The sequence below is a fragment of the Micromonospora sp. CNZ285 genome (assembly GCF_004637285.1).
On sequence record NZ_SPQD01000001.1, the window covers coordinates 5187904 to 5303246 of the forward strand.

Genomic DNA, 115343 nt, shown 5'->3' on the forward strand with positions numbered 1-115343 from the left:
GTGATCACGTCGGGGTGGAAGGTGCGCTCGTAGCGGGACCGGGCCGGGCCGGCGAGCATCCCCGCCTCGGCGGCGGCCAGCGGCAGCGCGGCGGCCAGCGCCTCGACCTCCGGCGCCACCACCCAACCCGCCTCGCCGCGCTGCACCCCTGACGGCAACGCGACGCGCCCGTCGCCCGGCGCCGCGGTGGCCACCTCGGCCGGGCCGGTCCCGGCGGGCTCGCGCGGGCCGTCCGCGCCCACCAGGTACGGGATGCCGCCGAGCGCGGTCCCGAGCACCGGCCGCCCGGACGCCAGCGCCTCGATGATCACCGTGGGCAGCACGTCGTGCCAGGTGGAGGTGGCCAGCACCACGGAGCTGTCGGCCAGCGCCGCGCGTACCCCGGAACGGTCGAGCTGGCCCAGGTAGAGCACGTCGGGCCGCTCGGCGGCGGCCGCCTCGGCCAGCGGACGCAGCTCGCCGTCACCGGCGATGCGCAGCGGGCCGAGCGCACCCACCGGGTGCCGCCGCCACGCCGCGAGCAGCAGGTCCAGGCCCTTCTCCGGGCTGAGCCGGCCCATGAAGAGGAAGCCGTTCCCGGACGGCGCCGGGGTGCCCGGGTCGGGCACCGCGTTCGGCTTGACCACGATCCGCTCGTCCGGGATGCCGTAGTCGCGCAGATGATCAGCGACCGCCGTGGTGAGCGCGATGTACCGGTCCACCGACTTCCACGTGGGGCGGTGCACGGCGAGCGTGGTCGCCATCAGCGCGCTCTGCGCCCGCGAGTTGCGGTAGCAGCGGTGCACGATCGCCGGAACGCCGAGCGTCCGCCCCCGGCAGTCCTGGCAGATCACGCCGTCGCGGAAGTACAGGCCCGAGGAGCAGACCTGCCGGTAGTTGTGCACGGTCTGCACCACCGGCACACCGCGCTTGTGCGCGGTCCGCACCACCCAGGGCGAGAGCAGAGGGTACGGGTTGTGCAGGTGCAACACGTCCGGCCGGTGCTCGGTGAGCAGGCGGTCGAGGTCGTGCTGGGCCTTCGGGGCCCAGATCGGCGAGATCGGCAGCAGCGCCTTGGCCGGCTTGGACATCGACGGGATCTCGTCGGAGCTGCGCAGGAACGGCAGCACCTCCACACCGGCGGCGGTGAGCTGGGCGATCTCCGCGTCGACGATGGTGTTCTCGCCGGAGGGCTGGGCTTCCCGGTACCGGTTGTGCGCCACCACGATTCTCACGGGAAAGAAGGCTACCGTTGGACGATGCCCGAACTACCGGAGGTGGAAGCGCTCGCCGGTTACCTGCGCGAGCGTGCGGTGGGCCGCCGCGTCGAGCGGTTCGAGGTCGCCGCGATCAACGCGCTGAAGACGTACGACCCGCCGCCGAGCGCGGTCGCCGGCCGCGCCGTCACCGGCGCCGGCCGGTACGGCAAGTTCCTGGACGTCCGGTTCGACGAGGGTCTGCACCTGGTGGTCCACCTGGCCCGGGCGGGCTGGCTGCACTACCGGGAGGCGTTCCCGTCGGCGGCCCCGCTGCGGCCCGGCAAAGGCCCGATCGCCGTGCGGTTACGCCTCGACGACGGCTCCGGCTTCGACCTGACCGAGGCCGGCACCCAGAAGAAGCTGGCCGCCTACCTGGTCACCGATCCGGCGACGGTGCCGGGCGTGGCGAAGCTCGGGCCGGACGCGCTGGAGGCGGACCTGCCGACCTTCGCCGAGCGGCTGCGCAGCCGCCGGGGCCAGGTGAAGGGTGTGCTGACCGACCAGTCGGTGCTGGCCGGGATCGGGAACGCGTACTCCGACGAGATCCTGCACGCGGCGCGGCTCTCGCCGTTCGCGATCACCGACCGGCTCACCGACGACCAGCTCGCCGGCCTGCACGCGGCGACGCGCGCGGTCCTCGGCGACGCGGTACGCCGGTCAATGGGGCAGCGGGCCGCGGAGCTGAAGGGCGAGAAGCGTTCGGGCCTCAAGGTGCACGCCCGCAAAGGTCTGCCGTGTCCGGTCTGTGGCGACACCGTGCGGGAGGTCTCGTTCGCCGATTCGAGCCTTCAGTACTGCCCCACCTGTCAGACAGGTGGCAAGCCGCTGGCTGACCGAAGGTTGTCCCGGCTCGTACGGTGAGTAATGGCATTCGCCGGTTACCGAGCGGAATCGACCGGCGATCGCCGAAGGTCCGGTCCGCCCCTCTACCCGAGCCGTCATCCATCGGTATAGTGGCTCGGTCCCCGGCTTCACAACTGATTCGGAGCCGGCCAGATCTCACCGAGCACCAGCGGAACGGCTTCCTCGCGGGGACCGTTCCGGGCGGGGCCCGCGTGGGAGACTGGGACGGTGAGCGACCCGGGCCCTCACGCCGAGTGAGGACGCGGGTCATGCGGGAGGACATGGGTTGAGGTGACGACAAGCCTCCAGCGCCCGGTAACCGACAGAGGCCGGAGCAAGAGCGTGCGGCACGTCGACAGCTTTGAGATCCAGCCGCCGACTCCGCCGTCGCACAACGGCGTACCGCGGTCGGCGTGGGCCCGCGCCCGGCGTCGGGTGTCCCGGTGGCACCGGCCCTACATCGCCTTCCTGCTGCTGCTCGACTTCGGCGCGGCGGCCCTGGCCAGCTTCCTGGCCGTGCAGATCTTCGAGCAGGCCGCCTCCGGCTTCCGGGACGCGCCCGAGGCGTGGTTCTACACCGTGGCGTTCGTGCTGCTGCCGCTCGGCTGGGTGCTCATCCTCTGGGGCAACCGGGCCTACGACCGGCGCTACCTCGGTCTCGGCCCGGACGAGTACAAGCGGGTGATCCGGGGCGGCGTGGCGGTCGCCGCGACCGTCTCGTTCCTCGCCTTCGCCACGAAGACCACCCTGTCCCGGTGGACGGTCGGCTTCGCGCTGCTCGGTGCCCTGCTGCTGATCCTGCTCGTCCGCATGATCGCCCGGGCCTGCCTGCACGCGCTGCGCCGCCGCGCCGGTTATGCCGGGCACCGGATGGTGCTCGTCGGCACGCTGCCGGAGTGCCTGGAGGTCTACTCCACCGTCACCCGGAACCCGTCCGTCGGGCTGGTGCCGGTGGCCATCCACCTCACCGACGGGTACGCCGCCGCGCGCGGCCTGGAGACCCCGGTGCCGGTGTACGCGGGCCGCGACGTCCTGGCCCTGGTGCGTGAGGTCGGCGGCGACACGATCGCGGTCTGCGGCTCGGCCAGCGCCGAGCCGGGCGAGCTGCGCCGGCTGGCCTGGCAGCTGGAGGGCTCCGGCGTCGACCTGGTGGTCGCGCCCCAGCTCACCGACATCGCCGGTCCCCGGGTGCACATCCGCCCGATCGAGGGCCTGCCGCTGCTGCACGTCGAGGAGCCGACCCTGTCCGGGCCGGCGCTGCTGGCCAAGAACCTGATGGACCGGGTCGCCGCCGGGCTGGGCCTGCTGCTGCTGGTCCCGCTCTTCCTCGCCATCGCCGTCGCGATCCGGATCTCCGACCCCGGGCCGGTCTTCTTCCGCCAGCCCCGCGTGGGCCACGAGGGGCGGACGTTCCGGGTCTGGAAGTTCCGGACCATGTACGTGGACGCCGAGGAGCGGCTGGCCGGCCTGGTCGACCGCAACGAGACCGACGGCATGCTGTTCAAGATGAAGCAGGACCCCCGGGTCTTCCCGGTGGGCCGCTTCCTGCGCGCCACGTCGCTGGACGAGCTGCCCCAGCTGATCAACGTGCTCTGGGGCGAGATGTCGCTCGTCGGCCCGCGCCCGCTGCCCGCCGACGACGGCGACTTCCTCGGCGACGTCCGCCGCCGGCTGCTGGTCCGGCCGGGCATGACCGGTCTGTGGCAGGTGTCCGGCCGTTCCGACCTGTCCTGGGACGAGGCGGTCCGGCTCGACCTCTACTACGTCGACAACTGGTCGCTGGCGTACGACCTGAGCATCCTGTGGCGGACCGTCGGCGTGGTGCTGGCCCGCAAGGGCGCGTACTAGCGCTACCGGGCCGGTACCCGGCAGGATCGCTGCGTGGGTGGCAACCTCTCCGCCGTCTTCGCCGTCGTCTCGCTGGTCACCGCGCTGGCCGCGGCGCTCTGGGCGGTGCTGCGGCTGCGCGGCCGGCGGGGCATCGCCACCGCCACGCAGCGGGCCACGTACGAGGTGCTGCACACGGCGGGGCTCGCCGCCGAGCCGCTGCGCGCCGGCCTGACCGCGGCGGACGCGGCGAAGGCCGTACGCCATCTGCGGGCCCTCGTGGGCGCGGCCGGGCTGGCGCTGACGGACCGGGACGCGTTGCTCGCGGTCGACGGGCAGGGCGCGCACCACGGCGACCAGCTGGTCGCGGCGGCCCGGCGGGCGGCCGACAGCGGGCGCTCGACGGTGCTGGGCGAGTCGGAGCTGCGCTGCGACCTGGTCGACTGTCCGGTACGCGGCGCGGTGGTGGCGCCGCTGCGCGCGGACGGGCGGGTGGTCGGGGCGCTGGTCGCGGTGGCCGACGAGCGTCCGGCCCCGGGCCTGGTGCAGGCGACGCTGGAGACCGCGCACTGGGCGGGTGACCAGCTCGCGCTGGCCGAGCTGGAGTCGTCGCGGGAGCGGCTGGCGCGGGCCGAGGTACGCGCGCTGCGCGCCCAGATCAGCCCGCACTTCATCTACAACGCGCTGACCGCGATCGGTTCGTTCGTGCGCACCGACCCGGAGCGGGCGCGGGAGCTGATCCTGGAGTTCGCCGAGTTCACCCGCTACTCGTTCCGGGCGCACGGCGAGTTCACCACGCTCGCCGAGGAGCTGCGCTCGATCGACCGCTACCTGACCATCGAGCGGGCGCGCTTCGGCGAACGGCTCCAGGTACGCCTCCAGATCGCGCCGGAGGTGCTGCCGGTGACGTTGCCGTTCCTCTGCCTCCAGCCGCTCGTGGAGAACGCGGTCCGGCACGGGTTGTCCCGCAAGCCGGGCACCGGCATGGTGAGCATCGAGGCCCGGGACGCGGGCGCGGAGTGTCACATCACGGTGGAGGACGACGGGGTGGGGATGGATCCGACGACGCTTACCGCCGGCATCGCCGAGGTGTCGGGCGCGGCCGGCGACCCGGCCGACGACCCGGGGCAGCACGTCGGCCTCTCGAACGTCGACGAACGGCTCCGGTCGGTCTTCGGGGACGGGTTCGGCCTGGTGGTGGAGACGGGCCTGGGTTCGGGTACGAAGGTCAGCATGCGCGTGCCGAAGTTCCACCCCGGCGTCCGGGCGTCGTCATGACCGTCACCGGCACCGGATTCCTCCGGGTGCTGGCGGTGGACGACGAGCCGCCCGCGCTCGACGAGCTGGCGTACCACCTGCGCGCCGATCCCCGGGTGGCCCGGCTGCACACGGCCGGGGACGCGACCGAGGCGCTGCGTGTGCTGCGCGACGACGACGTGGACGTGGTGTTCCTCGACATCCGGATGCCGGGGCTGGACGGCATGGAGCTGGCCCGGGTGCTGCGCCGTTTCGCCCGGCCGCCGGCGATCGTGTTCGTCACCGCGTACGACGACGGCGCGGTGGACGCGTTCGACCTGGGCGCCACCGACTACGTGCGCAAGCCGGTACGCGCCGAGCGGCTGGCCGAGTCGCTGCGCCGGGTGATCGGCTCCCGGGTGGTGCCGTCGCATCCGGCCGCGCTGGCCCGGTCGGAGGAGGATCCGACCATCCCGATCGAGCTGGCCGGCACCACCCGGATGCTGCCCCGCTCGGCGGTGCGGTGGGTGGAGGCGCAGGGCGACTACGCGCGGCTGCACACGGCGGAGGGGTCGCACCTGGTCCGGGTCTCACTGGCGACGCTGGCCGAGCGCTGGGCGGACGCCGGGTTCGTCCGGGTCCACCGGTCGTATCTGGTCCAGCTGCGGCTCATCGCCGAGCTGCGGCTGGTCAACTCCGGCTACGTGGTGGTGATCGACGGATCCGAGCTGCCGGTGAGCCGTCGGCACACCCGGGAGCTGAAGGACAAGCTGGTGCGTGCCGCGAAGCAGGACTGGAGTCGCTGAGGGTCGGGGCTGCCGTCGGCGCGGTGGTCGGCTTGTCGCTGCCGCGCGCTGGCGTACAATGTACGGCAGACCGTACGACAGGGTGGGGGACCGCATGTCCGACGACCGCTTCGACGCCGCTACCGAATTCGACAACCAGCTCGACCGCCTCGTCCAGCTCGGCTACCCGGCACTGGCCGGGCAGACCGAGGAGGAGTTCCGGGCGCTGCTCACCCCGCTGCGCGACGCGGCGGTCGCCGGTGCCGCCGGGCTGGCGGGCCCCACCGACGCACGGGTGCCGTTCCTGCTGGTGACCACGCGGGAGCTGGTGCCGGTGCCGGAACGGATCGCGCTCACTACGCTGACCGGCAAGCGCAAGACCGGCGTCCTCGACCGCAACTTCCCCGCCGACGACCTGCCCACCTTCCACCCGATCAAGGAGCTGGAGGTGCCCGCCGGGCCCGCGTACCTGCTGTTCGACGTGGACCGGGGCGAGGAGTACCGCAACGTGCCGCCGTCGGCAGCGCTGGAGGACATGACCGCGAAGGACCGGCTGCCGATCACCATCGACGAGGGTCTGGCCTTCGTCTCGCTGCACCCGCAGGCACTGGCGAGCAACAGGTGCTTCTCGCTCGTGGGGTCGCGCTGCGGCGACCGGCGGGTGCCCGCGCTCTGGATCAGCCAGGGTGCCCCGAAGCTCGGCTGGTGCTGGTTCGGCAACCCGCACACCTGGCTCGGCTCGGCGACCGCGAATCCGGTACGGGTGGGGCTGAGCTGAGGTCGTCCACAACGACTCCACGCCATCCACCGGGTTATCCACAACCGTGAAGCGTTATCCACAGGTTGTGCACAGGGCCCGGACGCCTGCTCTTGACATTCCCGCTGAGCGGGCGAGACTGCCGGAGGTGACCGGAGCCGAGGAACAGCATCTGACGGGGCGGCCCGCCGAGGCCGCCCCGGTTCCCGGCCCCCGCGCGTCCCCGCCCGGCCGTCGCAAGCCGGGCAGCGGGCCGGAGCCGGCCGCCGCGCCGAAGCGGACCCGGATCGTGCTGGCCGAGGTGTCCCGGGTCGGCAATCCGGCCGACCGCACCCGCTCCGAGCTGACCCAGCAGACCCCGGTCGGTGAGACGCTCGTGCAGGGGCTGATGCGCGCCCAACTCTCCCTCGCACTGCGGCTCAGCCTGCTGGTGCTGGTCGGGCTCGGCGGCCTGCCCTGGCTGTTCGCCATCGCGCCCACGGTCGGCCGGGTGACAGTGCTCGGGGTCAACCTGCCGTGGCTGCTGCTCGGCGTCGTGTCCTTCCCGTTCCTGATCGTGGTCGGCTGGGCGTACGTGCGGCTGGCCGAACGCAACGAGCAGGACTTCGTCGACCTGATCCGACGGCCGGAACGCTGATGGCCAACGACTACGTGGTCCCGGCGATCGTCGCCGTCACCCTGGTCACCGTCGGCATCGGCTTCTACGGGCTGCGGCTGGCCCGCACCACCTCGGACTTCCTGGTCGCGTCCCGGTCGGTCAGCCCGACCTGGAACGCCGCCGCGATCGGCGGGGAGTACCTGTCGGCGGCGAGCTTCCTCGGTGTCGCCGGGCTGATCCTCAAGTACGGCGTGGACGTGCTCTGGTACCCGGTCGGCTTCGCCGCCGGATACCTGGCGCTGCTTCTGTTCGTGGCCGCGCCGCTGCGCCGCTCCGGCGCGTTCACGCTGCCCGACTTCTGCGAGGTGCGGCTCGGCTCCCGCCGGCTGCGGACGCTCGCCACCGTCTTCGTGATCTTCATCGGCTGGCTCTACCTGGTGCCGCAGTTGCAGGGCGCCGGGCTGACGCTGGCCACGCTCACCGGCTCGCCGTACCCGCTCGGCGCGCTGCTCGTCGCCGTGGTGGTGACAGCGAACGTGGCGCTGGGCGGCATGCGGGCGATCACGTTCGTGCAGGCGTTCCAGTACTGGCTGAAGCTCACCGCGCTCGCCGTACCCGCGATCTTCCTGGCGTTGCAGTGGCAGGCCGACGCCCGCCCGGCGGTGACCCCGCCCGACGGGCCGACGTTCCGGACCGCGACCACCGTCGTGGTCGAGCACCGCGCGACGCTCACGCTGCCCGACGGCGACATCCGGGAGGTGCGCCCTGGCGACCGCCTCGAGTTCGCCGCCGGTGACCCGGTGCCGGAGGTGTCCGGCACGGCGACCGGCGCCACCGAATGGCTGCTGCCGGACACCGCGGGCGAGGACGACAGGGGACTGTTCGCCACGTACTCGCTGATCCTCGCCACGTTCCTCGGCACCATGGGCCTGCCGCACGTGCTGGTCCGCTTCTACACCAACCCGGACGGTGCCGCCGCCCGCCGGACCACGCTCGTGGTGCTGGCGCTGGTCGGTGTCTTCTATCTGCTGCCCACCGTCTACGGCGTGCTGGGCCGCATCTACACCCCGCAACTGCTGGTGAGCGGCCAGACCGACGCGGTGGTGGTGCTGCTGCCCGGGGCGGCGTTGGGCGACGGCACCACCGGCCGGCTGCTCGCCGCGCTGGTCGCGGCCGGCGCGTTCGCGGCGTTCCTGTCCACGTCCTCCGGCCTGCTCACCAGCGTGGCCGGGGTGATCTCCACGGACGTGCTGGGCCGCGGCTCGGTACGCGGGTTCCGGCTCGCCACGGTGATCGCCGGCGGGGTGCCGGCGGTGCTCTCGCTGAACGTGTCCGGGCTGGACGTGTCGCAGGTGGTGGGGCTGGCGTTCGCGGTGGCCGCGTCCAGCTTCTGCCCGCTGCTGGTGCTCGGCATCTGGTGGCGCGGCCTGACCGACCTGGGCGCCGCCGCCGGGGTGCTGGTCGGCGGCGGCGCGGCGGTCGGTGCGGTGCTGCTCACCGTGCTGGGCCCGCCGCTGACCGGGTGGCCGGCGACGCTGACCACCCAGCCGGCGGCGTGGACGGTGCCGCTGGCGTTCACCGTCATGGTGGTGGTGTCGATGGCGAGCCGGCGGCGGCTGCCCCGCGACGTCGGCGCCACAATGCTCCGCCTGCACACCCCGGAGTCGCTGCGTCTGTGACGCGGGCAGACCGGTCAGCAGCTGTCGGTGCCGGCGCAGAGGCGGTTCACCACCCATCCGACGACGCGCCGGGCCTCGCGGGGCGTGGTCTGGTGGTCGACCCGCAGTTGAGCGACCAGGTCGCCCTGCCGCACCACGACCCAGCGGGCGGGCGTCCCATCGATCTCGCCGCCCACGAGCACCGCGTCGTCGCCGCCGAGCGACTCGGCCAGGACGGAGAACGAGTCGTCCGGGTGCGCCGGCTCGCAGTCCGTGACCAACTGGCGGACCCGCTTCATGACGGTGGTGGCGGAGGTGCCCGAGTGCCGCGTCACCCGCTCGACGATCCAGTCGCTGGGCGAGTCGAACTGCACCGACCTGCTCGCCACCTGCCCGGTGTCCAGCGCCGGCGACTCGTTGTCGCAGTGGACGGTCGCGGACTCCAGGGACCAGTCGCCGTCCACCTTCGCCGGCGTCGTGAAGCCCTTCGGCAGATCGGCGAGCTGGAGCATCGCCGCCGCCGGGATCGTCCGGCTCGGCGGACGCCCGGTCGACCCGCCGGTCGTGCCGGACGGCCGTCCGATGGTGCGGTCCGGCGTCGGCGTCCCGCTCGCGGACGGCTCCGCGGACGGCGTGACGCTGCGCGTGGGCGCCGGCGTGCTGGGAACGACGGTGGCCGGAGGCACGGGTGGCGGTGCGACGTCGGGACGGGCCAGCGCCACCCCCGACGTGACGACACCCACCGCGACCGCGGCGGCCAGAGCGGCGGCGATCCGGGTACGCCTCGTCCGCTGCCGGCCGCGACGGCGCACCTGCTCGGTGGGGGCCCAGACGAGGTGCTCGGTGTCCCGGTACAGGTCCGAGAAGATCGGCTCAGGCATTGCGGATCTCCTCCGGCAGGGTCATGTCGAGCAGGGCGGCGAGGGCCTTGCGACCCCGGGAGAGGCGAGCCTTGACCGTGCCGCTGGGTACGCCGGTCTGCGCGGCGATCTCCGCGACCGACAGGTCGGCCAGGTGATAGAGGACCACGGCCTGCCGCTGATCCGACGAGAGCTGCCGCAGCGCGGCGACCAGCGCGACCGTGTTCTCGGAGGGCGGCTTGACCGGGGGTGGCGGCCCGTGCCGCCGGTAGGCGACGACGCTGTTGCGGACCTTGCGCCACCGGTTGACCAGCAGGCGGTGCCCGACCGTACGCACCCACGCCTCCGGATCGTCGTACTCGCTCACCTGCGACCAGCGCTGCCAGGCCCGCGCGTACGCCTCCTGGGCGGCGTCCTGAGCCTCGGCCCGGTCGCCGCCGAGCGCGTACAGCACCGTCACCACGCGTTGTCTGCTGCTCCGGTAGAACTCCTCGAACCCACTGTCCGGATCCATGTCTCTCCCCGCTGCCGTTCGTACGCCTGACACCCCCCGCCGTGGTTGCCGGTTGCACGCCGTCGGCGATCCGACTCGTACCTCTCAGGGATGACGCGAGATCATCCTGCCGTCCGAGCAGCCGTTGGGTGGGGACCGATACGGTCGGACCATGACCGATCAGCACCCGGCACTGTCCCTTCGTGGTCTGGCCAAGCGCTTCGACACCAAGGTCGCGGTGGCGGGCGTCGACCTCGCGGTGCCGACCGGCTCGTTCTACGGCCTGCTCGGCCCGAACGGCGCGGGCAAGACCACGACCCTCTCCATGGCCGTCGGCCTGCTGCGGCCCGACGCCGGCGAGGCGCGGGTGCTGGGGTACGACGTCTGGGCCGACCCGGTACGCGCCAAGAGCCTGCTCGGTGTGATGCCGGACGGCGTGCGCCTCTTCGACCGGCTGAGCGGGGCGGAGCTGCTGGCGTACCACGGTCTGCTGCGCGGCATGGATCCGGCGGTGGTCGACCAGCGGGCCGCGGAGCTGCTCGACGTGCTGGCGCTCTCCGACGCCGGCCGCACGCTCGTGGTCGACTACTCGGCGGGCATGAAGAAGAAGATCGGGCTGGCCTGCGCGCTGCTGCACGGTCCGCGCCTGCTGGTGCTGGACGAGCCGTTCGAGGCGGTCGACCCGGTCTCGGCGGCGCTGATCCGCGACATCCTGCACCGGTACGTCGGCGGCGGCGGCACGGTGATCTTCTCCAGCCACGTGATGGAGGTGGTCGAGCGGCTCTGCTCCCACGTGGCGATCCTGGCCGAGGGCCGGATCAAGCGGGTGGGCACGCTGACCGAGGTGCGCGGCGACCGGTCGCTGGAGGACGTCTTCGTGGAGGTGGTCGGCGGCCGGACCGCGACCGGCGAGGAGCTGTCGTGGCTGTCCCGGTGACCGTGCCCGAGCGCCCGGCCCGGCGGGTGTCGCCCTGGCACTTCGTCCGGCTCAAGCTGCGGGTGCTCGGCAACAACTTCCGGGGCCAGACGTGGCGGGTCGCGTTGTTCGTCCTCGGCCTGCTGTTCGGCCTGTGGTTCGCCGCCGTCGGGTTCTTCCTGCTGGCCGCGCCGGGCCTGGCCGGTGAGTCCCGGTACGCGCTGATGATCGCCGCCTTCGGCGGTGGCCTGCTCACGCTCGGCTGGCTGCTCCTGCCGCTCGTCTTCTTCGGCGTGGACGAGACGCTCGACCCGGCCCGGTTCGCACTGCTGCCGCTGTCCCGCCGCACCCTGGTCACCGGCCTGCTCGCCGCCGCCCTGGTCAGCGTGCCGGCGCTGGCGACAGCTATCACGGCCGCCGGGCTGGTGGTCACCGCCGGTGCGCTCGGTGGATGGGTGGCCGCGCTGGTCGGCGCGCTCGGCGTGGTCGTCGGGCTGCTCGTCTGCCTGGCCGGTGCCCGCGCGCTGACCAGTGCGTTCGCGACCATGCTGCGCTCCCGCCGGGTCCGCGACCTGGCCGCCGTGCTGCTCGCGGTGCTGGCCGCGCTGCTCGGGCCGTTGCAGTTGCTGGTGCTCGCCGCGGTACGGCAGACCGACTGGGACCGCCTGGACGGTGTGGCACGGGTGGTCGGCTGGACGCCGTTCGGCGCACCGTGGACCGCCGGTCTGGACGTGGCCCAGGGCCGGGCCGGCGCGGCGGTGGTGAAGCTGCTGATCGCGGTCGCGACGCTCGGCGTACTCCTGTTCTGGTGGTCCCGGTCGCTGGAGACGGCGATGGTGGGCGCGGCGAGCAGCGGCCCCGCGCGGACGCCGCGCGCCGTGGCCGGCGGTGCGGTCGCGCAGCTCTTCCCCCGCGTTGTTGGCTGGGCCCGGCGGGACCGGTTCGGCGCGATCGTCGCCCGGGAGTGCCGCTACTGGTGGCGGGACGCCCGCCGCCGGGCCAACCTGATCACCGTCGCGGTGGTCGGCGTGTTCGTGCCGCTGATGGTCAACCTGGGCGGCCCCGCGTTCCTGTCCGAGGGTGGCGCCGCGTTCGACCAGGCCACAGCCGATTCCTCACCGGCGATGGTCAGCCTCACCATGATCTTCGTGGGGGCGCTCGCGTCGTTGACGCTCGCCAACCAGTTCGGCTTCGACGGCAGCTCGTACGCGGCGAACGTGGTCGCCGGCGTGCCGGGGCGGGTGGAGCTGCGGGCCCGGATGGCCGCGTTCTCGATCTACGTGGTGCCGATGCTCGTGGTGATCGCGGTGGCGCTGGCGGTCGTCCTCGGCCGGCCCGAATGGCTCGGCGTGATGGGTGGCGCGTTGTTCGCCGCGTACGGCTGCGGGCTGGCGATCAACGCGTTCGTCTCCGTGCTCGGCGCGTACTCGCTGCCCGAGTCGAGCAACCCGTTCGCCCTGAACAGCGGCGCGGGCTTCACCAAGGGTCTGCTCACCCTGGTCTCCATGGTCGGCTCGGCGGTGGTGGCGGTGCCGTTCGTGGTGGCCGCCGCGCTGCTCGGCGACGTGTGGCTCTGGCTGGCGCTGCCGGTCGGCCTGGCGTACGGCGGGGGCGCGGCGCTGCTCGGCGCGTACATGGCCGGGGACACACTGGATCACCGGCAGCCGGAGCTGCTGGCCAATGTCACCCCGAGGCGCTGATGCCCGTCGTCGAAGCGGTCATCACCGTCCCGGTCCCCCCGGAGCTGGCGTTCGCCGTCTCCCAGACCACCGCCCCGGTGCGGTACCGCTGGGATCCGTTCGTCCGCGAGCAGCACTTCGTCGACGGCGCGACGCGGCCCGGCCGGGGCGTGCGGACGTACACCCGCTCCCGGCACGGCCTGGTCATGGTCAGCGAGTACGTCTCCTGGTCACCGCCGACGAACGTCGGCATGAAGATGGTGCGCGGACCGTGGTTCTTCGAGCGGTTCGGCGGCGGCTGGCGGTTCGCGCCCGGCCCGGATCCCGGCACCACGATCGCGACGTGGCGGTACAACTTCCGCTGCCGCCCGGCGTTCCTACGCCCGGTCGCCGAGCGGATCGGGGAGTGGTTGCTCGGGCGCGACATCCGGCGCCGGATCGCCGGGTACGCGGACGGCTGCGCCGACCCGGAGGTGCTCGCCGCCGCCCGCCGGCTGCTCGCCGACGACTGATCCACGCGTCGCGGGCCGCCGTCAGGCGGTGCGGCGCATCGCCGCGTAGACGTGGTGGCCGTCGCCGACGCTGGTCATGGTGACCAGCTCCCAGCCGTAGTTGGACAGGTGCTCGACCGCCTCCATCAGCGGCTGGTACGCCCTGCGGCCCCAGGTGTTGGTCGCCCTGACCAGCAGGTGCCGGTGCGGATAGGCACGCAGGTCGACCTGGCCGCCGAGGATGGCGTCGGCGGCGACGACCCGTTCCTGGGCGAGCTGCTGCGGGGGGATGAGATTCATGCCCGGCAGGGTAGGGCGTTCCGTCGAACCTCGCCCGGTGGCGGGCGGCACAATGTTTCACGTGAATCCAGAGCCGGGCGCGCAGATCCACTCCACCGATCCGTTCGCGGCGCCGGCCGCACAACGCTCGCCGGTACGCCGGCTGCGCGGACGGCTGGCCGCCCCGGTGACGCTCTGGACCGCGCCCGGCCCGGCCGGGTTGACCGTCTCCTCCACGCTGGTCGCCGAGGGCGAGCCGGACCGGCTGCTCGGCCTGGTCGACGCGGAGTCGGACCTGTGGGCGGCGATCGAGGAGGCGGGACGGTTCGCGGTGGCCCCGCTGGGCCCGCAGCACCGGCAGCTCGCCGACCGCTTCGCCGGCCTGTTCCCGTCGCCCGGCGGCCTGTTCGCGCTGGACGCCTGGACCGAGACGCCGTACGGGCCGGTGCCCGCGGACGCCGGCGGGTGGGCGGGCTGCCGCCTGGACACCGCCCGCGAGTACGGCTGGGGCCTGCTGGTCGAGGCCACTATCGAATCGGTCGACCTGCCCCGGGACACGCCCCCGTTGCTGCACTACCGGGGCCGCTACCACGACCTCCCCGGCTGACCTCTCCGCTCCGTCGATCATGAGGTTGGCCGCGTTCCGCGTCCGATTCGTCGCCGTCAACCTCATGATCGACCGGGTGGGGGTGACCGGTTAGCGGAGTGACGTGGGTCACTGGGCGCAGTGGGGGTGCCGTTCGGCGCAGCCGTCCGCCGCCGGGCGGCGGAGCCTTCCCGGGCCGGGAGCGCGCTCTCTACCGTGCGCGAAACTCCCCCACGCCTTGCGAAGGTGGTGATCCACAGATGTCCACGGACACACCCGCGTCCGCACCCGCCGAGTCGGCGGCGGAACGGTACCTCGCCGTCCAGCGGTCGGACGAGTTCGCCGGGTTGCGGCGCACGCTGCGCGGCTTCGTCTTCCCGATGACCGTCGCGTTCTTCCTGTGGTACGCGCTCTACGTCATCCTCTCCGCGTACGCGCGGGGATTCATGGGCACGAAGCTGATCGGCAACATCAACGTCGCCCTGGTCTTCGGCCTGCTCCAGTTCGTCTCCACGTTCCTCATCGCCTGGTTCTACTCGCGGTTCGCCAGCCGCCGGATCGACCCGGTCGCCGACCGGATCCGCGACGAGATGGGGGAGGTGACCCATGAACACGGTCCTCGCGGCTGAGGCGGGCAGCACCACCGCCCGCAACCTCACCATCACGCTGTTCCTGGTCTTCGTGGCGATCACGCTGGCGATCACCGTCTGGGCCAGCCGGCAGACAAAGACCGCCACCGACTTCTACGCCGGCGGCCGGTCCTTCTCCGGCTTCCAGAACGGCATGGCGATCGGCGGCGACTACATGTCGGCGGCGTCCTTCCTGGGCATCGCCGGCATCATCGCGCTCTACGGCTACGACGGCTTCCTCTACTCGATCGGCTTCCTGGTCGCCTGGCTGGTGGCGCTGCTGCTCGTGGCCGAGCTGCTGCGCAACTCCGGCCGGTACACGATGGCGGACGTCCTGGCGTTCCGGATGCGGCAGCGGCCGGTCCGGACCGCGGCGGCGGTCTCCACCATCACGGTGTCGATCTTCTACCTGCTGGCCCAGATGGTCGGCGCCGGCGCGCTCGTCGCCCTGCTTCTCGGCATCAAGCCGGGCACCACGTTCCTCGGCATGGACGCCGACACCGCCAAGGTCGCCACCATCATCATGGTCGGCGCCCTGATGATCATTTACGTGACTGTCGGCGGCATGAAGGGCACCACGTACGTCCAGATCGTCAAGGCGTTCCTGCTGATGGGCGGCGCGCTGGCGATGACGCTGCTGGTGCTCGCCAAGTACAAGTTCAACCTGTCCTCGCTGCTCGGCGACGCGGCCAGCGCCTCGGGCAAGGGAGCGGCGTTCCTCGAACCCGGGTTGCGCTACGGCGTGGAGACACCCGGGGACGCGCTGAAGACGTTCTACAGCAAGATGGACCTGCTCTCGCTGGGCATCGCGCTGGTCCTCGGCACGGCCGGCCTGCCGCACATCCTGATCCGCTTCTACACCGTGCCGACCGCGCGGGCGGCCCGTAAGAGCGTGCTCTGGGCGATCGGCATCATCGGCACGTTCTACCTGCTCACCCTGGCGCTGGGCTTCGGCGCGGCGGCGATCGTCGGCGGGTCGGAGATCACCGCGCAGGACAAGGCGGGCAACACGGCGGCGCCACAGCTCGCCGAGAAGCTGGGCGAACAGTTCCTCGGCGGGGACCTGGGCGGCGCGACACTGCTGGCGATCATCGCAGCGGTCGCGTTCGCCACGATCCTCGCGGTGGTCGCCGGGCTCACCCTGGCGTCGTCGTCCAGCCTGGCGCACGACTTCTACGCCAACGTGATGAAGAACGGGCAGGCGTCGGAACGGCAGGAGGTGACTGTCGCCCGGATCTCCGCGCTGGTGATCGGCGCGGTGTCGATCGTCCTGTCCATCTACGCGCAGAACCTGAACGTGGCGTTCCTGGTCGCGCTGGCGTTCGCGGTGGCCGCGTCGGGCAACCTGCCGGCCATCCTCTACAGCCTGTTCTGGAAGCGGTTCAACACCTCGGGCGCGGTCTGGGCCATCTACGGCGGCCTGCTCGCCGCCGTGGTGCTCGTCTTCTTCTCGCCGGTCGTCTCCGGCGCGCCGACGGCGATGTTCCCCGACCACGACTGGCAGTGGTTCCCGCTGTCGAACCCGGGCATCATCTCGATCCCGTTCGGCTTCCTGTGCGGCTGGCTCGGCACGATCCTGTCCAAGGAGAGCGACGAGGAGAAGTACGCGGAGCTGGAGGTGCGCTCGCTCACCGGAGCCGGCGCCCACTGAGTACCACTGTCGAGCGGGGCCCCTGCCTTACGCGGGGGCCCCGCCTCGCGTGTATAGGCTGACCGCCATGAAGGTCGCTCCCCGCTTCGGTACCGGACACCGCATCCTCGTCACCGGCGGCGCCGGTTTCGTCCCTTCCCACCTGGTCGACCGGCTCGTCGAGCGCGGCTGCACCGTCGTGGTGCTGGACAACTTCGTCACCGGGTCCAAGGACAACGTGGCTCACCTGCTGGACAAGCCGACCTTCACGCTCGTCGAGGCGGACATCTCCGACGGCCTGCCGCAGCACCCGGCGATGACCGAGCGGTTCGACGCGATCCTGCACATGGCGTCCCCGGCCAGCCCCACCGACTTCGAGAAGCTGCCGGTGGAGATCCTCCGGGTCGGCTCGGTGGCGACGCTGGCGCTGCTGGAGCGGGCCACCGACGACGGCGCGCGGTTCCTGATGGCCTCCACCTCCGAGGCGTACGGCGACCCGAAGGAGCACCCGCAGCGCGAGACGTACTGGGGCAACGTCAACCCGATCGGCATCCGGAGCGTCTACGACGAGGCGAAGCGCTTCTCCGAGGCGGCCACCATGGCCTACCACCGCAGCCGGGGCACCGACACCGCGATCGTGCGGATCTTCAACACGTACGGGCCGCGGATGCGCCCGGACGACGGCCGCGCCATCCCGACGTTCATCTCCCAGGCGCTGCGCGGCGAGCCGATCACCGTGCACGGCACCGGCAACCAGACCCGTTCGATCTGCTATGTCGACGACCTGGTGCGCGGCATCCTGCTGCTGCTCGACTCGACCCAGACCGGGCCGATCAACTGCGGCACCGAGCACGAGATGTCGATGCGGCAACTGGCCGAGACGATCGTGTCACTCACCGGAAGCACGTCCGAGGTGAGCTACATCACTCGTGCCTCCGACGACCCGGAGATGCGCCGCCCGGACCTGACCCTCGCCCGCGAACTGCTGGGATACGAGCCGAGCGTCACGCCCGAAGACGGCCTCCGACGCACGATCGAGTACTTCCGCGGGCGTCTCGGGTACTGAACCCGCCGGGGACGCGGCTGACATCGGCGCGCGTACGAGGGCGTCGGTGGCCCGGCCGACCTACCCTCGGTTACATGTCAGCGACCTCGTCTGCCGGCGCCCCGATCCCCCGACACCTCAGCCGGGGCGCGGGCCGCGCCTCGGTTCCCGGCTCCGACCGGGCCGCCACCGGGCGCGCCCGTCCCTCGGAAACCAGGTGGTACCCCGCACACGACGAGGCGCCCCGCTCCGGCGGTCCCGGCGGCCCGGCCGGGCCGACCGGGCCCGGTGGTCCGGGCGGTGGCGGTCCGGGCGGATCCGGGCGGCGTGGCCCCCGGCCGCGCTGGGGGCGCATCGGCCTGGTGGCGGGCGTCGCGGTGCTGGTGCTGGCGCTGCTCGGCGGCCTCGGCGCGTGGTTCTACGCCCGCAACCTGGACGACGACCTGGCGCGCACCGACCCGTTCGCCGGGATCACCGGCGGCCGGCCTGCCAAGCAGGTCGACGGCGCGTTCAACATCCTGCTCGTGGGCAGCGACTCGCGGGATCCGGACGCCCCTGTCGACGGTTCCGGCAAGTGGCGCGCGGACACCGTGATCGTCATGCACATCCCGGCCGACCACAAGAGCGCCTACCTGGTCTCGGTGCCGCGTGACCTGTACGTGCCGATCCCGGAGAGCGCCGGCGCGTCCTGCGACTCGGGCTCGCGCAACAAGATCAACGCGGCGTTCGCGTTCGGCGGCCTGCCGCTCGCGGTGAAGACCGTGGAGTGCTTCACCGACGTACGGATCGACCACGTCATGGCCATCGACTTCGGCGGTTTCAAGGAGGTCACCGACGCGCTGGGCGGGGTCGACCTCAAGGTGGAGCGGACCATCACCTCGATTCACAAGCCGTACCGGACGTTCACCAAGGGCGTGAACCACATGAACGGCGCCGAGGCGCTGGACTGGGTCCGGCAGCGCAAGCAGTTCCCGGACGGCGACTTCGCCCGGATGCGGCACCAGCAGGAGTTCCTGAAGGCGCTGATGGACAAGGCGGCCAGCACCGGGACGCTCACCAACCCGAAGAAGCTGAACGACTTCCTCAAGGCGGTCACCGCCGCCGTCACGGTCGACCAGGGATTCTCGTTGACCGACATGGCAGTGCAGTTCCGCAGCCTGCGGGGCGAGAACCTGACGTTCGTCACCAGCCCGCACCTGGGCGGCCAGACCATCGACGGCCAGTCGGTGGTGGTCTCCGACCGGGAGAAGGCGCTGGCGATGTACAAGGCCATCGCCGCGGACCGGATGGCCGAGTGGATGCAGGCCAACCAGAAGGGTTCGGGCGACAACGCGGGCGGCTGACGCCGGCACGACATGACCGGTAACGAGCGCTAGGGCCTCGCCACCACGGAGGCCAACCGCCGACCGGCTCCTTACCCCTGCCCGTTCGGCCACAACCCGAAGGTGTTGGCCGGTATTGACGGGAATTGCGGCCCTACGAGGTCGCGAATACGGGAACAGATACGTAAAGTGGTCCCGCCCCCGATCACCGAGCTGGAGCACGCATGTCGGTCCAGACCAGCCGTCGCCCGCAGTCACCGGCACCCGGATCATCCGGGCGGGTCCCTCCGGTCATCCCCACACAGCCCGGTTCCGGCGGTCGCGGTCCCGGCGGTGGCAAGAAGAAGCGCACCAAGCGCAAGGACCCGCTCTGGGCCAAGCTCACACTGGTGCTCGGCGCGGTGCTGATGGTGACCAGCGGCGTCGCGATCGTCGGCAGCAAGGCCGTCATCGGCCAGGCCACGAACAACATCGCCCAGCGCAACCTGCTCGGTGAGGCCGGCAAGAGCGAGGCCGAGGGCGGCAGCAGCCTCGAAGGCCCGATCGACATGCTGCTGCTCGGCGTGGACGCGCGGGCCCGCTGGGCCGCCGACGACGTCCGGTCGGACACGATCATCATCCTGCACATCCCGGCCAGCCACGACCAGGCGTACCTGATCTCGATCCCCCGGGACACCGAGGCGCGCATCCCGGCGTTCGAGAAGAGCGGCTACAAGGGCGGCACCGACAAGATCAACGCGGCCTTCTTCCACGGTGCCCAGAACGGTGGCGGCTGGGAGGGCGGCGCTCAGCTGATGGCCAAGACGATCAAGTCGATGACCGGCATCGGTTTCGACGGCGCCGCGATCATCAACTTCGGCGGCTTCAAGAGCGTGATCGACGCGCTCGGCTCGGTGCGGATCTGCGTCAGCCACGAGGTCAAGTCGCACCACATGTCGTACGTCGACGGCAAGCCGATGTGGAACGCCGACGCGAAGAAGACCGGCAAGCCGTACAAGGCAGTGGTGCACAAGAAGGGCTGCCGGGAGATGGAGGGCTGGGAGGCCCTCGACTACTCCCGCCAGCGCTACGGCCTGCCGAACAGCGACTACGACAGGCAGCAGAACCAGCAGCAGCTGATCAAGGCGATGGCCAAGAAGGCCACCGAGGGCGGCATGCTCACCAACCCGATCAAGCTGAACTCGCTGATGAAGGCGGCCGGCAAGGCGTTCGTGCTGGACACCGGCGGCGTGCCGATCGCCGACTTCATCTTCACGCTCAAGAACCTCAACGGGAACGACCTGGTCACGCTGCGGACCAACGGCGGCACCTTCGCCGGCAACGGCAACGGCCGGGAGACGTTCAACGAGGCGACGATGGACATGTTCCAGGCGGTCAAGAATGACAAGCTGGCCGACTTCGTGGTGAACAACCCGGACGTCCTCTCCACCCGTAAATGACTCGCTGACCTGCGCGAAAGCGATACCGGTCGGCCGATCCCCCCGTAGCCTGACGTGAGCGGGTCTCATGTCGCGGCTACGGGGGGATCGTCACGTCCAGGCCAGCACGGAACCGACGCGGGCGGGGTGGACCCGCCCGCTGGGCCCGGTTCCTGCTCGGCGCCGGGCTCGTCCTGGTCCTGCTCGCCACGCTCGGCGTCGCCGGGCTGCACTGGCTCACCTCGCGCTACGACCGCACCGTGGCCAAGGAGCAACTGCTCGACCCGGCCGCCCGCAAGAAGCGGACGGACCTGGACGGCGCGCTCAACTACCTGCTGATCGGCTCCGACCACCGGCCCGGCGCGAACCCGGAGGACCAGCGCTCCGACAGCATCCTGATCGTGCACGTACCGGCCGGGATGCGGCAGGCGTACCTGATCTCCGTACCGCGCGACCTGCTGGTGGCGCTCCCCCCGGCACCCGGCTTCCCCGGCGGCCAGGACAAGGTCAACGCCGCGTACGAGCACGGCGGCGGCGGTGAGGGCGGCGCGCGCCTGCTCAGCACCACCCTGAACCGGCTCACCGGGATCCGCTTCGACGGCGCGGCACTCGTCGACTTCTCCGGCTTCAAGGAGGTGATCGACCAGCTCGGCGGCATCCGGATGTGCGTGGACACGCCGGTGCGCTCGATCCACACCCGGTACCAGTTCGAGGCCGGCTGCCAGCAGATGGACGGCGCGCGGACGCTCGACTACGTGCGGCAGCGCTACGACCTGCCCGGTGGCGACTTCGACAGGCAGCGGCACCAGCAGCAGATGCTGCGGGCAGTGCTCGACCGGGCGGGCGAGACGCGGCTGCGCAGCGACCCGGTCAAGCTGGACCGCGTGCTGCGGGCGGCCGGCGGGGCGCTGACCGTGGACACCAACGGCGTACCCCTGGACGAGCTGTTGTTCGCGTTGCGCGGCCTGCCCGCGGACGCCCTGCGCGGGGTCCAGGTGCCCTCCTACCCGCAGACCATCGACGGCGTCTCGTACGTGGTGCTGGACGACGGCGGCGCCGGGCTGTTCGGCGCGCTGCGCGACACGCGCGTGCCGGAGTGGGCCGGCGCCAACCCGCGCTGGGTCAACCGGCTGTGAGCGCCGCGGGCGACTAGGCTTGGTTACCGTGTTCGGAGCCTCACTACCCAGCGTGCCCGCGTCGGCCGTGCCCGACGACGTCTACCTGCTCGACGTCCGCGAGGACGACGAGTGGGCCGCCGGCCACGCGCCGGCCGCCCACCACCTGCCGATGACCGAGCTGCCCGCCCGGATCGCCGAGATCCCGCAGGACCGCGACGTCGCGGTGATCTGCCGCTCCGGCGGCCGGTCCGCCCAGGTGGTCGGCTACCTCATGCGCAACGGCTGGGACCAGGTCCGCAACGTCGACGGCGGGATGGGCGACTGGGCCGCCGCGGGCCGTCCGGTGGTCACCGACGACGGGCAGCCGGGCCGGGTCGCCTGAGCCGGTGACACGGCCATGACCGCCCCCCTGGTCTTCGCCCATCGCGGCGCCTCGTACGACCTGCCGGAGCACACGCTCGCCGCCTACCTGCGCGCCCTGGACGAGGGCGCGGACGGGCTGGAGTGCGACGTCCGGCTGACCCGTGACGGGCACCTGGTCTGCGTGCACGACCGCCGACTGGACCGCACCAGCAACGGCCACGGGCTGGTCAGCGCGCGGACGCTCGCCGAGCTGGAGGCACTGGACTTCGGCTCCTGGCACCGGGCCGCGACGCTCGCCGAGGACGACGTGCCGCTCGACGAGTCGCACACCCGGCTGCTCACGCTGGAGCGGCTGCTCGACGCGGTGCTGACCGCCGGGCGGCCGGTCCGGCTGCTGATCGAGACCAAGCACCCGTCCCGCTACCGGGGCGAGGTCGAGCGCCGCCTGGTCGAGATGCTGCGCCGGTACGGGCTGGCCGAGCCCCGCCCGGACCATCCGGTCCAGGTGACGGTGATGTCGTTCTCGCCGCTCGCCGTACGCCGGGTCCGGGAACTCGCGCCGGCGCTGCCCACCGTGCTGCTGCTGGAGGTGCTGCCGCGCCTGCTGCCGCTGGGCCGGCTGCCGTTCGGTGCCCGGATCGCCGGCCCCGGCGTGGACCTGGTCCGGGCCCGTCCGCGCCTGGTCCCCTCGCTGCGCGCCGCCGGCAACTCGGTGTACGTCTGGACCGTCAACGAGCCGGAGGACCTGGAACTCGTGCTGGAAGCGGGCGTGGACGGGGTGATCACGGACCGGCCGGCCCACGCGCTGGCCCGGTTGGGCCGGTGAGTCCCGTCGATCGGTACCGGAGACGGTCGACCGGCCGGGGGTGTCCCGGACGCGGACGGCGCGGCACACTCGGGACATGCCGGAGCGAACCGACTACCCCGCCTTCATCGCCGGCCACACCGCAGTGATCAACATGATCAACTCGGGCGAGTCCGGCCTCGCCGTGCTCACCCGCCTGCTCCGCGAGGTCGAACCCGCGGTCGGCGCGGCCGGCCTGGTCTTCGTGGAGTTCACCCCGGCCGGCGGACGGGTCGTCGCCGCGACCGGCAGCGCCGAGTTCGTCCTCGGCCGCCCGCTGCCCGCCACCGACCCGGCCACCGTCTGCCTGCTCGCCGGCCCGCCGGTACGGGAGGTCCGGGTCGACGCGATCCCCGGTGCGCTCGCCGACGAGGTCGCCGGCCGGGGCCTCTGCCGGATGATCGTGGCGCGCGCCGAGATCGGCGGGCTCACCATCGGCAGCCTGCACGCGCTCTACCCGCTGGGCGAACCGCTGCAACCCTCGCAACGCGCCGTCATCGGCTACATCGCCGCCTGCATCGCCCACATGTACGGCGACCAGACCGGCCTGCCCGTACACGGGGACGGCCCGGTCGTGGCGGCGCTCGCCGACGGCCTCGCGGTGGTGGACCGGGACGGACGGGTCCGGCTCTGGAACCCGGCCGCGGTCGAGGTGACCGGCCGGCCGGCGGACGAGGCGCTGAGCCGGCCGCTGCCGTTCCCGCTGCCGCCGCCCGGTCAGGTGCTCGACCACCGGCTGCCGGACGGCCGCTGGCTGCGGATCACCTCCGGCGAACTGCCCGGCCCGAACGCGCTGCGCGTGGTCAGCTTCCGCGACACCACCGACCAGCAGCGGCGCGACCACGACCGGGACCTGTTCGTCGCGGTGACCAGCCACGAGCTGCGCACGCCGGTCACCGTCATCAAGGGGTACGCGGACACGCTCACCGACCACTGGGACTCGCTGAGCGACGGCGACCGCAGACAGGCCGCCCGGATCATCGGCCAGCGCGCCAACGAACTGGCCCGCCTGGTCGACCGGCTGCTGACCGCCGCCACCGAGAACCGTCCCGGTGGCGAACCGGCCGCGCCGTTCGACCTGGTCGACGCGTTGCGCGCGGCGGTGGGGGACCTGCCGGCGGACGTCCGGCACCGGGTCGTGCTCGACCTGCCCGCCGACCTGCCCAAGGCGCTCGGCGACCGGCACAGCCTCGCCACGGTGCTCACCGAACTGGGCACCAACGCCGGGAAGTACTCGCTGCCGGACACCCCGATCGAGATCACCGCCGAGGCGAACGAGCGGACCGTCTCGTTCCGGGTGGCCGACCGGGGCATCGGCATCCGGCCGGAACACGTGGAGCGGGCCTTCGACCGGTTCTGGCAGGGGGAGTCCGGCGACCGCCGCCGGTATCCCGGCGCGGGGCTCGGTCTCTATCTCGTCCGCCAGATCGTTGAACAGCAGAATGGATGGGTATCCCTCCGGCCCAGAGCTGGTGGCGGTACGGTCGCAGAGGTGCGGCTGCCCCGGGGTTGACCGGGCGCTCACGGGCGGGGAAGGAACGACGTGTCGACTGGTCCGGCCGAACGGTCGTGGTGCGTGGTGGTGCCCCACGACGCCACCGGCGCGCGCCTGGCCCGGCACCGGCTCGCCGACGAGCTGACCGGTGTCGTACCCCCGGTCCTGGTGGCCGACCTGGTCGCGGTCCTCGCCGAGCTGGTCGGCAACGCGGTCCGGCACGCCGACTCGCTGCCCGGCGGCGTGGTGCGGGTCGCCTGGCGGCTGCGCCCGACCGGGCAGGGGCCGAGCGTCGAGCTGCGGGTCACCGACGGCGGTTCCGGTGCCGGCCCGTGCATGCGTACCGCCTCGCCCGACGCGGCGGACGGTCGAGGGCTGCACATCGTCGCCGGGCTCGCCAGCGGCTGGGGGGTGGAGCGCGACGGCCTGGGCCAGAGCGTGTGGGCGCGGTTCGACCCGGTCCCGGCGCAGCGGACGGACCTCGTCGCCGCCGGCTGACCGACGCGGCGGGCGGGTCCGGCCCCCGCCACCGAGACCCGGCATCTAGGCTGTCTCGCCATGAGCGAGCGGAGCGGAGCGGGCGCATGAGCAAGCGTCGGAAGAACCAGCGGGCCGGCGAGGCCACCCCGAAGCGGGAGAAGGTGCGCGACGTCTTCGTGCCCCGGCCGTTCGAGGGCCTGGCGGACGAGCCGGAGTGGATCGCCCTGCGCGAGCTGGTCCCGGCCGCGTCCGCGCCGCTGCGGCTGACCCCGGAACTGATCGAGGAGTACGGCGACCGGCCGGTCACGCTGGCCACCGTGCTGCCGATGGCCGCACCGGCGATGACCAAGCCGGACGGGCGGGTCTTCATCGGCCTGCAGCGGCACCAGCAGTCCGGCGACGTCTCCCGTGACCTGGCGGACGCGCTGATCTCCGCGCTGCGCACCGAGCCGGGCGGCCAGGTGAGCGTGCCGCCGCTGCCCGGGCCGGGCCCCCGCCTCCAGGACATCCTGGTGGACGGCCCGCTGGAGATCACCATGCACGACGGGTTCGACTTCTGGCTGGACCCGGGCGCCGCCGACGACCCGAACGTGCAGGCGTCCCTGGAGCGGGCCAACTCGGCGATCTACCCGACCGTCAAGCTGGCCGCCGCGCCGGCCGCGTACTGGTGCCAGGTGCCGGAGAAGGCCCACGTGCGCCTGGTCCTGGCAGAGGACGAGGACACCGCGCTGGACGCGCTGTCCCGGCTCGCCGCGGCGGGCGCGCTGACGCTCGGCGACGACACGAAGTTCGCGGGCATGTTCCGGGCGCACGGGCGCCTCGCACCGGTCTGGGACCTGCCGGAGGACACCCCGGCCGCCGAGTGGGAGGCGCCGGTGGCGGAGTTCGCCAAGCGCTACGCCGAGGCGGTCGCGGAGCGGGAGCCGCTCGACGCCGCCGGCCGCCGGGCCCGCCAGGGCCTGCTCGGCCGCCAGCTGACGCTGCGCTGACGTCTCCGGGTCAGGCGGCCCCGTCCTTCTCCCGCACCAGCGGGCAGGACATGCAGCGCGGGCCGCCCCGCCCGGAGCCCAGCTCGGACCCGGCGATGGCGATCACCTCGATGCCGGCGCGTTCCAGTTGCGCGTTGGTCTCCACGTTGCGCTCGTAGCCGACGCACAGCCGGGGCGCGAGCGCGAGCGTGTTGTTGCCGTCGTCCCACTGCTCGCGTTCGGCGGTGACCGGGTCCAGGCCGGTGTCGATCACCCGGAGCTGGTCGACGTCCATCGCGTCGGCGGCGGCCCGCAGGAACGGCGCCGGCCCGTCGACCCGCAGGTCGTCGCCGTCCGCGCCGGCGATGACCGTGTACGCGGACAGCTCGTGCGCGACGTTCGGGTACATCAGCACGGCGTCCACGTCGACCATCGTGCAGATCGTGTCCAGGTGCATGGTGGCGCGTTCCTGCGCGATCGGCACCACCAGGATGGTGTGCGCCAGGCCGGCCGCGAACACCTGCCGGGCGAGCCGTTCCGCGCCGGCCGGGGTGGTGCGTTCGCCGACGCCGACGGCGAGCACCCCCGGCGCGAGCAGCAGCACGTCGCCGCCCTCCAGGTGCTCCATCCGGGGGTGGTAGACGAACTCGGTGCCGACGAAGCGCGGGTGGTAGCGGTAGATCGCGTCGGTGAGCGTGGTCTCCCGCCGCCGGGCCGGCATGGCCAGGCTCGTCACGCCGACCCGGTCGCCGATCCAGACCGACGAGTCGCGGGTGAACAGCAGGTTGGGCAGCGGATCGATGACGAAGTCGTGCCGGTCCATGAGCGTCCAGACCAGACCGCCGGGGCGGTCGGCGCCGAGCCGCAGTTCCTCGTGGGCGAGCCCGGCGGTGAGCACGTCGGCCAGTCCGGCCGGATCGAGGTACGCCAGGTGGTCGGCGACGCGGCGCCGCAGGGTGTGGCCGAGCCGGCGGGACCGCAGCACCTGCTCGGTCAGTTCGGCCCGGGCGTCGGGCACGGCGAGCGTCTCGGCCAGCAGGTCGGCCAGATAGAGCACCTCGACCCCACGGGACCGCAACGCCGCCGCGAATGCGTCGTGCTCCTCCTGTGCGCGTCCCACCCATGGGATAGCGTCGAACAGAAGGCTGTCGTTGTTGCGTGGGGTGAGGCGGGCCAGTTCCGGTCCCGGGCGGTGCAGCAGCACCGTCCCGAGCCGGGCGACTTCGCTGTCCACATAGTGGGTCACCCCCGCAGCCTAGGGCAGGCTTGCGCACCATCCGGAAAAGAAGTGTGAATGAATATGGCATTCATCCGCACTCACTCCGGCGGTCCAACTTGCCGAGCCCCGGGGGGCGCAACGTAGGGTAGTGGAGACATAACTTCGAGAGACCTTTTGCCGGAGGTCGCGATGACTGTCTTTCCCGCTCGTCGAGCCGTACCGAGCAGGGCACTGCCGCCCCGCACGGTGCCGCACTCCCCCCGGGTCGAGCCCACCTCGGTGCTCGAGCCGGCCCGACCGACTCCATTGGAGTGGGCCCGGCGTCGCCGGGCGGAGCGGGGGGCCCGCCGGTTGGAAGCGGCAGGGGCCCGCGCCCTGGGCCAACTCGACCACCTCGGTCCCGCCTGGCACGTCATCGAGTGGCCCCGGACGGACCCGGCCGACATGCTGCTCGACCGCGGCCGCGACGACCGGGCCGGGTTCCTGGCCATCGGCCCGAGCGGTCTGTTCGCGGTCACCATCGCCGACCACGGCCGGGCCCGCGTGCTGGTGGCCGGCGACGTGGTCCAGATCAACGGCAAGCGCCCGCCGTACGTGCTGGAGGCCCGCCGGGACGCCAAGCGCGCCAGCAAGGCCCTCTCCGACGCGGTCGGCCTGCCGATCCCGGTGACGCCGGTGCTGACGTTCGTCGGCTCCGGGGTGATCAGCGTCTACGGCCTGCCGAAGGACTGCCTGATGGCCACCCACCGCGAGCTGGACCGCCTGCTCGTGGCCGGTGGGAACCGGATCAGTCCGGCCACCGCCGAGAAGCTCTCCCGCGTCGCGCAGGCGCCGGCCACGTGGTTCAACGGCACGTACCGTCCAACCGCCGACTACCGGTGGTATGACGAGGGCCGAACGGCCGCTGACAAGCAGGCCGCCCGCCGGTAACGTCTCCGGCGACGCCACGCGGCCCACGGCACCCTCCCGACTGGTTCCGTCGGTCCGCGCCGTCGCCGGCCGCCCGGCAGCCGATGCTTCCGCCGCACCGACCGGCTAGCGTGGACAGACCGTCGGTGTACATAGGAGGCGCGGTGGCCCACGTCGAACTCTCACTCTCGGAAGTGTTCGCGCCCGCGGCATCCACCGAGCAGGAGTCCGACAACTTCGGGCAGTGGTCCGGCATGGTCTCCCGGGCCGCCGAGCCGTGCCTGCTGATCGACGCCGGCACCACTGTCGTGGCGATCTCCTCGGCCGGCTGCGACCTGCTCTGCCTGGGCGCCCCGGAGGACGTGATCGGCCTGCCGCTGCTGGAGGGCGGCCTGCGCCTCGTCGACTTCACGGCGAGCCCGAGCGAGCTGACCGAGCAGGAGACCGACAAGATCCCGCCGCTGCTCGCGCTGCACTCCGGGCGGCTCGCCCGCGGCCTGCTGCGGGTGCAGGGGCCCGGCTCCGACGCCGGCCGGACCGTCGACGCCATCTCCACGCCGGTGCTCACCGACGGCGCGGTGGCCGGGTCGCTCACCTTCCTCTCCGCGGTCTGACCCGCGACGAGACCCGGCGCCCTTCACCCGGGCCGGTCATCCTCCTACGATGGCCTCGACCCCACCACACGACGACATCCCTCGATGCCCGAGGACGCCCCCGTGCCCCGCACCCCACACCCCCGACGCCGCCACCGCCCGCTGGCGCTGCTGACGCTGCTCGCCCTCGCCGCCTGCGGCGCCCCGCCCGAGCTGCGTGCGCCGTCCGCCGCCGCCACACCGGTCCCGGTGCCGTCGGTGTCCGCCACGCCCAGCCCGAGCGCCACGCCGACCCCACCCGTGCCGGTTCTCCCGTCCACGCTCTCCCCGTCCGTGCCGGCGTCGGCGGCACCCTGCCGGGGGCGGCCCTCCGGCGACCGGATCGTCGCGCTGCTGCGCGGCTCCGCCGGTGTGCTGCCCCGCGACGTCCGGGTCACCGTGTCGACCGGTCCGCTCTGCGCCGAGGGCTGGCAGTACACCGTCCTGTCGGTCACCGGGCACGAGGAGTTGCAGGTGGTCACGCGCGGCGACAGCGGCACGCCGAGGCTGGTCACGGCCGGCACGGACGTGTGCGGCGTCGAGGTGCGGACCGTGGCGCCGGCCGGCATCCGTACCCTGGCCTGCGACGGCACGCCGGGTGCGTAGGCTGATCGGCATGCCGGGAACACCGCCGACCCGCTTCGTCTACCTGGGCCCCGAGGGCACCTTCGCCGAGCAGGCCCTGCGTACGGTGCCCGCCGCCGAGCGCGGGGACCGCACGCCGGCCCGCAGCGTCGGTGAGGCGCTCGACGCGGTACGCGCCGGAGAGGCGGACGCGGCGCTGGTGCCGCTGGAGAACTCCATCGGCGGCGCGGTCGGGGTGACGCTCGACGAGCTGGTCGAGGGCGACCCGCTGGTGATCACCCGCGAGGTGGTCCTGCCGGTGGAGTTCGTGCTGGCCGCCCGCGCCGGCACCACGCTGTCCGGCGTCCGCTCCGTCGCGGCCCACCCGCAGGCGTCCACCCAGTGCCGGGGCTGGCTGCGGGAACACCTGCCGGACGCCACAGTGGTCGACGTGCTTTCCAACGGCGCCGCCGCGGCCGGGGCGGCGAGCGGCGAGTACGACGCCGCCATCTGCGCCCCGATCGGCGCGAGCCGGCACCGGCTCGCGGTGCTGGCCGACAAGATCGCCGACCACCCGGACGCGGTGACCCGGTTCGCGCTGGTGTCCCGCCCCGGACCGCCTCCGCCGCCCACCGGCGACGACCTGACCTCGCTCGCGGTGTGCCTCGCACACGACCGGGTGGGCGCGCTGCTGGCGGTGCTGATGGAGCTGGCCGTGCGCGGCGTGAACATGACCCGGATCGAGTCCCGCCCCACCGGCGAGGCGCTCGGCCGCTACGTGTTCTTCCTGGACTGTGCCGGGCACGTCGCCGACGTACGCCTCGGCGAGGCGTTGCAGGGGCTGCGCCGGGTCTGCGCCGACGTACGGTTCCTGGGGTCGTACCCCCGGCACCGCTGGAGCACGGCGGCGGGTGACCAGCAGACGCCGGTGCCGCCGGGGCTCACCGACGCCGACTACGCCGACGCGGCGGCCTGGGTGGCCCGGCTGCGGGCCGGCGAGCTGAGCTGACCGGCCCGGGGCGACCTGCGCGGACGCCCCGGGCGCCCAGGGTCACTGCAGCAGGCCGCCGAGCACGCCGCCCTGCTGCTGGGAGCCGCTGCCGGCCACCGGAGGCTCCTCCGAGGGCTGGACCACGACGAAGCCCTGACCGGCGAAGCTCATCGTGAACGCCTCACCGGTGCTGCGGCCGAGCAGCGTGCCCAGGCCGAGCTGCTCGGCACGGTGGTAGCCGGTCTGGAGGTTCGCCGACCAGCACACCGCCGCCTGCGGGTCCACGTACGTCGGGGCGTCCACGTTGAGCACCACCGGGGTGCCCTTGGTGGTGATGGCGATCCGGCCGTGGCCGGTGAAGACGCAGTTGAACAGGCCGGACGAGGACGCGAAACCGGCGCCGCCGACCATCTTGATGTCGTACTGGAGCGTCGAGTCGAACGCCAGCACGCTGGAGCCGTTGATGGACAGCGCGTCGCCCGGCTCCAGGTCGATGACGTGCACGTCCTTGGCGAAGTCGGCGAGGAAGACGTCGCCGCGCCCGGAGACCTTCATCAGCGGCACGCCCTCGCCGGTGAGCCGCTGCTTGATGAACTTGCCGATGCCGCCGGAGCCGAGCGCCTGGAACTGCACCTGCCCCTGGTAGGCGACCATCGACCCGACCCGGGCCATCGCCTCGCCGTTCAGCTCGATCTTCAGCATCTTGGAGTTCTGCAACCGCATGCCCGGCTGCTGGGACTCCTTCTCAAGGTTCTCCGCGGAGAACAGCGCGCTGCGCATGGGTTTTCCTCCTGCATCAGGATCTGCCTGATCCGCAGGTTAGGGGACCGGCGCAACCGCCGGGATCAGCCGAGCGGGGACGCGCCGGAGGCCGGTCAGCCCCAGCCCAGGGCGTGCAGCCGCTCGTCGTCGATGCCGAAGTGGTGGGCGATCTCGTGCACCACTGTCACCGCCACCTCGTCGACGACATCGTCGTCGGTGTCGCAGATCGCCAGGATCGGGTTGCGGTAGATCAGGATGCGGTCGGGCAGCACGCCGGAGTAGTCCCAGCCGCGCGAGGTGAGCGCGTGCCCCTCGTACAGGCCGAGCAGGTCCTCGCCCGGCGGCGGGTCGTCCTCCACCAGGATGACCACGTTGCTCATCAACCCGAGCAGTTCCTCGAGCACCTCGTCGAGCGCCTCGCCGACCAGTTCCTCGAACCGGTCCCGGCTCATCTCCACGGCCACGCGGCCCGGTCACTCCCTCCGGATCGGGCACACCGCACGGCGAGGGCGTCCCGCAGGACACCCCCGCCGTGCCGTACGCGAGGTCAGGCCAGACGGGCGTTCAGCGTGATCTGCGCGCCCGGCGACAGCAGCCGGGAGATCGGGCAGTTCTCCTTGGCCGCCTCGGCGAGCTTGGTGAACTCGGCCTGGTCGATGCCGGGAACCTGGCCCACGGTCTCCAGGTCGATGCGGGTCACGGTCATGCCGGCGTCGGTCTTGTCGAAGTGCACCTTGGCGGTGGTCTCCACCGCCGTCTCCTGGGCGCCGGCGTCGGCGAGCTGCTTCGAGAGGGCCATCGAGAAGCAGCCGGCGTGCGCGGCGCCGATCAGCTCCTCGGGGTTGGTGCCCTCGCCCTCCTCGAAGCGCGACTTGAAGGAGTAGTTGCCGGACAGGCCGCCCTTGCCGGTGCGGACGGTGCCGGACCCCTCGGTGAGGTTGCCCTGCCAGCGAGCGGATGCGGTACGGATAGGCATGGCACCGACGCTAACCGAAAGCGGGCCGCCCCGCACCGGACCCCGGGGTCGCGATCCGGGCCGGCGGGACCGGGCTGTGCCATGATTCGACGCAGGCCCGCGTACGGGAAGGGTGGCCATGTCGCAGGATCTCCCCGTTCCCCGGCAGGACAAGCGAATCCCCATGCAGGACACCAGGTCCGACGACACCACGATCGTCGAGTGGGGCGACACCGAGCCGGAGTCGTCCGGCCGGGCCGCGCGCTCGCTCGCCGCGCTGGGCCGGGACCGCCGTCTGCCGCCCGTGCTCACCGGGCTCGGTGCGGTGGCCGCGCTCGCCTCACTGATCGGCGAGTGGCTGGCGATCACGGTGCCGGCCGAGACCCGGGGCGAGGACGCACCGGCCCGGCTGACCAGCGGCATCTCCGAGATCGGCGGGCTCGGTACGGCGTACCTGGTGGGCCTGCTCGGGCTGTCGGTGGCGGTGGGGCTGGCGCTGCGCGGCGCCCCGGCGGTGCGGCAGCACGCCCGGCTGGCCGGGCTGGGTCTCGCGGCGGGCGTGCTCGGGGTGCTGGTCGCGACCGCCGCCTCCCTCGAACAGCTGGCCCGGCGCATCCTGTTCTTCGTCGGCGAGCAGAGCCTTCAGGTCGAACACGGACGCGGCCTGGTCAGCGCGTTCGTCGCTGTCGCACTGCTGGCGGCCGCGCTGCACCTGGCCGGCCGGACGGCCGGCGGGACGCCCACCGACGGGGAGCCGGACGAGGACCGGCCCGAGCGCCGCCGCCGGGCGGACGAGGACGACGTGCCCCCGGCCCCGGCGGATCTGACGGTGCAGCCCACGGTGCCGTTCGCGGGCCCCGAACGGGCGTACTGAACCAGCTCCGGCAGCGCGTCCGGCGGCCACCGGAGCTTCGCCGCCGATTCGCTGGAAAGCCGTGGTTGCCGCCCGTTCCGCGAGATACGGTTGCTGCCCGCCGTCCCATGGTCGCGGCACCGAGGACCTGGTCGGCCGGCGTGACGGCGGCGGGCGAAGGAGGAACCATGACCCGCCCGGGACTGCCCAAGCTGATCGCCACCGACCTCGACGGCACGCTCGTCCGCAGCGACGAGACCGTCTCCGCGTACACCCATCGGGTGCTCGACCGGGTGCGGTCCGCCGGGATCCCGGTGGTCGGCGCGACCGGCCGTGGACCGCGCCTGACCGAACTCACCCGTAACGACATCCGGGCCGCCGACTTCCTGGTGATGGCCGGCGGCGGCCGGGTGGTGGACCAGAGCGACCCGGAGGGGCCCCTGGTGCTGCGGGACGAGCGGCTGCCCGGTGAGGTGCTGGCCCGGATCCTCACCGACCTGGAGGCGGCGGTCGGCCCGCTCACCGTGATGGTGGAGGCGTCGGACGAGCACGACGCGCCGCTCTGGGGCGACTACCACCCGAGCTGGCCCTACCCGGACCGGTTCGAGGCGCGCAGCCGGGTCGAGTGCCTGTCCTGCGACGTGATCAAGGCGTTCGCGCGTACCGCCGACCACCACGTGGACGAGCTGCTGGCCGCGGCGCGGGCGATCGTGCCACCGGACGTGGCCACGCTCACCCAGGCCGGGCTCGGCTTCGTCGAGATCTGCCCGCCCCGCACCGACAAGGCCAGCGGGCTGAGCGTCATCGCCGAACGGCTCGGCGTGGACCCGGCCGACGTGCTGGTCTTCGGCGACCAGCCGAACGACCTGCCGATGTTCGACTGGGCCGGCTGGGCCCGGGTGGCGGTGGCGAACGCCCACCCGGAGGTGCGCGCCGCGGCGGACGAGATCACCTTGCGCAACGACGACGACGGCGTCGCGGTCTACCTGGACCGGCTACTCTCCCGGTGATGGAAGATCCACCTCGCCTCGTCGCCTCCGACATCGACGGCACGCTGCTGCGCGACGACCGGACGCTCAGCGCGCGTACCGCCGCGGTGCTGGCCCGCATCAACGCCGCCGGCACGCCGGTGGTCCTGGTCACCGGCCGTCCGATCCGCTGGCTCCAGATGGTGTACGAGCAGCTCGCCGAGCCGCTGCCGGCGATCTGCGCCAACGGCGCGGTGGTGTACGACCCGGTCACCGACCAGGTGCTGCGGGCCGACCCGCTCGCCCCGGAGCTGCTGGCCGAGGTGGCCCGGCGGCTGCGCGCCGAGGTGCCCGGGGTGAGCTTCGCGGTGGAGATCGTGGACAGCCGGCAGATGCGGCACGAGGCGCACTACCCGCTGCGCTGGGACGCCGACCTCGACGCGATCCGGGCCGTCGAGTCGCCGGAGGAGCTGCTGTCCGCGCCCGCGGTGAAGCTGCTGGCGCGGGCCGGTGAGCAGGACCCGGACGTCTTCGTGCGGATGGTGGCGGGCGCGCTGGAGGGGCTGGCCGAGGCGACCCACTCGTCGTACAGCGGGCTGATCGAGATCTCGGCCGCCGGTGTGACGAAGGCGGCCGGCCTGGCCTGGTACGCGGAGCGGCTCGGCGTCGACGAGCGGGACGTGCTGGCCTTCGGCGACATGCCCAACGACGTGCCGATGCTGGCCTGGGCCGGACGGGCGGTGGCGGTCGCCAACGCCCACCCGGCCGTACGGGAGATCGCCCACGAGGTCACCGGGCCGAACACCGAGGACGGCGTGGCCGCGTACCTGGAGAAGGTCTTCGAGCTGGACTGAGCGGCCGGGGCACCGTGAGGCGCCCCGGCCGACGGGTCACAGGTACTGGCCGGGCGCGTGGCCCTCGCCGGCGCCGGGCATCCCGGGCATGCCCGGCATCACGCCGCCCGGGCCGCTGGGCAGCGCCTGGCGGCCCGAACGCATCTGCTCCAGCTGGACGCGGGCGGCCATCTGCTGGGCCACCAGCGCGGCCTGGATGCCGTGGAACAGCCCCTCCAGCCAGCCCACCAGCTGGGCGTGCGCGATCCGCAGCTCGCCCTCGCTCGGGGCCTGCTGCTCGGTGAACGGCAGCGAGATCCGCTCCAGCTCCTCGCGCAGCTCGGGCGCGAGGCCCTCCTTCAGCTCGACGATCGAGCGCTCGTGGATCTCCCGCATCCGGTGCCGGCTCGCGTCGTCGAGCGGCGCCGCCTTCACCTCCTCCAGCAGCTGCTTGATCATGCTGCCGATCCGCATCACCTTGGCCGGCTGCTCGACCAGACGGGTCGGGTCCTCGCCCTTGCCCTCGTCGGTCTGCACCGTGCCGACCGGGCGGCCGTCCGGCCCGACCACCACCACGGTGCCCGGGATGCCATCGTTGCCCTGTTCGTCGTCGTGTCCGGCGGAGTGCGCTTCGGTCATGGCACCCATCTTTACCCACGCCGACCATGTGCACGCGGCCGGTCCGGGGGACGCTACGGTCGCCGCATGCTCTCCGACCCGCGCGACGTGCTGACCCGCCCGTCCCCGCCGCCGGATGCCACCGTCTACTACGGCGACCACCCGGACCAGTGCGCCGACCTGCGGCTGCCGGCCGGTGACGGGCCGCCCCGGCCGCTGGTGGTCGTGGTGCACGGCGGTTTCTGGCGGGCGGAGTACGACAGGGCCCACACCGGCCCGATGGCGGCGGCGCTGGCCGCGCTCGGCCACCCGGTCGCGCAGATCGAGTACCGGCGGACCGGCCGGCCGGGCGGAGGCTGGCCGCACACGCTCACCGACGTCCGCGCCGGGATCGCCGCGCTACCGGAACTCGCCGCCGCCGCGCTGCCCGGCCGGGTGGCGCCCGTACCGCCGATCCTGGTCGGTCACTCCGCGGGCGGGCACCTGTCCCTGTACGTGGCCGCGCACGCCCCGGAGACGGTCGGCGGGGTGCTCGCGCTGGCGCCGGTGGCCGACCTCGCGCAGGCGTACCGGCTGGACCTGGACGAGGGTGCGGTGGCCGCGCTGCTCGGCGGCGGCCCGGGCGACGTGCCGGACCGGTACGCGGCGGCCGACCCATCGGTATTGGTACCCGTCCGAACACGTACAGTAGTCATTCACGGTAATCAAGATGTGCAGGTTCCGATCGCGATCAGCCGGTCCTGGATAGCCGCAGATCAGGCCGCCGGAGGCTCGGCCACGCTCGTTGAGCTGCCCGAATGTGAGCATTTCGGGCTGATCGCACCGGGCTCCACCGCATGGCCCCGGGTCGTCGAGGCGTTGCGGTCGCTTCACGATGATCTTCAGGGCATTGACGCAGCGTCGTCGACCAGGTAGAACGCCGAAGGGGTGTGCACCATGGCCGCCCCGTCGGGAAGGAAGTCGGTGGCACAGATGAACCGCAGGCGGGCCCTGCAACTGCTGGCCGCGCTGGGCACCACCGGACTGGCGGCGGGGTGCGGCTCCGGGGACGACTCCGGGGAACAGGCCGGATCCGGCAGCCCGATCAAAGTCGGACTGATCGTGCCCGGCAGCGGGGCGAACAAGGCCATCGGCGACGAGATCACCAACGGCTTCCAGCTCTTCCTCAGCATGCGCGGTCAGCAGATCGCCGGCCACCCGGTCACGCTCGTGACCGCCGAGGAGGGCGACACCGCCGCCACCGGCAAGGCCGCTGTCGACCGGCTGCTCAAGGAGGGCGTGCTCGCGCTCACCGGCGTGGTCAGCCCGACCGTGATGACCGGCATCAAGGACGCGGTCGAGGAGGCCCGGGTGCCCCTGCTGGGCTCCAACGCCTCCCCGTCGACGCTCCAGGGCGTCGTCTACATCTGGCGCACGTCGTACGTGCTGACCGAGCCCGGCGAGGCGCTCGGCGAGTACCTGCGCCAGAAGCTGGACGCCTCCAGCCGGATCGCCATCTTCGGCACCCGCGGCCCCGGCAGCCAGGACGTCATCGAAGGGCTGCGGCGCGCGTACGAGCGGGGCCGCCGGCTCACCGAGGACCCGATCTTCACCGAGGACGACCCCAACCCCTCCCGGTCGCTCTACTCCGGGCCGATCCGCAAGGCGCTCGGGCGCAAGCCGGACGCGGTGTTCTGCCACTACTCCGGCGCCCAGGCCGTGCAGTTCGTCAAGCAGCTCTACGCCCAGGGCTACCGGGGACCGATCTACGCCCCCGGCTTCCTCACCGAGGGCACCGCGCTCGACCAGCTCGACGACGGGGAGAAGGGCCGCGAGCGCAAGCTCATCGAGTCGTACGGCATCGAGACCGCGCTGAACTACTCGGCCGACCTCAACAACACCGCGAACCGGATCTTCGCCTCGGCCTACCGGAAGACGTTCAACTCGGCGCCCACCACGTACGCGATGGCCTCCTACGACGCCGCGCTGGTGCTGGACAAGGCGATCCGGCTGGCCGGCGGGAGCCCCTCGCCGCAGCAGGTCAACCTGGCGCTCGGCAAGGTCGGCCAGGTGGACAGCCCGCGCGGCACCTGGCAGTTCAACCAGACCCGTACCCCGCAGCAGAAGTGGTACCTGCGCCGGGTGCAGACCGACGGCCGGCTGCTCTCCAACGTCGTGATCAACGAGCTGGCGACGCTGGGCTGACCGGTCCCCGTACACGCGCAAGGGCGGTCTCCCACCGGGAGGCCGCCCTTCGCGTCGAGGCGTGGCTCAGTGCCGCAGCTCGGCGATGCAGCACTTCACGCTGCCACCGCCCTTCTTCAGCTCGGCCAGCTCCACCGGGACCAGGTGGTAGCCGGCGGCCTTCAGCTTGCCGGCGAGCCGGGTCGCCTCGTTGTTCAGCACCACGTTGAGCCCGTCACTGACCAGGTTCAGGCCGAACGCCAGCGCGTCCTCGTCGTCCGCGACGATCGCGTCCGGGAAGAGCTGGGCCAGCACCCTCTGGCTCGCGGCCGAGAAGGCGCCCGGGTAGTAGACGACGTTCTCGTCGTCGATCGAGGCCAGCGCCACGTCCAGGTGGTAGAAGCGCGGGTCGACCAGGTGCAGCGAGACCACCGGCCGACCGAGCGCCTCCTGCGCCTCGGCGTGCGCGGCCGGCTCGGTCCGGAAGCCGTACCCGGCCAGGATCAGGCCGCCGTGCGCCTCCGGCAGGTACGCGAAGTCGCCCTCACCCTCGTTCGTCTCGCTCGGCGCGATGAACCGCCAGCCCTGCTGCTCGTAGAACGCCCGGTGCGCGGCGGCCTCGGCGGACCGCTGCTCGTGCTTGAACCGGGCGCCGTAGACCGTGCCGTCGACCACGAACGCGCCGTTTGCGGCGTAGACCATGTCCGGCAGGCCCGCCTCGGGAGTCAGCAGGTGCACCTCGTGGCCCAGCCCGACGAGCGTCTCGCGCAGCCGGTCCCACTGCTTGACCGCCAGGTCGGCGTCGACCGGCGTGGTCACGTCCATCCACGGGTTGATCGCGTACTCGACCGTGAAGTGCTCGGGCGAGCACATGAGATATGTCCGCTTTCGCGAGACTCGCTGCTGGTTCACGGTCACCAAGAGTAGGTACGGTACAACTTTGGTAACAGCCACAAGCATTGCTTCCCGGGAGCGGAACGTTGCAGATAGACGCGGTCGACCAGCGAATCATTGCGTTACTCGTCGCGGATGCTCGCGCCTCGTACGCGGACATCGGCAGCCGGGTGTCACTCTCCGCCCCCGCCGTCAAGCGACGCGTCGACCGCCTCCGATCCGCCGGGGTGATCCGGGGATTCACCGCCGTCGTCGACCCGGCCGCCGTCGGCTGGACCACCGAGGCGTTCGTCGAGCTGTTCTGCGCCGGCCGGACCACCCCGGCGCAGATCGGCGCCGCCGCCCGCCGGCACCCCGAGGTGGTCGGCGCGTACACCGTCTCCGGCGAGGCGGACGCGCTCGTGCACCTGCGCGCCGCGGACATCTCCCACCTAGAGGAGGCGCTGGAACGGCTGCGCGCCGAATCGTTCGTCACCTCGTCCCGTAGCACCATCGTGCTCTCCCGGCTGGTCGAGTCCCCCGGCGTCGGCCCGTCCACGCCTTGACCTCAACCTCGCTTCATGTCGTGCACTGGCACCGGTGACCGGCGAGACGCGAGGGGGCGGTATGCGTGCGGTGTGGCTGCGGGAGTTCGGCGGACCGGAGATGCTCGTGCCCGGGACGGCACCCGACCCGGCACCCGGACCGGGCCAGGTGCTCGTCGACGTGGCACACGCGAACATCACGTTCGTCGAGACCATGTTCCGGGCCAGCGGCTTCGGGCCGTTCGGCGCCGAACTCCCGGTGATCCCCGGTAACGGGGTCGGCGGCACGATCACCGCACTGGGACCGGACGTCGACCCGGCGCTCGCCGGCCGCGTCGTGGTCACCGCCACCGGCGGCACCGGCGCGTACGCCGAGCGCGTCGTGGTCGACCAGGGCGCGCCTGTCGCCGTACCCCCGGGGTTGCCGCTGGACGCGGCGGTGGCGCTGATGGCCGACGGCCGGACCGCCCTGATGCTGGCCCGGGCGGCCGGGCTGCGGCCGGGCGACCGGGTGCTGGTCGAGGCGGCGGCCGGCGGCGTCGGGTCGCTGCTGACGCAGCTCGCGGCGGCCGCCGGCGCGACTGTGGTGGCCGCCGCCGGCGGCGACCGCAAGGTGGACGTGCTCCGCGCCGCCGGCGTCGACGTGGCTGTCGACTACCGGCAGGCGGGCTGGGCCGGCCGGGTCCGGGACGCCGTCGGCGCCGTCGACGTGGTGTTCGACGGCGTGGGCGGGCCGCTCGCCCGGGAGGCGTTCGACCTGCTGGACCGCGGCGGGCGGATGCTCAGCTTCGGGCTGGCCGGCGGCACCTGGGCGGACATCCCGGCCGAGTCGGCAGCCGCACGCGGGGTGACGCTGCTGAGCCCCCGCCCCGGCCCGGACGAGCTGCGCGCCCTCACCGAGGCGGCGCTCGCCGAGGGCGCGGCCGGGCGGCTGCGGCCGCTGATCGGGCAGCGCTTCCCGCTGGAACGGGCCGCCGCCGCGCACGCCGCGATCGAGGCCCGTCGGACGGTGGGCAAGACGCTGCTCGACGTGCGGTGAGCCGCGCTCAGAGATACATGCCGGTGCGGTGCTCCTCGGCCCGGGCCGGCTTGTCGCCCTCACCGAAGAAGCGCTTGCCGCCGAACTCGCCGTGCAGGCGATCGTCCAGCTCGTCGGCCAGACCGGTCATCACCTGCACCGCAAGCATCAGGTGGGTGGCCTGGAAGTTGCGGCCGAACACCGGGATCGAGGCCCACACCGTGTCGTCGGCGCAGTACAGCCGGCCGATCGGCATCCGGTTGGTCAGCTCGGAGAGCTTCACGTACAGGCGCTCGGTCGGCTCGACCTCGGTCAGCACCGGCGAGAAGACGTCCACGAGCGGCGGGTTGTCGCGCACCCGGACGAAGACCATGGCCGAGCCGGCCCGGATGTTGATGTCGCCGTCGGAGTCGACCTGGAGCTGGTCGGACGCGGACTTCAGCATCGTCGACACGACGGTGCGGACCCGCTCCTCCAGGGCCAGCACGTCGTTCTCGCCGGACTGCGCGGCCGCCGCCGCGGCCAGCGCCTCGTCCAGGTCGGCCTCGACGTCGCGGTCCGGGCCGAACTCGCTGCGCGCGGTACCGAGCGGCTCCACGGGCAGCGCGTCGCCCTCGGCGTCGTGCACCAGGTAGACGAGGAAGGCCGGGTGCGGTGCGCCGTAGACGTCACGCAGCGTCCGGGACAGCACGGCGGCCAGCCGGGTCGCCTCGTCGGTGCCGCAGTCCAGCCCGAACTGCTCACCGGAACCCGGCACCACACCCGGCGGCGACCAGCCGAGCGCCACCATGTCGGCCACCGCCGCCCGGTCCAGCCGGTAGCCCTGCGGCAGCGTGGCGTTCCCGACCGCGCGGGCCGAGAGACGGCCCTCCTCGCCCGCGTCCACGCTCACCGAGTAGACGGCGTCGCCGGTGCCCGAGGCGGTCGGGTCGAGCGTGACCTCCAGGTGCCCGCCGGAGGGCAGCCCGCGCAGCCGGTCGGCGAGCGCCCGGGCGAACTCGCGCCAGGCCTCGGTGACCTTGGCGCGCAGATCAGCAGTGGTCGGCTCGTCGAGCAGGATCGACTCGTGGTGCTCCGGCGCGCTGCCGGTGGCGTGGTGCTCCGGCGCGCCGCCGGCAGGCTCGTCGACCGGCTCCGAGGGGTGGTCTGCCGTCATGATCGCCTCCGTCCGTTCCCGCCACCCTACCCAGGCGCGAAGGGGACCGAATCCCGCGCGAGGCGCTAATCCTCAGGTGTGGAACCACCCAGGTCCACCGGCCAGGAACCGGCCAGCGCACTGAGCCGCTCGGCCGCCGCGGCCGGGTCCGCGCCGCGCCCCACCGCCAGCCCCAGCAGGTACGCGGTGACCGGCGCACCCGGCCGGACCACCTGGTGGGCCACGTCCCGGGCCACGTCCAGCACCGTCGGCACGGGCACCCCCGCCGGGTCCAGGTCCAGCTCGGCGCAGACCGCCGTGACCCAGTCGTCCAGCACCGTCATCTCGTCCACTCCTCCGCCCGGCGTACGTCCTCGTCAGTGTCGCAGTCGAACCACGGCGGCGGCCCCGAGCCGGACCAGGACACCTCGCGTACGGCGACGTCGGTCAGCAGCCCGCGTACCGGCGCGCCGTCGAGCGAGCCGCCCCGCGTCGCGGCGAGCCGGTCGAGGGCGGCCCGCAGGGCCGGTACCCGCCAGAGGGCGCAGAGGTGCTGGCGTCGGCCGTCCCCGTCCACGTAGCAGGCGAGCGCGGCGGACCGACCGTCCAGCGTCTCCCGCCAGGCGGCGGGTGCTTCTTTCAGCCCGGCGGTGGCAGGTGCGTCTTCCGGCCCGGCGGCTGCGGCGGAGAGCGCGGGCGGCGGGTCGTTGCGGGAGTGACAGGCGGCGAGCGCGCCTCGCAGCTCGGCCACCGCTGCGGTGGTGAGTAGCGGCAGGTCGGCGGCGAGCACTGCGACTGTCGTCGTACCGGGGTCGAGCAACGCCAACCCGGCTGCCGTGGCGGCCACCGGACCACCCCCGGGCGGCTCTTCCCGGGCCGTCCGGACTCCCCTGGGCAGCGGGCCGGACGAGCCGACCACGATCCGCTGGTCCGCGTCAGCCACCGCGTCCAGCACCCGGTGCAGCATCGGCCGGCCGCCTACTGCCCGGGCCGGCTTGTCCACCCCGCCCATCCGCCGGGCCGCGCCACCGGCGAGCACGATCGCCGCATACCCCGTCACCGGCTCACAGTAGCCACAGCCACGTCGCCGCATCCCGGCTCGGGCCTCTGCCCGGCGTTGTTGGCGGTTTTCCGACGTTGATCGACTGCTTTCCGCCGAAGTGGTGGCATCCAGGGCCCTCCGACACCGCCACTTCGGCGAACTGGTGTCGATCATCGGGCCTGGGGCCCGGCCAGGGCTGGCCGGGGGGGGCCGAGGGCCGGGCGGGCCGGGGGCCGGGGGCCGGGCGGGTGAGGGCGGGAAGACCTGGGGCGACGTGCGGGCGGCGGGGCGCCCGGGGAGGATGGCGGCATGGGACGGGCGACGGATCGGCGTGGTGTGCTGCGGATCGACCTCGACGCGGCCGGGGACGGCCGGGGGCGGGTCCGACGGCAGGACACCCTGGCCGTGGAGGAGCCGCTGGAGATCCGCGTCGGCGCGGCCGGACCGAATCGACGCCGGCCGCTGGCGGTGACGATGCGTACGCCGGGCGACGATCTGGACCTGGCGATCGGCTTCCTGCTCACCGAAGGGCTGATCCGGTCGGCGGAGGATGTGCACACCGCGCAGCTCTGCGCCGGGGCGGAGACCCCGAACACGTACAACGTGGTCGACGTGGTGCTCTCGCCCGGTGTGCCGGAGCCCGTCACCGACCCGTCGCGCAACTTCTACACCACCAGCTCGTGCGGCGTGTGCGGCAAGGCGAGCATCGACTCGGTGCGCACCCGCTCGCAGTTCGCGGTGCGGGACGACCCGCTGGTGGTCACCGCCGACCTGCTGGCCGGGCTGCCGGACCGGCTGCGCGCCGCGCAGCGCGCCTTCGACCGCACCGGCGGCCTGCACGCCGCCGGCCTCTTCACCCCCGACGGGGAACTTGTCGTGCTCCGCGAGGACGTCGGGCGGCACAACGCGGTGGACAAGGTGCTCGGCTGGGCCACCCGGGAAGGGCGCCTGCCGCTGGCCGGGCACGCGCTGCTGGTCTCCGGACGGGCCAGCTTCGAACTGACCCAGAAGGCATGGATGGCGGGCGTACCGCTGCTCGCGGCGGTGTCCGCGCCGAGCACGCTCGCGGTCGAGCTGGCCGAGGAGGCCGGGATGACGCTGGTCGGCTTCCTGCGCGGACCGACCATGAACGTCTACACCGGGGCAGCGCGCGTCGGCGGTTGACGGCACGGCGTCGCGGACGTGGTCGGCCCGGCGAGCGGGTGGGCGCTCACCCGCGTGGCCGGCGTCGGCGGCGCCGCAGCACCGCGCCGTCGTTGGAACCGCCCCGGCCGTCCAGCGCGGACGGGGCGACGCCGCGCCGGAGCGCCTCGTCGAGCAGCACCGCGAGCGAGTAGCCGGGGTGGGCGGACAACACCCGTTCCAGGGCGACAGCGGCCAGTGCCCCGTGCCCAGAGCGCCAGGCGGCGAACGCGAGCAGGCAGCCCGGCGCGGCGATCAGGTCCGGCTCGGCGCGTCGCAACACGTCCGTCCAGAGGCTGATGTCCTCGTCCCGGCCGTCGGTGCGCGACCAGGCATGGTCGCGCACCGCGATGTGGGTGAGGAGCACTGTCAGCCAGGCCACCTCGTCGTCGTCCAGCCGCTCGCCGCGCCGCTGCCGGCGGAACGCAGCGCGCACAGCAGCCGTGCCCGCCGTCCGCACGGCACGCGGCTTCCCACCCGACCCGGCACCGCCCTCCGCGACCGGCAACCGCCCGTCCGACCCGGGACCGCCGGCCGAGACCAGCGGCTCCCCGCCCAGCCCGGGACCGTCCGCCGGGACCAGCGGCTCCCCGCTCAGCCCGGGACCGTCGGCCGAAACCGGGACGGCCCCGCCCGGCCCGGGACCGTCGGCCGGAACCGGGGACTCCGCGTGCGGCCCGGAGCCGCCGGCCGGTGCGCCACTGACCGGGTTCCCCGCCGACGATGAGGACTCCCGTCCGGTGAGCGCGTCCAGGCGGAGACGGGCCCGAGCGGTGGCCCGGCGCATGGCGAGCCGGACCGGCCCGTCGAGCGGGGACACCTGTGCCGCGAGCGCGGCCCGGTCCGGCAGCGCGACCTGACCGGCGAACACGGCAGCCGCGCTGACCTGGCTGGCGGCCGGGTCGTACGGGGTGCCCTCGGGTGGGCAGCAGGACGGCTCGGCGCACAGGTACGACCACCAGCGCCCGTCGGTGACCCGCAGGGCGTCGAGCACCACCAGCCCGGTGGCGGTCAGCGCGTCGCCGATCGCGTCCACGATCCCCGTCACCCGGGCGGCCGGACCGTAGCCGACGACCGTGGCGGCGTCGGCGTCCTGCCGGGCCACCACCTGCGCCAGGTGCCGGGCCGCCGGGCCGGGGTCGGTGCCCGGTGCGGGCAGGTCGCCTCGGGCGGCGAAGACGACGCGCCGGCCGCGTACCGCGACCACCACGACGCTGTCGGCGGGATGGAAGCCGAGCAGGTAGGGCACGGCCGCGACCATGTCGGCCGGCGAGCGGACGGAGAGGCGTGCTGGCTCGGTGGAGTTCATGCCGGGAGCGTGGGCGGTGGAGTGCCACCGCGTCCGCCCCTGTGGACGACACGCGGTCCGTCCACAGATACGGAGCGTATCGGTCCAGCTCAGCGGCGATCGGCGGCGTCTCTCGGCACACGGATGTCCGGGGTACCGGCTACCTTGCGCACATGGACCTGGCGTACCTGCGGGCACACCCGGAGCACCTGCCGACTTTCCTGACCCACCAGCGGATCCGGGAGACGCCGGTCTCCGGTGGTGACATCTGCGCCGCCTCCCGGCTCACGCTGGACGACGGGCACTCGGTGTTCGCCAAGACGTGGCCGGAACGGGCGACGCGTCCGCTGCCGGAGGGCTTCTTCGCCGCCGAGGCGGCCGGCCTGCGCTGGCTGCGCGAGGCCGGCTCGGTGCCCGTACCGGATGTGCTCGTCGCGTTGCCCGGCCTGCTGGCGCTCGACTGGGTGGAGCCCGGCGAGCCGACGCCGGAGGCCGCGGAGGCGTTCGGCCGCGACCTGGCCGGGCTGCACCGCGCCGGGGCGCCCGCGTTCGGCGCGGACTGGCAGGGGTTCATCGGCGCGCTGCCGCAGGACAACACGCCCGACCCCGGTCCCTGGCCGGACTGGTTCGCCCGGCGCCGCCTCCTGCCCTACCTGCGTATGTCCGTCGACGGTGGCGCGATCGACGGCGCCGGGGCCGCGCTCGTCGAGCAGGTCGTCGACCGGATCGGCGAGTTCGGTGGTGACGAGTCGCCGGCCCGGCTGCACGGCGATCTCTGGCCGGGCAATCTGCTCTGGGGCGCCGACGACCGGGTGTGGCTGGTCGACCCGGCCGCGCACGGCGGCCACCGCGAGACCGACCTGGCGCAGCTCGCGCTGTTCGGCGGCCCGCCGCACCTGGACCGGATCATGGCGGCCTACCGGGAGGCGTGGCCGCTCGCCGACGGATGGCGGGAGCGGGTGCCGCTGCACCAGTTGCATCTGCTGCTCGTGCACACCGCGATCTTCGGCGCGACGTACGCGGACGCCGTCGGTTCCACCGCCCGTGCCGCCCTCCGCGGGCTCGACCGCGCTACGGTCGACCGATGAGCACCCCCCGGACGACGACCGACGGCGTCCTCGCCGACCGGTACGGCCGTGTCGCCCGGGACCTGCGGGTCTCGCTCACCGACAAGTGCAACCTGCGCTGCACCTACTGCATGCCGGCCGAGGGCCTGCCCTGGCTGTCCGGTCCGCAACTGCTCAGCGACGACGAGATCGTCCGGCTGGTGGGTGTCGCGGTGACCCGGCTCGGCATCACCGAGGTGCGCTTCACCGGCGGTGAGCCGCTCATCCGGCCCGGCCTGCCCGGCATCGTGGCGGCGGTCGCCGCGCTCGCGCCCCGGCCGCGCATCTCGCTGACCACGAACGGCATCGGCCTGGCCCGGATGGCGTCCGCGCTGCGCGCGGCCGGTCTGGACCGGGTCAACGTCTCGCTCGACACGCTCGACCGGGACCGGTTCACCGCGCTGACCCGCCGCGACCGGCTCGCCGACGTGCTCGCCGGGCTGGCCGGCGCGGCTGAAGCCGGGCTGACCCCCGTGAAGATCAACTCGGTGCTGATGCGGGGCACGAACGACGACGAGGCGCCCGCACTGCTCCGGTTCGCCCTCGCGCACGGCTACGAGCTGCGGTTCATCGAGCAGATGCCGCTCGACGCCCAGCACGGCTGGGACCGCTCGACCATGGTCACCGCCGACGAGATCCTGGCCTCCCTGCACGCCGCGTTCGCGCTGACGCCGGACCCGTCCGAGCGGGGCGCGGCACCGGCGGAGACGTGGCTGGTGGACGGCGGGCCGGCCCGGGTCGGGGTGATCGCCAGCGTGACCCGGCCGTTCTGCGGCGACTGCGACCGCACCCGGCTCACCGCCGACGGCCAGGTGCGCAACTGCCTGTTCGCCACCGAGGAGTCGGACCTGCGCGGCGCGTTGCGCGCCGGCGCGGACGACGAGGAGCTGGCCCGGCGCTGGCGGTCCGCGATGTGGGCCAAGCGGGCCGGGCACGGCATCGACGACCCCACGTTCCTCCAGCCCGCACGCTCGATGTCGGCGATCGGAGGCTGAGGGTGGAGCTCACAGTCCGCTATTTCGCCGGTGCCCGCGCGGCCGCCGGACGACCCGAGGAGACCGCATCCGCAGGCGTGTCCCTGGACGAACTCCTCGATGACCTGGCCGCCCGGCACGGCGAACGCCTCGCGGTGGTGCTGAAGGCGGCGAGTTTCCTGGTCGACGGCGTGGCCTGTCATGATCGACGGGCACTGTTGCCGGCCGGGGTGACGGTGGACGTGCTGCCGCCCTTCGCGGGCGGCTGAGGGGGGCACACGTGCTGGCCATGGCGACATTCCTGGGCTTCGTCGTGCTCGTGATCGGCCTGATCCACTTCTACCTGTGGAAGCGGCTGGTCCGGGACACCACGCGCCCCGGGCGGTGGCGCCGAGCAGGTGGCGTGGCGATCGCGGCGCTGGCGGTGCTCGTACCGGTGACCATGGCCGGCACCCGCAACGGCTGGTACTGGCTGGCCTGGCCCGGCTACCTCTGGGTCGCGCTCATGTTCTACCTGCTGGTGCTGCTGCTGGTGCTGGAGGTGCCGACCGCTGTGGTCCGGCTCGTGCTGCGTCGCCGGGCCCGCGCGGCGGTCGCCGCCGACCCGGAGCCGGAGCCCGCGCTCGTCGGCGCCGCGACCGCGGAGGGTGCTTCACCGCCGCCTGTCGACAGCACCGACGCGCCGCCCGCCGGCACTGACGCGCCGGACCACGACCCCTCACGGCGGCTGCTGCTCGCGCGCGGGGCGGCGATCTTCGCCGGGCTCACCGCCGCCGGCGTTACCGGGTACGGGGTGCGCACCGCGATGGGTCCGCCGCAGCTCGACCGGGTGCAGATCCCGCTGGCGAAGCTGCCCCGGAGCATGGACGGCCTGCGTATCGCCACCGTCTCGGACATCCACCTCGGGCCGCTGCGCGGCCGGGCGCACACCGAGCGGATCGTCGCGATGATCAACCGGATGGACGCCGACCTGGTCGCGGTGGTCGGTGACCTGGTCGACGGCACGGTGGCCGAGCTGGGTGAGGCCGCCGAACCGCTGCGCGACCTGCGGTCCCGGTACGGCAGCTTCTTCGTCACCGGCAACCACGAGTACTACTCGGGCGTGGAGGAGTGGGTCCGCGAGGTGGACCGGCTCGGCCTGCGCGTGCTCCAGAACGAGCGGCAGGAGATCCAGGCCCGGGGCGGTGTGCTGGACCTGGCCGGGGTGAACGACGTGAGCGCCGCCGGCACCGGGGTGGCCGCGCCCGCCGACTACACCGCCGCCCTCGGCGACCGCGACCCGAGCCGGCCGGTGGTGCTGCTGGCGCACCAGCCGGTGGCCGCGCAGGAGGCGGCGAAGTTCGGCGTCGACCTCCAGCTCTCCGGGCACACGCACGGCGGCCAGATGGTGCCGTTCAACCTGGCGGTGAAGCTCGAACAGCCGGTGGTCTCCGGTCTCGGCGAGGTCGACGGCACGAAGGTCTACGTCACGAACGGCGCCGGCTTCTGGGGCCCGCCGGTGCGGGTGGGCGCGCCTCCCCAGGTGACGCTCGTCGAGCTGCGCGCTCAATAGCGTGCATGGGCCGCCGAGTCCAGCACCGCATTGCTCAGGTCACCCGTACGCGTGGCGACGGGCGGGCGGGGGACCGGACGTGACAGGATGCGGCGTGCCTCCGTTCAGCGCCGCACCCCCCGGTGGCCTCCCGCCGTACGTCGCGGATCTGCACATCCACTCGAAGTACTCCCGCGCGTGCAGCCGCGACCTGACCCTGCCGAACCTGGCCTGGTGGGCCCGGCGCAAGGGCATCGGCGTGCTCGGCACCGGCGACTTCACCCATCCCGCCTGGTACGACCACCTGCGGGAGACGCTGCACCCGGCCGAGCCGGGCCTGTACCGGCTCTCGCCCGAGGCGGAGCGGGACGTCGCCCGGCGGCTGCCGCCCCGGCTCGCAAGCGAGGCGGAGGCCGACCCGGTCCGGTTCATGCTGAGCGTGGAGATCTCCACGATCTACAAGCGCGACGACCGGACGCGCAAGGTGCACCACCTGATCTACCTGCCGGACCTGGACGCGGTGGCCCGGTTCAACACCGCGCTGGGCCGGATCGGCAACCTCGGCTCAGACGGCCGGCCGATCCTCGGGCTGGACTCCCGCGACCTGCTGGAGATCACGCTGGAGGCGAGCCCGGACGGCTACCTGGTGCCCGCGCACATCTGGACGCCCTGGTTCTCCGCGCTCGGCTCGAAGTCCGGCTTCGACGCGATCGCCGACTGCTACGCCGACCTGGCCGAGCACATCTTCGCGGTGGAGACCGGCCTGTCGTCCGACCCGGAGATGAACTGGCGGGTCGGCAGCCTGGACCGCTACCAGCTGGTGTCGAACTCGGACGCGCACTCGCCGCCCGCGCTGGCCCGGGAGGCGACGGTCCTGACCGCCGCCCGCGACTACTTCGCGATCCGCGAGGCGCTGCGGACCGGCGACGGGCTCGCGGGCACCGTCGAGTTCTTCCCGGAGGAGGGCAAGTACCACGCCGACGGTCACCGCCTGTGCGGCGTGAACTGGTCGCCGGAGCGGACCCGCGAGGCGGGCGGACGCTGCCCGGAGTGCGGCAAGCCGCTGACTGTGGGCGTACTCAGCCGGGTCGAGGAGCTGGCGGACCGCCCGGCGGGGCATCGTCCGGCGCACGCGCGCGAGGTGACGCATCTGGTGCCGCTGGCCGAGATCCTGGGCGAGCTGAACCGGGTCGGCGCGCGGTCGAAGAAGGTCGAGGGCAAGCTCAACGAGCTGATCGCCGCGCTCGGCCCGGAGCTGGAGATCCTGACGCGTACCCCGATCGAGGAGATCGGCCGGGTCGGCGGCGAGCTGCTCGCGGAGGGCATCGGCCGGCTGCGGCGCGGCGACGTGCGCCGGGTGCCGGGCTACGACGGGGAGTACGGCGCGATCACGCTGTTCGACCCGGCGGAACTGGGTGCTGCGGGTGGCCGGGCCGGGCAGGAGACGCTGTTCGACGTACCCGTGCCCGCGCAGCGGCGGCCGGCGGAGTCGGCGCCGAAGCCGAAGGCCAAGCGTCCGGCGGCGGCCCGGCCGGAGCCCAAGCGCACGCCGCCACCAGCGCCCCCGATCGCGCCGCCGCCGTCTCCGCACGAGCCGTTCGAGCCGATGCTCGCCGGGATGGAGGAGGTCGGCACCGGTCTGCTGGATCGGCTGGACGCGATGCAGCGGGTGGCCGCGTCGGCGCCGGGTGGCCCGCTGCTGATCGTGGCCGGTCCGGGTACCGGCAAGACCCGCACGCTCACCCACCGGATCGCGTACCTGTGCGCCGAGCTGAACGTCTTCCCCGACCAGTGCCTGGCGATCACGTTCACCCGGCGGGCGGCCGAGGAGCTGCGGCACCGGCTGGACGGGCTGCTCGGCCCGGTCGCCGAGGACGTCACCGTCGGCACGTTCCACTCGCTCGGCCTGACCGTGCTGCGGGAGAACGCGGCGGCGGCCGGGCTGCCGGCGGACTTCCGGATCGCCGACGACGCGGACCGGTCGGCGGCGCGCGCCGAGGCCGGTGACGACGACGAGCGGTACGTGGCACTGCTGCGCAAGCGGGACCTGGTCGACCTGGACGAGCTGCTGACGCTGCCGGTGGCCCTGCTGAAGGGTGACCGGAAGCTGGTCCGGGAGTACCGCGAGCGGTGGAAGTGGATCTTCGTCGACGAGTACCAGGACGTCGACGCGGTGCAGTACGAGCTGCTGCGGCTGCTCAGCCCGCCGGACGGGAACCTGTGCGCGATCGGCGACCCGGATCAGGCGATCTACTCGTTCCGGGGCGCCGACGTGGGCTACTTCCTGCGCTTCTCGCAGGACTTCACCGACGCCCGGCTGGTCCGGCTGAACCGCAACTACCGCTCCTCCGCGCCGATCCTGGCCGCCGCCGTGCAGGCCATCGCGCCGTCCTCGCTGGTACGCGGCCGTCGTCTCGACCCGGCCCGGCTCGACCCGGAGGCGCCGCTCGTCGGCCGGTACGCGGCGAGTTCCGCCTACGACGAGGCCGACTTCGTGGCCCGCACCGTGGACGAGCTGGTCGGCGGCCTGTCCCACCGCTCGCTCGACTCGGGGCGGATCGACGGGCGGACGACCTCGCTGTCCTTCTCCGACATCGCGGTGCTGTACCGCACCGACGCGCAGGCCGCGCCGATCGTGGACGCGCTGGCCCGGGCGAACATCCCGGTGCAGAAGCGCTCGCACGACCGGCTGCGCGACCGGCCGGGTGTGCCGGCGATCGCCCGCGAGCTGCGCCACGCCGGTCTGGACGGTTCGCTCGCCGCCCGGGTACGCCAGGCCGGGCAGATCCTGGCCGAGCGCTTCGCCGTGCCCACGCTGGACGGCTCCGGCGCGGTACGCCCCGAGGACGTCCGCACGGCGGTGGACCTGCTCACCCCGCTGGCCCGGCGCTGCGGCGACGACCTGGACCTGTTCCTCAACCAGCTCGCCACCGGCGCGGAGGTGGACGCGCTGGACCCGCGCGCCGAGGCGGTCACGCTGCTCACGCTGCACGCCGCGAAGGGCCTGGAGTTCCCGGTGGTGTTCCTGGTCGGCGCCGAGGACGGCCTGCTGCCGCTGCGCTGGCCCGGCTCCGAGCCGGACGACGACGCGGTGGCCGAGGAGCGGCGGCTGTTCTTCGTCGGGCTGACCCGGGCGCAGGACCGGCTCTACGTCAGCCACGCGGGCCGGCGCGCCCGGCACGGCGCGGAACGCGACACCCGCCCGTCGCCGTTCCTCGGCGTGATCGACCCGGCGCTGTTCGAACGCCTGGACGCGACCGAACCCCGCCGCCCGAAGGACCACCAGCTCCGGTTGATCTAATCGGCGCGCGTCAGCCGAGGACGGCGGCGAGCCACGCGCCGCCGAGCAGCGCCGGGCCGAACGGCACCGGCGTGTCCCGGCGTACCCGGCCGGCGGCGAGCAGGACCAGCACCGTGACTCCGGCGAGCACGTGCGGCAGGAGCAGCCCGAGGCGCAGTGCCGGCCAGCCGAGCCAGCCCAGCGGCAGTCCGAGCGCGGCGGCGAGCTTCACGTCGCCGAAGCCGAGCCGGGCGCGGGGCAGCAGGGCCAGCAGCGCGTACCCGATGAAGGAGAGCGCGCCCCCGGCCACCGCGACGGCCAGGCGGCGCGGTTCGCCGGTCGCCGCCGTCGCAGCGGTGAGGCCGAGCCCGCCACCGAGCGCGACCACGCCGACGAGCGGATCGGGCAGCCGTAGCGCGGTCAGGTCGGTGACCGTGAGGACCAGCCCGGTGGCGGCGACCAGCAGCAGCGCGGGCAGCACCGGGTCGGCGCCCCTGGTGGCGAGCCCGCCGAACACCACGGCGCCGACGAGCGCGAGGACGCCCCGGCCCGGCGCGTGCCGTCCGGCGATCCGGCCGGCGCAGAACGCCCGGCCGACCGGAACCGCCGCCCACCCGGCCGCCGCACCCAGCAGCGCGATCCCCGTCACCAGCAGCGCCGACACGGGCCGGGACGCTACCGCCCGGCGGGCTCCCCGGCCGTCCCGTCGACGGGGGGTGGCGGGGACCGGCGGGGTCGCTCGGTGCTCACCACCACCGCCACGCCGACCACGATGACCGCGCCGCCCATCAGCACCTGCGAGGTGATCGGTTCGGCGACGAACAACGCGCCGAGCGCCACCGCGACCACCGGATTCACGTACGCGTACGTGGAGACCAGGGAGATCGGCGCGTGCGCGAGCAGCCAGACGTACGCGGTGAAGGCGACCAGCGAACCGGCCACCATCAGGTAGGCCATCGCCGCCCAGGACCGCCCGGTCACGTCCGCGAAGGAGAAGCCGCGCAGCTCGCCCCGGGCCACGCCGACGAGCGCGAGCACCGCCGCGCCCGCGACCATCTCGTAGACGGTGGCCACGAACGGGTCGGCGGGCATCAGGATCTTCCCGGACAGGTACGAGCCGACCGACCAGCTCGCCGCCGCGGCGACCACGGTCAGCGCGCCCGCCACCGGCACGCCGTCGACCCCGTCGCGGGGCAGCACGAGCAGGACCAGGCCGGCGAAGCCGAGCGCCACCCCGAGGAACGTCCAGGGTCGCGGCCGGTCCCCGCCCGCCGTCCGCAGCAGCACCACGAGCAGCGGCACGGTGGCGACGAGCAGCGCCGCCACACCGGACGGTACGGCGGTCCCGGGCGGGCCGGACTCGGCGAGCACCACCAGACCGTTGCCGCCTGCGAGCAGCAGCACACCGATCAGCGCGGCGGAACCGACGCGGCGCGCGGGCACCCGCAACGCGCCGGGTCCACGTCGCAGGCGCAGCACGACGGCGAGCACCACCGCGGCGGCGGCGAACCGCATGGCCGCGGAGATCAGTGGCGGCAGGGACTCGACGGCTACCCGGATGCCCAGGTATGTCGAGCCCCAGAGCAGGTAGACCAGCACGAGTGCGGTCCAGATCAGGGCGGTGCGGGCCGGCGGCGTCGCGGAATCGACAACGTTCGTCGCACTCGTGGGGCGTGAGCTCATCGTGGGACCACGCTACGGTGACCACGGCGTCGGCGTCCCCAGTTGGTGGCCGGCCTCTCAGCACTGGCGTACGCAGGAGGCGTTCATGTCGAACTTCGGTCCACCGGGCGGCGGCTCTCCCGACCCCTGGGGACGGCCCGACGACGGCTACGCCCCGCAGCCCGATCCCCGCTACGCCCCGCAGGGCGATCCGCGTTACGCCCCGGAGCCGGATCCGCGGTACGGCCCGCCGGGCGCGCGGCCGTACGGCCCGCCCGCCGACCAGTACGGGCCGCCCATCCAGCAGCACGCGCCCGCCGACCGGTACGGCCCGCCGGCCGATCAGTACGGGCCGCCGACGCAGCGCTTCGAGCCGGGCCCGGCCTGGCCCCCGCAGCAGGGCCACCCGGGTGACCCCTATGCCGGGCCGCAGTACGGGGGTGGTCAGCCGCCGTACGCCGAGCCGACGCCGCCGAAGCGCGGGAAGGGCCCGCTGCTGGTGGTGGTGATCGTGCTGGCCGTGCTGCTGCTGGGCGGCGCCGGGGCGTACTGGATGCTGGGCCGGGACGAGCAGAAGCCGACCGGCGGCACGACAGCGGCCACTCCGCCGGCTGCGGATCCGACAGGCGAGGCCGCGCCGCCGAGCGAGCCGGCCGACACGACGCCCACGACGGCGGCCCCGGCCTCGTCGACCGATCCGCGTTTCGTCAAGGCGGGCCAGTGCGTCGCCAACGAGGGTGGCGGCGGCCAGCCGAAGCTGGTGATCGCCGACTGCGCCCCGAAGACGTACGAGGTGCTGCGCCGCATCGACGGCGCGACGAGCGGCAAGAAGGACGCGGAGGCGAAGTGCGGGAAGGTGGCCGGTTACACCGACTGGTACTTCTTCGACAGTGAGCTTGACACGCTCGACTTCGTGCTCTGCCTGAAGCGCCGCTGACCCTGCGCGCCTGTCGGTAACCAAAACTAGGGCTGTCTAGCGTGGATGCTAGACAGCCCTAGTTTTGCATCGAGGCCGACACGCGGTAGCCGCCTCTACGCGCATCTAGCCTGGCCGCTAGAGAACCCGATACTGTGCGATTCGTGGATCCGGTCCGCAACCCGTACGCACCGGGCGCCGGCCAGCGCCCGCCCGAACTCGCCGGGCGGGGGCGGGAACTGGACGTCTTCGACGTGGTGCTGGAACGGATCGCCCGCGGTCGCCCCGAACGCAGCCTGATGCTCACGGGCCTGCGGGGAGTCGGCAAGACGGTCCTGCTCAACACGCTGCGCTCCGAGGCGATCAACCACCTCTGGGGCACCGGCAAGATCGAGGCCCGGCCGGACCAGTCGCTGCGCCGCCCGATCGCCGCCGCGCTGCACATGGCGGTCCGCGAACTCGCGCCCCGGCACCGCGCACCGGACCGGATCGACGCGTTCCTCGGCGTCCTCAAGGCGTTCGCGCAACGCTCCACCCCCACCGGGCGGGCCGGCGCGGCACCCAAGCTGCGCGACCGCTGGCAGCCCGGCATCGACGTACCGGCGAGCAGTGGCCGCGCCGACTCCGGCGACATCGAGATCGACCTGGTCGAACTGCTCAGCGACGCGGCGGCGGTCGCCACCGACGTCGGCACCGGCATCGCGATCTTCATCGACGAGATGCAGGACGTCGGCGCCGAGGACGTCTCCGCGCTCTGCGCCGCCTGCCACGAGCTGTCCCAGCTCGGCGCGCCGCTCATCGTCGTGGGCGCGGGCCTGCCGCACCTGCCGGCCGTGCTCAGCGCCGCCAAGTCGTACTCCGAGCGGCTCTACCGCTACCAGCGCATCGACCGGCTCGACCGGATCGCCGCCGACCAGGCGCTCTGCGCGCCGGCTGAGCGGGAGGAGGTCGAGTACGAGCAGAAGGCCCTCGACCTGCTCTACGAGAAGTCCGGTGGTTATCCCTACTTCGTCCAGGCGTACGGCAAGGCCACCTGGGACCACGCGCCCCGCTCCCCGATCACCGCGGCGGACGTCCGGGTCGCCGCGCCCGAGGCGGAGGCCGAACTGGCGGTGGGGTTCTTCGGCTCCCGGTTCGAGCGGGCCACGCCTGCCGAGCGCGAGTACATGCGCGCGATGGCCACGCTGGCGCTGGTGGACGGCGAGGAGGGCGGCCGGGACGACATGGACGCGGCGGTGCCGACCGCAGAGATCGCCCGCGCGCTCGGCCGCAAACCGGCCAGCCTGTCCCCGGCGCGTGACGCGCTGATCAAGAAGGGGCTGATCTACTCCGGCGAGCGGGGAACCGTGGCGTTCACCGTGCCGCACTTCGGCCGCTACCTGCGTACCCAGCCCGCCTGACGGCTCAGACCCGCGACCACGGCGGCGGGAAGACCACCTCGCCGGCCGGCGGTGGCGGCTCGCCGCTCACCGACGGCGGCAGCACCAGCGCCTGCCACGGCTCCCCCAGCCCGGACCAGGGGCTGGTCAGGCCCAGCCGGTCCGCCGGACCGAACCCGAACCGCCGGTAGTAGGCCGGGTCGCCCAGCACCACCACCAGCCGTTCACCCAGCTCGGTCGCGGCATCGAGCGCCGCCTGCACCGCCGCCGTGCCGTGCCCCAGCCGCTGCCGGTGCCGCGCCACCGCCACCGGCCCCAGGGCCAGCGCCGGCCAGGTGCCGCGTTCGGTGCGCACGCCGACACGCGTGAGCAGCGCGTACGCCACCACCTCGCCGCCGTACTCGGCGACCATGGCCAGCTCCGGAATCCACGCCGGGCTGTGCCGCAGCTCCTCGACCAGGCCGACCTCCGGTGGGGTGGCCACGTCGGGGCGGGCGAAGGCGGCGGCCAGCACCCGGGCCACCGGCGCCTCGTCGGCGGGGCCCTCGGGGCGCAGTCGCAGCGTCGTCACCCGCGCGACCTTACCGAACGCGACCGGTCCATCCGCGACGGTCGCTGAAATCGATACCGTTCGGACGTCCACGTCGGCCGATACCTTTCGTGTGTTGCGGGGATGACGACGCCCCCGACGGGGTAAGACTGAGCCATGAAGCCCGTGCGCTCCCTCGCCCGAGTCATGTTGAGCGGCATCTTCGTGGTCAGCGGCGCCCGCAACCTGCGCAACCCGGAACGCCTGGTGCAGGCCGCGGAACCGGTCACCGGGAAGGTCGCCCCGCTGATCCAGAACGTGCACCCCCGCATCCCCACCGACACGGTTTCGCTGATCCGGGCCAACGCCGCCACCCAGCTCGTCGGCGGCCTGATGCTCGCCACCGGCCGGTTCACCCGTCCGGCCGCGCTGGTGCTCGCGGGCACGCTGATCCCGACCACCGCCGCCGGGCACGCCTTCTGGAACAACGACGACCCGGCCGCCCGCAACAACAACCAGATCCACTTCCTGAAGAACCTCGGCCTGCTCGGCGGCCTCCTCCTCGCCGCCGCCGACACCGAGGGCAAGCCGGGCCTGCGCTGGCGCGCCGGCCACCGGATCGACCACTCGCGCCGGTCGGTCACACGCGCGGTCCGCACGGCGCGCCGCGAGGCGAAGATCGCCGTACGCTCCGCGGCGACCGCCCGCCGCATGCCCGGCTGACCAGCGTTCGTACGGCCTACCACCCCCCGCAAGGCCACCAATCACCTGAACCGTCCGAGACCCGTTAACGCGGTGGAAATGTCAAAAACACGTGTGGGATCGGACACGGTCGCGTAACGCGGGAGGCAGCAACGTGAGGCGCCGTTCTAGGCTCCGTTCTGGACCTGGACGGGTACGACGACCTTGGTACGGGGGTGGCCACGCCATGCCGGCGACAGTCGGTAGACGGACCAACCGCCTCGCCCCGACCTCCCGCGTCGACCGCCGGATCGTCGTGCGTCTCGGCGTCGTCGCCGCCGTGTCGTACGCCGCGTGGCTCGCCATCGGCGCTTTCGGACGGCCGTACAACTTCTTCGACATGAAGATCTACCACGGCGCGGTGCTGTGGTGGGCCGGCGGCAACGAGCTGTACGACTTCGTCGCGCCGTCGACCACGCTGGGCTTCACCTACCCGCCGTTCGCCGCGATGGTCATGCTGCCGATGACCTGGCTACCGGTGGACGGCGCCGGCTTCGTCAACGCGCTCGCCAGCATCGGCGCGCTCACCGTCGTCCTCGCCGCACTGCTACGCCCCATCGTGGACCGCCTCGGCTGGCCGCTCTGGTTCACGGTCGGCATCGCCACCCCGCTCGCCGTCGCCATCGAGCCGTCCCGGGAGACGCTCGGCTACGGGCAGGTCAACCTGCTGCTGTTCGCGCTGATCATGGCGGACTTGGTGGGCCTGCGCTGGCGGGCCAAGCGGGGCACCCACTACGAGACGGCCGACTCGCCGCTGGCCCGGTTCGTCTACAGCGGCGCCTGGGCCGGTGTGGGCATCGGCCTCGCCACGGCGGTCAAGCTCACCCCGGCGCTGTTCGTGGCGTACCTGATGCTCACCCGGCAGTGGCGGGCCGCGCTCACCGCTGTGGGCACCACGATCGGCGTGACCATCGCGACGTTCGGCGTGCTCGGTGAGGAGTCCCGCGCGTACTTCACCGGCGTGCTCTGGCAGACCGAGCGGGTCGGCGCGGCGGACATGACAGCCAACCAGTCCCTCGCCGGTCTGCTGGCGCGGCTCTACGACTCGATCGAGACGCCCGGCCTGCTCTGGCTGGCGTTCTCGGTGCTGATCCTGGCGCTGGGCCTGTCCCGTGCGATGAGCGCCCGCGCCGACGGCGACGAGCTGACCGCGTTCACGCTGGTCGGGCTCACCGCCAACGTGATCAGCCCGATCTCCTGGTCGCACCACCTGATCTGGGTCATCCCGTCGATCATCGTCCTGGCCGACGCCGCGGTACGCCGCCGCGAAGCCAGTCGCGGCCTGCCCCTGCGCGGCACCGGCGGCCCCTCGGCAAACGGCGTGCCGGCGCTGCGCCCACCGATCTGGTACCCGACGTTGACCGGCCTGCGCCACGGCGTCGGCGCGCTCGGGCTCTACCTGCTGTTCCTGATCTCACCGATCTGGCCGTACGAGCACCAGCTCCCCGAGGTGTCCCACTATCAGGACGGCCTGTTCGGCGCGCTGATGGAGAACTCCCTGGCCATCGCGCTGATCGTGCTCGTCGCGGCGCTGCCGTGGCGTCCCGGCGCCGAGCCGGCGTTCTACCACGAGCGGCTGGGCCGCACCGCCGCGCTCGCCGGCCGGCGCTGAGCCGGCCCGGTTCAAGGGCAGTTCACCCACTCCTCGGTGCCGTCGTCGAAGACCTGCCGCTTCCAGATCGGCAGCCGCGCCTTCACCTCGTCGACCAGCCGGGCGCAGGCGGCGAACGCGGCCGCCCGGTGCGCCGTGCTGACCGCCGCCACCAGTGCCACGTCCCCGATCTCCAGCGGGCCGATCCGGTGCGACACCGCCACCGCGTACACCTGCGGGTCGGCCGCGATCTCGGCCGCCACCTCGCGCAGCACCGCCTCCGCGGTGGGGTGGCCCTCGTACTCCAGCCGGGTGACCGCCCGTCCGTGGTCGTGGTCGCGGACCACGCCCTGGAAGGACACCACCGCGCCGGCCCGGCGGTCGGCGACCGTTTTCTCGTGTTCGGCCAGGTCGAGCGGCCGGTCGGTCACCGCGCCGAGCACCACGCCTGCTTCCACTGTCACGACGTCTCCCGTCGGCTCGTTCGTCGCGCTCACCCGAACCGCTCCCCGGGGGTCAACGGCAGCGGCACCAGCGGCACCCGGTCGCCGGCCGCGCCGCTGGTGCCGGGCCGGATCACCGCGAACCCGTCCGCGCCGGCCAGCCCGCGCAGCATCGCCGAGCCGACGTGCCGCACCGGGTACGCGGTGCCGGCGACGCGGTCCCAGCGGGCCAGCGCCAGATGCGTGTAGTCGCCGCGCCCGGGAATCGGCTCGGCCAGTGTCACGTGCGGCAGCACCGGCATCTGCCGGCCGGTGAGACCGGCGAGCAGGGGCGCGACGAGCGACACCAGCGCCACCACCGCCGACTGCGGGTTGCCGGGCAGGCCGGCCACGAACCGCACCCGCCCGTCGCCGTCCACCAGCCGGGCCAGCAGCATCGGGAAGCCCGGACGCACCGCCACGGTGTTCACCACGTAGTCGGCGCCCAGCGCCTCCAGCGTCGGATGCAGGTGGTCGACCGGGCCGTGCATGGTGCCGCCGGTCGTGCAGACCAGGTCGGCGTTGGCGAGCGCGCCCCGCAGCGCCGCCACGTGCGCGGGCAGCGTGTCGGCGACCGGACCGACCACGTCGGCGGCGCGCACCTGGCAGCCGTAGCGGCGCAGCCAGGCCGGCACCGACGGGCCGAGCGCGTCACGGACCCGGCCCGCGCCGGGCGGACCCGAGGTGAGCAGTTCGTCGCCGAAGACCAGCAGCGCGGCCCGGGGTGGGCGGCGGACCCGCAGCGTGTCGTGCCCGCAGGAGGCGGCCAGGCCGATCACCGCCGGGTCCACCGGCGTGCCGGCGGGCAGCAGCTCCTCCCCGAGGGACGCCTCCTCGCCCGGCTCCCGCCACTCCGGCGCCGGGCGGGGCGTGCCGGCCACCAGGCCGTCCGCCGCCCGCGTCGACTCCTCGATCCGCAGGATCGCCGTCGTGCCCTCGGGGACCATCGCGCCGGTGGCGATCTCCACCGTGCTGCCGTCCGCCTCCAACGGGGGTGCGGTCTGCCCGGCGAGCACCCGCCCGACGACTCGCCACGGCCCCGCGCCGCGTACCGCCCAGCCGTCCACGCTGGAGGTGGGGAACGCGGGCAGGTCGGTACGCGTGGTCAGCGACTCGGCCAGGGTGTGCCCGTCGGCCTCAGCCAGCGGACGGGCGACCGCGGGGAGCGCGGCGGACAGGCCCACCGCGTACACCCGGGAGCGGGCCTCCTCCCACCCGGCCGGTGGTGGCGTGCCCGCCTCGGCCACGGCGGCTTCGGTTTCCGTGCTCATCCGGCGAGCCTAACGCCGGGGCACGTGCCTCGCGGGTTCAGTGGTCGCCGCCGCGAAGCTGGTCGACGGCGTGCCGCAGGATCGGCCCGAGCACGGCCAGACCGTCCCGGGCGCCGCCGCGTGAACCGGGCAGGTTGACCACGAGCGTCCGGCCGGCCACCCCGGCGAGGCCCCGGGACAGCGCCGCCGTCGGCACGGTGTCGCGGCTGTGCGCGCGGATCGCCTCGGCGATGCCGGGAATCTCGTAGTCGAGCAGCGCGCGGGTCACGTCGGGCGTGCGGTCGGTCGGGGTGATGCCGGTGCCGCCGCTGGTCAGCACCACGTCGACGCCGTCGGCGCGGGCGGCGCGCAGCGCGTCGCCGACCGGTTCGCCGTCCGGCACCACCACCGGCTCGTCGACCTCGCACCCCAGCTCCCGCAGCCCGGTCACGAGCACTGGGCCGCTGGTGTCCTCGTAGACCCCGGCGGCGGCCCGGTTCGACGCCACGATCACCCGGGCCCGGATCACGGCCGGTCCTCCGGCCGGACCCACTCGCCGGTCTTGCCGCCCTCCTTGCGGAGCACCCGGACGGCGTCCACCGACGCGGCCGGGTCGACCGCCTTGACCATGTCGACAAGGGCCAGCCCGGCGACCGCCACCGCGGTCAGCGCCTCCATCTCCACGCCCGTGCGGTCGGCGGTCTTCGCGGTGGCGGTGATCTCCACCGTGTCGGCGGTGAGGTCGAGGTCGACTGTGACGCCGTGCAGCGCGATCGGGTGGCAGAGCGGGATCAGGTCGGGGGTGCGCTTGGCGCCCATGATGCCGGCGAGCCGGCCGACGGCGAGCGCGTCGCCCTTGGGCAGGCCGTCGCGGCGCAGCAACTCCACCACCTCGGCGGTGGTGCGGAGGCGGCCGGCGGCGACCGCGAGCCGGCCCGAGACCGGCTTGGCGGAGACGTCGACCATCCGGGCCGCACCGGCCGGGTCGACGTGGGTGAGCTGCGCGGGTTCGGTCACGGCCCGACCCTATCCGCCGGGTACGACGCCGTGGGTGCTCCGGCCGGCGGCGGGGAGGAGCGTCGTGTCGGGTGCCGGTGCACGACGCCCCTCCCTCACCTGCCCACCGCCGATTCGCTGGGGGGAACTGACGGTGGGGGCCTCGTTCGGCCGGGTCCGCTCTGGCGGTGAACCCTCCCCGTGGCCGATGCCCGGGACGCTAACGAACGCCGCGATAAGAAATCGATAAGCCGGTTCAGGCAGGCGTCTCGGCGAGCTGCCGGCGCAGGTCGTGGCGCTCCGGCGCACCCATCCGCTCGAAGATCGCCAACGCGCGCTGCCGGTAGCGGTCCGCTTCGGCGGCGTCCGTTCCGGCCAGATGACCGGCCAGGGCACTCAGGGCGCGTCCCTGCTCGTAGGGATGCGCGATGCGGCTGGCCAGGCCGAGGGCTTCACGGTGCGCGGAGACGGCCTGGTCGACGTGTCCGGCCGCGGCCAGTGTCAGGCCGAGGTCGTTCGACGCTGCCGCCTGCACATGCCGGTCACCCGAGTCCCTCGCCAGGTCGAGAGCCAGTTCGTGCTGGCTTCGTGCCTCTGCGAGCCGGCCCAGATGCCGGTACGCGATACCGAGTTCGTTGCGAGCCTCCGCCTCACCGAACCGGTGCCCGTTCTGCTCGCGGAGCCGGAGTGATGCCACGATCAGACGGGCCGCCTTGCGGTGGTTTCCGAGGCGGTTCTCCACCGAGGCGATGTGACCGAGCGCGTTGGACATGTGAAACCAGTTGCCCTGGCACCGAGCCAGGAAGAGGTGCTGCCGGTGGGCGCGGAGCGCTTCGGGATACCGCCCGACGGCGATCAGCGCGTACCCGAGGTTGGGCAGGGCCACGATCGGGTCGACCGCGCCCCGCGTGTCCTCCCGGAGCAACTGCCGTCCCAGACTCACCGACTGCTCGGAGCTTCCCGTGAGCCAGTGGACCACCACGAGGTTCGCCCGGTAACGGTGCTCGTTGCGCCGGTCGTGCAGGTCGCGGGAGATGGACACCGCCACCTCGAGGTGACGCAGCGAGTCCAGGTAGCTGCCGGTCCGGGTGTACGCGGACGCCAGGTAGTTGTGCATGACCGCCTGTGCCGCGCGGTCACCGCTGCGCTCGGCAGCGGTCAGGCCCGTCTGGTGGGTGGCGACGATGTCACCGAAGTACCCCCGCATGTAGCAGAACCGCCACATGGCCCGTGCCAGGCGCCAGGCGTATCCCGAGTGCCCCTCTTCCTGGAGGGCGAATTTGATCAGCGCGATGAGGTTGAGCCGCTCCTGCTCCAACCATTCGATGTCCGAGTTGTCGGTCTCGTTGATCAGGTCGGCGCGGAGCGGCGCCTTCAGGCGCAGGTGGGTAGCCAGTACCTGCTGGTCCAGGGAGCTTGCCCGGACCGCCACCTGGTGCAGGACGTGGTCGAGCAGGCGGTTGCCCGCCTCGTGGCGCTGCGCGGGATCCGTCGACTCACGGAAGAGTTCGGCCGAGTACTGACGCATCAGATCGTGCATCCGGTAGCGCCCCGGAGCGACCTCCTCGATCAGGTGCTGGTCGAGGAGGTCGTCCAGCATCCGTTCCGTCCGGTCGAGCGGGAGAGCGGCGAGAGCGGCGGCCATGCGCGCGTCGAAGGAGTCGCCCGGGTGCAGGCCGATCAGCCGGAACAGCCATTTCGCGGGTTCGCTCAGGTGCTCGTACGAGGCCGAGAAGGCGCCGGCGACGGTCTGCTGCTCCACCGCCAACTGCCGCAGCACGGTGCCTCCGGCCTCCAGCCGCCGAGCCAGGTCGGCGACCCGCCAGGCCGGCCGGTGGGCCAACCATCCGCCGGCCAGCCGGACGGCCAGCGGCAGATGGCCGCAGCGGCGAGCCACCTCCGTCGCGGCATCCGGTTCCTTGCTGATCCGCTCCGTACCGGCGGTCCGTGCCAGGAGTTCCACCGCCTCGTCGGAGGTCATCACGGGAAGCGAGACGGGCGGACCGATGTCGGCCACCGACAGCCGCCGACGACTGGTCACCAGCACCGCCGACCCTGAACCGACGGGCAGGAGCGGACGCACCTGCTGCCCGTCGGCCGCGTTGTCCAGCACGAGGACGACGCGGCGGCCCCGCAGCTCGCGCTGCCACAACTCGGCCCGTTCCTCGTGATCACTGGGAATCCGGCCGGCCGGTACCTCCAGTTGGCGAAGCAGCACAGTGAGGGCATCGCCCGGCTCGGCCGGGGCTCCCTCGGTGTGCCCCCGCAGATCGATGAAGAGCTGCCCGTCCGGGTACCGGTCGCTGAGCAGGTGCCCCAGGTGAAGCGCGAAGAGGGTCTTGCCGCTGCCCGCCATACCGTCGATCACACGTACGGTCGGCGCTCCGGCACTCGACGCTCCGATCTCCGCCAGCATTCGCTCGACGAGTTCTCGCCGGCCGATGAAATCAGCGGTACTCCGCGGAAGGTGGCGAGGGTGCACCCGCCGTGCGCTCGAGGTGACCACACCTCCCCGCTCAGGACCGCCCTTCCTGGCGGCGGACGGCGAGTGCCCCGCGGTCCGGCCCAGTAACGACCTCCGCAGACTGAGCAGTTCGGTTCCCGGCTCCACGCCGAGTTGCCGGATGAGAATCGACTCGGCCCGTTGGATGACGGCGAGCGCACCGCCCGCGTCCCCGTCCGCCTTCAGCGCACTGGCCAGCAGCGCATGCGCCTGCTCCCGGTAGGGATGGCTGTTCACGTGGTCGGTGAGTAGCGCGATGGCCGCTCTGGTGCGGCCGAGTGCGACATCGAGCCGGGCACGAAGCTCGATCGCCGCCAGCCGCTGCTCCTCCAGTGCCGCCCGGCGCGCCGTCAGAACCGGCCCCACCCGCAGTCCGGCCACCAGAGGACCGCGCCACAGACGTTCGCCTTGGCCGAGCAACTCGTCAACACGTTCGTGCTGCCCGTCCGACCAGGCCGACGCCGCCTCACCGGTCAGGTGCTCGAAACGACGCACGTCCACCCGCTCGTCGTCCACATCCAGGCGATAGCCGCCGGAGAGCCGAACCAGGTTCGGGCCGTGGTGTCGATCGAACGTCCGCCGAAGGTTGCCCACGTACGTCCGTACGTTCGCCAAGGCGGAGCGGGGTGGGTCGTCGGGCCACAGTTCGTCGACGAGCGTGTCGACGGTGACCAGCTGGCCGCCGTGCAGCACCAGAACCGCCAGCGCCGTCTGCTGCTTGGGCGTGCCGAGCGGTAGTGGGGCCGGTCCCTGCCGCACCTCCGGCACACCCAGCAGCCGGATATCCACCAACTGTTCCCCCCGCGCGGCGCGCGCCAATCGAAATTACTCGCACCCGTGTGGACTATACGAAATGCAGACTTACGGAAGATAGCACTCGATTCACCACAGGAGTTCCGATGCCGGAGAGCAACGGCGCTTTTTCTGTGAGTTGTCGTGGCGGATGTTACGGAAGGACGAAACCGAACGGCTAGAGACACCCGGTGATGAGGGCTCGATAATCCCACTTGAAAGCGCGCGCTGAATATGCGTTCAGTCTCCAGCCAAAGACCGAGCGTAACAAGAACCAGGTGCATTGGCGCAATATGCGCATATGGACATCTAATAGATGTATCCCGGCCTAAAAGCCATAACATGTTCGACGTCGGATGGGCCGGTGATCGCCGGTTCTGGGGGTCGAACGAAGGGCGAGGCCATGCGCGGCAACGACTGGCTGTGAAGCGAACTTCCGGGGCGCCTGAGCGGGCCGTACAGTACGAGCACACGCACCGCTACGAACGAGCGCGGTGGAGGCAGACCACGTGACTCGCGCCCACGCACGCGACAATGGGACCGATCGGCGGCTCTTGCTGCTTGTCGGTCTCGTCGTGTTTGTGGCCGGCCTGGCCACGCTGGTCAGTTTCCGGCTGATCGCCGCAGGCGACCTGGCAACCCAGAAGAACATCACACGCGCGGCCACGATCACTTTTCTCGTAGCCGTAGCCGCGACGGTGAATGTGCGAATCCGCATTCGCGCCACCACTCACGGCGTCTCGTGGACGGACGCGGCTTCCGTGATCGGACTTGCGGTCGCACCCGTGCCGTGGGTCGTCATCGCCACCGGCCTGGGTGTCGCGATCACCCGCCTGATCGGTCGCCTCACCCCGATCAAGCTGGCCTTCGGCGTCGCCAAGGAGATGACGCTGGCAGCGGCCGGAGGCGTCGTCCTCATCGCCGCCGGCTGGTCCTGGCCCTGGTCAGGACCCATCGGCCGCTCACTGCCCGCCCTGGTGCTGGCCTACGTGACCGTCGTCGTCCTCGATGAGCTGCTCACCTTCCCGGTCCTCGCCTTCGCGACCGGCACACCGATCCGCAAGCGCTTCCGGGAGCAGCTGGATCTCCGGCTGGCGAGCGTGCTCGCCCGCTTCTCGGTGATCCTGTGCACGCTGCTCATCCTCCGGATCGACCCGACCTTTCTGATCGTCGTGCCGCCGCTCGTGTTGAGCCTGCATCTCGCCTACTCCAGCCGACTTCGTAATCGCGCCGAGCGGGAGGCCTGGCAACGGTTGGCCCGAACGACCGATGCATTGAACGTAGTCGATCTAGATCGGGTACTCACCACAGCCGTCACACAAGCGACAGAGCTGTTCTCCGCCGACGAGGTCGAAATCGAACTACGCGAGGAAGCACTGGTGGTGCGCGGCGTCGGAGGAGCGATCACATACCGCGGCCCGGCCGGCGAACCGAGCGCGATCGAGGGTTCGGTACTCACGAACCGCCTCGAAGGCCACGACAAGACGGTCGACGTCGGCGTGCTCCGGCTGCGGTTCGCCGGCCCGGTCGAGCTCTCCGAACGCGAGCAGTACACCCTGCGTACCTTCGCCTCCGCCCTCTGCACCGCGGTCCGCAACGCCCAGGCGTACGCCGAACTCGCCCGCATCGCCGAGGACCACGCCTACGCCGCCACCCACGACGCCCTCACCGGCCTGTCCAACCGGCGGCATCTGCTCGACGAGGGCAGCGCCCAGCTCACCACCCGGCACGCCGACGGCGTCACCGCCCTGGTGCTGATCGACCTCAACCACTTCAAGGAAGTGAACGACACCCTCGGGCACGGCGCCGGCGACCGGGTGCTGATCCAGGTCGCCGAACGCCTCCGCGGCGCCGCACGCCCCGACGACCTGGTCGCCCGGCTCGGCGGCGACGAGTTCGCCGTACTCCTGCGCGGCCTGCCCGCCCCCGCCGTCGCCGCCCACCGCGCCGAGGCCCTGCTCGCGGCGCTGCACGACCCGCTCGACCTCGACGGCATGCGGATCAGCGTGGAAGCCAGCGGCGGCATCGCCGTCGCCCCCGCCACCGGCGGCATGGCCGAACTGCTGCGCCGCGCCGACGTGGCCATGTACCAGGCCAAACGCGCCGGCCAACGCGTCGCCACGTACGCGCCGGCCCGCGACACCGCCGACCTGAGCCGGCTCACCCTCGGCGGCGAACTGCCCCGAGCCGTCGCCGACCACGAGTTCACCGTCAACTTCCAGCCCATCGTCGACCTGGGCAGCGGCGAGGTGATCGGCGCCGAGGCACTCGCCCGCTGGCACCACCCCACCCACGGGCTCATCGACCCGCTGCGCTTCCTCGAAGCGGTGGAACGCTCCGGGCTGCTCCCCGCCTTCGCCGAGGCGATCCTCGACCAGGCCCTCATCGCCGCCGGCTCCTGGCGCGACGCCGGCTTCGACCTGCCCGTCTCGGTGAACGTGTCCCCGCGCAGCCTGCTCGACGCCCGCTTCCCCGGCGCCGTACTGGCCCGGCTACGCGCCCACGACCTCCCGCCGGACCGGCTCGTCCTGGAACTGACCGAGACGCTCACCCTCAGCCAACTCGACGTCGTCGATCGCGTCCTCAGCCGGCTGCGGGACTCCGGCGTCCGGCTCGCGCTCGACGACTTCGGCACCGGATACTCGTCGCTCTCCCTGCTCTCCCGCATCCCCGTACACGAACTGAAGATCGACCGCAGCTTCGTCGGCGCCATGGAGACCGCGCCCGAAGCCGCCGCCGTCATCCGCTCCACCCTCGACCTCGGCCGCAGCCTCGACCTCACCGTCGTCGCCGAAGGCGTGGAGAGCGAACCGCAACGCCGCGCACTCTGGGAACTCGGCTGCGCCGCCGGGCAGGGCCACCTGTTCGCCCGGCCACTGCCCGCCGCCGCGCTCCTCGCCGCCATCCAACGCGGCCACGGCGGCCGGACCGGCGCGCTCGCACCCGCGCTGCACGACACCGGCGCCGTCATCCGCCTCCCCGGCCGCCGCACCGGCCGCACCCGCCCGGCACCCCCCGCCGCCAGCGACGCCCGGCAACCCTGACCCGGCCGGGGCACCCCGCCGGTCTGCCACACTGGCCCGCGTGACCGCCCACGCCGACCCGGCAACCCCCGTCTCCCGCCGCTGGTCGGCACTCGACACCGCCGCCGGCGGCCTCGCCCTCGACCTGGGCCTCTACGCCGCCGCCACCGTCTTCGCCGCGATCACCGCCGCCACCGCCACGCTGCCGCCGCACCGCGCCTGGGGCACCGTCGCCACCATCGGGTACGCCCTCGCCACGCTCGCCGCGACCACCCAACTGCTCGCCCGCCGCCGCGACCCCGGCACACCACTGGCCGGCCTGCCCGCACGCTGGACCGTCGCCGGCCTCACCTGGGCCGCCACCGCGCTCCTGCCGGTCATCACGCAGAGCGTCGAACGCGCCGGCGGACGCACCGACCGCGCCCAGGAGGAGGTGATCGTCGTCGAACACGCCGGCGCCCGCCTCGCCGAACACGGCACCCCCTACCTCGGACCCGACGCCATCGCCGCCCTGCCCCCCGGCGAACAACTCCTCGGCTACACCCCCTACCAGCCCGGCATGGCACTGTTCGGGCTGCCCCGGGCCGCCGTCGACGCCTGGTGGACCGACTCCCGCGTCTGGTTCGCCGTGGTCACCGCACTCACCCTCGTCGCCCTCGTCGCCACCCTCCGCGCCGGCGGCGGCCCGGCCGCACCCCGCCGCGACGCCGCCGTCCTGCGCGCCGTCCAAGCCGCCACCGTCCTGCCCGTCTGCGCGCTCACCCTCGCCACCGGCGGCGACGACCTCCCCGTACTCGCGCTCTGCCTCCTCGCCCTCGCACTCGCCGCCGCCGGCCGGCCCGGCCGCGCCGGCCTCGCGGTCGGCGCCGCCGGCGCCCTGAAACTCTTCGCCTGGCCGGTCGCCGTCGTGCTGATCTGCTGGGCCGCCACCCGCCGGGCCGCACTCCGCACCGCCCTCGGCGCCATCGGCCTCCCCGTCCTCGCACTGGTCCCGGTACTCCTCGTCGACCGCGACGCCCTCGTCGAGAACGTCCTGCGCTTCCCGCTCGGCCACGGACTCGTCACCAGCCCCGCCCAGTCACCCTTCCCCGGGCACCTCATCGCCGAGACACTCCCGGCCGGACGCGCCGTCGCCGCCGCGCTGCTCGTCGCCGCCGGACTCGCCATCGCCGTCCGGCTCCTGCGCCGCCCGCCCCGCACCGCCGCCGCCACCGCCCTCATCTGCGGGTACGGGCTACTCGCCGCGATCCTGCTCATGCCCTCCACGCGCTTCGGGTACCTGCTCTACCCGGCCGCCCTGCTCGTCCTCGCCCCCGCGCTGGCACTCACCCGACCGGACGACCCGGCGACATTCCCGGCAACCGCCCCGCGCGACCCGGCCGGAAGGCGTACACCTGAGGAATGACCACCTACCGCGACCGGGCCGAAGCGGGACGTGAACTCGCCGAGCGACTCACCGACCTCGCCGGCCGCCCCGACGTCATCGTCCTCGGCCTGGTCCGCGGCGGCGTACCCGTAGCCCGGGTGGTCGCCGACCGGCTTGGCGCACCACTGGACGTCCTCGTCGTCCGCAAGCTCGGCGTGCCCTGGGCACCCGAGGTCGCGTACGGCGCACTCGGCCCCGGCGGCGTCCAGGTCCTCAATGACATGGTCGCCGGCCGGATCAGCGAGAACGACAGGGCCCAGGTCCGCCGCCGCGAACAGGCCGAACTGGAACGCCGCGAACAGCGCTACCGCGGCGGCCGCCCGCCGCTCGACCTCACCGGCCGCACCGCCGTCATCGTCGACGACGGACTCGCCACCGGCGCCACCGCCCGCGCCGCCGTCCAGGTCGTCCGCCACCTCGGCGCCGCCCGCGTCCTGGTCGCCGTCCCGGTCGGCTCCGAGCAGGCGTACGACATGCTCGCCGCCGACGCCGACACGGTCGTGAGCTGCCAACTCCCGCACGACTTCGCCGCCGTCGGCGCGTACTACGAGGACTTCCACGAGGTCTCCGACGACGAGGTCACGCAGGCGCTGACCGCCACTGCGTGAAAACACCCGGTACCGTCGTTGTCATGCAGATGACCTGTCCCAAGTGCCGCGGAGAAATGCGCCAGTACGAGCGCAGCGGAGTAGTCATCGACCAGTGCGGCGAATGCCGGGGCATCTTCCTCGACCGCGGCGAGCTGGAAAAGCTGTTCGATGCCGAGGCCAACTGGAACCAGCAGCACGGCGGCGCCCGGCAGGCCGCGCCCTCCGGAGCCGGCTACCCACCGCCCCCGCCGCCCCCGCCCGCCGCCGCGCCGCACCAGCCCGGCTACGGCGCCGTCCCCCCGCCCCCTCCTCCGCCGCCGCCCGGCCACGGCTACGCGCAGCCCGCGTACGGCCACGGTCAGCAGCAGCACTACGGCTACCACGGCCACTACCGGCGCAAGAAGAAGCACGGCTTCCTCGGCGAACTGTTCGACTGACCGCCGACCACGCGCACGCCGGGCCGGTGCACCGCATCGACCCGGCGCGCTCGTCGGCGTGCCGCGCCCGCCACACCGTGGCAGGCTGCACGGCATGAGCCCGATCCGGCAGCACGAGGCGCTGGCCCAGGCGTACGACGGCATCACCGCCGTGGTCACCCCGCTCGACGACGCCGGCCTGCAACGGCCCACCCGCTGCCGCGGCTGGCTCGTCGCCGACCTGCTCTACCACGTGCTCTGCGACGCCCAGCGCGCACTCGTCGCCCTGGCCAGCCCCGCACCCGGACCGGCCGACGTGGACGACGTCAGCTACTGGCGCGCGTTCACCCCCGGCGACGACGACGCGAGCGCCGGGCACGCCGGGTGGGCGCGCCGCTCCGCCGCCGCCTTCGACCGGCCCACAGGCGTGGTCCGGCTCTGGACCGACACCGCGCCCGCCGCCGTCCGCGCGGCCACCGCAGCCGACCCCGACGGGTACGTGACCACGCAGGGTCATGTGCTGCGCGTACCCCATCTGCTCGCCACCCTGACCACCGAGGCGGTCATCCATCACCTGGACCTGGTGGTGGATCTGCCGGACGCGCCGCGCCCGGCGGCGGACCCGACGCGGGTCGCGGTGACCACGATGGACGGCCTGCTCAGCGACGACGCGGTACGGCCGGCCGGCTGGGACGACCACGACTACCTGCTGAAGGCCGCCGGGCGGGTGCCGCTCACCGACCGGGACCGGCTGGAGCTGGGCGAGGCCGCCGGCTGGTTCCCGCTGCTCGGCTGACGCGGCTCAGACGATCGCCATGTCGACGAAGCGCGACAGGTGCAGCTGGGCCGCTACAGTGACCGTGTCAGTTGGACCATTTCTGTGCTTTGCAACAATAAAGTCCGCTTCGCCCGCTCGCGGCGACTCCTTGTCGTAGTAGTCGTCGCGGTGCAAAAGGATGACAACGTCCGCATCTTGCTCGATCGAGTTGTGCGCGGCGATGCCGTTGGCGATGAAGTTGTGTGTGCCGAGCACGGTGGCGTCGTAGACGTCCTGCTCACCCATCGACTCGATCGAGACGATCTCGTCCCAGAAGACATCGTTCGTCGCGTGCAGATCAAGATCCGCAGAGTCCAACACCGCAGCCACCTTGGCGAGTCGTGACCGGCTGGGTGCACGCTTCCACATTGCGCTGCCAGAGAACTGGGTGCCGACGGCCGCTGCGAACTCGCGGTGGCTCATCTTGCGCTCCGCCAAGACTTCGCGAACTCGTGACCACACCTCCTTGGGCACGGTGTCCACGTTCGGATTGCTGACGACGGATTCGAGGGTCACAAGCAGCGCCGCGCAGCCGTTGGCCCGCTCGCCGTGCACACCGATCTCCCGGAGGAAGCGGAGCTGGTCGTCGCGACCGGAAATGTCCAGGGTGTACTGCGGCCGGTGTCTAGCGACCGGCACCTGTCGCAACCGAGCCGAAACTCCGTAGCGAAGCAGCAGGCGTGAGATGTCCTCCAGCATGCGCCGTGATGTCGAGGAGAAGTAGATCCGTCCGCCCCGACCGGACTTGTTGACGGTTACGGACCCGTCCGTCGCCCAGATGTGTCGCAGGAAGAGCGTGATTTGCTCCTTGGGCAGGCCGAACACCGCCGGTGGTAAGAACTTCTCGTGGGATCGCAGCCCGAACAGCCCCAACCCGTTTAACCACTCGGCTATCGGATTCCGTCGCCCGCGGGCGAGCCGGAATGGCGCCGGCAGCCGGAGCGTGGTCACTCGGGCAGCAGGGTAGTCGTCTCGCACAGCCGTGATCCCGAAGTGCGTGGCGGCCTCCGTCACGGCCGCCAGGTTGGCCTCGTCACAACTGGCGTAGCGGATCGGCTGCCGGCGGACGAACGAGCCGTCTCCGAGGAGGTGTGCCAGCATCACCACCTCCGGATCGGCCCACGGCTTGATGTTCAGCGGCGGCGGAATGTGCCGAGGTGCGGCAAGCCGTGTTCCCACCGTGAGTTCTCCCAGCGGCCGCCAACCGCCGAACGTGAGGAATGGGTGGTTGGCGGTCGCCTCCACCTGCTTCCCGGATGAAAGAGTCATCCGGAACACTTCGCGCGTCCCACTGGGGAAGGCGTGCGTGAGTGTCCGGGGGGTGTAGCGGAGACCTTCGTCGAGGGCCCAAACTGGAATGTCCCTGATATTCCCGGCAAGGAGCGCCCCCAGGGTGATCTCCGAGTTGTCATCGGCTCTGACGAGTCTCGTATCCGCCGTCAGACAGCCCGACTCACGCAGGTCCGAAAGCTGCGGTCGCTTGTCGGTGCGCTGCTCGGGGCCACGGTTCAGCTGGCTCACCGCGATCACCGGGCACTCGACTTCCTTGGCCAGCAGCTTCAGGCCACGGGAGAGGTCCGCGACCTCCTGCTGCCGACTCTCGGTGCGTTTCGGCGAGGTCATCAGCTGGAGATAGTCGACGACGATCAGCTTCAGGTCGTGCTTCTGCTTGAGCCGCCGCGCCTTCGCCCGGATCTCCATCAGGTTCATGCTCGGCGTGTCGTCGACGAAGAGCGGCGCCTCGCTGATCTCGCCCATGCAGCGGGCCAGCTTGGTCCAGTCGTCGTCGGAGAGCTGCCCGCTGCGCAACACGTGCAGCGGCACGCGCGCCTCGGCCGAGAGGAGTCGCATGACGATCTCGACCTTGCTCATTTCCAGCGAGAAGATCGCCGACGCCTGGTTGGCACGGATCGCTGCATTTCGGGCAAAGTCCATAGATGCGGTCGATTTGCCCAAGCCAGGCCTGCCGGCCACGATAATAAGTTGGCCGGCGTGCAGGCCGTTGAGCAGGCGGTCGAGGTCGGTGAACCCGGTCGGCACACCCGTCATCACCCCGCCCTGGGCGCCGACCGCCTCGATCTCGTCGAGCGTCGGCTGGAGCATGTCGGCCAGGACAGCGAAGTCCTCGCTGACGCGCTTCTCGGTGATCTCGTAAACGGCCTGCTGGGCGAGGTCGACGATGTCGTCGACGTCGCGGCTGCCGCTCGGGCCGGTGCCGTAGCCGAGCTGCACGATCCGGGTGCCGGCCTCGACCAGCCGGCGGAGCACCGCTCGTTCGCCGACGATGCGGGCGTAGTAGGCGGCGTTCGCGGCGGTGGGCACGCTGGCGATCAGCGTGTGCAGGTAGGGCGCGCCGCCGATCCGGGCGAGGTCGCCGGAGTCGGCGAGCGCGGCCGCCACGGTGATCGGGTCGGCGGGTTCGCCGCGACCGTAGATGTCCAGGATCGCGTCGAAGATGGTGGCGTGGACGGGGCGGTAGAAGTCGTTTGTCTTCAGGATCTCCACGACGTCCGCGATGGCGTCCTTGGACAGCAGCATGCCGCCGAGTACGCACTGCTCGGCGGCGACGTCCTGGGGTGGTGTCTTTTCGAACGCAGATTCGCGCGGCGGCGGCTCGGGCGATTGTCCCCCGGTCCGTTCCGCACGCGTCTCGTCGGTGACCGACACGGGTTCCCCCCTCGCTGCGTCGGATCGAGTCCAGCTCTATCGCCGGGGTATGACAACTCTCCGCCGACCCTCCGGTCGATCGGGGGTCATCGCCCGGCGGTCGGGGGACAACGATACGGAACCCGAGGTCAGCCGCTCAACAAGGCCGGTGGATGAGCCTCGGGACAACCTGTGGACGCTTGGGGACAGGCATGTGCGCAGGGTGTGCACAGGGGTGTGGAAAAGTGACGGGGAATTCCGGGCTTATCGCCTCTGACCTGGGCTTTTCCTATCCCCACCCTGTGGACGGAAGATTTCCGGCCAAGCTTTGTCGTCGTTCGTCCCGTACTATCGCTGCGAACGGCGACACCTGGGACAGCGGGTTTACTTTCGGGTTGAGAGAGGTCACGCTCCGGCCGTGAGACACCGGGACTGGGGAAGCGGGGAGGACAGCCCGCGCGAGCGACGGCCGAGCGGTTCCTGGGATGAGCCCGCCGGGCCGCGCCGGGTCGACTCGTACGCGCCGGAGGGCTACCGCACGGCGAGCCGGCGGCGGGCGATCGAGCGTGGCCAGGACGAGCCGGTGGAGACGTACCTTCCGCAGTGGGCGCTGGAGTCCGGGGTGAGCCGGGCGGACGGCGGTGGCCGGCATGCCGCGCCCGACGACGACGAGGTGGAGACGCCGTTCTCCGGTGGTGGTTGGCGGGCGGAGACCGGCCGGCGGGATCTGCACGCGATCGGCGCGGGTCCGTTGTCGGACCACACCGCCGAGTGGACGATGGACGCCCCGCAGGAGCGGGGGTACGTGGGTAACCGGCGGGCGGACGAGGACGACGAGCCGGTGTCGGGTGCGGCGCCCCGGAGTCGTCCGCGCCGGGCGTCGACGCGCCGGCCGCAGGTGATCTGGTCAGGGCTGCCGGAGTCGGCGGGTTCGGGCGAGGAGCCGGCCGGGCCGGACGGTGGACGGCCGGCGGGTCGCCGGCGTCGGTCGGCGTCGGGTTCCTCCTGGCCGCCGCCGGCGGGGTCGGACTCCACCTGGTCGCGTCCGGCGGCCTCGGACGGCGCGTGGTCGCGCTCGGCGACGGATGCCGAGTGGCCTGCGACGTCGGATGCGGGCCGGTCAGCACCGACGGCGGAGCCGGAGCCGGCGTGGGGACGGGCGACCGCGTCCGAGCCGGAGCCGACCTGGTCGCGGGCGGCGCCGCCGGAGTCGGCGCGTCCGGCGGCGGATCCGTGGCAGCGCCGCCGGGGCGCCGAGCGTGAGCCGGTGGATCCGCCCGCTGTCGACCCGTGGGACGCGTCGGGGGTGCACGCCTGGGACCGGCCGGTGCCCGCGAGCCGCTGGGAGCGGGCGGAGAGCGGGTGGGACCGTACGGAGCACACGGGTGAGTGGGACCGGTTCACCGACACCGGTTTCCTGGAGCCGGTGCGGGACACGGACGACCGATATGCGGGGGCGGATCCGTGGGATCGTTCGGCGCCGCCGGTGCGGGAGGGCTGGGCGTCGCCGGCGCGGGCCGAGGCGTTCTGGTCGGGTACGCGGCTCTCGGGTGACGATCCGCGGTGGATGGAGACGCCGTCGACGGCTCCGCGTTCGCCGGCGGTGGCGTACTCGGCGCCGCGTCCGCGTACCGTGCCTCGCCGTCGCCCGGTGGAGCCGGCGGCGTCGACGTTGCGGCGGCGGGTGGAGACGATCGGTGGCGGTTCGTGGGGTCGTCGGCTGGAGGACGACCTGCTGGACCCGGATCCGGGTGGTCCGTTGCGGCCGCTGGTCTACACGGCGGCCTGTTATCTGGTGCCGGCGGTGCTGCTCGTGATCGGTCTGCTGTTCCTCAGTGGTCAGCCGCCGGCGGGGTGCGTCACGGACATCACCGGTGGGGGTTGTGACTCGCCGCGTGCGCACGCCCTGGAGTCGTTGGTGTCGGCGGCGCCGCGGTTCGGGTTGGCGATGGTGAGCAGTCTGGTGGTGGCGGTGCTGCTGCGGCAGGTCGGTACGACGTGGCGGTCGGCGACTGTGGCGTTGGCGGCCGCTGTGGTGGGTGGTGGCCTGTCCACGGTGGTGATCAGCGCGGTGACGGGCCGGCCGCTCGGTTGAGCGGCTTCGGCCGAGTGACTCCGGCCGGCGGCGGGGATGCGGAAAGGCCCGCACCGGCTGCCGGTGCGGGCCTTTCGCGTCGTGCTTCGGGTGTCAGCCCTTGACCACGTTCAGGTCGAACTTGGCGGTCACCTCGGGGTGCAGCCGGATGCTGACCGGGTAGGAGCCGAGCGCCTTGATGTGGCCGGGCAGCTCCAGCCGGCGGCGGTCCAGGGTCGGGCCGCCGGCGGCCTTGACGGCGTCGACGATCTCGGCCGGGGTGACCGAGCCGAAGAGCCGCCCGCCGTCGCCGGCGCGGGCCTTCAGGTTGACCTTGAGACCCTCGACCTGGGTCTTGACCTCGGTGGCGTGGCCGAGGTCGCGGATCTCGCGGGCCGAGCGGGCCCGCTTGATGACCGTGACCTGCTTCTCCGCGCCCTTGGTCCAGGCGATCGCGAAGCCCTGCGGCAGCAGGTAGTTACGGCCGTAGCCGTCCTTGACCTCGACGATGTCGCCCGGAGAGCCGAGGCCGGACACCTCCTGAGTCAGGATGATCTTCATGTCCGTGCCTCCTCTCAGCGGGTCGTGGCCGTGTACGGCAGGAGCGCCATCTCGCGGGCGTTCTTGACCGCACGGGCGATCTGCCGCTGCTGCTGCGAGGTGACGCCGGTCACCCGCCGAGCGCGGATCTTGCCGCGGTCGGAGATGAACTTGCGCAGCAGCGCGGTGTCCTTGTAATCGATGTAGGTGATCCCGTCCTTGTCGAGCGGGTTCACCTTCTTCTTCGGCTTGCGAAGGGCCGCAGCCTTAGCCATTGCACGTGCTCCTGGTTTGCGATCGCGGGCGCTCGGCGCCATTAGAACGGAGGCTCCTCGTCGAAGTTGCCGCCCGAACCACCGCGGGAGGGGGCGGGGGCAGCAGAGGCCCAGGGGTCGTCGAAGTTGCCTCCGCCGCCGCCCTGGCCGCCACCACCACCGAAGCCGCCGCCACCGCCACCGGAGCGGGACATCTTCTGCACCTTCGCCGTGGCGTAGCGCAGCGACGGGCCGATCTCGTCGACCTCCAGCTCGATGACGGTGCGCTTCTCACCCTCACGGGTCTCGTACGACCGCTGGCGCAGCCGGCCGGACACGATCACGCGAGCGCCGCGCTGCAGCGACTCGGCGACGTTCTCGGCGGCCTGGCGCCAGACCGTGCACGAGAGGAACAGCGGCTCGCCGTCCTTCCACTCGCCGGAGGCCTTGTCCATGAAACGGGGCGTCGAAGCGACCCGGAACTTGGCGACCGCCGCGCCGGAGGGGGTGAATCGCAACTCGGGGTCATCGGTCAGGTTGCCGATGACCGTGATGGTGGTGTCTCCTGCCATGACCATCTCCTCGCGCACTCATCTTTGTGCCGTACAGGCTCTCAGAGCCGTACGACAGCGTGGATGAGGCTTGTGATCCGGACGTGCCGGGTCTAGATGCTCAGCGCATCTCCGGGCGGATGACCTTGGTGCGCAGCACCGACTCGTTGAGTCGGAGCTGACGGTCCAGCTCGCCAACGGCCTCCGGCGTCGCCTGGAGGTCGATGACGGCGTAGATGCCCTCGGCCTTCTTGTTGATCTCGTACGCGAGGCGCCGGCGGCCCCACACGTCGGTCTTCTCCACCGAGCCACCCGCGGTCCGGATCACGTTCAGGTACGTGTCGAGCGACGGGGCGACGGTGCGCTCCTCGAGGCTGGGGTCGAGGATCACCATGACTTCGTAATGACGCAAGACGTGCTCACCTCCTGTGGGCTAAGCGGCCACGGTCCTTCCGTGGCAGGAGGTCGTGCGTCGTTGCCCGCGCCGATACCGGGGGAACCCGGCCGGACACACGGACAACCGGACCAGGATAGCCGGTCCGGACGATCATGGCCGGGCCGGTGGTCCCGGTGCCGGGTGCGGCGACAGGGGCCCACCCCCGGCGAGCCGGCGGGTGGACCCCTGTCCACGGGACCGCGGGGCGTCCCGTCCGCATTCCTTGGGTGGGACCTGGGGAGGAACGACCACACCGATGAGGTTGGATCGAAGACGCCCCGCGGAGCTTTATCGTGTTGTCACCTGGTCTGACCATACAATGGCTCTCGTCACCACTTGGGGTAAATGGAGGAATTGGTCCGACTGCCGGTTCCCGTACCGGGATGACGAGCGGATCCCGCCCCGTCGTGCCGGGCCGCACGGCGGGGCGTCCCGTTTCCGGGGGTCCACCCTCGCCCGTCCGTGCTGTGGACCACGTGCGGGCGGAGCGTCGACCATCGATCCCACCTCGGACAACGACCGCCGGGCCGGGTGGTGACGCGTCCGACCCGCCGGGCGCCTCCCGCGAGCGCGCCGACCGTCGCAGGCGCGACGTAGGCTGCCCTGCATGCGAATCGGAGCCCACGTCGACCCGACCGACCCGCTGGCCGAGGCGGCCGCCCGGCAGGCCGAGGCGGTTCAGTTCTTCCTGGCCGACCCGCAGGGCTGGAAGGCCCCGAAGCCGCGCGAGGACGCCGAACGCCTGCGCTCCGCCGACGTCGACCTCTACGTGCACGCGCCGTACGTGATCAACGTGGCCACGCTCAACAACCGGATCCGCATCCCCAGCCGCAAGCTGCTGCTCGCCCACGCCACCGCCGCGGCGGACGTCGGGGCCGAGGGCCTGATCGTGCACGGCGGCCACGTCAACGCCGGCCACGACGTCGCCGTCGGCTTCGACAACTGGCGCAAGACCTTCGCGTACGCGGCGGACTCGGGCGGCTTCCCGCTGCCGGTGCTGATCGAGAACACCGCCGGCGGTGACAACGCCTGCGCCCGGCACCTCGACTCGCTGGCCCGGCTCTGGGACGCGCTCGGCGACCACGAGGTCGGTTTCTGCCTGGACACCTGCCACGCGTACGCGGGCGGCGAGGAACTGCTGGGCCTGGTAGACCGGGTGAAGGCGATCACCGGCCGGATCGACCTGATCCACGCGAACAACTCCAAGGGCGCGTTCAACTCCGGCCAGGACCGGCACGACAACCTCACCGGCGGCACCATCGACCCGGAACTGCTGGTGGCGCTGATCCGCGCGGCCGGGGCGCCGGTGATCGTGGAGACCCCCGGCGGCGTCGAGGGCCAGGCCGCCGACATCGCGTTCCTGCGCGGGCAGTTGGGCGCGACGGCGTGACGACCGAGCAGTCCGGCACGACCGGCCGCCGGTCCGGCGCCGAGCCCCGTCCGGACGGCGACGCCGCCGCACCGGACCGGCCGGACGACGCGACCAGGGCCGCCCCGCTCGGCGCGGATGGAACCGCCGAGGGCAGGTCCGGCGAGGACGACACCGCCGGCACGGCGAGGAAGCCCGGCAAGGCAAGCGGCGGCGGCGAGGCCGAGGCGAGCGCCGGCAAGGCGGGCGCGGGGTCCGGTGCCGGCACGGCAGCCGAGGCCACCGCCGGGGAGAAGGCCGAGGCCCGGGACGGGGCCGCCGCGGACAAGGGCGACGCCCCCGACGGCGGAGGCGAGGGCGGCGACGCCGCCGCCACGAAGGCCGGGAGCGGAGACGAGAGCGCCACGGGTACGGCCGGCGACACGCCCGCCGATCCCTGGTCCGCGTTCGGGCCCGCGCCGGAGCCGGTGCTCGGCCGGTCCCGCCGGGCGATCCGCGCGGTCGGCCGGTTCCTGGTGCACGAGTGGACGCTCGCCGCCGTCGCCGCGCTGGCGCTGGCCGCGGCGATGACCTGGCCCACGTTGCGCTATCCGCGGCACACGCTGCCGCAGGACTACTGGGATCCGAGCCTGCAGGCGTGGCAGATGGCGTGGTCCGGGCACATCCTGCGCACCGACCCGGCGATGCTGTGGCACGCGAACACGTTCTATCCGGAGAACCGGAGCTTCGCGTTCTCCGACACGCTCCTCGGATACGCCCCGGCCGGCCTGATCGGGGTCGGCCCGGAGCACGCCGTGCTGCGCTACAACATCATGTTCGTGCTGGCGCACGCGCTCGCCGCGTTCGGCGCGTACGTGCTGGCCCGGCAGCTCGGCGCGGGCCGCATCGGCGGCGCGGTGGCCGGGGCGAGCTTCGCCTACGCGCCGTGGCTGCTGGCCCAGGCGGGGCACCTGCACATCCTCTCCAACGGCGGCATCCCGCTGGCGCTGGCCATGCTGGCCCGGGGGCACGGCTGGTCGCTGCGGTACGGCTACCGGCCGCGTCGCCGGCACGCGGGCTGGGCGTTCGCCGGGTGGCTGGTGGCCGCGTGGCAGCTCAGCCTGGGGTTCGGCATCGGGCTGCCGTTCGCGTACATGCTGGCCGGGACCGTTCTGGTAGCGGTGGTGCTGTGGTTCGTGCGGCGGCGCCGGGTGAAGCGTCCGTTCGGCCGGCGGCTGTTCCTGGCCGACGTGTCCGGCGGGCTGGTCTTCGCCGCGGTGGGCGCGGCGCTGGCGGTGCCGTACTTCAAGGTCGCCGAGCTGCACCCGAACGCGGAGCGGACGCTCGGTGACATCGCGCTCTACTCGCCGCCGGCGAGCGGGTTCTTCACCGCGCCGGCCGAGTCGCGGGTCTGGGGCGGGCTGCACGAGGGCGCCCGGGCCGTACTGCCCTGGCATCCGGAGATGACGCTGCTGGCGGGTTTCGTGCTCTACGCGCTCGCCGCCGGTGGCCTGTTCTTCTCGGTCTGGCGGGTCCGGCACCGGATCTTCCTGCTGGCCGGGGTGCTCGTGACGATGGCGCTGGCGATGGGCACCCGGTTCTTCGGCGGCCGGTTCACCTACGTGCCGTTGTTCGACTACCTGCCGGGCTGGAGCGGGCTGCGCACGCCGGGCCGGATGATGCTCTGGGCCACGCTGCTGCTGGGTCTGCTCGCGGCAGGCGCGGTCACCGCGTTCTGCATTCGGGTACGCGAACTGGCCGCCGAGCGGGTGCCGCCGTGGCCAGGTCCGTGGCTGCGCCTGGCCACGCTGCTGCCGTTGGCGCTGGTGATCGTGGAGGGGCTGAACGCGACGCCGCAGCCGGTGGTGCCGCGGCAGCCGGCGGCGATGCGGACCGTGGACGGCCCGATGCTGGTGCTGCCGAGCAGCCAGAACCTGGATCAGCCGGTGATGCTCTGGTCCACCGACCGGTTCCAGCCGATGGTCAACGGCGGCAGCGGTTTCACGCCGCGCTCGCAGGCCCAGATCCGCGAGGCGACTGTCAGCTTCCCGGACTACGCGAGCGTCGACTATCTGCGGCAGATCGGCGTGAAGAACGTGGTGGTGCTGCGCGACGAGCTGGCGGGCACCCCGTGGGAGGGGATGCTCGACCGGCCGGTCGACGCGCTGGGCGTGACCCGGGAGCAGGTCGGCGAGGCGGTCGTGTTCCGGCTGTAGACCGGACACGACCGTCTCGGTCACACCGGGACGGGTTCGGCGGGCCGTTCGGCGGCGCGCGCCCGCCAGCGCTGATGCCAGGGCGCGTCGGGCGCGCCGTCGAGCACCCCGCCGTCCGGGTCGTCGGCGTAGGTGTGCCGGACCACGTCCAGTTCGGGCCGCATGATGTCCCGGATCACGAACCCACAGAGCACCGCCACGGTGATCAGGCGCAGGCTCGACGCCAGCACGAAGACGCCCTCGGGGAAGACCGGCCGGGACATGGCAGTGCCGAGCAGTTCGCCGTAGAACGCGGCGAAGTAGCCGACCTCGGCGACCTGCCAGGCGAGGAACGCGCCCCAGCGCGGCCGGGCGAGCACCGCGAGCGGCAGCAGCCAGAGCACGAACTGCTGGGACCAGACCTTGCTGAAGATGAGGAACGCGGCGACCACCAGGAAGGCGAGCTGGGCCAGCCGGGGGCGGCGCGGCGCGAGCAGCGCCAGCCCGGCCACGCCGAGGCAGGCCAGTCCGAAGAGCAGGTACGACAGCCAGTTGAGGGTGGGGATGTTCGCGTTGAGCCACTCGAAGGGCCCGAGCTGGCCGGGTGAGGACGGGCTGATCCGGCCGTCCAGGTAGCGGCCGATGTACCAGAGCGTGCCCCAGTCGATGGGGCGTGTGGTGTTCAGGTCGAAGAAGCGTTCCCAGTTCTCCCGGTACGGGATCGCCACCGGCAGGTTCACCGCCACGAGCGTCACCAGCGCGGTCGCCGTGGCGACGAGCCCGGCCAGCATCTTGCCGGCGCGCAGCGCGAGGACCAGGATCGGGCCGAGCAGGAACAGCGGCCACATCTTTGCGGCGCCGCCCAGGCCGATGAGGACACCGGCCACTCCGGGCAGCAGGAGCGCGTACCGGTCGGGCCGGGCGCGCGCCCAGGCCAGCAGACCGAACGCGGCCAGGCCGATGGCGAGCAGGTCCCAGTTGACGGTGGCGGTGAGCACCAGCGCCGGGGAGAGCGCGAACAACGCGGCGTCCCACGGTCGTCGCCGGCGCAGGCTGAGGATCACGGCGACGGTGGCGACCGCGAGCGCGCCGAGCACCAGCGCGTTCAGGTTGTAGAACCACTGGCCCTGGTTGATGGCGGGGTTGTCGGCGCCGAGGGCGTGCACCGGCAGGCCGAGCGCGCCCATGAAGTACCCGGTCAGCACCGGGTACTCCACCGGGTGGTCGGCGTAGGGGACCTTGCCCTCGTTGAGCCCTTCGGCGTAGTAGAGCGCCAGCACGTCGGTGTAGCACATCCGGGTGTACTGGACGTTGTTCTGCCAGGCGCCGTCCTGGCAGGGCGACTTCTGCACCCAGTGCAGGGCCAGCGTCAGGCACACCAGGGCCAGCACGATCCGGCCGGCGGTCCAGAACCGGCTCTCCCGGCCGGCGGGCCGGTCGAGGGCGGCGGCGTGGTCGCCGAGCGGCCCGCCGATCAGACCGGAGGCGCCGCGAACGAACCAGTCCGAGCGGGAGGGATGGTCCACCGTCTCGTCGGGTCGTGGCGCCGCCTCGGACGCGCCGGGCTCATCGATGCCTGCGGGCGACTGGGTGCTCATGGAGAGGCATCCTGCCGTACACCGGGGGTCGCCGTCCCGTCGCGCGCGGAGAAATTCCGGTACGCGAAACGCGGCGGCGGCCGGACCTCGGGTCCGGCCGCCGCCGTCGGGTGGTACGCGTCAGTTCTGTCGTATCGGTGGTGTGCTCGGGAGCAGCCCGCCGCCGCCACCACCGCCTCCGGGACGTCCGCCGCCTCCGGGGAGTCCGCCTCCGCCGGGGTTGGTGCCGCCCTGGTCGCCGCCACCGGGGGTGCCGCCGCCGGGCGTGCCGCCGGGGCAGAACAGGCCGAGCGGGTCGCAGTTCGGGCCGCCGGGCTGGCCGGGCTCGTTCGTCGGCGGCGGCACCTCGCCATTGCCGGCGTCGTCCTTGCCGATGTTCGCCGCGGGCGGGAACTCTTCCTTGTCCTTGCCCTTGAGCGCGTCGTTCATGAAGCGCTGGAAGATGTCACCCGGCATCCGGGCGCCACTGATGTCCCGGCCGTCCTTGTACTTGATCGCCTTGCGGTCCTTGACGTTTCCGACCCAGACGGCGGTGGCGAGCTGCGGCGTGTAGCCGATCATCCAGGCGTCACCGTTGCGGGTGGTCTTGTCGCCGAGTTCCCAGGTGCCGGTCTTCTCGGCGACCTGGCGGCCGTCCTCGAGCCGCTTGTTGATCTGGCCCGGGTACTGCTTGAGCACGGAGGTGACGTCGGCGGCGATCTCCTTGTCGATCCGCTGATCCCCCTTGAGCTTCTCCGCGCCGACCAGGTCCCACTTACCGGTGTCCGGGTTCTGCTTCTCGACCTTCCGGACGAAGTGCGCCTTGTGGTACATGCCCTGGTTGGCGAAGGTGGCCACACCGTTGGCGTGGTCGAGCACCGTGATCGGGTACTGGCCGTAGCCGATGACGTGGAAGAACGGCGACGGCGCCAGGTCCTTCGGATCGGTCTTGGTCAGGTCGTGCGCCTTGGCCGGGTTGGTGTCGGTCTGCCACATGGTGGTGACGCCGGCCCGCTTGGCCATGTCGAGCACCTTGTCCGGCCCGATCTGTTCGGTGATGTAGTAGAACGGCACGTTCAGCGACTTCAGCGTCGACTGTTCGAGCGTGCAGGAGTCACCGCAGGTGACCCGGTCCGCGCCGGCGTTGCTGACCTTGAACTTGGTGCCCTTCGGCGTGAATGCCGAGCCCTTCCACCGGGACTTGAGCGAGATGCCTTCCTTCAGCGCCGCCGCGAGCGTGTAGATCTTGAAGCTCGAACCCGGCGAGTGCCCGCCGCTCACCACGCCGTTGTCGATGTTCTTCCCGGCGTAGTCGGTGCCGGTGCCGTTGTCGCCGCCGTAGTAGGCGAGCACCCGGCCGGTCTTCGGGTCGATGGCCACCACGGCGGCCATCAGGTTCGGCGGCTGGCCGGCGAGTTCGGAGCCCTTCCGGGCCCGCTGGGCCGCGTCGAGCGCCGCCTCCTGCATCTTCCGGTTGATCGTGGTGGTGATCTTGTAGCCACCCCGGCTCAGCGCCTTGGCGCACAGCGGCTTCTTCTCGGTCGCCTCGGCCTCGTTGTCGGTGCAGAGCTTCATCTCGCGCAGTTCCTGCGAGACGTAGTTGACGATGTTGCCGTACGGGGTGTCGATGCCGAAGCCACCGCCGCTGTTCTTCGACGGCTTCGCGATGTTCGTCGGGTACTCGGTGGGGTGCGCCGGCGTGTTCGGCGCATCAAGCCACTTCTCCGTGATCATGCCGTTGATCACGTAGTTCCACCGGTCCAGCGCGGCGGTCGGGTTGATCGCCGGGTCGTAGCCCTGGTGGGTGGCGCTCGGCTCCGGCTGCTTGATCAGCGCGGCGAGCACCGCGGCCTCGGCCACGGTCAGGCTCTTGACGTCCTTGCCGAAGTAGGTCCGCGCCGCCGCCTGGATGCCGTACGCGCCGCGGCCGAAGTAGATGACGTTCAGGTAGTGCTGCATGATCACGCGCTTGTCGTACTTGTCGTTCAGCTTGGAGGCGAGGATCGCCTCCTTCACCTTGCGGCCGTACGTGTCCTGGTTCAGGTTCTCGAACGCGTTGCGCGCGTACTGCTGGGTGATGGTCGAGGCGCCCTGCTTGTCGCCGCCGGTGAGGTTGTTCCACGCGGCCCGGGCGATGCCCTTGTAGTCCACACCGGAGTGCTTGTAGAAGTTCCGGTCCTCCGCCGCGGCGACCGCGTGCTGGACGTGCTCCGGGATCTGGTCGATGGTGACGAGCTGCCGGTTCTGGTCACCGATCCGGGCGATCGCGGTGCCAGTCGAGTCGTAAATGGTGGTGGACAGCGGCGGGATGGTGTCCTCCGGGAGCACCACCTTGGTGGAGTACCAGGTGAAGCTCACCACACCGATGCCGGCGAGCATGATGAACACGGCGAAGCCGGCGATCAGGATGTTGATCCGGCGGCGCTTCTTGGCGCGTGCCGGGTCCTCACCACGGCCGCGCCGGCCGGGGCCGGTCGGGCCGCCGGGACCACCGGGGCCACCGCCGGGGGCGCCGGGCACCCGGGCGCGGCCACCGACCGCTGCCGCGCCGACGCTCGCCCGGCCCCCGACGCTCGCTCGCCCGCCGACGCTCGCCGCGCCCACGCTCGCCGCGCCCACTGAGGCCCGCCCGGCCGGACCGGCCGGGGAGACCGGCACCGACGCCCGGCCGGCGCCCGCGCGCCCGGAGGCGCCGGGTGCCGGCGAGACGGGCACCGAGGCGCGTCCGCCCGTGCCGGCCCGGCCGACCGAGGCCGAGCCTGCCGCTCCACGCGGGGCCGGTGCGGCGCCACTGACCGAGGCCCGGCCACCCGCGCCGTACGGTGTCGCGGAGGCGCGCGCCGGGGCGCCGCCTTCAGCCGCGCCGGACCAACCGTTCCCGCCCCGGCTCCCTTCGGAACCGGGGTCGCCGTTCAGGCCCGGGATCTGGGCCCGCCCACGCGAAGAACTGGGATCGCCGTAGTTCATTCCTCACACCCTGCCGGTCGCGGTGGGGCGCGGGGGCGCCGCCACCGGGTTGCCGTGAGCTGGAACACGGGACGTTACCCGCCGGCGGTACCGGCGCGCGCCCGTCAAATCCGACCTATTCGGACCAATTACGCTTAAAGGCTGTCGATTCTGCCACCCGGGGAATGGGCCGGCAGTGATCGGGACAGCCGCGTTCACCGTTGCGCCTCTCGCCTTCGCCGAGGGGTGGAGCCGTTGGCCGCGACCGATTCGTCCGCGTCCTCCGCCTCGCCCGCGAGACCGTCCCGGCCGAGCAGGAACTGCTCGACGAGATGGTTCCAGTCGCAGCCGGGGCAGACCTCCACCACGAACACCTGGAACTCACGCAGCGTCATGGCCAGGACGGGCAACTCGGCCCGGGTACGCGCCTGGCCGGCCGACTGCTTGAGTTCGTCCCCGTAAATGTAGTGGACGTGGATCAGGTTCTCGCTGCGGCAGATCGGGCAGCGGTGGTCGGTCGGCTCGCCGTGGAAACGAGCAGCGTTCTTCAGGTACGGCGAGGCGTCGCAGACGTCGTACGTGCCGATCCGCCCGGCGAGCAGTTCACGCAGCACAGCCCGCTTCTGAAGCGAGTAGTCGACGACCTGGCGCTGCGTACGCATGCGGGAAAGGGTACGCGCTCCGGCGAACCCAGGCGACCACGGTCACGATCCGTGATGATCGCGTCGCGTAAGCAGGGGTTTGCCCCACCCTCACCTCTCCGCTAACGTGCGATGTATCGGTCCGATACATCGCGGTGGTTAGCACTCCGCGCAGGGGGAAAAGAAGGGATGGCCCGTGCTCGAGCTCGCCATCCTCGGCCTCCTGCAGGAGGCGCCCATGCACGGCTACGAGCTGCGCAAGGAGCTGACCGCCAAGCTCGGCGCCATCCGGGCGGCGATCAGCTACGGCTCTCTCTACCCGACCCTGCGCCGGCTGCAGGCGGCGGGATGGATCGCCGAAGCCGCCGAGACACCCGCGACCGCCGAGGAGGTTCCCGCGCTGACCAGCCGACGCGGTCGGGTGGTCTACACCATTACCGCGGAGGGCAAGGAACGCTTCGCCCAGCTCATAGCGCAGGCTGGACCCGAGACGTACGACGACACGGGCTTCGGCGTGCACTTCGCGTTCTTCGCCCGGACCGACCAGGCCACCCGGCTCCGGATCCTGGAAGGTCGTCGCCGCAAGATCGAGGAACGTCGCGAAGGTCTTCGTGACGTGCTCGGCCGGGCAGCCGAGCGACTCGACGCGTACACCCTGGAACTGCAACGCCACGGGCTCGACGCCTGTGAGCGCGAGGTCCGCTGGCTGGAGGAGCTCATCGCCAACGAGCGCTCCGGCCGGGCCCCGGCCGACCCGCGACCCGGGACGGCCGGTGGCCGAGGAGACAACGACAGCCCGCCCACGCCTGGAACGTCCAGGACAGAGCGGCCGTGATGAAGAAGAAGGAGGCAGACGCTATGGGCTCCGTCCGCGTCGCCATCGTCGGTGTGGGTAACTGCGCCTCGTCCCTCGTACAGGGCGTGGAGTACTACCGGAACGCCGACCCGAACGACCGCGTCCCGGGTCTCATGCACGTCACCTTCGGCGACTACCACGTCTCGGACGTGAAGTTCGTCGCGGCGTTCGACGTGGACGCCAAGAAGGTGGGCATGGACCTCGCGGAGGCGATCGTCGCCAGCGAGAACAACACGATCAAGCTGTGCGACGTGCCGCCGACCGGCGTCACCGTGCAGCGAGGCCCGACCTTCGACGGTCTCGGCCAGTACTACCGCGAGATCGTCGAGGAGTCGGACGCCAAGCCGGTCGACGTGGCGCAGGCGCTGCGCGACGCGCAGGTCGACGTGGTCGTCTCCTACCTCCCGGTGGGCTCCGAGGAGGCCGACAAGTTCTACGCCCAGGCCGCGATCGACGCCGGCTGCGCGTTCGTGAACGCCCTGCCGGTGTTCATCGCCTCGGACCCGGAGTGGGCGAAGAAGTTCACCGACGCCGGCCTGCCGATCGTCGGCGACGACATCAAGAGCCAGGTCGGTGCCACCATCGTGCACCGCGCCCTGGCGAAGCTCTTCGAGGACCGCGGGGTCGAGCTGCTGCGCACGTACCAGCTCAACTTCGGCGGCAACATGGACTTCATGAACATGCTGGAGCGCAACCGCCTGGTCTCGAAGAAGATCTCGAAGACCCAGTCGGTGACCTCGCAGATCCCGCACGAGATGAGCAAGAGCGACGTGCACATCGGCCCGTCCGACCACGTGCCGTGGCTGGACGACCGCAAGTGGGCGTACATCCGCCTGGAGGGCCGCTCCTTCGGTGACACCCCGCTCAACGCGGAGCTGAAGCTCGAGGTGTGGGACTCGCCGAACTCGGCCGGTGTCATCATCGACGCCGTCCGCGCCGCGAAGATCGCGCTGGACCGGAAGATCGGTGGCCCGATCCTCTCCGCCTCCTCGTACTTCATGAAGTCCCCGCCGGAGCAGTACGCCGACCACGACGCGCACGCCGCCGTCGAGGCGTTCATCGCCGGCGAGATCGAGCGCTGACGCGCTGACACGCACAAGAAGGAAGGCCGGGTCCGCGCGGACCCGGCCTTCCTTCTTCGCGTACGTCAGGACCAGGCGCGCCGAAGCGCCACCGACGCCTCCAGCTCCAGCAGCGTCACCTTGCGCGGCAGCCCGCCGCCGAAGCCGACCAGCTTGCCGCCCGCGCCGACGATCCGGTGACAGGGCACGATCACCGGCACCGGATTGCGGTTGCAGGCCACCCCGACCGCCCGGGCGCCGCCGGGGTCACCGACCGCCTTCGCCACCTCGCCGTAGGTCTTCGTCTCCCCGTACGGGATGCGGGTCATCTCCCGCCAGACGGCGCGCTCGAACTCCGAGCCGCGGGGCGCCGACACCGGCACGGTGAAGTCGGTCAGCTCACCGGCGAAGTACGCCCGCAGCTCCGCCACCGCCAGCCGGGCCACCGCGTCGCCGGGTTCGTCGGCCGCCCCGTCCACCCGGCCGAAGTGCGCGCCGCGCACCGCGTCGTCGTCGGTGCCGACGGAGAACTCCCCGATCGGGGAGTCGAGCACAGTCCAGCGCATGTCACCCATTGTCGCGCCCACGCCGACATTCTTTCCGGCCGGTTCCCTGAGGGCGGGCTGGACGGTCGCTGCATGAAGTCGATGTTGCACGGCGTCGATACCGTGCAGGTCATGGCCACCGGGACGCTCATTTTCCTGATCATCGGCGGGGTCGGTGTGGGCGTGCTGACGCTCGCCCTGCTCGGCTCGGGAGTGCTCCACCTCGGCCAGCCGGACGTCGACGGGCCGGTGTCGCTGGAGGCGGCCGCCGGGTTCACCGGGGCGTTCGGGTTCGGCGGCGCGATCGTCAACGAGCTGCTCGGGGGTCGTACCCCCGGAATGATCGCGGCGGCGGTGGCCGGCGGCGCGCTCGCCGCCGTGCCCACCGGCTGGCTGGCGGCCCGGCTGAGCCGCGCGGCCCGCAACATGCGCACCGACGCCACACCCACCCGCGACCACCTGGCCGGCGCGATCGGGCTGGTGGTGACGCCGATCCCCAGCGGCGGCTACGGCGAGGTGCGGGTACGCCTCGCCGGCCAGCCGGTGAAGCTCAACGCCCGCGCCGACGGGCCGATCCCGGTCGGCACCCGGATCTTCGTGGTCGAAGCCCTGAGCGAGACCAGCGTGCACGTCGAGACCTACTGACACCACCACACAGACGGGAACCCCCATGCCCCTGCTCGTCGCCATCGGCGGCGCGGTCCTCCTCGCCGTCGTCCTCGTCCTCTTCGTGTTGTCCCGGATCAAGGTGGCCGGGCCGAACCAGGCGTTCATCGTCACCGGCCGCAAGGGCCGCACCACCCAGACCGCCGACGGCGGCCGGGCCACCGACATGTCCGGGCAGAAGGTCGTGCTCGGCGCCTCGGTGTTCGTGCTGCCGGTGGTGCAGAAGCTCCAGTCGCTCGACCTGTCCAGCCGCCGGATCGACGTCAGCATCCGCGGCGCGGTGAGCAAGCAGGGCATCCGCACCGAGCTGCACGGCGTCGCGATCGTCAAGGTGGGCGGCACCGAGGACGCGATCCGCGCCGCCGCCCAGCGCTTCCTCAACCAGCAGGAGGAGATCGACAACTTCACCCGCGAGGTGCTGGCCGGCGCGCTCCGCTCGATCGTCGGGCGGCTCACCGTCGAGGAGATCATCCGGGACCGGGCGGCGTTCGCCAGCGCGGTCGCCGAGGAGGCCGAGCACTCGATGACCAACCAGGGCCTGGTGCTGGACACCTTCCAGCTCCAGGACATCCTGGCCGAGGGCTCCTACCTCCAGGACCTGGGACGGCCGGAGGCGGCCCGCGTGCTCAAGGACGCGGCCATCGCCGAGGCACGGGCCCGTCAGCAGGCCGAGCAGGAGCGGCTGCTCGCCGAGGAGGCGATCGCCGAGGCGAACCGGAACCTGGCGCTCAAGCAGGCAGGCATCCAGGCCGAGATCGACGCGGCGAAGGCGAGGTCGGCAGCGGCCGGTCCGCTCGCGCAGGCCGAGCGGGACCAGGCGATCCTCTCCGAGCAGCAGAAGGTGGCCGAGCGCAACGCCGAGCTGAAGCAGCGCCAGCTCGACACCGAGGTGCGCAAGCCGGCCGACGCGGCCCGGTACAAGGTGGAGCAGGAGGCCGAGGCGAGCCGCAACGCGGCGGTGCTCAACGCCGACGCGCAGCGGCAGGCCACCATCGCTGCCGCGCAGGCCTCCGCCGAGCAGGCCCGCCTCACCGGTGAGGGCGAGCGGGCCCGCCGGGCCGCGCTGGCCGAGGCGAACGCAATCGAGGGCGCCAAGGAGGGTGAGGCCGAGCAGCGCCGTCGTTCCGCGATCGCCGAGGCGGTCGAGCGGGAGGGCCAGGCCGAGGCCGCGGCGATCCTCGCCAAGGGTCAGGCCGAGGCCGACGCGATGGCCCGCAAGGCCGAGGCGTTCGCCGCGTACGGCGAGGCGGCCGTCCTGGACCTGCTGGTCAAGGTGCTGCCCGAGGTGGTCGGCGCGGCCAGCGCCCCGATCGGCGCGATCGACAAGATGACGGTGATCTCCACCGACGGCGCGTCGTCGCTGACCAAGTCGGTGGCCGGCAACGTCGCCCAGGGCCTCCAGCTCGGCAGCGACCTGACCGGCATCGACCTGGCCGGGCTGCTGGCGCGGCTGGGCAGCAGCGCCCAGCACAACGGCAAGACCACAGTGGACGGCAGCACCGTCACCCCGTGACGACGACGCCCGCCGGTTCCCCTCGGGGAGCCGGCGGGCGTCGTGCGGTGGTACGGATCAGAGCACGGCGACGACGAACTTCTCGCCGGCGCCCAGGCCGAGGGTCGGGCTGTTCCAGTCGATGGTCCGGCTGGCGATGAGCTGGCTCGTGCCGGCGCTGCCGGCGGTGACCGCCTTCTCGTTGATGTTCGCGTACAGGTAGACCGAGCCGTCGGCGTTGTAGTCGAGGAACGACATCCCCTCCCAGGCGCCGATCGAGGCGCCCCGGGCGATCAGCGGCTTCGCCCCGGCGCTCTCCGCCGTGACGAACTTGCCGTTGATCTGGGCCTTCAGACCGAAGGTGCCGTAGCCGTCACCGACGTTCACCAGCTCGTACTTCTCCCAGGCGCCGACGGTCGCCGAGCGGGCGATCAGCGGCTTCGCCCCGGCGCTCTCCGCCGTCACGAACTTGCCACTGGCCACCGACTTGATGCTCACGAGGGGCGCCGGGGCGTCGAAGTCGAACTTCTCGGCGGTGCCGATCGCGGTCTTGCTCGCGATCAGCGGGGAGGTGGCGCTCGGCGCGGTGACGTACTTGCCGTTGATCGCCGCCTTCAGGCTGATCGTGCCGTCGGTGTTGTCGACGATCTGGAACTTCTCCCACGCGCCGATGGTGGCCGAGCGGGCGATCAGCGGCTTCGCCCCGGCGCTCTCCGCCGTGACGAACTTGTTCGTGACCCGCGCCCGCAGGCCGAACAGGCCTCCGCCGGCGTCGACCACGTCGTACTTCTCCCAGGCGCCGATCGAGGTGCCCCGGGCGATCAGCGGCTTCGTCCCGGCGCTCTCCGCGGTGACGTAGCGGCCGTTGACGCGGGCCTTGAGCCCGTACGAGCCGCGGGCCGTCACGGCCGAGCCGATGTGCAGCAGCCGGTCGGTGGAGCCCATGATGTCGTGCACCGCGCCGCCGATGCCGGTGGTCACGACCGAGTCGCGCACCTGCTGCGGCGACCAGCCCGGGTGCTCCTCCAGCAGCAGCGCGGCGGCGCCCGCCACGTGCGGGGACGCCATCGAGGTGCCGTTCATCGACTCCGAGCCGGCGCTGGTGCCGGCCTTGGCCGAGACGATGCCGGTGCCGGGGGCGAACAGGTCCAGGCAGCGGCCGTAGTTGGAGAACCAGGCGCGCATGTCGACCCGGTCGGTGGCGCCGACGGTGATGGCGGCGGGCACGCTCGCCGGCGAGGAGCCGCAGGCGTCCTGCATGCTGTTGCCGGCCGCGACCGCGTAGGTGATGCCGGAGGCGATCGAGCGGGTGACCGCGTCGTTGACGGCCTGGTCGACGCGGTCGACGCCGAGGCTCATGTTCGCCACGGACGGCCCGGTGGCGTTCGTGGTGACCCACTCGATGCCGGCGATCACCTGCTCGGTGTCGCCCTGGCCGGAGCAGTCGAGGACCCGGACGGCGACCAGGTCGACGGCCTTCGCGACGCCGTACGTCGTACCGCCGATCGTGCCCGCCACGTGCGTGCCGTGCCCGTCGCAGTCCTGCGCGACGTCGTCCTGCTCGACCGCGTCGTAGCCGTTGCGGGCGCGCCCGCCGAAGTCCTGGTGGTCGATGTCGATGCCGGTGTCGATCACGTACGCGGTCACGCCGGCGCCGGTCGACGGGTAGGTGTACTTGCCGTCGGTCCGGGTCTTGAGCTGGTCGATGCGGTCCAGGCCCCACGGCGGGGTGGTCTGGGTGCCGGCCGTGCTCCATCGCTGGACCTGCTGGACGTACTCGACGTCCGGGTCGGCGGCGAGCCGCGCGGCCTGCCGGGCGTCCATGGTGGCCGAGTAGCCGTTCAGCGCCTTGCCGAAGACGCGGCGGACGGTGCCGCCGTGCTCGCCGGCCAGCGCGGACGCGGCGGACTTCACCTTGGCCGGGGTGGTCTTGCCCTTCTTGAGGACCACGATGTAGCGGCCGGGCACCGCCTCGGCCGTGCCGGCGCCACGGACCGACGGTCGCTTCGGATCGGCGAGGGCCGGACCGGCGACTGTGGCGCAGAGGATGGAGGTGGCGCTGGTGAGGGCGAGCCCCACGAGCGCGGAGCGGCGCAAGCCGCCACGACGTGTCACGAATTGTCTCCCCGTGTCCAGCGACCGTCCGGATCGGACGGGCGGATGAATCAGAACAGCCGCATCTGTCGATTCGGCGGCTGCCGATGACCCATCATGCGGGAGACATCGACCGGAGCGGGTCAACCGTTCGGTCGACACGCCGGCGTATCGTCGTCAGATCCGCGACGCCGGCCTCAGCCGGTGACGCCCTCCTCGCGCGCCCAGCGCAGCAGCTCCGCCTCGGCCTCGTCGCGGTCCAGCGGCCCGCGCTCCAGGCGCAGCTCCTTGAGGTGCTGCCAGGCGCGACCGACCACCGGCCCCGGCGGTACGCCGAGCAGCTCCATGATCGCGTTGCCGTCCAGGTCGGGGCGGACCCGGGCCAGGTCCTCCTCGGCGGCGATCCGGGCGATCCGCTCCTCCAGCGCGTCGTAGTCGGCCGCGAGCTGGGCCGCCTTGCGCCGGTTGCGGGTGGTGCAGTCGGACCGGGTCAGCTTGTGCAGCCGGGACAGCAGGTCACCGGCGTCGGTGACGTACCGGCGGACCGCCGAGTCGGTCCACTCGCCCCGGCCGTACCCGTAGAAGCGCAGGTGCAGCCCGACCAGCTTGACCACCTGGGAGGTGATCTCCTTGGAGTAGCGCATCGCCTTCATCCGGTTCTTGGTCAGACGGGCGCCGACCACCTCGTGGTGGTGGAAGCTGACCCGGCCGTCCGCGCCGACCGCCTTGGTGGCCGGTTTGCCGATGTCGTGCATGAGCGCGGCCATCCGCAGCACGAAGTCGCAGCCGTCGGACTCCAGCGACATGGCGTTGCTGACCACTGTGAGCGTGTGCTCGTAGACGTCCTTGTGCTGGGCGTGCTCGTCGATGGTGAGCTTCAGCCCGGTCAGCTCGGGCAGGAAGCGCTCGGCCAGGCCGGTGTCGACGAGCAGGCGCAGCCCGGTGATCGGGTCGGCGCCGCAGAGCAGCTTGGTGAACTCGTCCCGGATCCGCTCGGCGGTGATCCGGTCCAGGTCGCCGGCCATCTCGGTCATCGCGGCGCGGACGTCCGGGTGGACGGCGAAGCGGAGCTGGGCGGCGAACCGGGCCGCGCGCAGCATCCGCAGCGGGTCGTCGCGGAACGACTCCTGCGGCGTCCCGGGGGTACGGATGATCTTGGCGGCCAGGTCGGCCAGCCCGCCGTACGGGTCGGTGAACCGGTGGTCGGGGAGGCTGACCGCCATCGCGTTGACGGTGAAGTCGCGGCGCTTGAGGTCCTCGGTCAGGCTGGTGCCGTACTGCACCACCGGGTTGCGGCTGACCTGGTCGTAGACCTCCGCGCGGAACGTGGTGATCTCCAGGTTGAGGCCGTCGCGCTGGCAGGCGATGGTGCCGAACTCGCGTCCGGTCTCCCAGATCGACTCCGCCCAGCCGCGGATCACCTTAATGGTCTCGTCCGGGTGGGCGTCGGTGCAGAAGTCGAGGTCGTTGCCGAGCCGTCCGAGCAGCGCGTCGCGGACGGATCCGCCCACCAGGTGCAGTTCGTGACCGGCCCGGGCGAAGCGCCGGCCCAGCTCGTCGGCGACCGGTGAGACTCGGAGCAGTTCGGCGACGGCGTTGCGCTGCGCGGCGGTCAGTTCGCGGCGGTCGGCGGCGTGGGAGGCGGAGGCTTCGGACATGGGATCGCCAGCCTATCGGGCCGGAGGTGGATCGACCGCGCCGGGCGCGGGTAACGGGTCCGGGTTGACTAAGGTTCCGGTTGGGCGGGGCCGGCCGGGCCCGGTCGCCACGTACCCCCTGGAGGCTGGCAGATGAGCGGCGGGCTCTACCGCAGCGCGAACGCGCACGGCGGCGGCCTGCCGCCGGACGACGGCGCGACCTTCATCTCCGCCGAGCCGCTGAACCAGCCCGGCGTCGAGGCCGTCGCGCCGCCGCAGGAGGTGGTCGCTGAGACCAGCGCCGCGGCGAACAGCGCGGTGATGGCGATCGGCAGCCTGGTGAGCCGGGGTACGGGGTTCATCCGCAACCTGATGATCGGCGCCGCGCTCGGCACCATGGTCGGCGACGCGTTCACCACCGCCCAGTTCCTGCCCAACCAGGTGTACGAGTTCCTGCTCGGCGGTGTGCTGACGAGCGTCCTGGTGCCGGTGCTGGTGCGCCGCCGCAAGATCGACGCGGACCGCGGCGAGGCGTACGCGCAGCGCCTGCTGACGCTCGCGGTTCTGGCGCTCGCCGCGACCGCGCTGATCGCGGTGCTGCTGGCCCCGGTGCTGACCGCCGTGTACGCGGCCGGCGGCGACGACCCGGCGTACACCACGCTCGTCACCCGGCTGTCGTACCTGATGCTGCCGATGCTGTTCTTCACCGGCATCAGCGCGCTGATCGCCGCGGTGCTGAACACCAGGGGGCACTTCGCCGCCCCGATGTGGGCGCCGATCCTCAACAATCTCGTCTCGATCGGCACGTTCGGCCTGTACATCGTCGTCTTCGGCGCGACCGGCCTCCGGCCCGACGAGGTGGGCTGGGACCGGATCCTGCTGGTCGGCGGCGGCACGCTGCTGGGCGTGGCGGTGCAGGCGGTCGGCCTGCTGCCCGCGCTGCGCAAGGTCGGCTTCCGGTGGAAGGCGCGGTTCGACTTCCGCGAGCTGGGGCTGCGCGAGCTGGCCCGGCTGGGCGCCTGGATGTTCTGCTACGTCGCGGTCAACCAGCTCGGCCTCTTCGTGGTGGTCAACCTGCTCAACCGGGCCACCGGCGGGGACGGCGAGAACGCCGGCCTGCTGATCTACAACAACGTGTTCCTGCTGCTGATGATGGCGCACGGCATCATCGCGGTTTCGATCATCACCGCGCTGATGCCCCGGATGAGCGCGGCGGCGGCCGAGAACCGGTTCCACGACGTCACCGCCGACCTGTCCCGGGGCACCCGGATGGTCACCGCGGTGCTCGCGCCCATCGCGGTCTGCTACGCGGTGCTGGCCGCCCCGATCTCGGTGGTGGTGTTCCGGTACGGCGCGTTCACCGGCGACAACGCGGTGGCCACCTCGACGGTGCTGCTGGTGGCGGCGCTCGGCCTGGTGCCGTTCGCGGTGAGCCAGCTCTTCACCTTCGCGTTCTACGCGCTGCCGGACACCCGCACCCCGGCTCTGATCAACATCCCGGTGGTGGCGCTGCGCGTCCTGCTCCAGGTGGGCCTGTTCCTGCTCTTCTCGAACACGTTCGCGGCGGCCGGGATGATGCTCGGCAACGCGGTGTCGTACCTGGCGGCGGCGATCATCTCGGCGATGCTGCTGCGGCCCCGGGTGGGCCGGATCGGGCTGGGCGGGATCATGCGGACGCTCGGCCGGGTGGTCGTGGCGGCCCTCGGCGCGGCGGTCGTCGGCCTGCTCGTGGTCGCGGTGCTCCCCGGCGACCCGGAGAGCCTGAGCTGGCTCGCCGCGGCGGTCCAGTTGGTGATCGGCGGCGCGGCGATCGGCGCGACCTACCTCGGGCTTGCCATGGTGCTGCGGATCGGCGAGATCACCGAGGTGGTCGGGATGGTCCGGCGGCGCCTCGGGCGTTGACCCCCTCGGTGACCGACGGTGAACGAGGATCACCAGGCTGGGGATACGGCTGTGGATAACTTGGAATTCCGCCGTCCAATGGGCCTCTCGGCCTGTGGACAACCAACCGTACGGACGAGGGAGCGCAGGCCGGGGCGGGGAAAACCTCCCCGCCGCCGCACCGGTACGCCCCTGTGCCGCCTCCTTGCCGTCAACCTCTAGATTGGCGGTGCGTGTCCGGCTCGCCCGCCGGGTGGGCGGGCGACCCGGTCGGGGCCCGTGGCGACTGGCCTTCCGGCCGGTCACAGCGGGAAGATGACATGTCGGAGAACCGGGCATCCCGGGTAAGGTCGCTCTCGACGGGTACGACCGGGATCGACGCGGGTGTCGACACCGCGGCCGTTCCACCGAAGGCAGAGCGGGAAGCCACATGCCCAGCAGCACGGGTCCATCGATCGACGCGATCACCGAGGGAGGACGGGTGACCCAGGTCGGCGAGGGTCAGGAAGCGGAGGAGACCTCTCCTGCGGTCGTGACCTTCGGTGCTCCCACGGTCGGTGAGCTGCTCGCGGAGCGGTACGAACTGGTCGAGCACATCAACAACGACAGCGCGGGCCGGTTGGTCTGGCGCGGTGTCGACGTGGTGCTCCGCCGTCCCGTCGCCGTGGTCCTCCGCTACCCGGGTGGCGACTCCGCCACCGAGATGCTTCAGGCCGCGGTCGCCGCGAGCCGCGTCATCCACCCCAACCTGGTCGGCGTCTACGACGCGATCGACGAGGACGACCGGGCCTACGTGGTCCGCGAGTGGGTCGACGGGCAGTCGCTGCGCGAGATGGTCGCCGCCGACGGGCCGCTGGACCCGGCCCGGGCCACCGCGATCGGCAACGCCGTCGCCAGTGCCCTCGCCGCCGTGCACGCCACCGGCATGGTGCACGGCAACCTCCACCCCGGCACCGTCATGATCAGCGACGACGGCCGGGTGGTGCTCGCCGACGCGCGTACCGACGGCGCGGACAGCCAGGAGAACGACCTGCGCGCGGTCGGCGGGGTGCTCTACTTCGCCCTGACCGGGCACTGGCCGCACGGCGAGGCCCCGCTGCACGGCGCCACCGCCGGCCACGGCCGCGCCGCCCTGCCGGACGCCGTCCGGGACGCCGGCGGCGCCATCGCCGCGCCCCGGCAGATGCGCGCCGGGGTGCCTGCCTACCTCGACGACCTGACCATGGACCTGCTCGACCCGGAGATCCCCCCGCCGTCGTCGGACGTGCTGGCCGCCGAGCTGAGCCGGCTCGACATCCCCGCCGACGAGCAGTTCCTGGAGCAGGCCGGCCCGCTGCGCTTCACCGCCGACCCCGGCGAGGAGCCCTCCCCGCTGGCCGCGGCCGGTGGCCGCAAGGTCGCCATCGGCATCGCCGGCCTGCTGGCGGTCGCCCTGGTCGGGCTGCTCATCGGCATCAACGCACTGGGTGGCGGCGACGACGGCGACAAGGAGCCGGTCGCCCAGCCGTCGAACAGCGCGCCGGCCACCGAGGGCGGGGCCGAGCCCGCCGCGCAGGTCCGCAAGCTCACCATCCAGGACGTACGGATCATCGACCCGGACGGCGACCGCGCCGAGGTGCGCAACGCCGAGAAGGTGATCGACGGGAACGACGACGAGGGCTGGGAGACGAACACCTACCGGACGAACGCCAAGTTCGGCGGCCTCAAGAAGGGCATGGGCGTCTGGATCGACCTGGGCGCCCCGCACACGGTCAAGCAGCTGGAGGCCACGCTGTCGGCCACCGGCGCCACCGTCGAGCTGCGCACCGGCGCCCGTGGCGACTTCCCGTCCAGCTCCTCCGGCGACAAGCAGCTCGTGAACGCCTACTCCACGGTGGTCGGGCCGCCGAACGAGGACGGCGGCACCAAGATGATCTTCAACGCCTTCGAGCCGGACCAGAAGTACCAGTACCTGCTGTTCTGGATCACCAAGCTGCCGGCGAAGGACAGCGGCAACAGCTGGAAGCTCGGCGTCCAGGAGATCGTGGTCCAGGGCTCGTGACCCGGCCGCCGTCCCCGCCGCGCCACCTCCACCGGATGTGGTGATGGCGGAACGCGACGGCGTGCCACCCGGCCGCTCCGACCTGGAGCTGCTGCGGGCGCACGCGGCCGGCGACCGGGACGCCTTCACCGAGCTGTTCCAACGGCACCGGGACCGCCTCTGGGCGGTCGCGCTGCGGACGATCGGCGACCGCGAGGAGGCCGCCGACGCCCTCCAGGACGCCATGCTGTCGGCGCACCGCGCGGCGGCCCGGTTCCGGGGCGACTCGGCGGTCACCACCTGGCTGCACCGCATCGTGGTGAACGCCTGCCTGGACCGGATCCGGCGGCGGCAGACCCACGCCACCGTCCCGCTGCCGGACGGCGTGCACACCGACGGCGAACCCGGCCGGCACACCGGCGGCCCGGAACCGGCCGCGCCGGCCCGCGACCACGACACCGCGCTGGTGGTCCGGCAGGCGCTCGCCGCACTGCCCGCCGAGCAGCGGGCCGCGCTGGTGCTGGTCGACGTGCAGGGCTACCCGGTGGCCGAGGTCGCCGCCATGCTCGGCGTCGCCGAGGGAACTGTGAAGAGCCGGTGCGCCAGGGGCCGGGCCCGCCTCGCCGTCCTGCTCGGGCACCTGCGGACCGGCACCGACGCACCGGCCGAGGACGTGCCGCGGCTCACCTCCGGGAACCGCAGGCGCCCCGAGGGCGTCGGATCCTCGTCGGGAGCGTCCCGGCAGGCCGTCAGCCAGGAGGAGCCGTGACTTCCCGGGAGTTCAGCGAGGTCGACCACGACCTGCTCGCCGACTACCTCGGCGGGGCGCTGGACGGCACCCCCGAGCAGGCGACAGTGGCCCGGCTGGTCCAGCAGGACCCGGCGTGGCGTGCCGCGTACGCGGATCTCGCCGAGGCGGTCGACCTGGTCGGCGCGGATCTGGCCGGCTGGGCCGCGGGCCCCGCGCCGGAGATGCCGCAGGCCGTGGCCGACCGGATCACCGCGGCGCTCGCCGGGGCCGGTCCCGCGCTGCGCGACGGTACGCCGGTCGTGCCGGCGCAGTCCGGCGGCGCGAACCGGCCACCCGGCACGGCACCCCGTCCCGACCGGCACAGCGGCCCCGGTCGTCGCCCTCGGCGCTGGGCCCGGATCGCCGGGCCGGTGGCGCTGGCCGCGGCCTCGGTCGCCGCGGTGGGGCTCGGTGTGGGCCGGATGGCCGACTCGGGCGACAGCGGTACGGCCGACCAGGCGGCCCGGGAGGCGGCGCCGATGGCGGCCGCGCCGTACCGGACCACCGGACCGGCAGTGCGCAGCGGCACCGACTGGACACCCGAACGCCTCGCCGCCGACCGGGCGCCCACCGGAGCGAAGTCGGTCCCGGGAGACATGGCCGGCCCGTCCGGCGCGGCGAAGGACGGCGCGGAGACGCCCCTGTTCCGCGAGGATCAGCGCCTCAGCGCCCTCGGCGGGCTGGACCGGCTGACCCGGCCGGAGACACTCACCGCGTGCCTCTCCGCGATCGGGGCCGAGCACGGCGCCGGGCCGCTCACCGTGAACATGGTCGACTACGCCCGCTTCCAGGGCGCCCCGGCGCTCGTGGTGACGTTCGCCGACGCGGCCGGCGCCCGCTGGGGCTGGGTGAGCGGGCCGGAGTGCGGGGTACCCGGGTCCGGCGCGGACACGCGGTTCCGGACGCGGGTAGGGTGAAAACGCGGTCACGACGCTTGTCCCGCCACGTGACCTGACCCACCGGATGACCGGCTCGGGAATCCCCGCTTCGTACGATGACGTTCTGCAAGTCAGGCGCCGGCGCCCCTAGAGCCGTCGGCACTCGGGATCGACATCGGTGCGGCCGGTGACGAACACACACATCGGGAGACGGCAGTGGACGAGGTCCGCAACCTGATCATCATCGGCTCCGGTCCGGCCGGCTACACGGCGGCGGTCTACGCCGCCCGCGCCAACCTGAAGCCCCTGGTGATCGAGGGCGTGCAGTCGGGTGGCGCGCTGATGACCACCACCGAGGTGGAGAACTTCCCCGGCTTCGCGGACGGCATCCTCGGCCCCGAGCTGATGGACAACATGCGCAAGCAGGCCGAGCGCTTCGGCGCCGAGTTCCTCACCGACGACGTGACGCGGGTCGAGCTGAAGGACACCGGCGAGATCGGCTCCGACGCGGTGAGCACCGTGTGGGTGGGCGAGACCACCTACCGCGCCCGCGCCGTCATCCTCTCCACCGGCTCGGCCTGGCGTCCGCTGGGTGTGCCGGGCGAGCAGGAGTACCTCGGCCACGGCGTGTCGTCCTGTGCCACCTGTGACGGCTTCTTCTTCCGCAACCAGCACATCGTGGTGGTCGGCGGCGGCGACTCGGCGATGGAGGAGGCCAGCTTCCTCACCCGCTTCGCCGAGTCGGTGACGATCATCCACCGCCGCGACTCGTTCCGCGCCAGCAAGATCATGGCGGACCGGGCGCTGAGCAACGAGAAGATCAAGGTCGAGTGGAACTCCGTGGTCGAGGAGATCCTCGGCGACGACGGCAAGGTCAACGGCGTACGGGTGCGCAACGTGCACACCGGCGAGAGCAAGGTGCTCGACGTCACGGGCGTGTTCGTGGCGATCGGTCACGACCCGCGCAGCGAGCTGTTCCGCGGCCAGGTCGAGCTGGACGACGAGGGATACGTGAAGGTGCAGGCCCCCAGCACCCGTACCAGCGTGCCCGGTGTGTTCGCCGCGGGCGACGTCGTCGACCACACCTACCGTCAGGCCATCACGGCGGCCGGCACCGGCTGCGCCGCCGCGCTGGACGCCGAGCGGTTCATCGCCACCATCGAGGGCTGAGAGTTCCACGAGCAAGGTTCGGAGGAGGAGAGTTCATAGTGGGAGCAACCAAGGCGGTCACGGACGCCAGCTTCGTCAGTGACGTGCTGCAGTCCGACAAGCCGGTTCTGGTCGACTTCTGGGCGGAGTGGTGCGGCCCCTGCCGCAAGGTCTCGCCGCTGCTGGAGGAGATCGCGGGCGAGATGAAGGACCAGGTCACCATCGTCAAGCTCAACATCGACGAGAACCCGGAGACGGCCCGCGCCTACCGGGTGATGTCGGTGCCGACGCTGACCATCTTCAAGAACGGCCAGCCGGTGCAGTCGATCGCCGGCGCCAAGCCGAAGGGTGAGCTGGTCAAGCTCATCGAGTCGGCGCTCTGAGCCGTACCGACACCGTCGCAACCCCCGTCACCGCGCCCCGGTGGCGGGGGTTCCGGCTTTCCTGACCTGCATGAACGCGAACCCGCCGGGTATCGGCCACGGTACGCTCCGTAAGCATCCGTCGGAGTTCCGGTCCGCCAACGTCCGTGCAGAGGGGGTCGTCGTGCGTCCGATCCGACCCGGTGACCAGGGACCGGCGGTGGCCGAGATCCGTACCGTCCTCGCCGGCCTGGAGCTTCTCCCCGCCGAGGCCGCGGGCGACGACTACGACGCCCAGACCGAACGCGCGGTACGGGCCTTCCAGCAGTCCCGCGGCCTCAGCGTCGACGGGCGGGTCGGCGCCGAGACCTGGCGGGCGCTCGACGCGGCCCGCTGGCGGTTCGGCGCCCGCGCGCTCTACCACGCCGTACCCGAGCCGCTGACCGGCGAGGACGTCCGCTCGCTCCAGGAACGCCTGCTGGAGATGGGGTACGACGTGGGCCGCGCCGACGCCATCTACGGCATCCGCACCTCCCGTGCGGTGGCCCAGTTCCAGCGGGAGATGGGCCTGAAACCGGACGGCTCGTGCGGCCCGCACACCGTCAACGCGCTGCGCCGCCTGGGCCGCAAGGTGGTCGGCGGGCGCCCGCAGTGGCTGCGCGAGTCCGACGCCATCCGGCAGGCCGGTCCGGCGCTCGTCGGACGGACCGTGGTGATCGACCCGGGGCACGGCGGCACCGACCCGGGCGTGGTGGTGCCCGACGGCACGCTGCGCTGGACCGAGGCGGACCTCGTGCACGACCTCGCCAGCCGGCTGGAGGGGCGGCTCGCCGCCGCGGGCGTACGGGTGCAGCTCACCCGAGGCCCGTCGCCCGGCGCCTGCCTGCCGGACGCGGACCGCGCCCAGCTCGCCAACTCCCTCGGCGCCGACGTGTTCATCTCCCTGCACACCGACGGGCACGCCAACCCGGAGGCCGAGGGGGTGGCGACCTACCACTACGGCACCGACAACGGCGTCACGTCGGCGACCGGCGAGCGCCTGGCCGGGCTCGTGCAGCGGGAGATCGTGGCCCGCACCGGGCTGCGCGACTGCCGTACCCACGCCAAGGCCTGGGAGCTGCTCCGCCTCACCCGGATGCCCGCGGTACGCGTCGAGGTCGGCTACCTCACCTCACCGGACGACAGGGGACGGCTCGTCGACCCACGCTTCCGGGACCGGGTGGTCGAGGCCATCGTGGCCGGCGTGCAGCGGATGTACCTGCCGATCGAGCGGGACGTGCCGACCGGCTCGATCGACGTGAGCGAGCTGCGGGCGATCGTGGCCGCCGGCACCGTCGTCGACTGACCCGCGACTCAGCTCGTCGAGCGGGTGGCGGGCGCCGGGCGGACCGGCCGCAGCAGCGTCTCCGGGCTCATCGAGCCGAGCAGCTTCTCCAGCGCGTACTCCACGTCCGACTTCCAGCTCAGCGCCGTCCGCAACTCCAGCCGCAGCCGGGGGTAGCGCGGGTGCGGCCGGACCGTCTTGAAGCCCACCGAGAGGAAGAAGTCGGCGGGTGCCACGCACGCGCGTGCCGGGTCGTCCGCGTCGTCGCCGAACTTGGCGTCGCCGAACGCCTCGATCGCCTTGATGCCGCGCTTGGTGAGGTCGCGGGCCACGCCCTGCACCAGCATCCGGCCCAGGCCGCCGTCGGCGAAGGCGGGCACCACGTGCGCCGTCATCAGCAGCGCCGCGTCCGCCGAGACCGGCGAGGTGGGAAACGCCATCGAGCGCGGGACGTACGCCGGCGGGGCGTACATGACGAAACCGGCCGGCATGCCGTCGACGTAGACGAGCTTGCCGCAGGAACCCCACTCCAGCAGCGTCTGGGAGACCCACGCCTCCTTCTCCAGGCCCGGGTCACCGGCTGCGCAGGCCCGTTCCGCGGAGACCGGATCCAGCTCCCAGTAGACGCAGCTCCGGCAGGATCGAGGCAGGTCCTCCAGCGTGTCCAGGGTCAGGCTGACCAGACGTCGCGACATGAGCGCACCCCACCACTAGGCTCGGAGCGCCGGTGAGTCCCGCGCCCTCCTGCTCCCGACGAGCGATCGTACGCCGCTGTGCGGCGGTACGGGAGGGAACGCGCGAGCCCTCGCCCGGACGGCCGACGGCGGGTCCGGGATGTGGACGTGTCCACACGGCCGGTGCCGCGACCGTCACCGGGGACTACGATCGACCAACCGGACCCCGCCGCCAATGGATGTCGGCATCGCGGGTACCACACCGGGCGGCAGCCCCGCCGACACCCGATCGAGGTGATGTCCATGACCGGCACGACGCTCGACGACTACACCGACCGGTACGCCCGGCGCGTCCGCGGGATGACCGCCTCGGAGATCCGGGCACTCTTCGCGGTGGCCAACCGGCCGGAGGTCGTCTCGCTCGCCGGTGGGGCCCCCTACATCGCGGCGCTGCCGCTCGACGCGGTCGGCGAGATGCTCGGCCGGCTCGGCTCCGAGCACGGCGCCACCACCCTCCAGTACGGCGTCGGCCAGGGTGCCCCCGAGCTGCGCGAGCGGATCTGCGAGGTGATGTCCCTCTCCGGGATCGACGCCTCCTGCGGCGCCTCACCGGAGGACGTGGTGGTCACCGTCGGCGGCCAGCAGGCCCTCGACCTCGTGGCCCGTCTCTTCCTGGACCCGGGTGACGTGGTGCTCGCCGAGGGCCCGACGTACGTCGGCGCGCTCGGGGTGTTCCAGGCCGCCCAGGCCCAGGTGGCCCACGTGCCGATGGACGACGAGGGGCTCATCCCGGAGGCGCTGGAGACGGCCATCGCCGACCTGGCCCGGGCCGGCCGGCGGGTGAAGTTCCTCTACACCATCCCCACCTACCAGAACCCCGCCGGCGTGACGCTGAGCGAGGAGCGGCGCGAGCGGGTCCTCGACATCTGTGAGCGCGCCGGGCTGCTCGTGGTGGAGGACGACCCGTACGGTCAGCTCGGTTTCGAGGGCGAGGCGCCCCGGCCGCTGCGGGCCCGGCGGCGCGACGGGGTCTTCTACCTGAGCACGTTCTCCAAGACGTTCGCGCCGGGCCTGCGGGTCGGCTGGATCCTGGCCCCGCACGCGGTCCGCGACAAGCTGGTCATCGCCAGCGAGGCGCAGATCCTCTGCCCGAGCGCCTACGCGCAGTCGGCCGTCTCGACGTACCTCGGCACCATGCCCTGGCGGCAGCAGCTCAAGGTCTACCGCGAGATCTACCGCGAGCGCCGGGACGCGCTGCTCGACGCGATGGCCGACCTGATGCCCGAGGGCACCACCTGGACCAAGCCGGAAGGCGGCCTGTTCGTCTGGGCGACGCTGCCCGACGGGCTCGACTCCAAGGCGATGATGCCGCGTGCCGTGGCCGCCCGCGTCGCGTACGTGCCGGGGACCGGCTTCTACGCCGACGGCACCGGCGCCGGGAACATGCGGCTCAACTTCTCCTTCCCGACGCCGGAGCGGATCCGCGAGGGCGTGCGCCGGCTGGCCGGGGTGATGGAGCAGGAGATCGCCATGCGCAAGGTCTTCGGGGCGGTCGGCGGTGCCGGACCGCGCCGCCGCCAGGGCGGCTCGGACGCGCCCGGCCCCGACTTGGCATGATGCCCGCATGTCCGACAGCCCCGCCGCACCGCCTCCCGTGACCGGATCCGTCGCCGACGAGCTGCACGTGCTCGTACTCGCGGGCGGCCTCTCCTACGAGCGGGACGTCTCCCTGCGGTCGGGCCGCCGGGTCCTCGACGCGCTGCGCGCGGTGGGCGTCGAGGCGGAACTGCGCGACGCCGACGTGGCGCTGCTGCCCGCGCTGACCGCCGACCCGCCGGACGCGGTGGTGATCGCCCTGCACGGCGCCACCGGCGAGGACGGCTCGCTGCGCGGCGTGCTCGACCTCTGGGACGTGCCCTACGTCGGCTGCGACGCCCGGTCGTCCCGCCTCGCCTGGGACAAGCCGTCCGCCAAGGCGGTGCTGCGCGAGGCGGGCATCCCCACCCCCGACTGGGTGGCGCTGCCGCACGACCGCTTCTCCGAACTGGGCGCGGTGGCCGTCCTGGACCGCATCGTCGACCGCCTCGGTCTGCCGCTGATGGTCAAGCCGGCGCAGGGCGGTTCCGGACTGGGCGCCGCCGTGGTCCGGGAGGCGGCGTCGCTGCCGGCCGCCATGGTGGGTTGTTTCGCGTACGACCAGACCGCGCTCGTGGAGCGCTACGTACCCGGGATGGACGTGGCGGTCTCCGTGCTCGACCTCGGCAAGGGGCCGCAGGCCCTGCCCCCGGTCGAGATCGTGCCGCGCAACGGCGTCTACGACTACGCGGCCCGCTACACCGCCGGGCGTACCACCTGGCACGCGCCCGCCCGGCTCGACGCCGCGACGACCGCCCGGGTGACCGAGGTGGCGCTCGCCGCCCACACCGCGCTCGGGCTGCGCGACGTGTCCCGGGTCGACCTGATCGTCGACGCCGGCGGCGACCCGCACGTGCTGGAGGTAAACGTCTCCCCGGGCATGACCGAGACGTCGCTCCTGCCGCTGGCGATCCAGGCGGCGGGGCTGGACTTCGGCCGGGTCCTCGGCACGCTCGTGACCCGGGCCGCCGCCCGCCGCTGACCTCAGCTCTCCCGGGTACGCGCTGCGTCCGGCCGGCCGCTCTCGTCCCCGCCCTCGTCCTCCGCCTCGTCGTCGCCTTCGCTCGTCGGTGCGCCGCCCGGCGCGGTTACCGGCGCCGGGCCGGTCTGCGGTGCCGGGTCGGGCTCCGACGGGCCCGCCGAGGGGTCTGAGAGGTCCGCTGCCGCGTCGGACTCGGGGATCTCGTCCGCTGCCTCGATCACCGACACGGCCTCGTCCTCGGGCTCCTCAGCGGCGTTCGCGGGCGAGGCCGGGGAGAGACTCGACGGCGCCTGCCAGTGGATGCGCGGCGGTTCGGCCAGCGGACGGCCGCCGAACTCGGCGAGCCACGCGGCCACCATGGCGAGGTTCTCCCGCCACTTCTCCTCGGAGATCGGCGGCAGGATCGAGTCCCACAGCGACAGGAACGTGCCCCGCAGTTGCAGCCGCCCGTACGGCCGGGCCAGGAACCACAGGTGCAGGTGCGCCGACCCATCGCCCCACCGGTTCACGTGGACCCGGGCCACCCCGTCGAGCGAGCGCACGGCCCGCTCCAGGCGGACGGTCATCACGCCCAGTTCAGCGGCGAGCAGGTTCGGCAGGTCGCCCAGATCCAGGTGGGAACGGGACTCCAGGATCAGGACCATCGGCAGGCCGGTGGGCCGGTCCATGGCGCGGACGCGCCACCGCTCACCGACCCAGATGTACGCCTCGTCGGGCGCGTTGCAGGCGGTGCACTCCCGGTCCGCCTCGCCACGGCGGGGAGGTTCGAACGGTACGGGCTCGTCGAGCTGCTTGACGCGGAGATCGCCCTCGAAGGGGAAGGACGGCCACTGGGTGAAGTCGGGAACTGAGGGAGGGGTGTCCGGCACGACGCTGACCCTAACCGAGTTGGCGACGCCTGTCCCTACCTGTTCCACTGGCCGCCCACCGGTTGTCCACCGCGTTGTCCACAGGCTGCCGAGATCACCAGTACAGCGCGTCATGCACTGCTCAGCAAGGGTTTCCTCGCTTCGTTTCACGTGAAACGGGGAGTGCCTGTGGACAACCGCTGTGGATAACCTCGGGTGTCTCCGGGCCCGTTCTTCCAACGATCCGGCGGCCGATCCGCACCGGGGGTCGGCGGCTTCTCTCGTAGCCGTTTCACGTGAAACGGCGGGTACGCGCCGACGCGCTTCTCGGCTCGGTCGCTCGGCTCACTGACGCCGGCGGGCCTTGTTCCGCGGCTGGTCCTCGGCGGGTGCGACGGATCGAACGAGGCGCCTCCGGGCGACGGCGACGGGTGAGTCGCGAGGCGAGCCATCCGGCGGTTGTCGTTGGGGGCGGGCCGGGCCGCGCGGACGTCAAGCGCGCCGACCACCGCTCGACTCGTGGCCGGCACCGCGCCTCATCACTTGCACTCGGCACAGCCGGGACTCGATCGGATGAGGGTCGGGTCGGGCGAGGGTCGGCGCCCATGCGTTCCTGATCGACGATGACCGCCGCGTTTCACGTGAAACAGCAGGCGCGCCTGAGTCGACAAGGCCGAGCCCGAGCGGGCCGTGCGGGCCTCAGGTTTGCCGCCCGATCGCTGATCGGGCTCACCGCCGCACTGGAGTCTGCGACCACCCGGCCAGTCCGAAGAGAGTTGGTAGATCGTTCGACGGCGGCGCCGACGACTCGGTAGGGAAGCCGTCCCGAAAATCCTGAGCTGGGCGCATCGCTCGGCCCGCTGACCGGGCTCCTCGCGAGAGTCCCCGGTTCGACGCTCCCCGGTTCGGCGGCCCCCCGGTTCGGCCGCTCTCCGATTCGGCACTCCCCGGTTCGGCACTGCTCGGCTCAGCGACCCTCGCTCGGCGCTTCCTGGTTCGGCGGACGCGACTCAATGCGCCTGGATCGCTCACAGGCGCGATCGGATAGGGCTCGGCAGAGCGACTCCTGCGCGACCGCCAGGGCCGGGCGTGCGCAGCCCTGCGGCCCGTCAGCATGATCATCCTCCGTTCGCCCGCGCCCCAGCTCGGGGCTTGCCGCCCGGCACACGTCGGCACGCCAGCCCGGGGCCACGTCGGCATGCTGGCCGGGCTAGGCAGCGCGGCGGCCTCCACGGCCCGGCAGCCCGGCAGCTCGACGGCCCGGCAGCTCGGCAGCCCGGCAGCCCGAATGGCTTTCCGCGCAGAACCGGTTCGCGTGCGATCGGCGGACGGCCCCCAGCTGGCAGCTAGACGGGTGCATCGCGCGGAACGAGCGAGTCGTACAAGCGACGGCTTCCGTCTGAGCCGTCACCGCAGACCGCCCGCCAGACCAACGGAGTAGGCGCGCACCGACTCGTCAACGTCGAACGGCGGCCCTCGGAAACTTCTGCGCACTCGGTCCTCGCGCAAGCGGCGGCTCAGCCGCTCACCGCTCGGGCGCGCGGCGTGCCACCAACCAGTAGCGCGGAGAGCGGGTTCACCCGCGCCCTCACCTCCCAGTCACCGGTCCCCGTTTCACGTGAAACGCCGGGCGAGGCGCGATAAGCCCAAGAGCCGGTGCAACCCGACGCTCCCACCCGCTCCGGCCGCGTCAGCGTGGGAGGGCGCCCGGCATCAGTGAGCACCATCGGCACCGGACAGCCCCGGCCCGTCGTCGGAGACGGCAATGACTTCCGAGTGGTCGGTCTCTCCGTCGACCGGAATCGCCACGACCCAACGCCACCGCCAGAACGAACGAGCGGCACCGAACCAACCCGGATACAGGTCCGGCCGCATCCCCTCGTCGGGATGCGGCCGGATCGACAACCGGGAAGGGAGGACTACGCCTCGGGCGTCCCGTCCTCGCCCATGCCGATGATCCCGACGATCCGCTCCAGGTCGTCGACAGTGGCGAACTCGATCGTGATCTTGCCCTTGCTGCGGCCGATGTCGACCTTCACCCGGGTGTCGAACCGGTCGGAGAGCCGGTCCGCGAGATCGGTGAGCGCCGGGGCGTGCGGCTTCGGCCGGCGCTTGGCGGCGGCCGACTTCGCCGGCTCCTCGGCGAGCGCCAGGTGCACCAGTTCTTCGGCGCCGCGGACCGTGATGCCCTCGCGGACGATCCGCTCGGCGAGGGCCTCCTGTGCCTCGGCGTTGTCGAGGCTGAGCAAAGCCCGGGCGTGGCCGGCGGAGAGGACGCCGGCGGCGACCCGGCGCTGCACGGCGGGCGGCAGGTTCATCAGCCGGATGGTGTTGGAGATCTGCGGGCGGCTGCGACCGATCCGCCGGGCCAGCTCCTCGTGCGTGGCGCCGAACTCCTCCAGCAGTTGCTGGTACGCCGCCGCCTCTTCGAGCGGGTTGAGGTTGGCGCGGTGGATGTTCTCCAGGAGCGCGTCCCGGAGCATCGCGTCGTCCTTGGTGTCCCGGACGATGGCGGGGATGGTCTCCCGGCCGACCGCCTGGGCGGCACGCCAGCGCCGCTCACCCATCACGAGTTCGAACTTGTCGGGGTCGAGCTGGCGGACCACGATCGGCTGGAGGAAGCCGACCTCCTGGATCGAGGTCTTCAGTTCCTCAAGCGCCTCCTCGTCGAAGACGTGCCGGGGCTGCTTCGGGTTCGGCACGATCGCGTCGACCGGGATCTCCGCGAAGCGCGCGCCGGGCACCGGGCTCAGCTGCGGCTCGGGCTCGGCGGCCGGCGACGGGGTGCTTGCGACGCCGCCCGTGATGGCAGCGGTCGCGCCAGCGGCCGGAGCCGACGGCGACGCGGCGACTGCCGACGACTCCGGTTCGGTGGCCGCCGGTTCGGCGCCCGGTACCGGGCCGGTGGGGATGAGGGCGCCGAGCCCTCGGCCCAGTCCGCCGCGGGGACGGTTCTTCATGCGACGCCTCCCAGCGACATCTCCGCACTACGCATTCCGGCTCACCGGCTCCTTGACGCCTCGCTCCGCGATCTCCTGGGCGGCCTCGAAGTAACTCGTGGCTCCCCGCGAACCGGGATCGTAGGTCATCACCGACTGGCCGTAGCTCGGCGCCTCGGAGACACGCACGTTGCGGGGAATGACGGCCTGGAGCACCTTGTCGCCGAAGTGGTTCCGGACGTCCTGCTCGACCGCGTCCGCGAGCCGGGTACGCCTGTCGTACATGGTGAGCAGGATGGTGGAGACCTCGAGCTTCGGGTTGAGGTGCTGCCGGACCAGGTTGATGTTGTTGATCAGCTGGTTGAGGCCCTCCAGCGCGTAGTACTCGCACTGGATCGGGATCAGCACCTCCTGCGCGGCCACGAGCGCGTTGACGGTCAGCAGGCCGAGCGACGGCGGACAGTCTATGAAGACGTAGTCGAAGTGCCCCGGGTACGCGGCGATGGCCCGCGCCAGGCGCGACTCCCGGGCCACCACGGAGACCAGCTCGATCTCGGCGCCGGCCAGGTCGATGGTGGCCGGTACGCACCACAGGTTCGGAATGCCCTCGACGGCCTGGGCCACCTCCTCCAGCGGCACACTGTCGATCAGGCAGTCGTACACGTCGGGCACGCCCGTGTGGTGCGGCACGTTCAGACCGGTGGAGGCGTTGCCCTGGGGGTCAAGGTCGACCACGAGCACCCGGTTGCCGTGCAGCGCGAGCGCCACGGCGAGGTTCACGGTGGTGGTCGTCTTACCCACGCCGCCCTTCTGGTTGGCGACGCACATCACCCGGGTCCGGTCGGGGCGCGGCATGGTGACCTCGCCACTGGGATTCAGGATCTGCACGGCGCGCATCGCCTCCATAGCCAACGGTGGATCATCCTCTTCGCGCGTCGGGGTTTCACGTGAAACGTACGTGCTGGCGTCTACCTCGTCCCCGTACCCGTCTGCCTGTGGCGTGTCGGACGGCGCCACGGTGGCCTCGGGGGCGGCCTGGTGCGGCACGGCCGAGACGGGTGGCTGGGGTTCGTAGCGGGTGGGTACCGCGGCGTTCGCCCGCACCGCGGGCGGGCGCGGGGTCGGTGCGTTCACCGGGCCGTCGGCCGGATCGAGCGGATCGCGGGCCGGCGGCACGTTCGCAGGCGCGGACGAGACGGGACGCACGGGCCCGCCGGCCGACGGCTCCCGTCGCTTGGACGGCTGCGCCGGATACGGGGAGGACGGTTCGCCGGACTCGTTCACCGTCCACTCCTGGTAGTTGGTTTCACGTGAAACGGGGTCGGCGGAGGGCTGGCCTCCTGGTCCGGTCAACCGTGGATCGTCGTACCTGCCGTCGTCATGCACCTGTCATCCCTACCCGCTCCGGATGGTCGGTCCGCACCCGTCGAATCGCGTCCGCGCCTCGCACGGCGCCGTCGGCTCGGCGGGAACCATCGGGTTCGGGTGCCGCCCGGCACCGCCGTTCCACACTATCGACGCGCGGTCAGCCTACGGCCGACGGGCGCGGTGGGTCCATGTCGGGTTGCGATCGATCGCGTCACGCCCACCGGTCCAACGACCGGACCGGGCGTGCGGAATGGCGTACCCGCTCAGCGGTCGCCGCGACGGCGACCGCCACGCGACCGCTTCGGCTTCTTGGGACGGCGCGGGTTGACCACGCGCTCCCGAACCACCTCGACCACAGTCGCCGGAGGGTCGATCAGCCCTTCGCCACAGCGGTGCAGTTCCGGGGTCCCGCCGCCGAGGCGGATCACGGCCTCGGTGTGCTCGGTGATCTCGTCGGTCGCCGAGGCGCCCTTGAGCGCGACCAGCCGACCGCCGGGGGCCAAGAGCGGCAGGCACCAGGAGGCGAGCCGGTCCAGCGGGGCCACCGCGCGGGCGGTCACGATGTCGGCGCTCAGCGGTTCCCGATCGCGCGAGCCGGCCGCCGCCTCCTCTGCCCGCCCACGGAACACACGCACGTCCCGGGTCACGCCGAGACGCTGCACCGCCTCGATCAGGAAGGCGGTCCGCCGCGCCAGCGGCTCCACGAGCGTCACGGTGAGGTCGGGGCGCGCGATCGCCAGCACCAGACCGGGGAGCCCGGCACCGGAGCCGACGTCGATCACGCTGGCCCCCTCCGGGATCCGTTCCGCCACCACCGCGCAGTTGAGCAGATGCCGCTCCCAGAGCCGCGGCGTCTCGCGGGGGCCGATCAGGCCGCGGACCACGCCGTCGGTGGCGAGCAGTTCGGCGTACGCGGCGGCCAGGTCGAGCCGGTCGCCGAACAACGCGCGGGCGGCCTCCGCCAGCTCGGGCGGCAGCGTCGCCTTCGCCGGATCGGGGGCACCGGCATCGGCACCGTCCACGAGGGACGGTGCGTCCGCCGACGGCTCCGCGAAGACCGGGTCGGCCGCCGCGGCCGGGGCCGCCGGTGCCACGTCCGCCGCCGGTTCACCGGAGAAGGCGGGCATCACGTCCACCGCCGGGTCTGCGGGCTCGGCCTCGGTCACCACCGCCGGCTCGCCGGAGAAGGCGGGCTCGCCGGGGTCGGTCACGGCCTTACCCGGGTACGCGGGGTCGGCCGGCCCGTCGTCGTCGGAGAAGACCGGGTCGACAGTGGGGTCGGGGCGCACAGCCGACGGCCCGGGCGGCGTACCGCCCGGGCCGGTCACGGCTCCTGCCGTCGTCTCGTCGGAGATCACGGACCTCAGTCCACCGGCCGGACGACGATGCGGCGGTTGGGCTCGACGCCCTCGGACTCGCTCTCCACCCCGCTCATCGCGTTCACCACGTCGTGCACGCACTTGCGCTCGAACGCGGACATCGGCTCCAGGCGCACCGGCTCACCGTGCTCCTTGACCTTCTCGACCGCGTTCTTCGCCACGGCGGCCAGCTCCTTGCGGCGGGCGGCCCGGTAGCCGCCGACGTCGAGCAGCAGGCGGCTCGGCGTGCCGGTCTGGCGGAACACGGCCAGCCGGGCCAGTTCCTGGAGCGCCTCCAGGGTCGCGCCACGCTGGCCGACCAGGTTCTGCAGCCGGCCACCGACCACCTCGACGACCGGGCGGCCACCCGACACCAGCTCGTCGATGTCACCGTCGTAGTCGAGGATGTCCAGCAGACCCTCGACGTAGTCGGCGGCGATCTCGCTCTGCCGGAACAGGTCGCTCTCGGCCGGGGCCTTCTTCTCCCGGGCCTCGCCCGCGGCGTCCTCGGTCTCGGTGGCGGCGGTAACGGGGGTCTCCTCGTCCAGGGACTGGTCGGCGCTGGGGATGCTGGTCTCGGTCACGGGTCTCATCTCCGTACTCGCTCGGCCGGACCGTCGGGGGTCCGCTGGTCTCCCGGGGCCGGCGGGAGGTTCGCCGGGTGCCCTCGGGCACGTCTGTACGGGCCAGTTTCGCCCGTGTCCGCGCTCCGCGCGGTGATTCCGGCCCGGCGCCGACTCCTCGGATGGCAGCACGCGGCCGGAACGGGCCACCGTCGACGTCGCCGACGGTGGCCCTGTGGGCTCAGCCCTGTCGCTTGGCGGGCTTGCTGCCGCCCTTCTTCGGGTTGACCGGCTTGGCACCAGGCTTCGGGCCGGCCACCTTCGGCGCGGCGGCCGGAGCCTTCGCCGGCGGCTGGGCCGCCTTGCGGCCGAACAGGCCACCGGCCTTGGCCGGCTGCACGGGGCTCTTGCCGGAGGTGCTCTTGGCGGCGCTGGTGCTCTTCGCGGTCGGCGGCGGCGGGAACTTCCGCAGCACCCACTGCTGCTGGCCGAGCGTGAAGAGGTTGTTGGTGACCCAGTAGATGATCACACCGATCGGGAAGATCGCACCCGAGATCAGCAGCGACAGCGGGATGCCGTAGAGCATCAGCCGCTGCACCATGCGCTGCTGCGGGTCCTCGGCCCACCCGGTCTTGAGGATCATCTGACGGCTGGTCAGGTAGGTGGTGGCGATCATGATCAGCACCAGGATGCCGGCGACCACCTTGACGGTGCCGGTGTTCGCGCCCAGCCGGCTCAGTTCCTCGGCAGTGGAGCCGAACTTGCCGGAGATCGGCGCGGTGAACAGCGTCGCGTTGGAGGCGCTGTTGAACTGGTCGACGGTCCAGCCGTACAGGGTCTTGCCCTGGTTGTCGGGGCTGAGGCGGCGCAGCGTGTGGAACAGGCCCAGGAAGACCGGGATCTGGAGGAACATCGGAAGGCAGCCCATGAGCGGGTTGGCCTTTTCCTTCCGATAGAGCTCCATCATCTCCTTCTGGAGCGTCTCCCGGTCACCCTTGTGCTTCTCCTGGAGCTCCTTGACCTTCGGCTGGAGCGCCTGCATGGCACGCTGCGACTTGATCTGCTTGACGAAGACCGGGAACAGGATCACCCGGACCGTCACCACCAGAAAGACGATGGCGAGGATCCAGGCCCAGTTCGTACCGATCACGGCCCCGACCGGAACTCCGATGGCGTCCCAGGCCGAGTGCCAGGTCAGCAGGATCCACGAGATCGCGTAGTAGATCCAGTCGAGACTAAACACTCAGGCTCCAGTCACGTCGGAACGGCGGCGGTCGCCCGGCTCCGGAACCGGGTCGTGTCCACCAGGGTGGAAGGGGTGGCAGCGCGACAGCCGACGGACCGTCAGCCAGGCTCCCCGCAGCGCACCGTGCCGGGACACCGCCTCGACGGCGTAGGCACTGCACGACGGGTAGAACCGGCAGCGGGCCGGCAGTGCCGGACTTATCCACCGACGGTACGCGATGATGGGCGCCAGCAGCATGCGGGCACCGGTTGTGGGCGGCGGAGTCGCCGTCGTCGGGCCGCTCACCGCGACCGCCGTCCCCGGGGGGCCCGCGCGGCGGCGATGGCCGCGTCCAGGTCGGCCCCGAGCCGGGTGTACGTCGCGTCGGCCGATGCGGGCAGCGCGCGTACCACGAGGGTGGTGCCGGCGGGCAGCTCGGCCAGCCGCTCGCGGACCAGGTGCCGGAGCCGGCGGCGGACCTTGTTGCGGACCACGGCGCCGCCGACGGCCTTGGACACGACGAAGCCGGCGCGGCTCGGTGCGGAGGTCTCCGCACCGATGCTTCGCGCCGGCTCCGGCGAGGGTGTCGCGGTGGTGCCGATCGGCTCGGGAATGGTCAGGTGGACCACGACGGCGCCACGGCCGACGCGTCGGCCACCGCGAACCGCTGCGGCGAAGTCGCTACTGCGCCGCAGTCGCTGCGCGGCGGCCAGCACGACTGCCCACGTCCCCGGACCGGACCTGTCGGCGTCAGGCCGACAGGCGGGCGCGGCCCTTGGAGCGACGGGTAGCGATGATGGCGCGGCCGGCACGGGTGCGCATGCGCAGCCGGAAGCCGTGGGTCTTCGCGCGCCGGCGGTTGTTCGGCTGGTAGGTGCGCTTGCTCACGTCAGGCTCTCCGTTGTCGTACGCCCCGCGCGGCGGATCGCCCGGGGTCGTGTGCTGGTCCAGATCACCTGCCGGTGACCTCCGATCGGCGCTGCCGTGACACGCTCCCCGGCGATGCGGGGTGACAGCCACGGACAGCAAGCATCAATCACCCTAGCAGAGGGCGAGAGAGCAGCCGCTCCAGCCTACGCAGGGGCGCAATGACCGTCAAACGTCACACTCGGGCGTCCGACCTGCGCGCAAGCGCGACCGAAGGGGCGGTTTTCACTGATGTTGCCAAGGTCGTCAGGGTGTCGCCGGTTGATGCTGTGGGGTCCGCGCTGTTAGCGTGCGCGATTGCGGTCGGCGTCGGGGGTCCGGGGTTTGTCGCCGATCGGCAAGACCGGACACGCTGTTGAATCGTTCGGCACGGTGAACCCGCTTCAACGCCTCCGTGGATCGAGGGGGGCAGGTCCGACCCGCGTCCGGTGGGCGGCCACAATCGGTCGGTACACAGGCTGTGGATAACTTGTGGATGACGACCGGTCAGCCGTCCGGGCGGGCGTGAGAAGGAGCAGGCGAGGGGGTGGCACGACGGTGACCGGAGCGACCGACCTTGCCGCGGTGTGGACGGCGACCACCGACGAACTCGCCGACGAGATCATCTCCGCGCAACAACGGGCGTACCTCCGGCTCACCCGCCTGCGGGCGATCGTCGAGGACACGGCGCTGCTCTCGGTGCCGGACGCCTTCACCCGGGACGTGATCGAGTCCCGGCTCCGCCCGGCCATCACCGAGGCGTTGAGCCG

General features: G+C 72.6%; 108 protein-coding genes (2 of these 108 only partly in view). 65 read left to right on the forward strand and 43 right to left on the reverse strand.

What is annotated here, in order from left to right; translation table 11 throughout:
- On the reverse strand, positions 1–1214 hold the 5' portion of the coding sequence (locus CLT75_RS23620; protein WP_135242515.1) for a glycosyltransferase family 4 protein. The gene continues 37 nt to the left of window position 1, outside the view; the window shows 1214 of its 1251 coding nt (coding positions 1–1214); the start codon lies at positions 1212–1214; its stop codon lies off the left edge, out of view.
- A gap of 24 nt (positions 1215–1238) precedes the next feature.
- On the opposite strand from CLT75_RS23620, the gene CLT75_RS23625 reads away from it, so the two are divergent.
- The 7 genes from CLT75_RS23625 (at position 1239) to CLT75_RS23655 (ending at position 8963) form a co-directional block, all read left to right on the forward strand.
- On the forward strand, positions 1239–2099 hold the full coding sequence (locus CLT75_RS23625; protein ID WP_135242516.1) for a DNA-formamidopyrimidine glycosylase family protein: 861 nt from the start codon (positions 1239–1241) through the stop codon (positions 2097–2099).
- A gap of 324 nt (positions 2100–2423) precedes the next feature.
- Complete coding sequence (locus CLT75_RS23630) at positions 2424–3929, forward strand: sugar transferase (protein WP_135242517.1); 1506 nt, start codon at positions 2424–2426, stop codon at positions 3927–3929.
- A gap of 33 nt (positions 3930–3962) precedes the next feature.
- Positions 3963–5186 carry a histidine kinase gene (locus CLT75_RS23635; protein WP_013289287.1) on the forward strand — a complete coding sequence of 408 codons (1224 nt, stop codon included), beginning with the start codon at positions 3963–3965 and terminating at the stop codon, positions 5184–5186.
- Positions 5183–5950: a LytR/AlgR family response regulator transcription factor gene (locus CLT75_RS23640; protein WP_135242518.1), complete on the forward strand. Its 768-nt coding sequence runs from the start codon at positions 5183–5185 to the stop codon at positions 5948–5950. Before CLT75_RS23635 ends, CLT75_RS23640 begins: the two co-directional genes overlap by 4 nt.
- A gap of 94 nt (positions 5951–6044) precedes the next feature.
- Positions 6045–6707 carry a DUF5701 family protein gene (locus CLT75_RS23645; protein WP_486485257.1) on the forward strand — a complete coding sequence of 221 codons (663 nt, stop codon included), beginning with the start codon at positions 6045–6047 and terminating at the stop codon, positions 6705–6707.
- Positions 6708–6972: 265 nt separating this feature from the next.
- Positions 6973–7323 (forward strand): hypothetical protein, encoded by a 351-nt coding sequence (locus tag CLT75_RS23650; RefSeq protein ID WP_209310488.1) that lies wholly within the window; start codon positions 6973–6975, stop codon positions 7321–7323.
- A complete protein-coding gene (locus CLT75_RS23655; protein ID WP_135242521.1) occupies positions 7323–8963 on the forward strand; it encodes a sodium/solute symporter in 1641 nt (546 codons plus the stop codon). The genes CLT75_RS23650 and CLT75_RS23655 overlap by 1 nt, the downstream gene beginning before the upstream one ends.
- 14 nt (positions 8964–8977) lie before the next feature.
- Here the strand turns inward: CLT75_RS23655 and CLT75_RS33445 are convergent, their stop codons facing one another.
- Positions 8978–9823, reverse strand: coding sequence for a hypothetical protein (locus tag CLT75_RS33445; RefSeq protein ID WP_393378094.1), 846 nt, complete (start codon positions 9821–9823; stop codon positions 8978–8980).
- Entirely contained in the window at positions 9816–10316 is a 501-nt protein-coding gene (locus CLT75_RS23665; RefSeq protein WP_135242522.1) for a SigE family RNA polymerase sigma factor, read from the reverse strand. The genes CLT75_RS33445 and CLT75_RS23665 overlap by 8 nt, the downstream gene beginning before the upstream one ends.
- 151 nt (positions 10317–10467) lie before the next feature.
- Here CLT75_RS23665 and CLT75_RS23670 point away from each other — a divergent pair, with 151 nt between their 5' ends.
- Genes CLT75_RS23670 through CLT75_RS23680 form a run of 3 tightly spaced genes read left to right on the forward strand, consistent with a single transcriptional unit; the run spans position 10468 to position 13402 of the window.
- Positions 10468–11232: an ABC transporter ATP-binding protein gene (locus CLT75_RS23670; RefSeq protein WP_135242523.1), complete on the forward strand. Its 765-nt coding sequence runs from the start codon at positions 10468–10470 to the stop codon at positions 11230–11232.
- Complete coding sequence (locus CLT75_RS23675; protein WP_135242524.1) at positions 11217–12911, forward strand: ABC transporter permease; 1695 nt, start codon at positions 11217–11219, stop codon at positions 12909–12911. The genes CLT75_RS23670 and CLT75_RS23675 overlap by 16 nt, the downstream gene beginning before the upstream one ends.
- The gene (locus CLT75_RS23680) at positions 12911–13402 is read left to right on the forward strand and encodes an SRPBCC family protein (protein ID WP_135242525.1); all 492 of its coding nucleotides are present in this window, start codon (positions 12911–12913) and stop codon (positions 13400–13402) included. The genes CLT75_RS23675 and CLT75_RS23680 overlap by 1 nt, the downstream gene beginning before the upstream one ends.
- A 21-nt stretch (positions 13403–13423) precedes the next feature.
- On the opposite strand, the gene CLT75_RS23685 is transcribed toward CLT75_RS23680, so the two are convergent.
- Complete coding sequence (locus CLT75_RS23685; protein ID WP_135242526.1) at positions 13424–13681, reverse strand: hypothetical protein; 258 nt, start codon at positions 13679–13681, stop codon at positions 13424–13426.
- Here CLT75_RS23685 and CLT75_RS23690 point away from each other — a divergent pair.
- The 12 genes from CLT75_RS23690 to CLT75_RS23745 all read left to right on the forward strand — a co-directional run bounded on the left by CLT75_RS23690 (position 13671) and on the right by CLT75_RS23745 (position 25579).
- Positions 13671–14267: a flavin reductase family protein gene (locus tag CLT75_RS23690; protein ID WP_486485258.1), complete on the forward strand. Its 597-nt coding sequence runs from the start codon at positions 13671–13673 to the stop codon at positions 14265–14267. The two genes, CLT75_RS23685 and CLT75_RS23690, sit on opposite strands and share 11 nt — an antisense overlap.
- 239 nt (positions 14268–14506) lie before the next feature.
- The gene (locus CLT75_RS23695) at positions 14507–14875 is read left to right on the forward strand and encodes a DUF485 domain-containing protein (protein WP_013289297.1); all 369 of its coding nucleotides are present in this window, start codon (positions 14507–14509) and stop codon (positions 14873–14875) included.
- Positions 14853–16526 (forward strand): solute symporter family protein, encoded by a 1674-nt coding sequence (locus CLT75_RS23700; protein WP_135242528.1) that lies wholly within the window; start codon positions 14853–14855, stop codon positions 16524–16526. The genes CLT75_RS23695 and CLT75_RS23700 overlap by 23 nt, the downstream gene beginning before the upstream one ends.
- A gap of 67 nt (positions 16527–16593) precedes the next feature.
- Positions 16594–17571 (forward strand): NAD-dependent epimerase/dehydratase family protein, encoded by a 978-nt coding sequence (locus CLT75_RS23705; RefSeq protein WP_030499420.1) that lies wholly within the window; start codon positions 16594–16596, stop codon positions 17569–17571.
- Between the two features lie 74 nt (positions 17572–17645).
- On the forward strand, positions 17646–18893 hold the full coding sequence (locus CLT75_RS23710) for an LCP family protein (protein WP_135242529.1): 1248 nt from the start codon (positions 17646–17648) through the stop codon (positions 18891–18893).
- 203 nt (positions 18894–19096) lie between these two features.
- Positions 19097–20311 (forward strand): LCP family glycopolymer transferase, encoded by a 1215-nt coding sequence (locus CLT75_RS23715; protein WP_135242530.1) that lies wholly within the window; start codon positions 19097–19099, stop codon positions 20309–20311.
- Positions 20312–20550: 239 nt separating this feature from the next.
- Entirely contained in the window at positions 20551–21426 is an 876-nt protein-coding gene (locus CLT75_RS23720) for an LCP family protein (RefSeq protein WP_135242531.1), read from the forward strand.
- A 28-nt stretch (positions 21427–21454) separates the two neighbouring features.
- Positions 21455–21790: a rhodanese-like domain-containing protein gene (locus tag CLT75_RS23725; protein WP_013289303.1), complete on the forward strand. Its 336-nt coding sequence runs from the start codon at positions 21455–21457 to the stop codon at positions 21788–21790.
- A gap of 15 nt (positions 21791–21805) precedes the next feature.
- Positions 21806–22597, forward strand: a complete 792-nt coding sequence (locus CLT75_RS23730; protein WP_135242532.1) for a glycerophosphodiester phosphodiesterase family protein — start codon at positions 21806–21808, stop codon at positions 22595–22597.
- A 76-nt stretch (positions 22598–22673) separates the two neighbouring features.
- On the forward strand, positions 22674–24128 hold the full coding sequence (locus CLT75_RS23735; RefSeq protein WP_135242533.1) for an ATP-binding protein: 1455 nt from the start codon (positions 22674–22676) through the stop codon (positions 24126–24128).
- Between the two features lie 63 nt (positions 24129–24191).
- The gene (locus CLT75_RS23740; RefSeq protein WP_486485364.1) at positions 24192–24608 is read left to right on the forward strand and encodes an ATP-binding protein; all 417 of its coding nucleotides are present in this window, start codon (positions 24192–24194) and stop codon (positions 24606–24608) included.
- Positions 24609–24694: 86 nt separating this feature from the next.
- Positions 24695–25579: a DUF5926 family protein gene (locus CLT75_RS23745; RefSeq protein WP_135242535.1), complete on the forward strand. Its 885-nt coding sequence runs from the start codon at positions 24695–24697 to the stop codon at positions 25577–25579.
- A gap of 10 nt (positions 25580–25589) precedes the next feature.
- Here the strand turns inward: CLT75_RS23745 and CLT75_RS23750 are convergent, their stop codons facing one another.
- Positions 25590–26804 carry an arginine deiminase gene (locus CLT75_RS23750; protein WP_135242536.1) on the reverse strand — a complete coding sequence of 405 codons (1215 nt, stop codon included), beginning with the start codon at positions 26802–26804 and terminating at the stop codon, positions 25590–25592.
- Between the two features lie 162 nt (positions 26805–26966).
- Between CLT75_RS23750 and CLT75_RS23755 the strand changes: the two genes are divergently transcribed.
- The 4 genes from CLT75_RS23755 (at position 26967) to pheA (ending at position 29891) form a co-directional block, all read left to right on the forward strand.
- Complete coding sequence (locus CLT75_RS23755) at positions 26967–27707, forward strand: hypothetical protein (RefSeq protein ID WP_135242537.1); 741 nt, start codon at positions 26967–26969, stop codon at positions 27705–27707.
- Positions 27708–27850: 143 nt separating this feature from the next.
- Positions 27851–28300, forward strand: coding sequence for a hypothetical protein (locus CLT75_RS23760; protein WP_135242538.1), 450 nt, complete (start codon positions 27851–27853; stop codon positions 28298–28300).
- An 84-nt stretch (positions 28301–28384) separates the two neighbouring features.
- The gene (locus tag CLT75_RS23765; protein ID WP_135242539.1) at positions 28385–28924 is read left to right on the forward strand and encodes a hypothetical protein; all 540 of its coding nucleotides are present in this window, start codon (positions 28385–28387) and stop codon (positions 28922–28924) included.
- Between the two features lie 10 nt (positions 28925–28934).
- Complete coding sequence (gene pheA, locus CLT75_RS23770; RefSeq protein ID WP_135242540.1) at positions 28935–29891, forward strand: prephenate dehydratase; 957 nt, start codon at positions 28935–28937, stop codon at positions 29889–29891.
- Positions 29892–29933: 42 nt separating this feature from the next.
- Here the strand turns inward: pheA and CLT75_RS23775 are convergent, their stop codons facing one another.
- The 3 genes from CLT75_RS23775 to CLT75_RS23785 all read right to left on the reverse strand — a co-directional run bounded on the left by CLT75_RS23775 (position 29934) and on the right by CLT75_RS23785 (position 31611).
- Positions 29934–30653, reverse strand: a complete 720-nt coding sequence (locus tag CLT75_RS23775; protein ID WP_064448083.1) for an AIM24 family protein — start codon at positions 30651–30653, stop codon at positions 29934–29936.
- Between the two features lie 95 nt (positions 30654–30748).
- Complete coding sequence (locus CLT75_RS23780) at positions 30749–31093, reverse strand: metallopeptidase family protein (protein ID WP_209310490.1); 345 nt, start codon at positions 31091–31093, stop codon at positions 30749–30751.
- An 89-nt stretch (positions 31094–31182) separates the two neighbouring features.
- The gene (locus CLT75_RS23785) at positions 31183–31611 is read right to left on the reverse strand and encodes an OsmC family protein (RefSeq protein ID WP_013289315.1); all 429 of its coding nucleotides are present in this window, start codon (positions 31609–31611) and stop codon (positions 31183–31185) included.
- Positions 31612–31774: 163 nt separating this feature from the next.
- Here CLT75_RS23785 and CLT75_RS23790 point away from each other — a divergent pair, with 163 nt between their 5' ends.
- The 3 genes from CLT75_RS23790 (at position 31775) to CLT75_RS23800 (ending at position 34265) form a co-directional block, all read left to right on the forward strand.
- Positions 31775–32464 carry a hypothetical protein gene (locus CLT75_RS23790; protein ID WP_486485259.1) on the forward strand — a complete coding sequence of 230 codons (690 nt, stop codon included), beginning with the start codon at positions 31775–31777 and terminating at the stop codon, positions 32462–32464.
- A gap of 167 nt (positions 32465–32631) precedes the next feature.
- Positions 32632–33453: an HAD family hydrolase gene (locus tag CLT75_RS23795; RefSeq protein WP_135242543.1), complete on the forward strand. Its 822-nt coding sequence runs from the start codon at positions 32632–32634 to the stop codon at positions 33451–33453.
- Positions 33453–34265, forward strand: a complete 813-nt coding sequence (locus tag CLT75_RS23800) for an HAD family hydrolase (protein WP_135242544.1) — start codon at positions 33453–33455, stop codon at positions 34263–34265. Before CLT75_RS23795 ends, CLT75_RS23800 begins: the two co-directional genes overlap by 1 nt.
- A gap of 36 nt (positions 34266–34301) precedes the next feature.
- Here the strand turns inward: CLT75_RS23800 and CLT75_RS23805 are convergent, their stop codons facing one another.
- Positions 34302–34892 (reverse strand): bacterial proteasome activator family protein, encoded by a 591-nt coding sequence (locus CLT75_RS23805; protein ID WP_135242545.1) that lies wholly within the window; start codon positions 34890–34892, stop codon positions 34302–34304.
- A gap of 57 nt (positions 34893–34949) precedes the next feature.
- On the opposite strand from CLT75_RS23805, the gene CLT75_RS23810 reads away from it, so the two are divergent.
- Positions 34950–35777, forward strand: a complete 828-nt coding sequence (locus tag CLT75_RS23810) for an alpha/beta hydrolase (protein ID WP_135242546.1) — start codon at positions 34950–34952, stop codon at positions 35775–35777.
- Positions 35778–35825: 48 nt separating this feature from the next.
- On the forward strand, positions 35826–37046 hold the full coding sequence (locus tag CLT75_RS23815; protein WP_135242547.1) for an ABC transporter substrate-binding protein: 1221 nt from the start codon (positions 35826–35828) through the stop codon (positions 37044–37046).
- A 66-nt stretch (positions 37047–37112) separates the two neighbouring features.
- On the opposite strand, the gene ddaH is transcribed toward CLT75_RS23815, so the two are convergent.
- Complete coding sequence (gene ddaH / locus CLT75_RS23820) at positions 37113–37946, reverse strand: dimethylargininase (protein ID WP_209310377.1); 834 nt, start codon at positions 37944–37946, stop codon at positions 37113–37115.
- Positions 37947–38005: 59 nt separating this feature from the next.
- Between ddaH and CLT75_RS23825 the strand changes: the two genes are divergently transcribed.
- On the forward strand, positions 38006–38464 hold the full coding sequence (locus CLT75_RS23825; RefSeq protein ID WP_013289323.1) for an Lrp/AsnC family transcriptional regulator: 459 nt from the start codon (positions 38006–38008) through the stop codon (positions 38462–38464).
- Positions 38465–38525: 61 nt separating this feature from the next.
- On the forward strand, positions 38526–39482 hold the full coding sequence (locus tag CLT75_RS23830; RefSeq protein ID WP_135242549.1) for a zinc-binding dehydrogenase: 957 nt from the start codon (positions 38526–38528) through the stop codon (positions 39480–39482).
- 7 nt (positions 39483–39489) lie between these two features.
- Here the strand turns inward: CLT75_RS23830 and CLT75_RS23835 are convergent, their stop codons facing one another.
- The 3 genes from CLT75_RS23835 to mobA form a co-directional block, all read right to left on the reverse strand.
- The gene (locus tag CLT75_RS23835) at positions 39490–40617 is read right to left on the reverse strand and encodes a T3SS (YopN, CesT) and YbjN peptide-binding chaperone 1 (protein ID WP_135242550.1); all 1128 of its coding nucleotides are present in this window, start codon (positions 40615–40617) and stop codon (positions 39490–39492) included.
- Between the two features lie 65 nt (positions 40618–40682).
- Positions 40683–40940, reverse strand: coding sequence for a DUF6457 domain-containing protein (locus tag CLT75_RS23840; RefSeq protein ID WP_013289326.1), 258 nt, complete (start codon positions 40938–40940; stop codon positions 40683–40685).
- Positions 40937–41656 (reverse strand): NTP transferase domain-containing protein, encoded by a 720-nt coding sequence (gene mobA, locus CLT75_RS23845; protein WP_135242551.1) that lies wholly within the window; start codon positions 41654–41656, stop codon positions 40937–40939. The genes CLT75_RS23840 and mobA overlap by 4 nt, the downstream gene beginning before the upstream one ends.
- Positions 41657–41947: 291 nt before the next feature.
- Here mobA and fdhD point away from each other — a divergent pair, with 291 nt between their 5' ends.
- Positions 41948–42802 carry a formate dehydrogenase accessory sulfurtransferase FdhD gene (fdhD, locus tag CLT75_RS23850; RefSeq protein WP_135242552.1) on the forward strand — a complete coding sequence of 285 codons (855 nt, stop codon included), beginning with the start codon at positions 41948–41950 and terminating at the stop codon, positions 42800–42802.
- 46 nt (positions 42803–42848) lie between these two features.
- Here the strand turns inward: fdhD and CLT75_RS23855 are convergent, their stop codons facing one another.
- Positions 42849–44129: a DUF4192 domain-containing protein gene (locus CLT75_RS23855; RefSeq protein ID WP_135242553.1), complete on the reverse strand. Its 1281-nt coding sequence runs from the start codon at positions 44127–44129 to the stop codon at positions 42849–42851.
- Positions 44130–44281: 152 nt separating this feature from the next.
- On the opposite strand from CLT75_RS23855, the gene CLT75_RS23860 reads away from it, so the two are divergent.
- From CLT75_RS23860 to CLT75_RS23880, 5 genes are all read left to right on the forward strand, one after another.
- On the forward strand, positions 44282–45196 hold the full coding sequence (locus CLT75_RS23860; RefSeq protein ID WP_135242554.1) for a fructosamine kinase family protein: 915 nt from the start codon (positions 44282–44284) through the stop codon (positions 45194–45196).
- Positions 45193–46209, forward strand: a complete 1017-nt coding sequence (gene moaA, locus CLT75_RS23865; protein WP_135242555.1) for a GTP 3',8-cyclase MoaA — start codon at positions 45193–45195, stop codon at positions 46207–46209. The genes CLT75_RS23860 and moaA overlap by 4 nt, the downstream gene beginning before the upstream one ends.
- A gap of 2 nt (positions 46210–46211) precedes the next feature.
- Positions 46212–46457: a MoaD/ThiS family protein gene (locus tag CLT75_RS23870; protein ID WP_135242556.1), complete on the forward strand. Its 246-nt coding sequence runs from the start codon at positions 46212–46214 to the stop codon at positions 46455–46457.
- Positions 46458–46477: 20 nt separating this feature from the next.
- Entirely contained in the window at positions 46478–47740 is a 1263-nt protein-coding gene (locus tag CLT75_RS23875) for a metallophosphoesterase (RefSeq protein WP_167796952.1), read from the forward strand.
- Positions 47741–47834: 94 nt separating this feature from the next.
- A complete protein-coding gene (locus tag CLT75_RS23880; protein ID WP_135242558.1) occupies positions 47835–51020 on the forward strand; it encodes a UvrD-helicase domain-containing protein in 3186 nt (1061 codons plus the stop codon).
- 10 nt (positions 51021–51030) lie between these two features.
- Here the strand turns inward: CLT75_RS23880 and CLT75_RS23885 are convergent, their stop codons facing one another.
- The gene (locus CLT75_RS23885) at positions 51031–51663 is read right to left on the reverse strand and encodes a prepilin peptidase (protein WP_135242559.1); all 633 of its coding nucleotides are present in this window, start codon (positions 51661–51663) and stop codon (positions 51031–51033) included.
- Positions 51664–51674: 11 nt separating this feature from the next.
- Entirely contained in the window at positions 51675–52682 is a 1008-nt protein-coding gene (locus CLT75_RS23890; RefSeq protein ID WP_486485260.1) for an EamA family transporter, read from the reverse strand.
- A gap of 85 nt (positions 52683–52767) precedes the next feature.
- Between CLT75_RS23890 and CLT75_RS23895 the strand changes: the two genes are divergently transcribed.
- Positions 52768–53598: an LppU/SCO3897 family protein gene (locus CLT75_RS23895; protein ID WP_135242560.1), complete on the forward strand. Its 831-nt coding sequence runs from the start codon at positions 52768–52770 to the stop codon at positions 53596–53598.
- A gap of 143 nt (positions 53599–53741) precedes the next feature.
- Complete coding sequence (locus tag CLT75_RS23900) at positions 53742–54977, forward strand: ATP-binding protein (protein WP_030269512.1); 1236 nt, start codon at positions 53742–53744, stop codon at positions 54975–54977.
- 4 nt (positions 54978–54981) lie between these two features.
- On the opposite strand, the gene CLT75_RS23905 is transcribed toward CLT75_RS23900, so the two are convergent.
- Positions 54982–55527 carry a GNAT family N-acetyltransferase gene (locus CLT75_RS23905; RefSeq protein WP_135242561.1) on the reverse strand — a complete coding sequence of 182 codons (546 nt, stop codon included), beginning with the start codon at positions 55525–55527 and terminating at the stop codon, positions 54982–54984.
- Positions 55528–55662: 135 nt separating this feature from the next.
- Between CLT75_RS23905 and CLT75_RS23910 the strand changes: the two genes are divergently transcribed.
- Positions 55663–56208: a DoxX family protein gene (locus tag CLT75_RS23910; protein WP_135242562.1), complete on the forward strand. Its 546-nt coding sequence runs from the start codon at positions 55663–55665 to the stop codon at positions 56206–56208.
- Positions 56209–56413: 205 nt separating this feature from the next.
- Complete coding sequence (locus CLT75_RS23915) at positions 56414–57838, forward strand: glycosyltransferase 87 family protein (RefSeq protein ID WP_135242563.1); 1425 nt, start codon at positions 56414–56416, stop codon at positions 57836–57838.
- An 11-nt stretch (positions 57839–57849) separates the two neighbouring features.
- On the opposite strand, the gene CLT75_RS23920 is transcribed toward CLT75_RS23915, so the two are convergent.
- The 5 genes from CLT75_RS23920 to CLT75_RS23940 form a co-directional block, all read right to left on the reverse strand.
- Entirely contained in the window at positions 57850–58275 is a 426-nt protein-coding gene (locus tag CLT75_RS23920; RefSeq protein WP_486485365.1) for a molybdenum cofactor biosynthesis protein MoaE, read from the reverse strand.
- 35 nt (positions 58276–58310) lie between these two features.
- Positions 58311–59570 carry a molybdopterin molybdotransferase MoeA gene (locus CLT75_RS23925; protein ID WP_135242565.1) on the reverse strand — a complete coding sequence of 420 codons (1260 nt, stop codon included), beginning with the start codon at positions 59568–59570 and terminating at the stop codon, positions 58311–58313.
- A 37-nt stretch (positions 59571–59607) separates the two neighbouring features.
- Positions 59608–60078, reverse strand: a complete 471-nt coding sequence (locus CLT75_RS23930; protein ID WP_135242566.1) for a MogA/MoaB family molybdenum cofactor biosynthesis protein — start codon at positions 60076–60078, stop codon at positions 59608–59610.
- Positions 60075–60566 carry a cyclic pyranopterin monophosphate synthase MoaC gene (gene moaC, locus CLT75_RS23935; RefSeq protein WP_013289345.1) on the reverse strand — a complete coding sequence of 164 codons (492 nt, stop codon included), beginning with the start codon at positions 60564–60566 and terminating at the stop codon, positions 60075–60077. Before moaC ends, CLT75_RS23930 begins: the two co-directional genes overlap by 4 nt.
- A gap of 235 nt (positions 60567–60801) precedes the next feature.
- Complete coding sequence (locus CLT75_RS23940) at positions 60802–63867, reverse strand: AfsR/SARP family transcriptional regulator (protein ID WP_486485261.1); 3066 nt, start codon at positions 63865–63867, stop codon at positions 60802–60804.
- 482 nt (positions 63868–64349) lie between these two features.
- Here CLT75_RS23940 and CLT75_RS23945 point away from each other — a divergent pair, with 482 nt between their 5' ends.
- The 5 genes from CLT75_RS23945 (at position 64350) to CLT75_RS23965 (ending at position 70091) form a co-directional block, all read left to right on the forward strand.
- Positions 64350–66884 (forward strand): bifunctional diguanylate cyclase/phosphodiesterase, encoded by a 2535-nt coding sequence (locus CLT75_RS23945; protein WP_135242567.1) that lies wholly within the window; start codon positions 64350–64352, stop codon positions 66882–66884.
- A gap of 40 nt (positions 66885–66924) precedes the next feature.
- Positions 66925–68268 (forward strand): glycosyltransferase 87 family protein, encoded by a 1344-nt coding sequence (locus CLT75_RS23950; protein WP_135242568.1) that lies wholly within the window; start codon positions 66925–66927, stop codon positions 68266–68268.
- Positions 68265–68897 carry a phosphoribosyltransferase gene (locus CLT75_RS23955; RefSeq protein WP_135242569.1) on the forward strand — a complete coding sequence of 211 codons (633 nt, stop codon included), beginning with the start codon at positions 68265–68267 and terminating at the stop codon, positions 68895–68897. Before CLT75_RS23950 ends, CLT75_RS23955 begins: the two co-directional genes overlap by 4 nt.
- Positions 68898–68920: 23 nt before the next feature.
- Positions 68921–69316, forward strand: a complete 396-nt coding sequence (locus tag CLT75_RS23960) for a TFIIB-type zinc ribbon-containing protein (RefSeq protein WP_030499471.1) — start codon at positions 68921–68923, stop codon at positions 69314–69316.
- Between the two features lie 94 nt (positions 69317–69410).
- Positions 69411–70091 (forward strand): maleylpyruvate isomerase N-terminal domain-containing protein, encoded by a 681-nt coding sequence (locus CLT75_RS23965; RefSeq protein WP_135242570.1) that lies wholly within the window; start codon positions 69411–69413, stop codon positions 70089–70091.
- A gap of 6 nt (positions 70092–70097) precedes the next feature.
- On the opposite strand, the gene CLT75_RS23970 is transcribed toward CLT75_RS23965, so the two are convergent.
- Positions 70098–72779: a replicative DNA helicase gene (locus CLT75_RS23970; protein WP_135242571.1), complete on the reverse strand. Its 2682-nt coding sequence runs from the start codon at positions 72777–72779 to the stop codon at positions 70098–70100.
- A 397-nt stretch (positions 72780–73176) separates the two neighbouring features.
- Here CLT75_RS23970 and CLT75_RS23975 point away from each other — a divergent pair, with 397 nt between their 5' ends.
- Positions 73177–74853, forward strand: a complete 1677-nt coding sequence (locus CLT75_RS23975) for a hypothetical protein (RefSeq protein ID WP_135242572.1) — start codon at positions 73177–73179, stop codon at positions 74851–74853.
- 93 nt (positions 74854–74946) lie between these two features.
- On the opposite strand, the gene rplI is transcribed toward CLT75_RS23975, so the two are convergent.
- The 4 genes from rplI to rpsF all read right to left on the reverse strand — a co-directional run bounded on the left by rplI (position 74947) and on the right by rpsF (position 76589).
- Positions 74947–75393: a 50S ribosomal protein L9 gene (rplI, locus tag CLT75_RS23980; protein ID WP_135242573.1), complete on the reverse strand. Its 447-nt coding sequence runs from the start codon at positions 75391–75393 to the stop codon at positions 74947–74949.
- A gap of 14 nt (positions 75394–75407) precedes the next feature.
- Entirely contained in the window at positions 75408–75647 is a 240-nt protein-coding gene (rpsR, locus tag CLT75_RS23985) for a 30S ribosomal protein S18 (protein WP_013289355.1), read from the reverse strand.
- Between the two features lie 41 nt (positions 75648–75688).
- Complete coding sequence (locus CLT75_RS23990; protein WP_018788497.1) at positions 75689–76216, reverse strand: single-stranded DNA-binding protein; 528 nt, start codon at positions 76214–76216, stop codon at positions 75689–75691.
- An 82-nt stretch (positions 76217–76298) separates the two neighbouring features.
- A complete protein-coding gene (rpsF, locus tag CLT75_RS23995) occupies positions 76299–76589 on the reverse strand; it encodes a 30S ribosomal protein S6 (protein ID WP_013289357.1) in 291 nt (96 codons plus the stop codon).
- Between the two features lie 631 nt (positions 76590–77220).
- Here rpsF and CLT75_RS24000 point away from each other — a divergent pair.
- Both CLT75_RS24000 and CLT75_RS24005 read left to right on the forward strand, forming a co-directional pair.
- Positions 77221–78003, forward strand: coding sequence for a deoxyribonuclease IV (locus tag CLT75_RS24000; RefSeq protein WP_135242574.1), 783 nt, complete (start codon positions 77221–77223; stop codon positions 78001–78003).
- Positions 78000–80177 (forward strand): hypothetical protein, encoded by a 2178-nt coding sequence (locus CLT75_RS24005; RefSeq protein WP_135242575.1) that lies wholly within the window; start codon positions 78000–78002, stop codon positions 80175–80177. Before CLT75_RS24000 ends, CLT75_RS24005 begins: the two co-directional genes overlap by 4 nt.
- A 20-nt stretch (positions 80178–80197) precedes the next feature.
- Here CLT75_RS24005 and CLT75_RS24010 read toward each other — a convergent pair whose 3' ends face one another.
- From CLT75_RS24010 to CLT75_RS24020, 3 genes are all read right to left on the reverse strand, one after another.
- Entirely contained in the window at positions 80198–81754 is a 1557-nt protein-coding gene (locus CLT75_RS24010; protein ID WP_135242576.1) for a glycosyltransferase 87 family protein, read from the reverse strand.
- 120 nt (positions 81755–81874) lie between these two features.
- A complete protein-coding gene (locus tag CLT75_RS24015; RefSeq protein ID WP_135242577.1) occupies positions 81875–84700 on the reverse strand; it encodes a transglycosylase domain-containing protein in 2826 nt (941 codons plus the stop codon).
- Between the two features lie 194 nt (positions 84701–84894).
- Entirely contained in the window at positions 84895–85341 is a 447-nt protein-coding gene (locus CLT75_RS24020) for a DUF5318 domain-containing protein (protein WP_013289362.1), read from the reverse strand.
- A gap of 175 nt (positions 85342–85516) precedes the next feature.
- Between CLT75_RS24020 and CLT75_RS24025 the strand changes: the two genes are divergently transcribed.
- Both CLT75_RS24025 and CLT75_RS24030 read left to right on the forward strand, forming a co-directional pair.
- Positions 85517–86155: a PadR family transcriptional regulator gene (locus CLT75_RS24025; protein ID WP_120572535.1), complete on the forward strand. Its 639-nt coding sequence runs from the start codon at positions 85517–85519 to the stop codon at positions 86153–86155.
- Positions 86156–86178: 23 nt separating this feature from the next.
- Positions 86179–87258, forward strand: a complete 1080-nt coding sequence (locus tag CLT75_RS24030) for an inositol-3-phosphate synthase (RefSeq protein ID WP_013289364.1) — start codon at positions 86179–86181, stop codon at positions 87256–87258.
- 65 nt (positions 87259–87323) lie between these two features.
- Here the strand turns inward: CLT75_RS24030 and CLT75_RS24035 are convergent, their stop codons facing one another.
- Positions 87324–87803, reverse strand: a complete 480-nt coding sequence (locus CLT75_RS24035; RefSeq protein ID WP_135242578.1) for a methylated-DNA--[protein]-cysteine S-methyltransferase — start codon at positions 87801–87803, stop codon at positions 87324–87326.
- 81 nt (positions 87804–87884) lie between these two features.
- On the opposite strand from CLT75_RS24035, the gene CLT75_RS24040 reads away from it, so the two are divergent.
- Both CLT75_RS24040 and CLT75_RS24045 read left to right on the forward strand, forming a co-directional pair.
- Complete coding sequence (locus tag CLT75_RS24040; RefSeq protein WP_135244113.1) at positions 87885–88427, forward strand: NfeD family protein; 543 nt, start codon at positions 87885–87887, stop codon at positions 88425–88427.
- A 25-nt stretch (positions 88428–88452) separates the two neighbouring features.
- The gene (locus CLT75_RS24045; protein WP_135242579.1) at positions 88453–89961 is read left to right on the forward strand and encodes a flotillin family protein; all 1509 of its coding nucleotides are present in this window, start codon (positions 88453–88455) and stop codon (positions 89959–89961) included.
- A gap of 57 nt (positions 89962–90018) precedes the next feature.
- On the opposite strand, the gene CLT75_RS24050 is transcribed toward CLT75_RS24045, so the two are convergent.
- A complete protein-coding gene (locus tag CLT75_RS24050; RefSeq protein WP_135242580.1) occupies positions 90019–92055 on the reverse strand; it encodes a S8 family serine peptidase in 2037 nt (678 codons plus the stop codon).
- Between the two features lie 176 nt (positions 92056–92231).
- The gene (locus CLT75_RS24055) at positions 92232–93692 is read right to left on the reverse strand and encodes a CCA tRNA nucleotidyltransferase (protein ID WP_135242581.1); all 1461 of its coding nucleotides are present in this window, start codon (positions 93690–93692) and stop codon (positions 92232–92234) included.
- 132 nt (positions 93693–93824) lie between these two features.
- Between CLT75_RS24055 and murJ the strand changes: the two genes are divergently transcribed.
- The 7 genes from murJ to CLT75_RS24090 all read left to right on the forward strand — a co-directional run bounded on the left by murJ (position 93825) and on the right by CLT75_RS24090 (position 102096).
- Positions 93825–95573 (forward strand): murein biosynthesis integral membrane protein MurJ, encoded by a 1749-nt coding sequence (murJ, locus tag CLT75_RS24060; RefSeq protein ID WP_135242582.1) that lies wholly within the window; start codon positions 93825–93827, stop codon positions 95571–95573.
- A 409-nt stretch (positions 95574–95982) separates the two neighbouring features.
- Positions 95983–97593 carry a protein kinase family protein gene (locus tag CLT75_RS24065; RefSeq protein ID WP_167796953.1) on the forward strand — a complete coding sequence of 537 codons (1611 nt, stop codon included), beginning with the start codon at positions 95983–95985 and terminating at the stop codon, positions 97591–97593.
- 43 nt (positions 97594–97636) lie between these two features.
- Positions 97637–98341: an RNA polymerase sigma factor SigM gene (sigM, locus tag CLT75_RS24070; protein ID WP_135242583.1), complete on the forward strand. Its 705-nt coding sequence runs from the start codon at positions 97637–97639 to the stop codon at positions 98339–98341.
- Positions 98338–99279 (forward strand): hypothetical protein, encoded by a 942-nt coding sequence (locus CLT75_RS24075; protein ID WP_135242584.1) that lies wholly within the window; start codon positions 98338–98340, stop codon positions 99277–99279. The genes sigM and CLT75_RS24075 overlap by 4 nt, the downstream gene beginning before the upstream one ends.
- A 177-nt stretch (positions 99280–99456) precedes the next feature.
- Entirely contained in the window at positions 99457–100410 is a 954-nt protein-coding gene (trxB, locus tag CLT75_RS24080) for a thioredoxin-disulfide reductase (RefSeq protein ID WP_135242585.1), read from the forward strand.
- Positions 100411–100448: 38 nt separating this feature from the next.
- A complete protein-coding gene (gene trxA, locus CLT75_RS24085) occupies positions 100449–100772 on the forward strand; it encodes a thioredoxin (RefSeq protein WP_013289375.1) in 324 nt (107 codons plus the stop codon).
- Positions 100773–100935: 163 nt separating this feature from the next.
- Complete coding sequence (locus CLT75_RS24090) at positions 100936–102096, forward strand: N-acetylmuramoyl-L-alanine amidase (protein WP_135242586.1); 1161 nt, start codon at positions 100936–100938, stop codon at positions 102094–102096.
- Positions 102097–102104: 8 nt separating this feature from the next.
- Here CLT75_RS24090 and CLT75_RS24095 read toward each other — a convergent pair whose 3' ends face one another.
- Positions 102105–102770, reverse strand: a complete 666-nt coding sequence (locus CLT75_RS24095; RefSeq protein ID WP_013289377.1) for a GNAT family N-acetyltransferase — start codon at positions 102768–102770, stop codon at positions 102105–102107.
- 282 nt (positions 102771–103052) lie between these two features.
- On the opposite strand from CLT75_RS24095, the gene CLT75_RS24100 reads away from it, so the two are divergent.
- Positions 103053–104366 carry an aminotransferase-like domain-containing protein gene (locus CLT75_RS24100; RefSeq protein WP_135242587.1) on the forward strand — a complete coding sequence of 438 codons (1314 nt, stop codon included), beginning with the start codon at positions 103053–103055 and terminating at the stop codon, positions 104364–104366.
- A 7-nt stretch (positions 104367–104373) separates the two neighbouring features.
- Positions 104374–105366, forward strand: a complete 993-nt coding sequence (locus CLT75_RS24105; protein ID WP_135242588.1) for a D-alanine--D-alanine ligase — start codon at positions 104374–104376, stop codon at positions 105364–105366.
- 2 nt (positions 105367–105368) lie between these two features.
- On the opposite strand, the gene CLT75_RS24110 is transcribed toward CLT75_RS24105, so the two are convergent.
- The 9 genes from CLT75_RS24110 to rpmH form a co-directional block, all read right to left on the reverse strand.
- Positions 105369–106235, reverse strand: coding sequence for a hypothetical protein (locus CLT75_RS24110; RefSeq protein WP_135242589.1), 867 nt, complete (start codon positions 106233–106235; stop codon positions 105369–105371).
- A 1898-nt stretch (positions 106236–108133) separates the two neighbouring features.
- Positions 108134–109174, reverse strand: a complete 1041-nt coding sequence (locus tag CLT75_RS24115; protein WP_135242590.1) for a ParB/RepB/Spo0J family partition protein — start codon at positions 109172–109174, stop codon at positions 108134–108136.
- Positions 109175–109201: 27 nt separating this feature from the next.
- A complete protein-coding gene (locus CLT75_RS33450; RefSeq protein ID WP_135242591.1) occupies positions 109202–110539 on the reverse strand; it encodes an AAA family ATPase in 1338 nt (445 codons plus the stop codon).
- Positions 110540–110784: 245 nt separating this feature from the next.
- A complete protein-coding gene (gene rsmG, locus CLT75_RS24125; RefSeq protein ID WP_486485366.1) occupies positions 110785–111648 on the reverse strand; it encodes a 16S rRNA (guanine(527)-N(7))-methyltransferase RsmG in 864 nt (287 codons plus the stop codon).
- A gap of 236 nt (positions 111649–111884) precedes the next feature.
- A complete protein-coding gene (locus CLT75_RS24130; protein ID WP_135242593.1) occupies positions 111885–112472 on the reverse strand; it encodes a Jag family protein in 588 nt (195 codons plus the stop codon).
- Positions 112473–112683: 211 nt separating this feature from the next.
- Complete coding sequence (yidC, locus tag CLT75_RS24135) at positions 112684–113685, reverse strand: membrane protein insertase YidC (RefSeq protein ID WP_135242594.1); 1002 nt, start codon at positions 113683–113685, stop codon at positions 112684–112686.
- Positions 113686–113925 carry a membrane protein insertion efficiency factor YidD gene (yidD, locus tag CLT75_RS24140; protein ID WP_013477538.1) on the reverse strand — a complete coding sequence of 80 codons (240 nt, stop codon included), beginning with the start codon at positions 113923–113925 and terminating at the stop codon, positions 113686–113688.
- 44 nt (positions 113926–113969) lie between these two features.
- On the reverse strand, positions 113970–114383 hold the full coding sequence (gene rnpA, locus CLT75_RS24145) for a ribonuclease P protein component (RefSeq protein ID WP_135242596.1): 414 nt from the start codon (positions 114381–114383) through the stop codon (positions 113970–113972).
- A gap of 34 nt (positions 114384–114417) precedes the next feature.
- Positions 114418–114555 (reverse strand): 50S ribosomal protein L34, encoded by a 138-nt coding sequence (gene rpmH, locus CLT75_RS24150; RefSeq protein ID WP_018788530.1) that lies wholly within the window; start codon positions 114553–114555, stop codon positions 114418–114420.
- Between the two features lie 576 nt (positions 114556–115131).
- Between rpmH and dnaA the strand changes: the two genes are divergently transcribed.
- Positions 115132–115343: the start of a chromosomal replication initiator protein DnaA gene (gene dnaA, locus CLT75_RS24155; protein ID WP_135242597.1), read on the forward strand. The gene runs 1624 nt beyond the window's last position; only the first 212 of its 1836 coding nucleotides appear in the window; it begins with the start codon at positions 115132–115134; its stop codon lies beyond the right edge, outside the window.

Bases quoted from the DNA above. Each gene is read 5' to 3' on its own strand.
- CLT75_RS23625 (WP_135242516.1), top strand. From the start codon at position 1,239: ATGCCCGAACTACCGGAGGTGGAAGCGCTCGCCGGTTACCTGCGCGAG.
- CLT75_RS23640 (WP_135242518.1), top strand. From the start codon at position 5,183: ATGACCGTCACCGGCACCGGATTCCTCCGGGTGCTGGCGGTGGACGAC.
- CLT75_RS23645 (WP_486485257.1), top strand. From the start codon at position 6,045: ATGTCCGACGACCGCTTCGACGCCGCTACCGAATTCGACAACCAGCTC.
- CLT75_RS23655 (WP_135242521.1), top strand. From the start codon at position 7,323: ATGGCCAACGACTACGTGGTCCCGGCGATCGTCGCCGTCACCCTGGTC.
- CLT75_RS33445 (WP_393378094.1), bottom strand. From the start codon at position 9,823: ATGCCTGAGCCGATCTTCTCGGACCTGTACCGGGACACCGAGCACCTC.
- CLT75_RS23665 (WP_135242522.1), bottom strand. From the start codon at position 10,316: ATGGATCCGGACAGTGGGTTCGAGGAGTTCTACCGGAGCAGCAGACAA.
- CLT75_RS23670 (WP_135242523.1), top strand. From the start codon at position 10,468: ATGACCGATCAGCACCCGGCACTGTCCCTTCGTGGTCTGGCCAAGCGC.
- CLT75_RS23680 (WP_135242525.1), top strand. From the start codon at position 12,911: ATGCCCGTCGTCGAAGCGGTCATCACCGTCCCGGTCCCCCCGGAGCTG.
- CLT75_RS23690 (WP_486485258.1), top strand. From the start codon at position 13,671: ATGAGATTCATGCCCGGCAGGGTAGGGCGTTCCGTCGAACCTCGCCCG.
- CLT75_RS23685 (WP_135242526.1), bottom strand. From the start codon at position 13,681: ATGAATCTCATCCCCCCGCAGCAGCTCGCCCAGGAACGGGTCGTCGCC.
- CLT75_RS23695 (WP_013289297.1), top strand. From the start codon at position 14,507: ATGTCCACGGACACACCCGCGTCCGCACCCGCCGAGTCGGCGGCGGAA.
- CLT75_RS23700 (WP_135242528.1), top strand. From the start codon at position 14,853: ATGAACACGGTCCTCGCGGCTGAGGCGGGCAGCACCACCGCCCGCAAC.
- CLT75_RS23705 (WP_030499420.1), top strand. From the start codon at position 16,594: ATGAAGGTCGCTCCCCGCTTCGGTACCGGACACCGCATCCTCGTCACC.
- CLT75_RS23710 (WP_135242529.1), top strand. From the start codon at position 17,646: ATGTCAGCGACCTCGTCTGCCGGCGCCCCGATCCCCCGACACCTCAGC.
- CLT75_RS23715 (WP_135242530.1), top strand. From the start codon at position 19,097: ATGTCGGTCCAGACCAGCCGTCGCCCGCAGTCACCGGCACCCGGATCA.
- CLT75_RS23730 (WP_135242532.1), top strand. From the start codon at position 21,806: ATGACCGCCCCCCTGGTCTTCGCCCATCGCGGCGCCTCGTACGACCTG.
- CLT75_RS23735 (WP_135242533.1), top strand. From the start codon at position 22,674: ATGCCGGAGCGAACCGACTACCCCGCCTTCATCGCCGGCCACACCGCA.
- CLT75_RS23745 (WP_135242535.1), top strand. From the start codon at position 24,695: ATGAGCAAGCGTCGGAAGAACCAGCGGGCCGGCGAGGCCACCCCGAAG.
- CLT75_RS23755 (WP_135242537.1), top strand. From the start codon at position 26,967: ATGACTGTCTTTCCCGCTCGTCGAGCCGTACCGAGCAGGGCACTGCCG.
- CLT75_RS23765 (WP_135242539.1), top strand. From the start codon at position 28,385: ATGCCCGAGGACGCCCCCGTGCCCCGCACCCCACACCCCCGACGCCGC.
- pheA (WP_135242540.1), top strand. From the start codon at position 28,935: ATGCCGGGAACACCGCCGACCCGCTTCGTCTACCTGGGCCCCGAGGGC.
- CLT75_RS23775 (WP_064448083.1), bottom strand. From the start codon at position 30,653: ATGCGCAGCGCGCTGTTCTCCGCGGAGAACCTTGAGAAGGAGTCCCAG.
- CLT75_RS23785 (WP_013289315.1), bottom strand. From the start codon at position 31,611: ATGCCTATCCGTACCGCATCCGCTCGCTGGCAGGGCAACCTCACCGAG.
- CLT75_RS23790 (WP_486485259.1), top strand. From the start codon at position 31,775: ATGCAGGACACCAGGTCCGACGACACCACGATCGTCGAGTGGGGCGAC.
- CLT75_RS23795 (WP_135242543.1), top strand. From the start codon at position 32,632: ATGACCCGCCCGGGACTGCCCAAGCTGATCGCCACCGACCTCGACGGC.
- CLT75_RS23800 (WP_135242544.1), top strand. From the start codon at position 33,453: ATGGAAGATCCACCTCGCCTCGTCGCCTCCGACATCGACGGCACGCTG.
- CLT75_RS23805 (WP_135242545.1), bottom strand. From the start codon at position 34,892: ATGGGTGCCATGACCGAAGCGCACTCCGCCGGACACGACGACGAACAG.
- CLT75_RS23810 (WP_135242546.1), top strand. From the start codon at position 34,950: ATGCTCTCCGACCCGCGCGACGTGCTGACCCGCCCGTCCCCGCCGCCG.
- CLT75_RS23830 (WP_135242549.1), top strand. From the start codon at position 38,526: ATGCGTGCGGTGTGGCTGCGGGAGTTCGGCGGACCGGAGATGCTCGTG.
- CLT75_RS23835 (WP_135242550.1), bottom strand. From the start codon at position 40,617: ATGACGGCAGACCACCCCTCGGAGCCGGTCGACGAGCCTGCCGGCGGC.
- CLT75_RS23840 (WP_013289326.1), bottom strand. From the start codon at position 40,940: ATGACGGTGCTGGACGACTGGGTCACGGCGGTCTGCGCCGAGCTGGAC.
- fdhD (WP_135242552.1), top strand. From the start codon at position 41,948: ATGGGACGGGCGACGGATCGGCGTGGTGTGCTGCGGATCGACCTCGAC.
- CLT75_RS23855 (WP_135242553.1), bottom strand. From the start codon at position 44,129: ATGAACTCCACCGAGCCAGCACGCCTCTCCGTCCGCTCGCCGGCCGAC.
- CLT75_RS23860 (WP_135242554.1), top strand. From the start codon at position 44,282: ATGGACCTGGCGTACCTGCGGGCACACCCGGAGCACCTGCCGACTTTC.
- moaA (WP_135242555.1), top strand. From the start codon at position 45,193: ATGAGCACCCCCCGGACGACGACCGACGGCGTCCTCGCCGACCGGTAC.
- CLT75_RS23875 (WP_167796952.1), top strand. From the start codon at position 46,478: ATGGCGACATTCCTGGGCTTCGTCGTGCTCGTGATCGGCCTGATCCAC.
- CLT75_RS23890 (WP_486485260.1), bottom strand. From the start codon at position 52,682: ATGAGCTCACGCCCCACGAGTGCGACGAACGTTGTCGATTCCGCGACG.
- CLT75_RS23895 (WP_135242560.1), top strand. From the start codon at position 52,768: ATGTCGAACTTCGGTCCACCGGGCGGCGGCTCTCCCGACCCCTGGGGA.
- CLT75_RS23910 (WP_135242562.1), top strand. From the start codon at position 55,663: ATGAAGCCCGTGCGCTCCCTCGCCCGAGTCATGTTGAGCGGCATCTTC.
- CLT75_RS23915 (WP_135242563.1), top strand. From the start codon at position 56,414: ATGCCGGCGACAGTCGGTAGACGGACCAACCGCCTCGCCCCGACCTCC.
- CLT75_RS23925 (WP_135242565.1), bottom strand. From the start codon at position 59,570: ATGAGCACGGAAACCGAAGCCGCCGTGGCCGAGGCGGGCACGCCACCA.
- CLT75_RS23955 (WP_135242569.1), top strand. From the start codon at position 68,265: ATGACCACCTACCGCGACCGGGCCGAAGCGGGACGTGAACTCGCCGAG.
- CLT75_RS23960 (WP_030499471.1), top strand. From the start codon at position 68,921: ATGCAGATGACCTGTCCCAAGTGCCGCGGAGAAATGCGCCAGTACGAG.
- CLT75_RS23965 (WP_135242570.1), top strand. From the start codon at position 69,411: ATGAGCCCGATCCGGCAGCACGAGGCGCTGGCCCAGGCGTACGACGGC.
- rplI (WP_135242573.1), bottom strand. From the start codon at position 75,393: ATGAAGATCATCCTGACTCAGGAGGTGTCCGGCCTCGGCTCTCCGGGC.
- rpsR (WP_013289355.1), bottom strand. From the start codon at position 75,647: ATGGCTAAGGCTGCGGCCCTTCGCAAGCCGAAGAAGAAGGTGAACCCG.
- CLT75_RS24000 (WP_135242574.1), top strand. From the start codon at position 77,221: ATGCGAATCGGAGCCCACGTCGACCCGACCGACCCGCTGGCCGAGGCG.
- CLT75_RS24010 (WP_135242576.1), bottom strand. From the start codon at position 81,754: ATGAGCACCCAGTCGCCCGCAGGCATCGATGAGCCCGGCGCGTCCGAG.
- CLT75_RS24015 (WP_135242577.1), bottom strand. From the start codon at position 84,700: ATGAACTACGGCGATCCCAGTTCTTCGCGTGGGCGGGCCCAGATCCCG.
- CLT75_RS24020 (WP_013289362.1), bottom strand. From the start codon at position 85,341: ATGCGTACGCAGCGCCAGGTCGTCGACTACTCGCTTCAGAAGCGGGCT.
- CLT75_RS24030 (WP_013289364.1), top strand. From the start codon at position 86,179: ATGGGCTCCGTCCGCGTCGCCATCGTCGGTGTGGGTAACTGCGCCTCG.
- CLT75_RS24035 (WP_135242578.1), bottom strand. From the start codon at position 87,803: ATGCGCTGGACTGTGCTCGACTCCCCGATCGGGGAGTTCTCCGTCGGC.
- CLT75_RS24040 (WP_135244113.1), top strand. From the start codon at position 87,885: ATGTTGCACGGCGTCGATACCGTGCAGGTCATGGCCACCGGGACGCTC.
- CLT75_RS24045 (WP_135242579.1), top strand. From the start codon at position 88,453: ATGCCCCTGCTCGTCGCCATCGGCGGCGCGGTCCTCCTCGCCGTCGTC.
- CLT75_RS24055 (WP_135242581.1), bottom strand. From the start codon at position 93,692: ATGTCCGAAGCCTCCGCCTCCCACGCCGCCGACCGCCGCGAACTGACC.
- murJ (WP_135242582.1), top strand. From the start codon at position 93,825: ATGAGCGGCGGGCTCTACCGCAGCGCGAACGCGCACGGCGGCGGCCTG.
- CLT75_RS24065 (WP_167796953.1), top strand. From the start codon at position 95,983: ATGCCCAGCAGCACGGGTCCATCGATCGACGCGATCACCGAGGGAGGA.
- sigM (WP_135242583.1), top strand. From the start codon at position 97,637: ATGGCGGAACGCGACGGCGTGCCACCCGGCCGCTCCGACCTGGAGCTG.
- CLT75_RS24095 (WP_013289377.1), bottom strand. From the start codon at position 102,770: ATGTCGCGACGTCTGGTCAGCCTGACCCTGGACACGCTGGAGGACCTG.
- CLT75_RS24100 (WP_135242587.1), top strand. From the start codon at position 103,053: ATGACCGGCACGACGCTCGACGACTACACCGACCGGTACGCCCGGCGC.
- CLT75_RS24105 (WP_135242588.1), top strand. From the start codon at position 104,374: ATGTCCGACAGCCCCGCCGCACCGCCTCCCGTGACCGGATCCGTCGCC.
- CLT75_RS24115 (WP_135242590.1), bottom strand. From the start codon at position 109,174: ATGAAGAACCGTCCCCGCGGCGGACTGGGCCGAGGGCTCGGCGCCCTC.
- rsmG (WP_486485366.1), bottom strand. From the start codon at position 111,648: ATGCCCGCCTTCTCCGGTGAACCGGCGGCGGACGTGGCACCGGCGGCC.
- CLT75_RS24130 (WP_135242593.1), bottom strand. From the start codon at position 112,472: ATGAGACCCGTGACCGAGACCAGCATCCCCAGCGCCGACCAGTCCCTG.
- yidD (WP_013477538.1), bottom strand. From the start codon at position 113,925: ATGCTGCTGGCGCCCATCATCGCGTACCGTCGGTGGATAAGTCCGGCA.